The organism is Streptomyces sp. NPDC007991, from assembly GCF_042958445.1.
Taxonomy (GTDB): Bacteria; Actinomycetota; Actinomycetes; order Streptomycetales; family Streptomycetaceae; genus Streptomyces.
Genome location: NZ_JBIBJD010000012.1, coordinates 226,801 through 340,587, shown reverse-complemented (window position 1 = coordinate 340,587; position 113,787 = coordinate 226,801). Strand labels below are relative to the sequence as shown.

The 113,787-nt window shown below is 71.4% G+C and carries 100 protein-coding genes, 2 tRNA genes, 1 pseudogene and 1 riboswitch (2 of these 104 cut by a window edge); of the genes and pseudogenes, 59 read left to right on the top strand and 44 right to left on the bottom strand.

From position 1 onward, the window contains the following. Both ACFZDA_RS32540 and ACFZDA_RS32535 read right to left on the bottom strand, forming a co-directional pair. Nucleotides 1-1,825: the 5' portion of a trypsin-like peptidase domain-containing protein gene (locus ACFZDA_RS32540; protein WP_391088600.1), read on the bottom strand. The gene continues 275 nt to the left of window position 1, outside the view; the window shows 1,825 of its 2,100 coding nt (coding positions 1-1,825); it begins with the start codon at nt 1,823-1,825; its stop codon lies beyond the left edge, outside the window. A 140-nt stretch (nt 1,826-1,965) separates the two neighbouring features. After that, the gene (locus tag ACFZDA_RS32535) at nt 1,966-2,142 is read right to left on the bottom strand and encodes a hypothetical protein (RefSeq protein WP_167337993.1); all 177 of its coding nucleotides are present in this window, start codon (nt 2,140-2,142) and stop codon (nt 1,966-1,968) included. Between the two features lie 195 nt (nt 2,143-2,337). Here ACFZDA_RS32535 and ACFZDA_RS32530 point away from each other — a divergent pair, with 195 nt between their 5' ends. After that, a complete protein-coding gene (locus ACFZDA_RS32530; RefSeq protein WP_391088664.1) occupies nt 2,338-3,240 on the top strand; it encodes an NYN domain-containing protein in 903 nt (300 codons plus the stop codon). Between the two features lie 4 nt (nt 3,241-3,244). Here ACFZDA_RS32530 and ACFZDA_RS32525 read toward each other — a convergent pair whose 3' ends face one another. Both ACFZDA_RS32525 and ACFZDA_RS32520 read right to left on the bottom strand, forming a co-directional pair. Next, on the bottom strand, nt 3,245-4,129 hold the full coding sequence (locus tag ACFZDA_RS32525; RefSeq protein WP_391088598.1) for an alpha/beta fold hydrolase: 885 nt from the start codon (nt 4,127-4,129) through the stop codon (nt 3,245-3,247). A gap of 160 nt (nt 4,130-4,289) precedes the next feature. Beyond that, a complete protein-coding gene (locus ACFZDA_RS32520; protein ID WP_391088662.1) occupies nt 4,290-6,992 on the bottom strand; it encodes a DEAD/DEAH box helicase in 2,703 nt (900 codons plus the stop codon). Between the two features lie 477 nt (nt 6,993-7,469). Between ACFZDA_RS32520 and ACFZDA_RS32515 the strand changes: the two genes are divergently transcribed. Next, complete coding sequence (locus ACFZDA_RS32515) at nt 7,470-8,225, top strand: ferritin-like fold-containing protein (RefSeq protein WP_391088596.1); 756 nt, start codon at nt 7,470-7,472, stop codon at nt 8,223-8,225. Nucleotides 8,226-9,123: 898 nt separating this feature from the next. Here the strand turns inward: ACFZDA_RS32515 and ACFZDA_RS32510 are convergent. The 4 genes from ACFZDA_RS32510 to ACFZDA_RS32495 all read right to left on the bottom strand — a co-directional run bounded on the left by ACFZDA_RS32510 (nt 9,124) and on the right by ACFZDA_RS32495 (nt 11,053). Then, complete coding sequence (locus tag ACFZDA_RS32510) at nt 9,124-9,393, bottom strand: hypothetical protein (RefSeq protein WP_391088594.1); 270 nt, start codon at nt 9,391-9,393, stop codon at nt 9,124-9,126. A 217-nt stretch (nt 9,394-9,610) separates the two neighbouring features. Next, nucleotides 9,611-9,838, bottom strand: coding sequence for a DUF3107 domain-containing protein (locus tag ACFZDA_RS32505; RefSeq protein WP_031114311.1), 228 nt, complete (start codon nt 9,836-9,838; stop codon nt 9,611-9,613). A 135-nt stretch (nt 9,839-9,973) separates the two neighbouring features. Next, the gene (locus ACFZDA_RS32500) at nt 9,974-10,621 is read right to left on the bottom strand and encodes a TetR family transcriptional regulator (RefSeq protein ID WP_391088592.1); all 648 of its coding nucleotides are present in this window, start codon (nt 10,619-10,621) and stop codon (nt 9,974-9,976) included. A gap of 207 nt (nt 10,622-10,828) precedes the next feature. Continuing rightward, nucleotides 10,829-11,053, bottom strand: coding sequence for a hypothetical protein (locus ACFZDA_RS32495; protein ID WP_391088590.1), 225 nt, complete (start codon nt 11,051-11,053; stop codon nt 10,829-10,831). Between the two features lie 311 nt (nt 11,054-11,364). Between ACFZDA_RS32495 and ACFZDA_RS32490 the strand changes: the two genes are divergently transcribed. The 8 genes and pseudogenes from ACFZDA_RS32490 (at nt 11,365) to moeZ (ending at nt 20,652) form a co-directional block, all read left to right on the top strand. After that, complete coding sequence (locus tag ACFZDA_RS32490; RefSeq protein ID WP_391088587.1) at nt 11,365-12,399, top strand: alpha/beta fold hydrolase; 1,035 nt, start codon at nt 11,365-11,367, stop codon at nt 12,397-12,399. A 383-nt stretch (nt 12,400-12,782) separates the two neighbouring features. Further along, nucleotides 12,783-14,243 carry a DUF3152 domain-containing protein gene (locus ACFZDA_RS32485; protein ID WP_391088585.1) on the top strand — a complete coding sequence of 487 codons (1,461 nt, stop codon included), beginning with the start codon at nt 12,783-12,785 and terminating at the stop codon, nt 14,241-14,243. Next, nucleotides 14,207-14,416: pseudogene (locus ACFZDA_RS32480) on the top strand (hypothetical protein); the annotation flags it as partial. The gene ACFZDA_RS32485 and the pseudogene ACFZDA_RS32480, both read left to right, overlap by 37 nt. 240 nt (nt 14,417-14,656) lie before the next feature. After that, nucleotides 14,657-16,405 (top strand): DUF3492 domain-containing protein, encoded by a 1,749-nt coding sequence (locus ACFZDA_RS32475; protein ID WP_391088583.1) that lies wholly within the window; start codon nt 14,657-14,659, stop codon nt 16,403-16,405. After that, a complete protein-coding gene (locus ACFZDA_RS32470; protein WP_391088582.1) occupies nt 16,402-17,583 on the top strand; it encodes a hypothetical protein in 1,182 nt (393 codons plus the stop codon). The genes ACFZDA_RS32475 and ACFZDA_RS32470 overlap by 4 nt, the downstream gene beginning before the upstream one ends. A 130-nt stretch (nt 17,584-17,713) precedes the next feature. Further along, the gene (locus ACFZDA_RS32465; RefSeq protein WP_391088580.1) at nt 17,714-18,673 is read left to right on the top strand and encodes an NAD-dependent epimerase/dehydratase family protein; all 960 of its coding nucleotides are present in this window, start codon (nt 17,714-17,716) and stop codon (nt 18,671-18,673) included. Continuing rightward, nucleotides 18,661-19,410 (top strand): spherulation-specific family 4 protein, encoded by a 750-nt coding sequence (locus ACFZDA_RS32460; RefSeq protein ID WP_391088578.1) that lies wholly within the window; start codon nt 18,661-18,663, stop codon nt 19,408-19,410. The genes ACFZDA_RS32465 and ACFZDA_RS32460 overlap by 13 nt, the downstream gene beginning before the upstream one ends. 63 nt (nt 19,411-19,473) lie before the next feature. After that, complete coding sequence (gene moeZ / locus ACFZDA_RS32455; RefSeq protein WP_020269791.1) at nt 19,474-20,652, top strand: adenylyltransferase/sulfurtransferase MoeZ; 1,179 nt, start codon at nt 19,474-19,476, stop codon at nt 20,650-20,652. 92 nt (nt 20,653-20,744) lie between these two features. Here the strand turns inward: moeZ and ACFZDA_RS32450 are convergent, their stop codons facing one another. The 3 genes from ACFZDA_RS32450 to ACFZDA_RS32440 form a co-directional block, all read right to left on the bottom strand. Next, entirely contained in the window at nt 20,745-22,211 is a 1,467-nt protein-coding gene (locus ACFZDA_RS32450) for an alpha/beta fold hydrolase (RefSeq protein ID WP_391088577.1), read from the bottom strand. Nucleotides 22,212-22,347: 136 nt separating this feature from the next. After that, entirely contained in the window at nt 22,348-23,895 is a 1,548-nt protein-coding gene (locus ACFZDA_RS32445; protein WP_391088575.1) for an alpha/beta fold hydrolase, read from the bottom strand. A 106-nt stretch (nt 23,896-24,001) separates the two neighbouring features. After that, nucleotides 24,002-26,797 carry a lysylphosphatidylglycerol synthase domain-containing protein gene (locus ACFZDA_RS32440; protein ID WP_391088573.1) on the bottom strand — a complete coding sequence of 932 codons (2,796 nt, stop codon included), beginning with the start codon at nt 26,795-26,797 and terminating at the stop codon, nt 24,002-24,004. A 186-nt stretch (nt 26,798-26,983) separates the two neighbouring features. On the opposite strand from ACFZDA_RS32440, the gene ACFZDA_RS32435 reads away from it, so the two are divergent. The 5 genes from ACFZDA_RS32435 (at nt 26,984) to nudC (ending at nt 37,261) form a co-directional block, all read left to right on the top strand. Beyond that, entirely contained in the window at nt 26,984-27,406 is a 423-nt protein-coding gene (locus ACFZDA_RS32435) for an MGMT family protein (protein WP_391088571.1), read from the top strand. 284 nt (nt 27,407-27,690) lie between these two features. Beyond that, the gene (locus tag ACFZDA_RS32430) at nt 27,691-31,047 is read left to right on the top strand and encodes a UvrD-helicase domain-containing protein (RefSeq protein ID WP_391088569.1); all 3,357 of its coding nucleotides are present in this window, start codon (nt 27,691-27,693) and stop codon (nt 31,045-31,047) included. Between the two features lie 91 nt (nt 31,048-31,138). Then, entirely contained in the window at nt 31,139-34,747 is a 3,609-nt protein-coding gene (locus ACFZDA_RS32425) for a UvrD-helicase domain-containing protein (protein WP_391088568.1), read from the top strand. A gap of 10 nt (nt 34,748-34,757) precedes the next feature. Next, nucleotides 34,758-36,161 (top strand): dipeptidase, encoded by a 1,404-nt coding sequence (locus ACFZDA_RS32420; protein ID WP_391088566.1) that lies wholly within the window; start codon nt 34,758-34,760, stop codon nt 36,159-36,161. Nucleotides 36,162-36,316: 155 nt separating this feature from the next. Then, a complete protein-coding gene (gene nudC, locus ACFZDA_RS32415; RefSeq protein WP_391088564.1) occupies nt 36,317-37,261 on the top strand; it encodes an NAD(+) diphosphatase in 945 nt (314 codons plus the stop codon). A gap of 193 nt (nt 37,262-37,454) precedes the next feature. Here nudC and ACFZDA_RS32410 read toward each other — a convergent pair whose 3' ends face one another. Further along, nucleotides 37,455-37,697, bottom strand: a complete 243-nt coding sequence (locus tag ACFZDA_RS32410; RefSeq protein ID WP_004983675.1) for a mycoredoxin — start codon at nt 37,695-37,697, stop codon at nt 37,455-37,457. Between the two features lie 185 nt (nt 37,698-37,882). On the opposite strand from ACFZDA_RS32410, the gene ACFZDA_RS32405 reads away from it, so the two are divergent. The 4 genes from ACFZDA_RS32405 (at nt 37,883) to ACFZDA_RS32390 (ending at nt 41,432) form a co-directional block, all read left to right on the top strand. Continuing rightward, entirely contained in the window at nt 37,883-40,078 is a 2,196-nt protein-coding gene (locus tag ACFZDA_RS32405) for a UvrD-helicase domain-containing protein (RefSeq protein WP_391088563.1), read from the top strand. Between the two features lie 164 nt (nt 40,079-40,242). After that, entirely contained in the window at nt 40,243-40,569 is a 327-nt protein-coding gene (locus ACFZDA_RS32400; RefSeq protein WP_020270254.1) for a hypothetical protein, read from the top strand. 174 nt (nt 40,570-40,743) lie between these two features. Then, on the top strand, nt 40,744-41,112 hold the full coding sequence (locus tag ACFZDA_RS32395; protein ID WP_010047663.1) for a WhiB family transcriptional regulator: 369 nt from the start codon (nt 40,744-40,746) through the stop codon (nt 41,110-41,112). Further along, nucleotides 41,109-41,432: a hypothetical protein gene (locus ACFZDA_RS32390; protein ID WP_391088561.1), complete on the top strand. Its 324-nt coding sequence runs from the start codon at nt 41,109-41,111 to the stop codon at nt 41,430-41,432. The genes ACFZDA_RS32395 and ACFZDA_RS32390 overlap by 4 nt, the downstream gene beginning before the upstream one ends. A 292-nt stretch (nt 41,433-41,724) precedes the next feature. Here ACFZDA_RS32390 and ACFZDA_RS32385 read toward each other — a convergent pair whose 3' ends face one another. Then, nucleotides 41,725-43,095 (bottom strand): AarF/UbiB family protein, encoded by a 1,371-nt coding sequence (locus ACFZDA_RS32385; RefSeq protein WP_391088559.1) that lies wholly within the window; start codon nt 43,093-43,095, stop codon nt 41,725-41,727. Next, nucleotides 43,088-44,302: a TOMM precursor leader peptide-binding protein gene (locus tag ACFZDA_RS32380; protein ID WP_391088557.1), complete on the bottom strand. Its 1,215-nt coding sequence runs from the start codon at nt 44,300-44,302 to the stop codon at nt 43,088-43,090. The genes ACFZDA_RS32385 and ACFZDA_RS32380 overlap by 8 nt, the downstream gene beginning before the upstream one ends. Nucleotides 44,303-44,554: 252 nt before the next feature. Here ACFZDA_RS32380 and ACFZDA_RS32375 point away from each other — a divergent pair, with 252 nt between their 5' ends. The 4 genes from ACFZDA_RS32375 (at nt 44,555) to ACFZDA_RS32360 (ending at nt 48,554) form a co-directional block, all read left to right on the top strand. After that, the gene (locus ACFZDA_RS32375) at nt 44,555-45,163 is read left to right on the top strand and encodes a SprT-like domain-containing protein (RefSeq protein ID WP_391088555.1); all 609 of its coding nucleotides are present in this window, start codon (nt 44,555-44,557) and stop codon (nt 45,161-45,163) included. A 208-nt stretch (nt 45,164-45,371) separates the two neighbouring features. Next, complete coding sequence (locus ACFZDA_RS32370) at nt 45,372-47,090, top strand: TerD family protein (protein ID WP_391088554.1); 1,719 nt, start codon at nt 45,372-45,374, stop codon at nt 47,088-47,090. A gap of 11 nt (nt 47,091-47,101) precedes the next feature. Beyond that, entirely contained in the window at nt 47,102-47,782 is a 681-nt protein-coding gene (locus tag ACFZDA_RS32365; RefSeq protein WP_391088552.1) for an AIM24 family protein, read from the top strand. A gap of 16 nt (nt 47,783-47,798) precedes the next feature. After that, entirely contained in the window at nt 47,799-48,554 is a 756-nt protein-coding gene (locus tag ACFZDA_RS32360) for an AIM24 family protein (RefSeq protein ID WP_306963840.1), read from the top strand. A gap of 63 nt (nt 48,555-48,617) precedes the next feature. On the opposite strand, the gene ACFZDA_RS32355 is transcribed toward ACFZDA_RS32360, so the two are convergent. Together ACFZDA_RS32355 and ACFZDA_RS32350 are read right to left on the bottom strand one after the other, a co-directional pair. Next, nucleotides 48,618-49,145 (bottom strand): NUDIX domain-containing protein, encoded by a 528-nt coding sequence (locus tag ACFZDA_RS32355; protein WP_391088549.1) that lies wholly within the window; start codon nt 49,143-49,145, stop codon nt 48,618-48,620. Beyond that, nucleotides 49,142-50,611: a zinc-dependent metalloprotease gene (locus ACFZDA_RS32350; RefSeq protein WP_391088547.1), complete on the bottom strand. Its 1,470-nt coding sequence runs from the start codon at nt 50,609-50,611 to the stop codon at nt 49,142-49,144. Before ACFZDA_RS32350 ends, ACFZDA_RS32355 begins: the two co-directional genes overlap by 4 nt. Before the next feature lie 192 nt (nt 50,612-50,803). Here ACFZDA_RS32350 and ACFZDA_RS32345 point away from each other — a divergent pair, with 192 nt between their 5' ends. The 4 genes from ACFZDA_RS32345 (at nt 50,804) to ACFZDA_RS32330 (ending at nt 54,039) form a co-directional block, all read left to right on the top strand. Continuing rightward, the gene (locus tag ACFZDA_RS32345; RefSeq protein WP_391088545.1) at nt 50,804-51,925 is read left to right on the top strand and encodes an NAD-dependent epimerase/dehydratase family protein; all 1,122 of its coding nucleotides are present in this window, start codon (nt 50,804-50,806) and stop codon (nt 51,923-51,925) included. 178 nt (nt 51,926-52,103) lie between these two features. Next, nucleotides 52,104-52,565 (top strand): molybdenum cofactor biosynthesis protein MoaE, encoded by a 462-nt coding sequence (locus ACFZDA_RS32340; protein ID WP_391088543.1) that lies wholly within the window; start codon nt 52,104-52,106, stop codon nt 52,563-52,565. A gap of 115 nt (nt 52,566-52,680) precedes the next feature. Further along, nucleotides 52,681-52,878: a hypothetical protein gene (locus ACFZDA_RS32335; RefSeq protein WP_391088660.1), complete on the top strand. Its 198-nt coding sequence runs from the start codon at nt 52,681-52,683 to the stop codon at nt 52,876-52,878. Nucleotides 52,879-52,947: 69 nt separating this feature from the next. Next, nucleotides 52,948-54,039: a PDZ domain-containing protein gene (locus ACFZDA_RS32330; RefSeq protein WP_391088542.1), complete on the top strand. Its 1,092-nt coding sequence runs from the start codon at nt 52,948-52,950 to the stop codon at nt 54,037-54,039. Nucleotides 54,040-54,081: 42 nt separating this feature from the next. Here ACFZDA_RS32330 and ACFZDA_RS32325 read toward each other — a convergent pair whose 3' ends face one another. Further along, entirely contained in the window at nt 54,082-54,624 is a 543-nt protein-coding gene (locus ACFZDA_RS32325) for a PPA1309 family protein (protein ID WP_306963829.1), read from the bottom strand. Between the two features lie 163 nt (nt 54,625-54,787). Between ACFZDA_RS32325 and ACFZDA_RS32320 the strand changes: the two genes are divergently transcribed. The 4 genes from ACFZDA_RS32320 to ACFZDA_RS32305 all read left to right on the top strand — a co-directional run bounded on the left by ACFZDA_RS32320 (nt 54,788) and on the right by ACFZDA_RS32305 (nt 60,058). Then, nucleotides 54,788-57,733 (top strand): UPF0182 family protein, encoded by a 2,946-nt coding sequence (locus tag ACFZDA_RS32320; RefSeq protein WP_391088658.1) that lies wholly within the window; start codon nt 54,788-54,790, stop codon nt 57,731-57,733. 56 nt (nt 57,734-57,789) lie between these two features. After that, nucleotides 57,790-57,863, top strand: a tRNA-Met gene (locus ACFZDA_RS32315). A gap of 234 nt (nt 57,864-58,097) precedes the next feature. Beyond that, a complete protein-coding gene (locus ACFZDA_RS32310; RefSeq protein ID WP_391088540.1) occupies nt 58,098-59,921 on the top strand; it encodes a tetratricopeptide repeat protein in 1,824 nt (607 codons plus the stop codon). Between the two features lie 63 nt (nt 59,922-59,984). Then, nucleotides 59,985-60,058: transfer RNA gene (locus tag ACFZDA_RS32305), tRNA-Met, on the top strand. A gap of 48 nt (nt 60,059-60,106) precedes the next feature. Here the strand turns inward: ACFZDA_RS32305 and ACFZDA_RS32300 are convergent. The 6 genes from ACFZDA_RS32300 to hisN form a co-directional block, all read right to left on the bottom strand. Continuing rightward, nucleotides 60,107-61,270: an ABC transporter substrate-binding protein gene (locus ACFZDA_RS32300; RefSeq protein ID WP_391088538.1), complete on the bottom strand. Its 1,164-nt coding sequence runs from the start codon at nt 61,268-61,270 to the stop codon at nt 60,107-60,109. After that, nucleotides 61,267-62,130 (bottom strand): ABC transporter permease subunit, encoded by an 864-nt coding sequence (locus ACFZDA_RS32295; protein ID WP_391088537.1) that lies wholly within the window; start codon nt 62,128-62,130, stop codon nt 61,267-61,269. The genes ACFZDA_RS32300 and ACFZDA_RS32295 overlap by 4 nt, the downstream gene beginning before the upstream one ends. Then, nucleotides 62,127-62,894, bottom strand: coding sequence for an ATP-binding cassette domain-containing protein (locus ACFZDA_RS32290; protein ID WP_391088536.1), 768 nt, complete (start codon nt 62,892-62,894; stop codon nt 62,127-62,129). The genes ACFZDA_RS32295 and ACFZDA_RS32290 overlap by 4 nt, the downstream gene beginning before the upstream one ends. Nucleotides 62,895-63,031: 137 nt before the next feature. Next, nucleotides 63,032-63,448 carry a Fur family transcriptional regulator gene (locus ACFZDA_RS32285; protein ID WP_010047623.1) on the bottom strand — a complete coding sequence of 139 codons (417 nt, stop codon included), beginning with the start codon at nt 63,446-63,448 and terminating at the stop codon, nt 63,032-63,034. Nucleotides 63,449-63,588: 140 nt separating this feature from the next. Then, nucleotides 63,589-63,981: a CBS domain-containing protein gene (locus tag ACFZDA_RS32280; protein WP_391088535.1), complete on the bottom strand. Its 393-nt coding sequence runs from the start codon at nt 63,979-63,981 to the stop codon at nt 63,589-63,591. Nucleotides 63,982-64,124: 143 nt separating this feature from the next. Then, a complete protein-coding gene (hisN, locus tag ACFZDA_RS32275) occupies nt 64,125-64,925 on the bottom strand; it encodes a histidinol-phosphatase (protein ID WP_086565609.1) in 801 nt (266 codons plus the stop codon). A gap of 566 nt (nt 64,926-65,491) precedes the next feature. Here hisN and ACFZDA_RS32270 point away from each other — a divergent pair. After that, nucleotides 65,492-66,100 (top strand): TetR family transcriptional regulator, encoded by a 609-nt coding sequence (locus tag ACFZDA_RS32270; protein WP_391088534.1) that lies wholly within the window; start codon nt 65,492-65,494, stop codon nt 66,098-66,100. A 7-nt stretch (nt 66,101-66,107) separates the two neighbouring features. On the opposite strand, the gene ACFZDA_RS32265 is transcribed toward ACFZDA_RS32270, so the two are convergent. The 4 genes from ACFZDA_RS32265 to ACFZDA_RS32250 form a co-directional block, all read right to left on the bottom strand. Next, entirely contained in the window at nt 66,108-66,431 is a 324-nt protein-coding gene (locus tag ACFZDA_RS32265; protein ID WP_391088533.1) for an SMR family transporter, read from the bottom strand. Between the two features lie 164 nt (nt 66,432-66,595). Further along, the gene (gene rsgA, locus ACFZDA_RS32260; protein ID WP_391088531.1) at nt 66,596-67,606 is read right to left on the bottom strand and encodes a ribosome small subunit-dependent GTPase A; all 1,011 of its coding nucleotides are present in this window, start codon (nt 67,604-67,606) and stop codon (nt 66,596-66,598) included. A 17-nt stretch (nt 67,607-67,623) separates the two neighbouring features. Then, nucleotides 67,624-68,964: a 3-phosphoshikimate 1-carboxyvinyltransferase gene (gene aroA / locus ACFZDA_RS32255; protein WP_391088529.1), complete on the bottom strand. Its 1,341-nt coding sequence runs from the start codon at nt 68,962-68,964 to the stop codon at nt 67,624-67,626. 110 nt (nt 68,965-69,074) lie between these two features. Then, a complete protein-coding gene (locus tag ACFZDA_RS32250; protein ID WP_391088527.1) occupies nt 69,075-69,797 on the bottom strand; it encodes a M50 family metallopeptidase in 723 nt (240 codons plus the stop codon). Nucleotides 69,798-70,471: 674 nt separating this feature from the next. Between ACFZDA_RS32250 and ACFZDA_RS32245 the strand changes: the two genes are divergently transcribed. The 10 genes from ACFZDA_RS32245 to ACFZDA_RS32200 all read left to right on the top strand — a co-directional run bounded on the left by ACFZDA_RS32245 (nt 70,472) and on the right by ACFZDA_RS32200 (nt 80,582). Further along, complete coding sequence (locus tag ACFZDA_RS32245; RefSeq protein WP_391088526.1) at nt 70,472-71,287, top strand: SOS response-associated peptidase family protein; 816 nt, start codon at nt 70,472-70,474, stop codon at nt 71,285-71,287. A 19-nt stretch (nt 71,288-71,306) separates the two neighbouring features. After that, on the top strand, nt 71,307-71,972 hold the full coding sequence (locus ACFZDA_RS32240) for an alpha/beta family hydrolase (protein ID WP_391088656.1): 666 nt from the start codon (nt 71,307-71,309) through the stop codon (nt 71,970-71,972). A gap of 255 nt (nt 71,973-72,227) precedes the next feature. Continuing rightward, nucleotides 72,228-72,914 (top strand): RNA polymerase sigma factor SigR, encoded by a 687-nt coding sequence (gene sigR / locus ACFZDA_RS32235; protein ID WP_391088655.1) that lies wholly within the window; start codon nt 72,228-72,230, stop codon nt 72,912-72,914. Then, nucleotides 72,911-73,222: a mycothiol system anti-sigma-R factor gene (rsrA, locus tag ACFZDA_RS32230; protein WP_033314427.1), complete on the top strand. Its 312-nt coding sequence runs from the start codon at nt 72,911-72,913 to the stop codon at nt 73,220-73,222. The genes sigR and rsrA overlap by 4 nt, the downstream gene beginning before the upstream one ends. 153 nt (nt 73,223-73,375) lie before the next feature. Beyond that, nucleotides 73,376-74,740 carry an HD domain-containing phosphohydrolase gene (locus ACFZDA_RS32225; protein ID WP_391088524.1) on the top strand — a complete coding sequence of 455 codons (1,365 nt, stop codon included), beginning with the start codon at nt 73,376-73,378 and terminating at the stop codon, nt 74,738-74,740. Beyond that, nucleotides 74,737-75,984, top strand: a complete 1,248-nt coding sequence (locus ACFZDA_RS32220) for an HD domain-containing protein (RefSeq protein ID WP_391088522.1) — start codon at nt 74,737-74,739, stop codon at nt 75,982-75,984. The genes ACFZDA_RS32225 and ACFZDA_RS32220 overlap by 4 nt, the downstream gene beginning before the upstream one ends. 117 nt (nt 75,985-76,101) lie before the next feature. Continuing rightward, entirely contained in the window at nt 76,102-77,082 is a 981-nt protein-coding gene (locus ACFZDA_RS32215; RefSeq protein ID WP_391088653.1) for a tetratricopeptide repeat protein, read from the top strand. Nucleotides 77,083-77,197: 115 nt separating this feature from the next. Further along, on the top strand, nt 77,198-77,848 hold the full coding sequence (gene def, locus ACFZDA_RS32210) for a peptide deformylase (protein WP_391088520.1): 651 nt from the start codon (nt 77,198-77,200) through the stop codon (nt 77,846-77,848). A 281-nt stretch (nt 77,849-78,129) separates the two neighbouring features. Beyond that, the gene (cyc1, locus tag ACFZDA_RS32205) at nt 78,130-79,215 is read left to right on the top strand and encodes an epi-isozizaene synthase (protein ID WP_391088518.1); all 1,086 of its coding nucleotides are present in this window, start codon (nt 78,130-78,132) and stop codon (nt 79,213-79,215) included. Beyond that, nucleotides 79,212-80,582 carry a cytochrome P450 gene (locus ACFZDA_RS32200; protein WP_391088516.1) on the top strand — a complete coding sequence of 457 codons (1,371 nt, stop codon included), beginning with the start codon at nt 79,212-79,214 and terminating at the stop codon, nt 80,580-80,582. Before cyc1 ends, ACFZDA_RS32200 begins: the two co-directional genes overlap by 4 nt. An 11-nt stretch (nt 80,583-80,593) precedes the next feature. Here ACFZDA_RS32200 and ACFZDA_RS32195 read toward each other — a convergent pair whose 3' ends face one another. Then, nucleotides 80,594-81,556 (bottom strand): helix-turn-helix domain-containing protein, encoded by a 963-nt coding sequence (locus ACFZDA_RS32195; RefSeq protein ID WP_391088514.1) that lies wholly within the window; start codon nt 81,554-81,556, stop codon nt 80,594-80,596. Between the two features lie 93 nt (nt 81,557-81,649). Between ACFZDA_RS32195 and ACFZDA_RS32190 the strand changes: the two genes are divergently transcribed. Then, the gene (locus tag ACFZDA_RS32190) at nt 81,650-81,892 is read left to right on the top strand and encodes a hypothetical protein (protein WP_391088512.1); all 243 of its coding nucleotides are present in this window, start codon (nt 81,650-81,652) and stop codon (nt 81,890-81,892) included. On the opposite strand, the gene ACFZDA_RS32185 is transcribed toward ACFZDA_RS32190, so the two are convergent. The 6 genes from ACFZDA_RS32185 to ACFZDA_RS32160 all read right to left on the bottom strand — a co-directional run bounded on the left by ACFZDA_RS32185 (nt 81,805) and on the right by ACFZDA_RS32160 (nt 88,871). After that, entirely contained in the window at nt 81,805-82,818 is a 1,014-nt protein-coding gene (locus ACFZDA_RS32185; protein ID WP_391088510.1) for a ribonucleotide-diphosphate reductase subunit beta, read from the bottom strand. The two genes, ACFZDA_RS32190 and ACFZDA_RS32185, sit on opposite strands and share 88 nt — an antisense overlap. Beyond that, nucleotides 82,818-85,175: a ribonucleoside-diphosphate reductase subunit alpha gene (locus ACFZDA_RS32180; protein ID WP_391088508.1), complete on the bottom strand. Its 2,358-nt coding sequence runs from the start codon at nt 85,173-85,175 to the stop codon at nt 82,818-82,820. The genes ACFZDA_RS32185 and ACFZDA_RS32180 overlap by 1 nt, the downstream gene beginning before the upstream one ends. 145 nt (nt 85,176-85,320) lie before the next feature. After that, nucleotides 85,321-85,403: riboswitch (cobalamin riboswitch) on the bottom strand. 77 nt (nt 85,404-85,480) lie between these two features. Beyond that, on the bottom strand, nt 85,481-85,987 hold the full coding sequence (locus tag ACFZDA_RS32175; protein WP_391088506.1) for a GNAT family N-acetyltransferase: 507 nt from the start codon (nt 85,985-85,987) through the stop codon (nt 85,481-85,483). Between the two features lie 71 nt (nt 85,988-86,058). Continuing rightward, complete coding sequence (mctP, locus tag ACFZDA_RS32170; RefSeq protein WP_391088504.1) at nt 86,059-87,687, bottom strand: monocarboxylate uptake permease MctP; 1,629 nt, start codon at nt 87,685-87,687, stop codon at nt 86,059-86,061. Continuing rightward, nucleotides 87,684-87,950 carry a DUF3311 domain-containing protein gene (locus tag ACFZDA_RS32165; protein WP_391088502.1) on the bottom strand — a complete coding sequence of 89 codons (267 nt, stop codon included), beginning with the start codon at nt 87,948-87,950 and terminating at the stop codon, nt 87,684-87,686. Before ACFZDA_RS32165 ends, mctP begins: the two co-directional genes overlap by 4 nt. A 156-nt stretch (nt 87,951-88,106) precedes the next feature. Further along, entirely contained in the window at nt 88,107-88,871 is a 765-nt protein-coding gene (locus ACFZDA_RS32160; protein WP_391088500.1) for a UTRA domain-containing protein, read from the bottom strand. A gap of 309 nt (nt 88,872-89,180) precedes the next feature. On the opposite strand from ACFZDA_RS32160, the gene ACFZDA_RS32155 reads away from it, so the two are divergent. From ACFZDA_RS32155 to ACFZDA_RS32130, 6 genes are all read left to right on the top strand, one after another. Further along, nucleotides 89,181-90,464: an extracellular solute-binding protein gene (locus ACFZDA_RS32155; protein ID WP_391088498.1), complete on the top strand. Its 1,284-nt coding sequence runs from the start codon at nt 89,181-89,183 to the stop codon at nt 90,462-90,464. Between the two features lie 73 nt (nt 90,465-90,537). After that, complete coding sequence (locus tag ACFZDA_RS32150) at nt 90,538-91,524, top strand: ABC transporter permease subunit (protein WP_391088496.1); 987 nt, start codon at nt 90,538-90,540, stop codon at nt 91,522-91,524. Further along, the gene (locus ACFZDA_RS32145; protein ID WP_391088495.1) at nt 91,521-92,360 is read left to right on the top strand and encodes an ABC transporter permease subunit; all 840 of its coding nucleotides are present in this window, start codon (nt 91,521-91,523) and stop codon (nt 92,358-92,360) included. The genes ACFZDA_RS32150 and ACFZDA_RS32145 overlap by 4 nt, the downstream gene beginning before the upstream one ends. Nucleotides 92,361-92,369: 9 nt before the next feature. Beyond that, the gene (locus tag ACFZDA_RS32140; RefSeq protein ID WP_391088493.1) at nt 92,370-93,905 is read left to right on the top strand and encodes a glycoside hydrolase family 3 N-terminal domain-containing protein; all 1,536 of its coding nucleotides are present in this window, start codon (nt 92,370-92,372) and stop codon (nt 93,903-93,905) included. A gap of 42 nt (nt 93,906-93,947) precedes the next feature. Beyond that, complete coding sequence (locus ACFZDA_RS32135) at nt 93,948-94,196, top strand: helix-turn-helix transcriptional regulator (RefSeq protein WP_010047561.1); 249 nt, start codon at nt 93,948-93,950, stop codon at nt 94,194-94,196. Next, entirely contained in the window at nt 94,193-94,735 is a 543-nt protein-coding gene (locus tag ACFZDA_RS32130; protein WP_391088492.1) for a hypothetical protein, read from the top strand. The genes ACFZDA_RS32135 and ACFZDA_RS32130 overlap by 4 nt, the downstream gene beginning before the upstream one ends. A 176-nt stretch (nt 94,736-94,911) precedes the next feature. Here ACFZDA_RS32130 and nagB read toward each other — a convergent pair whose 3' ends face one another. Then, entirely contained in the window at nt 94,912-95,697 is a 786-nt protein-coding gene (nagB, locus tag ACFZDA_RS32125) for a glucosamine-6-phosphate deaminase (RefSeq protein ID WP_391088490.1), read from the bottom strand. Between the two features lie 247 nt (nt 95,698-95,944). Here nagB and ACFZDA_RS32120 point away from each other — a divergent pair, with 247 nt between their 5' ends. Then, nucleotides 95,945-97,018: an SIS domain-containing protein gene (locus ACFZDA_RS32120; protein ID WP_391088488.1), complete on the top strand. Its 1,074-nt coding sequence runs from the start codon at nt 95,945-95,947 to the stop codon at nt 97,016-97,018. Here the strand turns inward: ACFZDA_RS32120 and ACFZDA_RS32115 are convergent, their stop codons facing one another. Beyond that, a complete protein-coding gene (locus ACFZDA_RS32115; RefSeq protein WP_391088487.1) occupies nt 97,019-97,771 on the bottom strand; it encodes an SDR family oxidoreductase in 753 nt (250 codons plus the stop codon). A 169-nt stretch (nt 97,772-97,940) separates the two neighbouring features. Between ACFZDA_RS32115 and ACFZDA_RS32110 the strand changes: the two genes are divergently transcribed. Together ACFZDA_RS32110 and ACFZDA_RS32105 are read left to right on the top strand one after the other, a co-directional pair. Continuing rightward, nucleotides 97,941-98,588, top strand: a complete 648-nt coding sequence (locus ACFZDA_RS32110) for a TetR family transcriptional regulator (protein WP_391088651.1) — start codon at nt 97,941-97,943, stop codon at nt 98,586-98,588. Between the two features lie 384 nt (nt 98,589-98,972). Next, nucleotides 98,973-100,439 (top strand): histidine kinase N-terminal domain-containing protein, encoded by a 1,467-nt coding sequence (locus ACFZDA_RS32105; RefSeq protein ID WP_391088650.1) that lies wholly within the window; start codon nt 98,973-98,975, stop codon nt 100,437-100,439. Nucleotides 100,440-100,668: 229 nt separating this feature from the next. On the opposite strand, the gene ACFZDA_RS32100 is transcribed toward ACFZDA_RS32105, so the two are convergent. Both ACFZDA_RS32100 and ACFZDA_RS32095 read right to left on the bottom strand, forming a co-directional pair. Further along, nucleotides 100,669-100,926 carry a WhiB family transcriptional regulator gene (locus ACFZDA_RS32100; RefSeq protein WP_003992873.1) on the bottom strand — a complete coding sequence of 86 codons (258 nt, stop codon included), beginning with the start codon at nt 100,924-100,926 and terminating at the stop codon, nt 100,669-100,671. 319 nt (nt 100,927-101,245) lie between these two features. Beyond that, on the bottom strand, nt 101,246-102,214 hold the full coding sequence (locus tag ACFZDA_RS32095; protein ID WP_391088486.1) for a diacylglycerol kinase family protein: 969 nt from the start codon (nt 102,212-102,214) through the stop codon (nt 101,246-101,248). Nucleotides 102,215-102,329: 115 nt separating this feature from the next. Here ACFZDA_RS32095 and ACFZDA_RS32090 point away from each other — a divergent pair, with 115 nt between their 5' ends. Further along, entirely contained in the window at nt 102,330-102,770 is a 441-nt protein-coding gene (locus ACFZDA_RS32090) for a hypothetical protein (protein WP_391088485.1), read from the top strand. Between the two features lie 18 nt (nt 102,771-102,788). Here the strand turns inward: ACFZDA_RS32090 and ACFZDA_RS32085 are convergent, their stop codons facing one another. The 3 genes from ACFZDA_RS32085 to ACFZDA_RS32075 form a co-directional block, all read right to left on the bottom strand. Next, nucleotides 102,789-103,955: a SigB/SigF/SigG family RNA polymerase sigma factor gene (locus ACFZDA_RS32085; protein WP_391088484.1), complete on the bottom strand. Its 1,167-nt coding sequence runs from the start codon at nt 103,953-103,955 to the stop codon at nt 102,789-102,791. Then, on the bottom strand, nt 103,952-104,365 hold the full coding sequence (locus ACFZDA_RS32080) for a hypothetical protein (RefSeq protein ID WP_003992877.1): 414 nt from the start codon (nt 104,363-104,365) through the stop codon (nt 103,952-103,954). The genes ACFZDA_RS32085 and ACFZDA_RS32080 overlap by 4 nt, the downstream gene beginning before the upstream one ends. A 260-nt stretch (nt 104,366-104,625) precedes the next feature. After that, nucleotides 104,626-104,886, bottom strand: a complete 261-nt coding sequence (locus ACFZDA_RS32075; RefSeq protein WP_391088482.1) for a UBP-type zinc finger domain-containing protein — start codon at nt 104,884-104,886, stop codon at nt 104,626-104,628. A gap of 62 nt (nt 104,887-104,948) precedes the next feature. Between ACFZDA_RS32075 and ACFZDA_RS32070 the strand changes: the two genes are divergently transcribed. After that, entirely contained in the window at nt 104,949-106,547 is a 1,599-nt protein-coding gene (locus tag ACFZDA_RS32070; protein ID WP_391088480.1) for a Na+/H+ antiporter, read from the top strand. 230 nt (nt 106,548-106,777) lie between these two features. On the opposite strand, the gene ACFZDA_RS32065 is transcribed toward ACFZDA_RS32070, so the two are convergent. After that, nucleotides 106,778-107,686 carry a pyridoxal-phosphate dependent enzyme gene (locus ACFZDA_RS32065; RefSeq protein WP_391088478.1) on the bottom strand — a complete coding sequence of 303 codons (909 nt, stop codon included), beginning with the start codon at nt 107,684-107,686 and terminating at the stop codon, nt 106,778-106,780. A 10-nt stretch (nt 107,687-107,696) separates the two neighbouring features. Continuing rightward, nucleotides 107,697-108,161, bottom strand: coding sequence for a DUF6010 family protein (locus ACFZDA_RS32060; protein ID WP_391088476.1), 465 nt, complete (start codon nt 108,159-108,161; stop codon nt 107,697-107,699). Nucleotides 108,162-108,452: 291 nt separating this feature from the next. On the opposite strand from ACFZDA_RS32060, the gene ACFZDA_RS32055 reads away from it, so the two are divergent. From ACFZDA_RS32055 to ACFZDA_RS32045, 3 genes are all read left to right on the top strand, one after another. Further along, the gene (locus ACFZDA_RS32055) at nt 108,453-109,859 is read left to right on the top strand and encodes a family 2B encapsulin nanocompartment shell protein (protein ID WP_391088474.1); all 1,407 of its coding nucleotides are present in this window, start codon (nt 108,453-108,455) and stop codon (nt 109,857-109,859) included. Between the two features lie 111 nt (nt 109,860-109,970). Next, nucleotides 109,971-111,140: a family 2 encapsulin nanocompartment cargo protein polyprenyl transferase gene (locus ACFZDA_RS32050; protein ID WP_391088472.1), complete on the top strand. Its 1,170-nt coding sequence runs from the start codon at nt 109,971-109,973 to the stop codon at nt 111,138-111,140. A 357-nt stretch (nt 111,141-111,497) separates the two neighbouring features. Beyond that, nucleotides 111,498-112,115: a GNAT family N-acetyltransferase gene (locus ACFZDA_RS32045; protein ID WP_391088471.1), complete on the top strand. Its 618-nt coding sequence runs from the start codon at nt 111,498-111,500 to the stop codon at nt 112,113-112,115. Nucleotides 112,116-112,181: 66 nt separating this feature from the next. On the opposite strand, the gene ACFZDA_RS32040 is transcribed toward ACFZDA_RS32045, so the two are convergent. Continuing rightward, nucleotides 112,182-112,772, bottom strand: coding sequence for a TetR family transcriptional regulator (locus tag ACFZDA_RS32040; protein ID WP_391088469.1), 591 nt, complete (start codon nt 112,770-112,772; stop codon nt 112,182-112,184). A gap of 112 nt (nt 112,773-112,884) precedes the next feature. On the opposite strand from ACFZDA_RS32040, the gene ACFZDA_RS32035 reads away from it, so the two are divergent. Next, complete coding sequence (locus ACFZDA_RS32035) at nt 112,885-113,469, top strand: dihydrofolate reductase family protein (RefSeq protein WP_391088464.1); 585 nt, start codon at nt 112,885-112,887, stop codon at nt 113,467-113,469. A 26-nt stretch (nt 113,470-113,495) separates the two neighbouring features. Further along, nucleotides 113,496-113,787, top strand: partial view of a hypothetical protein gene (locus ACFZDA_RS32030; RefSeq protein ID WP_391088462.1) — the 5' portion only. It continues 11 nt past the right edge of the window; the window shows 292 of its 303 coding nt (coding positions 1-292); its start codon is at nt 113,496-113,498; the stop codon falls past the right edge of the window.

The following is a 113,787-nucleotide window of genomic DNA, read 5'->3' as shown; positions in this document are numbered from 1 at the left end:
GGACGGGGTCGAGGCCCTCCGGGAGCCGGGTCAGCAGGTCCACGCCGACGACCGTGCCCAGGCTGTGCGTGACCAGCACCAGTTCGCCGGTGGCGGGCATCGTCTCCAGGACACTGTCCAGGACGGCTTGCCGCACGGCACCGTCGCCGAGATACAGGTCGACGTCCCGCAGGAACGTGGCGATGGTCCACTCGTCCAGGTCGGATCTGGCGGCGAGCCAGCTCAGCGGCCGGTGCAGGGCGCCGACCAGCCCCGCCCCGAAGCCCTCCGTGGTCGCCGGGCCGTTCTGGGGCATGCCGGCCCGGGCGGCCGCCTCGTGGAGCAGCTGCTCGTAGGAGCCGGTGGGCGACTCGGCGGCGAAGACCTCGGCGGCAGCGGCGGCGCTCACCTCGTCGAGTCCGACGGGCTGGGCCGTGCTCTCCCGCCCGCTCACGAGACCGGCCAGTCTCGTGCCGTAGAACGGGAACCACACGTCCTGCGGGTCGACCGTGGGCAGAGCCGCGAGCGTGAGGCCGCGGTTCAGGCCGGACGTCCACTCCCGGCGGAGGACGTCGGGCTCCTTGCTCTGCTGGTCCCTGCCGTGCAGGAAGACCAGGTGCCGACGCCCGCCGAAGGCGGTGCTGCGGGCCGGGCATCCCTTCTTGGCGCCCGGTGCCCCGGTCGTCCGGGTATCGCTCTCGGTCATGGCCACCGTCATGGGGGTGCCGGGGACCGACGGGGTCGTGACGCCGGGTACGGCCGGTGTGCTGCTCTCCGGCTGGGGTGGTGCGAGGGCTGCCGTGCTCGGGTCCAGGCCGGAGTCCGGGCCCATCTCGGCCAGCAGCGCGCGGCGCCCGGGGTCGAGGTCCAGCTGGGCCAGGTACTTCAGGATCGAGCTGATGCGGACGCCCTCGTTGGCGACCCAGTCGATCGCGTCGTCGCCGTCGCCCTGGCTCCAGGGCCGGCCGTCCTTGCGCAGGACGCGGCCCTGGTCGTCCTTCTTCGGTACGCCGCTGTGGTGCAGCGCCACGACCTCCCACTGGTCGTTGAAGACGGGGGAGCCCGAGTTTCCGGGGAGGGTGTCGGCGCGGTACTGGACGAAGTCGTCGAGCCGCACCAGCAACGCGTTGTCACGCAGAACGATCTCCTTGAGGCGCCCGTCCGGGTGACCGATGATGTTCACCTTCTCGCCGAGCACCAGTTTGCCGAGCTGCACGCTGAGCCGGTTCCAGCCGAAGGCATCACCCGGCGGGCGGCCGTCCTGGGCGGGCATGACCGCCACGAGGGCGAAGTCCAGCCGCTGGTCCGCGGCGAAGAAGGTCCCCGGGTCGAACTCCAGGCGGACGGCGGTGTCGGGGACGTTGTCGACCGTGACCTGCGCGTTGAACTCCGCGAAGCACTGGCGGGCGAAGCCCTCGTCGGGCAGCACGTGGTGGTTGGTCATCAGCAGCCGCGGCGAGACCAGGAAGCCGGTGCCGTACGGAAGCTCGCGGCCGTCGCGGCGCAGGGTGATCCGGGCGACCGTGGCTCCGGCCCTGACCCCGCGCGGCAGGAAGCTCCAGGCCTGGAGTTCGTTCGACAGGTCGATGATGCGTTCGTTGACCTGGGGCTGGTCCATGGCCTCGCCGCGGATGTCCGCCACCACCGCCGAGGGCGGCAGACCGCCGCGGTCGAGGATCCGGTCGGCGCGCACGGCGAGCGCGTCCGGGTTGTCCGGGAACCGCACACCGGCCGCGATCCGGCCCTCGACCCGCTCACGCTCCGCGGCGGAGTCCGCGTACCGCCGCGCGGCCTCGGCTGCGACCCGCTCGTGCAGTTCCTTGTTCGACCGGCCCGTCACGGACATGCCGTCCACCGTCCTGTTCTCGCTCTCGCCGTCCCCCCCCCAGCAGCCAGTACGCCCCCCACCAGGGAGGTCCGCAACAGCACAGCCCCCGCCCGGCCGATGCCGTGCGGGGGCTGTGAAGCGGGGGAGAGCGGCGCGCGTTATGAGGCCGTGGTCCCGGCCGGGCGGATCCACAGGCGCTGCCCTGTCGCGGCGGCCTGCTGAACGATGCGGTTGACGGAGGCGGCGTCCACGACGGTCGTGTCCACGGGCGTGCCGTCGACGTCGTCGAGGTGCATGATTTCGAAGCGCAAGGGCTTCTCCCTTCGTCTGGTCATCCTCCTGAGGAGAACTACTCGGTGGTCGGCCCACGAGGCGGCGGTGCCCTGTGTTCCGTATGGGTCAACAGCATGGGGCGGTTGAAACATTCCCTACGCTAAGGAAATTTTTCGACCGGCTAATTAATGAGCCGTAAGGCTGTCGTTACGGGACCGACCGGGACCAGTTGTGTTCGCAGCGTGACCGCCGGGACAATGGAGGTGATGAACGACGACCCAGCGGCCCTCAGCGCCCGCATCGACCGCACCAACGAGCTGCTCCAGCGCATGCTCGCCGAGGTGGCGAAGACACCCTCGACTCATGCGATCTTCGTCGATGCCGGGTACCTGTACGCGGCCGCGGGACGGCTCGTCGCCGGTACGGAGGACCGCCGGGCCTTCGACCTCGACGCCGAGGGCCTGATCGACGCGCTCATCGACAAGGCCCGCACGATCTTCGCGGACAGCCGGCTGCTGCGGGTCTACTGGTACGACGGCGCCCGTCGCCGCATCCACACGGCCGAGCAGCAGAGCATCGCGGAACTGCCGGACGTCAAGGTGCGCCTGGGCAATCTGAACTCCAGCAACCAGCAGAAGGGCGTCGACTCGCTCATCCGCACCGACCTGGAGTCCCTCGCCCGCCACCGCGCCATCAGCGACGCGGCCCTGCTCGGCGGCGACGAGGACCTGGTGTCGGCGGTGGAGGCGGCCCAGGGGTACGGCGCCCGCGTCCACCTCTGGGGCATCGAGGCGCCGGAGGGCCGCAACCAGGCGGAGCCCCTCCTGTGGGAGGTCGACAGCCAGCGCACCTTCGACCTCGACTTCTTCAAGCCGTACGTCTCCCGCCGCACGGCCCCCGCCAACGAGGCGAGTACGGGCCGGCCCACCCGTGAGGACGTGCGGTTCGTGGGCGCGCAGATCGCGGCGAAGTGGCTGGCGGCCCGCGGCCGGGACACGCTGGTCGAGCTGCTGCCCGGCCACCCCTACCTGCCCGGCTCGGTGGACCAGGACCTGCTCGTGGAGGCGGAGGGCCTGTTGCAGTACTCCCTGCGCGGCCAGGCGGACCTGCGGCGCGCACTGCGGGACGGCTTCTGGGAGCATCTCCGGACGCAGTACTAGGGCCCTAGGTCGGGCGGGTGTCCCGGGGGAGCCTGTCCCAGAAATCGGCGAGGGCGTGGGCGGTCGGCAGGGGCTGGTCGATGCCCGGGGAGTGCTCGGCTCCCTCGACGACCGTGCGGTGCGCGTCCAGCCGTACGGCCATGTCGTCGAGGACCGCCACCGGCCAGGTGTCGTCGTGCGCGCCCGACAGGACGTGGAACGGCAAAGGTACGGCGGCGAGTTCGTCGACACGGTCCGGCTCGGTGCACAACTGGCGCCCGGTCGCGAGGAGTTGGGCGGGGCTGTGGCCCAGCCAGCGGCGCCGCAACTGCTCCGCGTCGCCGAGGCCGCGAGCCGGTCCGCCGACCTCCTCCGGCGGTCCCATCGCCTGGATGGCCTCCCACACCTCCTCCATCGACCGCATGGCGAGCGCGTCCCGCAGCAGCTTCACGCGCTGCTGCTGGGAGACGGAGATCTCCGCCGGGCCGGACGAGACCAGGGTGAGGGAGAGGAAGGGGGAGTGGTCCAGCAGCACGGCCGCCCGCGCGATCTGCCCGCCGAGCGAGTGCCCGACGAGGTGCACGGGCCCGCCGAGCGCCTCGGCCTGTGCGAGCACGTCCCGGGCCAGTTCCCGCTGGGCGTAGGCGGATTCGTCGTCCACGGGGCCGTCCGACTCGTGCTGCCCCCGACCGTCCACGGCGACGACCCGGTACCCGCGCTCCGCGAGCGGCTCGTGGAGCAGCCTGAAGTCCTCCTTGCTGCCGGTGAACCCGGGCAGCATCAGCGCGACTCCCTCGACCTGCGACCCCGGCTTCGGGGATGAGTCGACGACGGCGAACTCGCCGCGGGTGGTGCGAAGGGGGTATGCGCGGGCGCACGGGGGCGGGGTGAAGGTGGCTTGCCTGGTCACGGGGTGAGGGTAGCCGGTGGGAGTGGCGCGGCCGGCTGGTGACGGGCTGTGGTGGGTGCGCCGGTGGGCGGTCGTCGGCACAGGCGCGCGGGGCGGGTCGCGCCCGGGCATGCCGATGGCCCGGCCCCACACGCGGTGGGGCCGGGCCATCGAGGGAGTGTCAGCCCTCCGTGGGCTCCGCGGCGGCCGTGGCCTTGCGGGTGCGGCGGGCCTTCGGCTTCGCTTCGGCCGCGTCGTCCGCGACCTCGGCGGAGGACGCGGCGGCCGCGGCCGTCTTCCGCGTGCGGCGCGGCTTGGCGGCCTCCGGCTCCTGCCCGGCCTGTGCCGGGATCTCGGCGGCCTCGGTGACCTTGCGGGTGCGGCGGCGCGGCTTGGTCTCCGCGCCTTCGGCCGTGTCAACCGCGGCTTCGGCCGCTGCGGTTGCCTTACGCGTGCGGCGCGGCTTGGTCTCCGCGCCTTCGGCGGTCTCGGCATCCGCAGCCGTGGCGGCCGTCTTCCGCGTGCGGCGCGGCTTCGCCTCGGTCGCCTCGGCAGTGTCGACGCTCGCCTCGGCCTTGGTCGTCGCCTTGCGCGTACGCCGCGGCTTGGCCTCGGCGGGCTCGGCCGCCTCGGGCTCCTGAGCCGTCTGGGCCGGGATCCCGGCGGCGACGGACTCGGCGGGCTCGGCGGCCTTGCGGGTGCGGCGGCGGGGCTTCGCCTCCGTGCCTTCGGCGGTGTCGGCGGCTTCGGCTGCTGCGGCGGTCTTCCGCGTGCGGCGGGGCTTGGGCTCGGCGGTCTCGGCATCCGCGGCTGTGGCAGCCGTCTTCCGCGTGCGCCTGGGCTTGGCCTCGGCGGTCTCGGCCGTGTCGACGGCGTCTTCCGCTGCGGCGGTCGCCTTGCGGGTGCGGCGCGGTTTGGTCTCCGTGCCTTCGGCGGTGTCGGCGGCGGCTTCGGCCGCTGCGGTTGCCTTCCGCGTGCGACGCGGCCTGGTCTCCGTGGCCTCGGCCGGAGCGGCAGGGGCCTCGGACGTGGCAGCCGTCCTGCGGGGGCGGCGCGGCTTGGTCTCCGTCGGCTCCGGTGCGGACTCGACGGTCCCCTCGGCCGTGTCGACCGCCTGCTCGGCCGCCGAGGCAGCCGTGGTCTTGCGGGTACGGCGGCGCGGCTTGGCCGCGGGCGCCTCGGGCTGTTCGGTCACCGTGGCGGCCACGACCGACGCGGCATCCGCATCCGCGTGCGCCTCCGCCGGGGTCTCCACAGAAGCCGAAGGCGTCACAGCGGCCTCCGCCGGCGTCTCCACCCGCGTCTCCGACCTGCGCGTACGGCGCCTGCGCGGCTTCGCCGCCTCCGTGTCCGTGCCCTCCGCCGTCGCCACGGCGTTCTCCGCCGGTGCGGACGCGGGGGACTCGACCGCCGTGACCGGCGCCGACTCGGCTGCCGGGGCGCCACCACGGGTGCGGCGTCGGCGGCGCGGAGTGCGAGGAGCCGTGACCGTCTCCGCCTCGGCGGAGCCGCCCGTGGCCGTGGTGTCCGGCGTGGCCGTGCCGTCAGACCCCGGGGCGCCGTCCAGCGGCGTCCCGCCGCGCATACGGCGGCGGCGTCGCGGCGTACGGGCCGAACGCTCGCGGTCGGCCGACGGGGACTCGTCCCGGCCGCCGCGGCCTCGGCCGCCGCGCCCGCGCGGCCCCCGGCCGCCCGTCTCGCCCAGGTCCTCCAGCTCCTCCGCGTCCAGCCCGGCGCGCTTGCGCTCCGAGCGCGGCAGCACGCCCTTCGTGCCCTGGGGGATGCCGAGGTCGGCGTAGAGGTGCGGGGACGTGGAGTACGTCTCCGGCGGGTCGTTGAAGCCCAGGTCCAGCGCCTTGTTGATCAGCTGCCAGCGCGGGATGTCGTCCCAGTCGACGAGCGTGATCGCGATGCCCTTGGCGCCCGCGCGGCCCGTACGGCCGATGCGGTGCAGGTACGTCTTCTCGTCTTCCGGCGACTGGTAGTTGATGACGTGGGTGACGCCCTCGACGTCGATCCCGCGGGCGGCGACGTCGGTGCAGACGAGCACGTCCACCTTGCCGTTGCGGAAGGCGCGCAGGGCCTGCTCGCGGGCGCCCTGGCCGAGGTCGCCGTGGACCGCGCCGGACGCGAAGCCGCGCTGCTGGAGCTGGTCGGCGAGGTCCGCCGCCGTGCGCTTCGTACGGCAGAAGACCATGACCAGTCCCCGGCCCTCGGCTTGCAGGATGCGCGCGACCATCTCCGGCTTGTCCATGTTGTGCGCGCGGTAGATGTACTGCTTGGTGTTCGCGACCGTCTTGCCCGCGTCGTCCGGCGCCGTGGCGCTGATGTGCGTGGGCTGCGACATGTAACGGCGGGCCAGTCCGATGACCGCGCCCGGCATGGTCGCCGAGAACAGCATCGTCTGGCGCCGCACCGGCAGCATGTTGATGATCTTCTCGACGTCGGGCAGGAAGCCCAGGTCGAGCATCTCGTCGGCCTCGTCGAGGACCAGGCACCTGACGTGCTTCAGGTTGAGCTTCTTCTGCCCGGCGAGGTCGAGCAGCCGGCCCGGGGTGCCGACGACCACGTCGACGCCCTTCTTCAGGGCCTCGACCTGGGGCTCGTAGGCCCGGCCGCCGTAAATCGCGAGGACGCGCACGTTGCGCACCTTGCCCGCGGTCAGCAGGTCGTTGGTGACCTGTGTGCACAGCTCGCGCGTGGGGACGACGACGAGCGCCTGCGGGGCGTCGGTGAGGTCTTCGGGCTTGGCGCGTCCGGCCTCGACATCGGCGGGGACGGTGACGCGCTCGAGGAGCGGGAGGCCGAAGCCCAGCGTCTTGCCGGTGCCGGTCTTGGCCTGGCCGATGACGTCCGCGCCCGAAAGGGCGACGGGGAGCGTCATCTCCTGGATGGGGAAGGCGGTGGTGATGCCGACGGCCTCCAGGGCCTCGGCGGTCTCGGGGAGGATTCCGAGCTCTCGGAACGTCGTAGTCAGGGTGCTGCCTCTTCTGTGTGGGCGGCGCGAGGCGAGCGCGGGGGTCTTGTCGGACCGTGCCGGGGACGTCGGCTGCCTACGGGCGGGCCGTAGAGCACGGGACCGCGCCGACGCTCTAGCGCTCATGCCGCTGAGGGTGTCCCTCCGGCATCCGTACGCACTGTGCCGTATGGACGGGAAGGTCTGTCGGGTCGGAGCCGATCGGGCCACCGACCGGGCATCCTCATACGTGCGGCCTGTCGAGGTACGTCGACGTACCAGCAGGCGCATTACCACCATACCCCGGAATCCCGCACACGCGACGGCCGATTTGGTCACGTAGTCGTCGTCACACTGATTGACCAGGGCCTTACGCCTCCCGGCGGGCGGGCTATTGTGCGCTTCATGACGAGCTCTGACAAGCCTGAGAACGCCTCGGACGCCACCGCCACCCCGGCCGAACACACCGGAGTCGCCGCCCGGGACTGGGTGACGGCCTCCGCCGACCCGCAGTACCGCGCCGCGGTCGTGGACCTGCTCGGAGCGCTCGCGTACGGGGAGCTCGCGGCGTTCGAGCGGCTCGCGGAGGACGCCAAGCTGGCGCCGACGCTGGCGGACAAGGCGGAGCTGGCGAAGATGGCGTCGGCCGAGTTCCACCACTTCGAGAGGCTGCGCGACCGGCTCGCCGAGATCGGGGAGGAGCCGACGCGGGCGATGGAGCCGTTCGTCGCCGCCTACGACGGGTTCCACAAGCAGACGGCCCCCTCGGACTGGCTGGAGGGCCTCGTCAAGGCATACGTCGGCGACTCCATCGCCAGTGACTTCTATCGGGAGGTCGCGGCCCGGCTGGACTCCGACTCCCGCGGTCTGGTGCTGGCCGTGCTCGACGACACCGGGCACGGCGGCTTCGCCGTGGAGAAGGTGCGCGCCGCGATCGACGCGGACCCGCGGGTGGGCGGGCGGCTCGCGCTGTGGGCGCGGCGGCTGATGGGCGAGGCCCTGTCGCAGTCCCAGCGGGTGGTCGCCGACCGGGACGCGCTGTCGACCATGCTGGTGGGCGGCGTCGCGGACGGCTTCGACCTCGCCGAGGTCGGCAAGATGTTCTCCCGGATCACGGAGGCACACACCAAGCGGATGGCCGCACTGGGGCTGGCGGCGTAGCGCTCCGCGCAGCGGGCAGGGCTGCCGAGTGGCGCTTCGCGCCGGGGGTTGGAGGTCTGGGGCTCCCCGTGTCGGGTGGTTCCGGTTGGGTGGCGTTCCGCGCCGGGGGCAGTCGCCTGGCGTTCGGCGCCGGGGGTTGGTGGTCTGGGGCTCCCCGTGTCGGGTGGTTCCGGTTGGGTGGCGTTCCGCGCCGGGGGCGGTAGCCGTGACGCTTTGCGCAGGGGGGCGGTAGCCGTGACGCTTTGCGCAGGGGGGCGGTAGCCGTGGCGCTTTGCGCAGGGTGTTCCGCTCGTCTGCCGCTGCGCGCAGGGTCGGTTCGGTCGTAGCGCGTTTCGCGTCGAGGGTCGGCCGCGGTGCGCTCCGTGCGGGGTGGTTCCAGCCGTGGAGCGTTCTCGTGCGCTGGGTCGGTCGCCGTGGGGCAGGCCGGTCGCGTGCGCTCCGTGCGGGGCCCGGCCGCGCACGGCTGCGTGTCGCCTCCGTGCAAGGTGGTTTCCGGCCGTAGCGCGTCCTGTGCGGGGGCGCCGGTCGCGTGGCGTTCCGCGCGGGGTGTTGCGGCCGGGGAGCGTTCCGCGCCGATGTGCTCCCGGCAGTGTCGCCCGGCTGCGGGCCGGTGCCGACCAGACGCGCGGGGGGCCGCGTTGCGCTCCGGGCGGCCTCGCCGGAGGCGCCCGCCACCCGGGCGCGCTGGGCTCGCCGCGCGGTGCGTCGCGGCGGCGCCGTCGGCGGCCCGCACAGCACGGCCGCAAGCGGCCGACGCTTGCGCCCGGGCCGGAATGCGCCGCTCCCTCGAGCGCGCCGCCAGGCGGCCGGCCGCGACGCCGCCGCCACTGTGGCGGCCGGCCAGTACTCGCCGCCCGGACCCGCCCGGATCCGCGCGCCCGGCCGCTTCGGCCTCCGGCTACGCGGGCGCGGAGCGTCGGCGCAGTCGGCCCGCGGGGCGCAGCAGCAGCGACAGTGAGGCCACGGAGACGATCATCGCGCCGAGCAGCACCACCAGCACGTGCCCGGCGTCCAGCGCGCTGTGCATGACGAAGGACCCGAAGAGGGCGCCCGCGACGCCGGTCGACAGGACCAGGGGGCGGGCCGGGAGCCGGTGCGCCAGGCGATGTGTGGCCGCCCATGACAGAGCCAGGCCGAGAATCGCGGAACTCAGCGCTTCCAGGAGCATGTCGGGGTCCCTCCCACATGGCCGGCTGCCCATATCGGTCGTAGCCCGTCTTACCCCTGACCTGCGGAATCCAACCCACCCTGTGGGTGAACTGTGCGCCATCCGTGGAGGAACCTGTTTGCCGCAAGGCATGTCGTACGCGTGCGTGCTCACGGGAGAGGGAACGCGAACGGGGCGGGTCGGCCGAAAGCCGCCCCGCCCCGTTCCACACATGCGCCTACAGAGCGCCGAAGCCCACCTTGCGCGGGGCCGGCTCGCCGATCTCGACGTACGCGAGACGGTCGGCCGGGACCAGGACCTTGCGGCCGTGCTCGTCCACGAGGGTCAGCAGCGGCGACTTCCCGGCCAGCGCCTCGGACACCGCCCGCTCGACCTCCTCGGCACTCTGACCGCTCTCCAGAACGATCTCGCGGGGCGCGTGCTGCACGCCGATCTTGACCTCCACGGCTATGTCCCTCCGACGGTCAGTGATGTGCGCGACCTTCCGCGCCGTACGCAGCACACATTAGCCCGGTGAGGGGACCGGCATGCTCCGCCCGAGAACGCCACGAGCGAACAACGGGCGGGAACAAAGCGGCCCTCAGTGGTGCTGCTGGTCGGTTCCGTGCAGCGGGAAGCCCGCGATACCGCGCCACGCCAACGAGGTGAGCAGCTGCACGGCCTGGTCGCGCGGCACGCTGCGGTCGCTGTTCAGCCAGGACCGGGCCACCACCTGGGCGAGGCCGCCCAGGCCCGAGGCGAGCAGCATCGACTCCGCGCGCGACAGGCCCGTGTCCTCGGCGATGACGTCGCGGATCGCCTCCGCGCACTCGGTGGTGACCTTGTCGACGCGCTCGCGCACGGCGGGCTCGTTCGTCAGGTCCGACTCGAAGACCAGGCGGAAGGCACCGCCGTCGTCCTCGACGTACGCGAAGTAGGCGTCCATGGTCGCCCGCACGCGCTGCTTGTTGTCGGTCGTCGACGCCAGCGCGTTCCGTACGGCCTGGATGAGCGACTCGCAGTGCTGGTCCAGCAGCGCGAGATACAGGTCGAGCTTGCCCGGGAAGTGCTGGTAGAGCACCGGCTTGCTGACGCCGGCGCGCTCGGCGATGTCGTCCATCGCGGCCGCGTGATAGCCCTGTGCCACGAAGACCTCCTGGGCGGCGCCCAGAAGCTGGTTCCGTCGGGCACGGCGTGGCAGGCGTGTGCCCCGCGGGCGTACCGCCTCTGTCTGCTCGATGGCTGTCACGCCGCCTCCCAAAGTCGTCCACGTGCGGATCTGGCCGCGTCGCCATCGTACTTTTCGGTAACCGTGGTGTGCGCGGTGAGAACGCAGAATTTCACGGACCGGACGGTTACGAAAGCGGTTGAGAATGTTTCAAACAGGGTCAGAGCGGGCAAAATGCGGCTCCTTTCCTGCTCGGTGCTGCTCCTCGTCGCCACCCGGCGGCATGCGTCACCGGTAGTCGTCCTCGTCGAGCGAGACGATCCGGGCCTGCTCCACCAGGTCGGCCTCATTGGCGCGGTCCGGGTCGACACCGGTCAGCGGGTCGTCGCGGTCCGGCGCGACGTCCGTGTGCTGCTCGGCCGCGTCGACCTCGGGGGCCTCGACGTCGTACTCCGGCGTCTGAGGCACCTCCTCGGCCTCGAACGTCTCCGGGTCGGTGGGATCTACGGCCATGCTGGGCTCCCTTCCTACGAACGTCCCTGGGAATGCAGGGGCCACACGCGGGTGCCCTCCCTACGAGCCTAGGAGACACCCGATCCGGACGCTATGCGATCCGCGTCCGGGACGTGACGCAGTGCGCATCCCGTTGACTGCTTCTGATATGCCCTGTCTTTCCCAGGCGCCTCTCCGTTCTCGGGTGCCGTTCCTTTCCCGCTCCTTCCCAGCGCCTTCCCCGTGTTCGCCTCATGTGCCCGCCCCACATGGCCGATTCTTGTGACGGCGAACACATGAGTCACTACGTGATCGTCTCGTAACATTGCCGCATGTCTTCGACCGAGCTGCCGTTCGTGCCGCCCGCCAATGTGCTGCCGAAAGTGGCGGCCGTCAGGGTCGTCGAGGGCGAGCGGCTCGGCTCGGTCGAGCTGCCCGGGCTCACGCTGACCGTGCGGTCGAGGCGCCCCGCGCGCCAGGGACTGGCGCCGGCGCTGTACGTGCACGGACTCGGGGGTTCCTCGCAGAACTGGTCGGCGCTGATGCCGCTGCTGGACGACGTCGTCGACAGCGAGGCCCTCGATCTGCCGGGCTTCGGCGACTCCCCGCCCCCGGACGACGGCGACTACTCGGTCATGGGGCACGCGCGCGCGGTCATCCGTTACCTCGACGCCACGGGGCGCGGTCCCGTGCACCTGTTCGGGAACTCCCTCGGTGGCGCCATCACCACACGTGTCGCCGCGGTACGGCCCGATCTGGTCCGTACGCTCACGCTCGTGTCGCCCGCTCTGCCCGAAATCCGAGTACAGCGCACCGCCGTGCCCACAGCGCTGCTGGCGGTGCCCGGTGTCGCCCCGCTCTTCACCCGGCTGACCCGGGAGTGGACGGTGGAGCAGCGCGTGCGCGGCGTGCTGGCGCTGTGTTACGGGGATCCGGGACGGGTGACGCCGGAAGGATTCAGCAACGCGGTCCACGAGATGGAGCGGCGGCTGCGGCTGCCATACTTCTGGGACGCCATGACGCGTTCCGCGCGCGGGATCGTCAACGCCTACACGCTGGGTGGCCAGCAGGGACTGTGGCGCCAGGCCCAGCGCGTTCTCGCACCGACCCTCCTCGTCTACGGTGGACGTGACCAACTCGTGGGCTTCCGGATGGCGCAGAAGGCGGCCCGGGCGTATCGCGACTCGCGGCTGGTGACGTTGCCGGATGCGGGGCACGTGGCCATGATGGAGTACCCGGAGACGGTGGCCATGGCGTTTCGTGAACTCCTCGAAGGCGCCGGAGAATTGGGTGAACGGCGAGCGAAGCGGGCTCGCCCGGACAAGGCCGTCGACGAAGCGGGCACCGACGAGAGCATGGGGGGCTGAGGCGCGACGTGGGACGCCACAGCCGCCGTGGGCCGGTCGCCAAGGGCGACACCGCGGACACAACCGAAGGACGGGACGGCCGGGACGGGCCGGGACAGGGGCCGGGCCAGGCGGCGAACATGAGCCGGGGTGGCCGGACGGCTCCGCCCCGGGCCGCGTCGCAGAGCGGCTGGCCGCCGCCGGGTGCGGCACCGCCCCGGACACCGGGGCCTCGGCCCGCGACGGCGGACGGGACCCCCTCGTACGGGGCGCCCGCCCACGGAACGCCTTCGCCTGGGGCGCCTGCACATGGGACGCCTGCTCCTGGAACACCTGCGCACGGGACGCCTTCGTACGGGGCGCCCGCCCACGGAACGCCCTCGCCTGGGGTGCCTGCGCCCGGGATGCCGCGGCTTCCGGACGGCTGGCTGCCCGACGGCACGCCCGTGCACGGTGCTCCGCGCCTGCCCGACGGCACGCCCGCGCGCGGGTTGCCGCGCTTTCCTGACGGCACGCCCGCGCGCGGTGTTCCGAGGCTGCCCGATGGGGCTCCGGCGCACGGCGGCGGCCCACGGCTCCCTGACGGCACGCCGGCGCGTGGCGTCCCGCGGCTTCCGGACGGGACTCCCGCGCACGGCATGCCGAGGCTTTCCGACGGCACTCCCGCGCACGGCGTTCCCCGGCTTCCCGACGGGACTCCCGCACGCGGAGTGCCCCGGGTTTCCGACGGCACCCCCGCGCACGGCTTCCCCCAAGCCCGGGGAGGGCACCCCGAGCAGCGGGAAACCGGGGGTGGCTGGGGTGAGTTGCGGGGCAGTGGTGGTACTCCCATACCGCGGCAGCGACGGGCCCCCGGGCCCGGGCCGCGGCAGGAGTATCTCAACGCCTTCGACGAGGAGGACGACGTCTTCGCACCCCGTACGCCCGCCTCCGCGCACGCGGCGGACGCCTACGCCACCGGCCCGGACTGGAAGGCCGGCGCCCCGGCCGGCATCCGCTCCGACGACGACGCCGGCGATGACGACGACATGCCGCCCACCGGCACACCCGCCCCGGTCAAGGGCGCCAAGGGCCGTACCTTCACGGGCATCGCGGCCGCCGCCGTCACCACCGTGCTGGCCGTGATCGTCGCCGGTCAGGTCACCGACGAGCCCGGCGGCTCCGGCGCGCAGTCGCAGTCCGCCACCGACCAGGCCCGCGACCTCCGGGACTCCCCGTCGCGCGCGGACGGGCGGGCGCCCGTACCGGCCCCCGGTGCGAAGCCGCTGACCTACGACGAGAAGATGGGCAGGACCTACCCGCTCGGCGCCAAGCTCAAGGGCTCGGGGAAGTTCGACGCGGTGCCCGGCATCGCCGAGGCGCCGGGTACGGGGCAGAAGTTCACCTATCGCGTGGACGTGGAGCAGGGGCTCGGGCTCGACGGCGCCCTGTTCGCCGAGGCCGTGCAGAAGACGCTCAACGACCAGCGCAGCTGGGCCCACAACGGCGCGCGCACCTTCGAGCGGATCTACTCCGGCAAGCCCGACTTCGTGATCACGCTCGCCAGCCCCGGCACGACCGCCGACTGGTGCGCCAAGTCCGGTCTGGACACCACCGTGGACAACGTCTCCTGCGACTCGGCCGCCACCGACCGCGTGATGATCAACGCCTACCGTTGGGCGCAGGGCTCGGAGACGTACGGCGACAAGATCCACGCCTACCGGCAGATGCTGATCAACCACGAGGTCGGCCACCGCCTCGGCTACGGCCACGTCACCTGCGACAAGGACGGCGGCCTCGCCCCGGTCATGCAGCAGCAGACCAAGTTCCTCGACCACGACGGCATCCACTGCCGCGCCAACCCCTGGCCGTACCCCGGGAGTTGACAGGCGGCGAGGGCGGCACCCTCACCGTCCTGAACGCCAATCCGCAGCCGGACTTCGACCCGGCGTGCCTGTGCACCTCCGGCGGCGGCAACGTCCCGTCCCTGGTCTTCCGTACGCTCACCACCCGCAACCGCGAGAACGGCGCCGCTGGCACCGAGGTCGTCCCCGACCTGCGGGACTGGCTGGTCGGGGCCGCCGGCTACCGGGAGTTGGCCGTGGCATGACGATGCGTGACCGATTGATCTCCTAGCGCGACGGAACGCGATCCGCACGGGAAAGTTACGGCCGTTCACCCCTTTTGGTGGCGCGACGGACAACCGTCCGTCGCGCCACCGCCTTGTCCGCATACGTTCGTCCCGCTGCGAGCTGCCGGGCAACGGCGGCTCCTGATACGGGAGATCGGGGGTGCACTCGTGCGCATCGGACTGCTTACGGAGGGTGGCTATCCGTACGTGAGCGGTGACGCCAGGCTCTGGTGCGACCGGCTGGTGCGCGGGCTCGGACAGCACGAGTTCGACGTCTACGCGCTCAGCCGCAGCCAGCACCAGGAGGACGAGGGCTGGATCCCGCTGCCGCCGAACGTCCGCAGGGTGCGCACCGCGCCGATGTGGACGGCCGAGGACGACGCGGTGGTCCTGGGCCGCCGCGCGCGCCGGCGGTTCACTGAATGCTTCGGCGAACTGGCGGCCGTGCTGAGCGGGGCGTCCGGGGGCGTTGTCCCCAAGGGGTCTGCCGGGGGCGAGCCGGTCGCCGCCAAGGGGTTTGCCGAGGGTGCTTCGACCCCCGAGGCGGACCGTTTCGCCAACGCTCTGTACGGGCTCGCCGAACTCGCCCGCGAGACCGGCGGCCTGGTGGGAGCCCTCCGCTCCGAGACCGCCGTACGCACCCTGGAACGCGCCTGCCGTGCGCCCGGCGCCCACCGCGCGGCGCGCGAGGCCCGCGTACCCGATCTGCTCGCCGTGACCGCACACCTGGAACGCGCCCTGCGCCCCCTCTCCCTCGACTGGTACGAGGGCGACGGACTGGGCGCGGTCGACCTCTGCCACGCCGCGTCCGGCGGCACGGCCGCCCTGCCGGGACTGCTCGCCCGCCACTTCACCGGCGTCCCCCTGCTGGTCACCGAGTACGGCGTGCGCCTGCGCACTCACTACCTCACCGCCCCGGACGCCCCGCCCGCCGTACGGTCCCTGCTGGCGGCCTTCCACGGCAGGCTCGCGGCCGAGGCCTACGCACGGGCCGAGATCGTCACCGCCGGCAACGCGCACGCCCGCCGCTGGCAGGAGCGCTGCGGCGCCGACCGTGAGAAGCTCCGCACGGTCTACCCCGGCATGGACGCCCGGCCCTTCGCCGAGGTCGGCGAGTCCCCCGAGGGCGCCGACCCGGACACACTCGTCTGGGTCGGACGCGTCGAGCCCGCCAAAGACCTGGTCTCGCTGCTGCACGCCTTCGCGGAGATCCGCAACCGGCAGCCGAAGACCCGCCTGCGCATCGTCGGAGCGCCCGCCGGTTCCGAGGGCACGGCCTACCTCGGCCACTGCCGGGCCCTGGCCGCCCAGCTCTTCCCCGACGAAGCCGACGGCCCGCACGCCACCGGCGACAACCCGGTGTCCTTCGAGGAGATCGGCGGGCCCGAACTCCCGGCCCCCGCCGACGCCTACGCCTCCGGCGCCGTGACCGTGCTCTCCAGCGTCGTCGAAGGGTTCCCGATCAGCCTCGTCGAGGCCATGCTCTGCGGACGCGTGACCGTGTCGACGGACGTCGGCGCGGTCGTGGAGGTCATCGGCGGAACCGGGCTCGTCGTACCGCCGCGCAACCCGCGGGCGCTCGCGCAGGCGTGTGTGGCGCTGCTGCGCGACCCCGCTCGCCGTGCGCGCCTGGGTGCCGCCGCCCGCGCCCGTGCCCTCGAACTGTTCACGGTCGAGCAGAACATCGATGCATTTCACGGCATTTACCTGGAGATCGTCTCGCGCGCGCCGATCCGCCGTGTCGTCCTCGACGAAGCGGGGGCGCCGCTGCCCTTCGCGGTACCCGCCGAGGACCACGTCCCGATCCGCTGGGCCGCCCCGTCACCCAGCCTCGTCGTTCGCGGCGGCCCCGGCTGGGCGACGGCCGGCCCCGTACGCGCCACCAGTGCCGTCCCCGCCCCGGAGGGAGCCCGATGAGCGGCTTGGGCGAACTGGACCGCCCGGAGGCCCAGGCCGGCCCGGGGGCACCCGGGGCGCGGGGGGCCGCCGGCCGCAAGCCCACCGCCCCGCGCCGCGGTGCCGCCGACCCCGTGAAGGCACTGATGCACCGTCACCGCGAGCTCTGCGAACGCGCGGTGGATCCCCTCGAGATCGCGGCGGAACTGGAGGCGCACGGCATCACCGACCGGACCGCCACCCGCTTCCGCCACCGGGACGTCTTCTCCCTCGCGGAGGAGATGTACGCGCGGGCCTCCCGGGACGGGGACGCACCCCCGCCCGCCCAGCCCGCCGCTCCACGGGCACGCGCCGACTGGGCCCTGCTGACGCTCCTGCCGGGCACGCTGTGCGCCGCCGCCATGGCCGCCGTGCACCTCACCCACGGCCAGTCGCGCCCGTTCGCCGCGGCAGCCGGCACCCTCGCCGTGGCCCTGGGCCTGCGCGCAGCCCTGCGCCGAGGCCCGCTGAGCAGACCCGACCGCACAGCCCCTGGCAGAGCCACGGCCTGGACCACCTGGCTCGTCGCCTACGCCCTCCTGGGCAACGGCCTGCTCGACGACGCCGTCGCCGGAGGCCCCGACGGCCTGCCCACCGGCACGGCCGACAGCCCCTGGCCCCTCACCGCCGCCCCCGTCCTGGCCCTCGCCCTGGCCTGTGCGCCCGCCGCCTGGACCGCCCACCTCTTCACCGGGCGTGCCCGTCGCAAGCTCGCGGCCAGCCGTGGCCTGGAGGACTTCGCCGCCGCCGTACGACCGCTCCTGCTCGGCGTGTTCGCCCTGTTCCTGGGCGCGCTGGCGGCCCTGCTCACCCTGAGCGCCGCGGTCCTCGACGAGCCCGCTCCTTACCCGGAGACCCTCACCCTGGGCGCCCTCCTCTTCCTCGCCCGCATCCTGACCACCCACGGTTTCGCCTACGCCCCGGCCGTGGTCCTCACCGCCACGGCCACGCTCCAGGCAGCCGCCCTCGCCGCGGTCTTCACCTCCCGCCTCCCCGGTTGCGGCTTCCTGGCCACTCCCGTCGAAACCCTCGTCACCACCTGGGGCGCGGGCACCGTCCCCACGCTGGCCTGCGGCGCGGCAGCCCTGGCCCTCCTGATCCACGCGACCCGCAAGCTGACCAGGGCCTCGGCCCACGCACCGCCGGACACCTCCCGGTGACCGCCGCTGCGACCGGCCCCGTCGGCACCGGCAGCACCGGCAATCCCTCCCTTCCCGCCTCCCTTCCCCTCCCAAGGAGAACCCGCATGACCACCCGCCCAGCAGCCCCGGCCACCCCGGGAGCCGCGCGATGAGAGTCCTGCTGATCGGAGCCAACGGCTACATCGGCCGTTTCGTCGCCGACCGCCTGCTCGCCGACCCGGCCGTACAGCTCACCGCCCTCGGCCGGGGTGACGACGCCGACGTCCGCTTCGACCTCGCGTCCGGCAGCCCCGGTGCCCTCACCCGCTTCCTCGACGCGGTCCACCCGGGCGTCGTCGTCAATTGCGCCGGCGCCACCCGGGGCGGTGCCCGCGAGCTCACGCGCCACAACACCGTCGCCGTGGCCACCGTCTGCGAGGCCCTTCGCCGCAGCGGCTGCGGTGCCCGTCTGGTGCAGATCGGGTGCAGCGCCGAGTACGGCCCGAGCCAGCCGGGCTCCTCCACCGCGGAGGACGCCGTCCCCCGGCCCGGCGGCCCGTACGGCGTCAGCAAACTCGCCGCCACCGAACTCGTCCTCGGCTCCGGCCTGGACGCCGTCGTCCTGCGCGTCTTCTCACCGGCCGGGCCCGGCACCCCCGCCGGCTCCCCTCTGGGCCGGCTCGCCGAGGCCATGCGCCGCGCCATGCAGTCCAGCGACGGCGAACTCAAACTCGGCGGCCTCGGCGCACAGCGCGACTTCGTCGACGTCCGGGACGTGGCCCGGGCCGTGCACGCCGCCTCGCTCTCCGCCGCGCAGGGCGTCATCAACATCGGCTCCGGCCGCGCCGTCCGCCTGCGCGACGCCGCCGCTGTCCTCGCCCGCGTGGCCGGATACGGCGGCGCCCTCCACGAACTCGACGGTCCTCCCGCTGCCCTGCGCCCGGCCATCGGCCACCCCCGCCCCGACCCGGACCACGCGCCCCCGGTCGCGTACCCGTACCCGGACGGCTGCGGCAGCTGGCAGCAGGCCGATGTGCGCACCGCCCGCGACCGGCTCGGCTGGCGCCCCCGGATCGGCCTGGAGGAGTCCCTCGCCGACATCTGGATGGAGGCGGCATGCCGCATCTGACCAGCACCCGGCCACGAATCTCCGGCACGGAACTCCGCCCCGGCGTCGGCGTCCCCGGCTACGCGCACCCCCTCCTCGCCCCCACCGAGTGGGGCGAACTCACGCGCCCCGGCACCCCGCTGCACTGGGTGGTCCTCAACGTGGCCGGCGGCCCCGGCGCCCGCCCCGACCCGCACTGCCTGGAGGCGGCCGGCCGCCTGCGCAACGCGGGCATCCGCGTCCTGGGCCATCTCGACACCCGGTACGGCACCCGGAACTTCGGGGAGCTGATCTCCGACGCCCACCGGTTCGTCGACTGGTACCAGGTCGACGGCTTCCTCCTGGACCGCTGCCCGGCGGACCACGCCGAGCTGCCCGAGACCCGCCGCACGGTCGCCACGCTCCGCGTGATCCGTGACGAGGCCCACATCGTCCTCGGCCACGGCATCCACCCGCACCCGGGCTACGCCCAGCTCGCCGACCAAATGGTCACCTTCTCCGGCCCATGGAGCGACTACCGGTGGTCCCAGGTGGCCGAGTGGACCGCCGACCATCCGCCCGAGCGCTTCTGCCACTTCGTCCACGGAGTGCCCCGCCCGCACCTGGTCGAGGCGCTGCGCATCGCCCGCCGGCAGGGTGCCGCGACGATCTGGTTCACCGACCACACGGACGACGGCGGCCGCACCGACCCCTGGGAGAGCATGCCCGGCTACTGGGACGAAATCGTCTCGCGTGTCGGAACAGGTGTCTCGGAATGAAAAAGCACATGGCAGTGTTACAGGGAGAACAACCGTAGTGATTGACCGACCAACGGAGTCCCCGTGTCGCTGCCACCCCTGGTCGAGCCGGCTTCCGAGCTCACCGTAGACGAGGTCCGCAGGTACTCCCGCCACCTGATCATCCCCGATGTCGGGATGGACGGGCAGAAGCGGCTGAAGAACGCCAAGGTGCTGTGTGTGGGCGCCGGCGGCCTGGGCTCGCCGGCGCTGATGTACCTGGCCGCCGCGGGCGTCGGCACCCTCGGCATCGTGGAGTTCGACGAGGTCGACGAGTCGAACCTGCAGCGCCAGATCATCCACAGCCAGGCCGACATCGGCCGCCCGAAGGCGGAGTCCGCCCGTGACAGCGTCAAGGGCATCAACCCGTACGTGAACGTGATCCTTCACGAGGAGCGGCTCGAGGCCGACAACGTGATGGAGATCTTCAGCCAGTACGACCTGATCGTCGACGGCACGGACAACTTCGCGACCCGCTACCTGGTCAACGACGCCTGCGTGCTGCTGAACAAGCCGTACGTGTGGGGCTCGATCTACCGCTTCGACGGCCAGGCCTCCGTCTTCTGGTCCGAGCACGGCCCCTGCTACCGCTGCCTGTACCCGGAGCCCCCGCCCCCCGGCATGGTCCCCTCCTGCGCCGAGGGCGGCGTCCTGGGCGTGCTGTGCGCGTCCATCGGCTCCATCCAGGTCAACGAGGCCATCAAGCTGCTCGCCGGCATCGGTGAGCCGCTGGTCGGCCGGCTGATGATCTACGACGCCCTGGAGATGCAGTACCGCCAGGTCAAGGTCCGCAAGGACCCCGACTGCGCGGTCTGCGGCGAGAACCCGACCGTCACCGAGCTCATCGACTACGAGGCCTTCTGCGGCGTCGTGTCCGAGGAGGCCCAGGCGGCGGCCGCCGACTCCACGATCACTCCCAAGCAGCTCAAGGAGTGGATCGACGACGGCGAGAGCATCGACATCATCGACGTCCGCGAGCCGAACGAGTACGAGATCGTCTCCATCCCGGGCGCCCGGCTGATCCCGAAGAACGAGTTCCTCATGGGCACCGCCCTGGAGAGCCTCCCGCAGGACAAGAAGATCGTCCTGCACTGCAAGACGGGTGTCCGCAGTGCGGAAGTCCTCGCGGTCCTGAAGTCCGCGGGCTTCTCGGACGCGGTCCACGTCGGCGGCGGTGTGATCGGCTGGGTCAACCAGATCGAGCCGGACAAGCCGGTGTACTGACCGGACGCGCCGGCCTGCCGAGCCGTGTCCGGCCTCCCTTCGCGAGCGGCGGGGGCTTCGCGCACCAGGGGTGCCCGGAGCCCCCGCCGTCGTCATGAGCAGACCTTGCCGTCCTTCGGCACCGAACCGTCCAGCAGATACGCGTCCACCGTGGAGTCGACACAGTCGCTGCCACTGCCGTACGCGCCATGTCCCTCGCCCCGCCAGGTGAGCGTCACTCCGACGCCCTTGCCCAGTTCGTCGGCCATCCTCCGGGCGCCCTCGTACGGGGTGGCCGGGTCGCCGGTGTTGCCGACCACCAGGACCGGCGCCGCGCCGTGGGCGCTCACCTCCGGGGTGTCGTGCTGCCCGGGCACCGGCCAGTCGTGGCACCAGCTGGCCGTGTCCCAGCCGAGGAACGTCCCGAAGACCGGGGAGATCTTCTCGAACTGAGGCAGCAGCTTCCTGGTGGTCGCCGCGGTCGGCCGCTGCCTGTCGTCCAGGCACGATATGACCCGTTGCGCGTGGGTCGTCGTGCCGTAGCGTCCCGACGGGTCGCGTTCGTTGTAGCGGTCGGCGAGGGCCAGCAGCTCCGAGCCGTCTCCCCGCTCGGCCGCGTCGAGGGCGCTGGTCAGCGTCGGCCAGTTGTCCCTGCTGTACAGCGGCAGGATGATGCCGGTCACCGCGAGCGTCTGCGTCAGCTTCCGCCCGGGCGCGCCCGTCGGCAGGGGCCGGGCGTCGATCCGTCGCAGCAGGTCCGCGATCTTCCGCGAGCCCTCCGCCGGGTCCTGGCCCGTGGACTTCAGGTAGCCGTTCAGCGCGCGCTGGAAGCCCCTGGCCTGGTTCCGGGCGTGGCCCACCGCGTCGGCGCCGGGGTCCACGACCGCGTCCAGGGTCATCCGCCCCACGTTCTTCGGGAACAGGTGCGCATATGTGCCGCCCAGTTCGGTGCCGTAGGAGATGCCGAAGTAGTGCATCTTCTTGTCGCCGAGGACCTCCCGGATGCGGTCCATGTCGCGGGCCGAGTCGGCGGTCGACACGTGCGCCATCAGCTTCCCGGCGTCCTTCTGGCAGCCCTTGGCGAAGGCGGCGGCGTCCTGGAAGTAGGCCTTCTCCTCCGCGGGTGTGTCCGGGGTGACGTCCACCGACTCGGCCGCCTGGATCTCCTTGTCGCCGCGGCAGCGTACGCCCTCACTGGCGCCTACCCCGCGCGGGTCCCAGCTCACCAGGTCGTACCGCTCGCGCAGCGAGGAGACGGTCGGAGCGTACGACGGCATCATGGACACGCCCGAGGCGCCGGGACCGCCGAAGTTGAACAGGAGCGAGCCCACGCGGTCGTCACCGCGGGCCTTGGCGCGGATCAGCGCCAGCCCGATCGTCTCGCCGTCCGGCTTCGACCAGTCCAGCGGCACCTTCAGCGTCGCGCACTGCCAGTCGCTGCTCGGCGCCGGTGCGTCGCCGGTGGCCTTGCAGCGGCCCCAGGAGAGCCCGCCGTTGTCGTCCGACGAGCCGCCGCCGCATCCCGCGGCGAGCAGCGCCGAGGTGACCGCCAGAGCGGTCCACCGTGCGAAACGCGTCATGTGCCCATCCCCCCTCGCAGGCCGTCCGCACCGTGCAGCGGATGGCGGTCAGGCCATGGTAGGCAGATCTCACGTCGGCCGTTGCAGCCTGTGGATAACCTTCTGACCTGCGTGTTTAGCGAGTCAGGGCTTGATCTCAGGTGCAGACGGTTCCCGCCCGCGGCACCTTTCCGTCCAGCAGATAGCCGTTCACCGCGTCCCGCACGCACTTGTTCTTGCTGTCGTACGCGCCGTGCCCCTGCCCCCGATACGTCAGCTCCACCCCGACCCCCTTGCCGAGCGCCTCCACCATCTTGCGCGCGCCCTCATACGGGGTGGCCGGGTCGCCGGTGTTGCCGACGACCAGGATCGGCGCCGAGCCGGGCGCGCTCACGTCCGGGTGGTCGGCGGCGCCCGGCACCGGCCAGTCGGTGCAGCTGATCATGCCCCAGGCCAGGAAGTCGCCGAACAGGCCGGAGGCCGCCCGGAACTCGGGCAGTTTCCGCTCCACGAACGCGGTGTCGTAGCGGGGTTTGTCGTCCGCGCAGTTGATGGCGACGTTGGCGGCGGTGATGTTGCTGTACTCGCCGTTGTCCTCGCGGCCGTTCATCGAGTCGGACAGGGCCATCAGGATGCTGCCGTCGCCGTCGTACGCCTGCTGCAGACCCTCGGTGAGGTACTCCCAGAAGTCCTTCGAGTACAGCGCCTGGAGGATGCCGCTGGTCGCCGCGCTCTGGGTCAGCTGGCGAGGGAAGACCCCCGGGATCGGTCTGCGGTCGAGGTCCTTCAGCAGTCCGGCGATACGGTCCTTCACGTCTTGCGCGCTGTCGCCGAGAGGGCACTGCTCGGTCTTCGACACACAGTCCTCGGCGAAGTTGTCCAGCGCGAGCTGGAAGCCCTTGGTCTGCCCGAGCGAGCCCTGTTCGGCGTTCTGCGTGGGATCGACGACGGCGTCGAACACGGCGCGGCCGACCCGCTTGGGGAACAGGTGGGCGTAGACGCCGCCGAGTTCGGTGCCGTAGGAGATGCCGAAGTAGTGCAGTTTCCCGTCGCCCAGGACCTGGCGCATCAGGTCCAGGTCGCGGGCCGCGTCGGTGGTGCGCACGTGCGGCAGGATCTTCTTGGAGTTGTGCTCGCAGGCGTCGTTGAACTCCTTGGTGTTGTCCAGGAGTTCGGTGCGTTCGGCGGGGTCGTCGGGTGTGGCGTCCTGCTGGAAGTACGCGTCGAGCTGCTGGTCGCTCTCACAGATCACGGGGGCGCTGCGGCCGACTCCGCGGGGGTCGAAGCTGACCAGGTCGTACCGCGTGCGCAGGGTGCCGTAGTCCCCCACGAAGGCCGGCAGCGAGGTGACGCCCGAGCCGCCGGGGCCGCCGAAGTTGAAGATGAGCGAGCCGATGCGGGCGCTCTCGTCGCCGGTGCTCCTGGCCCGGATGAGTTCCAGGCCGATCGTGTCACCCTTGGGGTCGCTCCAGTCGAGCGGGGCCTTCATGGTGGCGCACTGCCACTCGCCGCCGCCCGGCAGCGGTGAGGGCGTGGAGCCTCCTCCCTGGGCATCGGACGGGGCGGGGCAGTCCTTCCAGCTCAGCTCCTGCTGCGTCAGGTCCCCGTCCTTGCCGCCGTCGTCACCGCAGCCCGCCAGTACGGCGGACAGCAGCACGGCGGTGGCGGTCAGGGCGGTGGCGCGCAGCCGGAGGCGGGTTGGCATGGTTCCATCCTGCGGCGGCGGGGGGCCGCCCGCTCGGGACGCGTGCCGTACGAGGTAAGGGGGGCGGATGGTGCCTCGGTGGTGCTGAAGGGCCGGTGCCTGCCGCTCAGAGGGCCTGCTTGCGCGTGAGGTGGTTGAAGGCCAGCCAGCCCGGCAGCACGGGCAGCCACAGCGTCAGCAGGCGGAACAGCAGGACCGCCGGTGCCGCGACCTCCTTCGGCAGCCCGACGGCGATCAGACCGACGGTCAGGGTCGCCTCGACCGCGCCCACACCGCCCGGGGTCGGCGCCGCGGACCCCAGGGCGTTGCCCGCGAGGAACACGACGGCGACGCTGGCGAGGCTGATCGATGTGGACTCGTCGCCGAACGCCCGGATCGACGCGTCCAGGCACATCACGAAGCAGGCGGTCAGCAGCAGCATGCCGCCGATGCCGGTGACCAGCTTCTGCGGCCGCTGGAGCACGTCCAGCATGCGCGGCACGACTCCCGCGAACAGCGACCTCACGCGTGTGACGACGAACTTGCGCAGGAACGGCACCGAGGTCACCACGAGCACCAGCACCGCCACCGTCAGCAGACCCGCGATGACCGTCCGGGACGGCGACAGCGACGGCGTCTTCTCGGTGCCGGTCAGATAGCCGAAGGACAGCAGCATCAGGATGTGACAGCCGAGCCCGAACAGCTGCGACGCTCCCACGCTCGCCACCGCGAGCCCCGGCCGCACTCCCGCGCGCTGGAGGAAGCGCGTGTTGAGGGCGACACCGCCCACCGCCGCCGGGGCGACGATCTTCACGAACGACCCGGCGACCTGCGCCGCCACGGTCCGCACGAACGGCACCCGCTCGGGCACGAACCCCAGCAGGGCCATCGCAGCCGCGATGTAACTGCCCATCGAGAACAGCACGGCCGCGGCGACCCAGCCCCACTCGGCGTTCGCGATGAGCGGCCCGAACTCGATGTGTGTGAGCTGCGTCAGCAGGAAGTACGCGCCGATCGCGCCGGCCATGAAACTGATCAGCGTGCGCGGCCGCACCCGCTCCAGCCGGGCCGGCTCGACGGGTGCCTGCGGCCTGATCCGCAGCACTTCGTGCCGGATCTGGGTGAGCAGGTCCTCCTCGCGGGCTTCCTCCAGGGCTTCGTCGATGGCCCGCTTCTCGGCCCGCTGTTCCGCCCGTACGGCCTTCTTGTCGGGCTTCTCCAGGACCGGCACGGCCTCGTCCGAGGCGTCCTCCAGGCGCGCCTGCTTGGCCTGACGGGAAGCCTCCAGGACTGCCTCGCGCTCGCGCTGTGCCCGCTCCCGGGCCAGCTTGCGCAGCGTCGCGCGCGTGGAGCGGCTGAGCGCGATGGGCTGGAGCATCGGCAGGCAGTCCGCCACCGCGTCGGGGCCGAGCACCTCCACCGCCGAGGCGACCGCCCGCTCGGCGCCCACCCGGAGGCCGAGGGTCACCAGCAGCTGGGACGTGTCCATGCGCAGCAGCAGGTCGCCGGCCGCGATCTCGCCGACGCGCAGGTCGGTGAGGATCACCAAGCCGGAACGATCCACCAGAATCGCGTCGCCGACCAGCCTGCGGTGCGCGATGCGCCGGGACTGGAGCGCCTTCACCTGGTGCCAGGTGTCGCTCAGCAGGTCGTCGGTGATCTCCTCGTCCGGCAGCGAGTCCAGGGTGCGGCCGCCGCTGTGCTCGTAGACGAGCATCACCGCGTCGGGACCCAGCTCGGAGGTGGCGATCAGCTTGGGCGCGTTGGCACCGGCCGCGATCGCCGCGTACGCCAGCAGCGCCTCCTGCTCGAGGGCCTGGCGCAGCGACTGGAGGCTGCTGCGGGTGGCGAAGCCGCGCAGGGTCAGGTTGCGCCACGCGCGGTAGAAGAAGCCCTGGGCCTGCTGCTCCCGGTCGACCACCGTCACGTCCAGCGGCGGGCCGTCCTCCAGCGTGACGAAGTAGCGGCGCCCCCGGTCGCCGGCGTCCGGGTTGTCCGAGATGTCCTCGCGGGACGCGCTGACCGGGCGGAAGCCGACGGTCCGCAGGCCCGCCATCAGGGTCTGCCCGGTGGGCCGGACGTTGGGCGAGCCGACCGCGTAGAGCGTGCCGTAGGCCACGGTCCAGCCGATCAGCACGGTCAGGATGATCGAGAACGGTGTCGTGTACCCGGTGACGAGCATCGAGAAGGCGTCGAGGAGCAGCACGACCCACAGCACCGTGCGCCATCTGGGGCGGCGGGACATGCCGACGGCCGTCATGTACGCGATGACCGGCGCCAGATAGCCGTGCACGGGGTCGGTCAGCGCGTGGATGTCGCCGGGGGAGGGCTGGGTGAGCGCCTCCTGGATCGAGTCGGGGGCGGCGCGGGCGACCCACAGGTCGGTGGCGAGGGTCACTCCGTGGGCGAGGACGGCCGCGAGCACGCCGTCGGCGATTCTGAGCCCGTCCCGCTTGATCAGCCGCTCGATGGCGAAGGCGACCGGCACCAGCAGGATCGCGATGCTGGAGGCCAGTCCCGCGATCTTGATGAGCAGGTCGGGCGCCTGGCCCGTGCCCTTGTTGATGTCCTGTTCGAGGCCCGAGGTGGTGCCGTGCGCGAACGCGGCGATCCCGATCAGCAGTGCGACGGCGAGCACGCCGACCAGGAGCCGCATCAGGTCGGACGGGCGGTGCACGCGCGCGGGGAGCAGCGGTTCGTCACCCTCCACCTCGTCGATGTGCACGGTCTCATCGTCCCCGGCGGAGGCCGGGGCCTTCTTGCGGAACCTCCCCGAGACCGTCGGCGCCTTCTCGCCGGACTCCTCCGCGGCCGTCCCGGCCTGCTCACCGGCCGGTCCCGGACCGTGGTCCACGGTGCCCGGGCGCGACGAAGCGTCAGAGGGCCCCTCCGGGTCCTCGGGGTGCGCACCCTGCTGCTTCATCGTCTCTTCTTGGTCTCGTATCACCGGTCACCGCCCGCACGATGGTGGCATGCCACACCGACACACGGGGGCATCAGGGTGCACATGCGGGGGCGGACAGTCTGCCCGAAGCGCTCCCGCCGGGCGAGGCAAACGCTCCGGAGCACACCCGTCCCGTTGTCGGTGGGGTGGGGCAGGATGGGACGGATGAGCGAGGAGAGTCTTCGGCAGGACGCCGGCGCGCAGGACGCCCGCACGGGGTACGGCGACACCCGTGCGGAGCCCGGGGAAGCGCTGCCCGTGTACGCCGAGCGGGTCCTGGACGTCGCCGAACTGATCCCGCCGGGCCGCGTCATGACATACGGGGACGTCGCCGAGTGGCTGGAGGAGGGCGGTCCGCGGCAGGTCGGCCGGGTGATGGCGCTCTACGGCGGAGCCGTTGCGTGGTGGCGCGTCGTCCGCGCGGACGGCGTCCTGCTGCCGGGCCACGAGCAGCGGGCGCTCGGCCACTACCGCGCGGAGGGCACGCCCCTGAAGGAGGCGAGCCGGGCCGCCGAGGGGCACCTGCCGCGCCTCGACATGAGACGGGCGCGCTGGGACGGCGGTGAACGCGCGGAGGGTCACACCTGACAGCTTCCGGCATCGGGCGCCCTCCCGTGTGACCCGTGATCCGGACGGGGGAATCGGGGCACTTCGCTGAGATGACGTACGTTCGTGAGATGAGGGACATGAGTGCCGCAAGCGCCTTGGGTGCTGTGAGGGCCTCCGGTGACCGGCGGGAAGAAGGGGAAGCCCTGCTTCCGCCTCGCCCGTCGGCGTAACGTCGCCTGCGCGCGTCCCCGTCACCCCGCGGTCACCGCCCGCCACGCGCGGTGGCCCGCCCACCAGCACTTCCACCAGGACCGGCGAACCACGTGAGCTCCTCCTTCTCGACCAGCGGCCTGTCGCACCCCCGGGTGCAGCGGGGGAGCCGTGGCGCTTACCGACTGGTGCGTACCCCTCCTGTCCGGCCGGGCCCCCCGCTTTTGGACGCCGCGCAGCGTTCCGTGGTTGACCACACCACCGGCCCGCTGCTCGTTCTCGCAGGTCCGGGCACCGGCAAGACCACCACGCTCGTCGAGTCCGTGGCCGAGCGCATCGCCCGGGGATCAGACCCCGACCGCGTCCTGGTGCTCACCTTCAGCCGCAGGGCGGCCGTCGAACTGCGCGACCGCATGGCCCTGCGGAGCGGCGCGGCCCACGCGCCCCAGGCGACCACCTTCCACTCGTTCTGCTACGCCCTGGTCCGCGCCCACCAGGACAGCGACCTGTTCGTGGAGCCGCTGCGGCTGCTGTCCGGCCCCGAGCAGGACGTCTCGGTCCGGGAACTGCTCGCCGGCCAGCCGGACCTGGAGCGGCTCGGGCTCGCGCACGTGCGCTGGCCGGACGAACTGCGCGCCTGCCTGACCACGCGTGGTTTCGCCGACGAGGTCCGCGCGGTCCTCGCCCGCACTCGCGAACTGGGTCTCGGCCCGGACGCCCTGGACGCCTTCGCCCGCCGCACCGGACGCCCCGACTGGCGCGCCGCCGCCGCCTTCCTCGCCGAGTACCTCGACGTGCTCGACCTCCAGGGCGTGATCGACTACGCGGAACTCGTCCACCGCGCGGTGCTCCTCGCCCGCCGGCCCGAGGTCGCCGCGCGGCTCGCCGCCCGGTACGACGCGGTCTACGTCGACGAGTACCAGGACACCGATCCCGCTCAGGTACGACTGCTGCACGCGCTGGCCGGCGGCGGCCGCACGCTCGTCGCGTTCGGTGACCCCGACCAGTCGATCTACGCGTTCCGCGGGGCGGACGTGAACGGCATCCTCGACTTCCCGCACGCCTTCCCGCGCGCGGACGGCCGCCCGGCCCCCGTCACCGTGCTGCGCACGTCCCGCCGCTCCGGCGCCGCCCTGCTGGCCGCGACCCGGCTGCTGACCCAGCGCATGCCGCTGACCCGCCTGCCCGCCGAGAAGGTGCGCGCCCACCGCGAACTCGCGCCCGTACGGGACGGTGGCCGCGTCGAGGCGTACACGTACCCGACGTCCGGGACGGAGCTGGACAACATCGCCGACATCATCCGCCGGGCGCACCTGGAGGACGGCGTGCCCTGGAGCGAGATGGCCGTCCTGGTGCGCGCCGGCTCCCGCACCATCCCGACGGTCCGCCGCGCCCTCACGGCGGCCGGCGTCCCCGTGGACGTCGACGGTGACGACGTGCCCCTGCGCCACGAACCGGCGGTGGCACCACTGCTGACGGCGCTGCGGGCGGTCGCGACGGCGGAGGCAGGGGCTGCTGAGGCGACACCTGCTGAGCCTCATGACTCCAACAGGGACCCTTCCTCCGAGGGCGCCCCACCCGCCCGGCCCGACGGCTGCTGGCTCGACACCGAGACCGCCCTCACCCTCCTCGCCTCCCCGCTGGCCGGCATGGACGCCGCCGACCTGCGCCGCCTGGGCCGGGCCCTGCGCGACGAGGAGCGGGCCGCGGGCAACCCGCTGCCGCCCCCCTCGGACGCGCTGCTCGCGCAGGCACTCGCCGAACCGGAGCGCCTCGCCGTGCACGACCCCACGTACGCGCGTGGTGCCCAGCGCCTCGGCGCGCTGCTGCGCAAGGCCCGTGAGCGGCTGGCGGGCGGCGGTACGGCCGAGGAGGCGCTGTGGGACCTGTGGGAGGGCACGCCATGGCCCACGCGGCTGGAGCGGGCGGCCCGCCGGGGCGGTGCGGCCGGGCGCAACGCGGACCGTGATCTGGACGCCGTCTGCGCGCTGTTCGCGACCGCGGCCCGTGCCGAGGAGCGCACCGGCGGCCGGGGCGCCCTCAACTTCCTGGAGGAGATCGAGGCCGAGGACATCGCCGCAGACACCCTCACCCGCCGTGCCGTACGCCCCGACGCGGTCCGCCTGATGACGGCGCACCGTTCCAAGGGCCTGGAATGGCGCCTCGTGGTCGTCGCCGGCGTCCAGGAGGGCCTGTGGCCCGATCTGCGCCGCCGCGGCTCCCTGCTGGAGGCCGACCGCATCGGCCGCGACGGACTCGCCGAACCCCTCACCCCCGGCGCGCTGCTCGCCGAGGAGCGCCGCCTGTTCTACGTGGCCGCCACACGCGCGCGGGAACGCCTCGTCGTGACCGCGGTCAAGGCCCCGGCGGACGACGGCGACCAGCCCTCCCGCTTCCTGACCGAACTCGGCGTCGAACCCAAGGACGTCACGGGACGCCCACGCCGCCCGCTGTCCGTCGCGGCACTCGTCGCCGAACTGCGCGCCACCACGGTCGACCCGCGCGTCTCCGAGGCCCTCCGGGAAGCCGCCGCCCGCCGCCTCGCCCGGCTCGCCGCCCTCGCCGACGAGGACGGCCGCCCCTTGGTGCCGTCCGCGCACCCGTACCGCTGGTGGGGCATGTTCGAGCCGACCGAGTCCAAGGTGCCGCTGCGCGACCGCGACCAGCCCGTCGTGCTCTCCGGCAGCGCCCTCGACCAGCTCGCCAACACCTGCGCCCTGCAGTGGTTCCTGGGCCGCGAGGTGAAGGCAGACGCGCCGGCGACCGCCGCCCAGGGCTTCGGCAACGTGGTGCACGTCCTCGCCGACGAGGTCGCCTCCGGGCACACCCCGGCCGACCTCTCCGTCCTCATGGAACGGCTCGACTCCGTGTGGAACGCCCTGGCCTTCGACGCGCCCTGGAAGTCCGACCAGGAGAAGGACAACGCGCGCGTGGCGCTCGAACGGTTCCTGAAGTGGCACGTCATGGACCGGACCGGCCGTACTCCGGTGGCCAGTGAGCACGACTTCGACGTCACCCTCGAAGCCGGCGACTACCAGGTGCGCATCCGCGGCCAGATGGACCGCGTGGAGGCGGACGGCGAGGGCCGTGCCTACGTGGTCGACTTCAAGACCGGCAAACAGGCGCCCACCGGCAAGGAGGTGGAGCGCCACCCGCAGCTCGCCGTCTACCAACTGGCCGTACGGGAGGGCGCCGTCGACGACGTCTTCGACGGTGTGCGCCCCGAGCCGGGCGGCGCCGAGCTCGTGCATCTGCGCCAGGGCGCCGCCCAGCGCGACGGCGGCGAGACCGTGCCCAAGGTGCAGGCCCAGGAGCCGCTGGAGGGGGAGTGGGGCGGCGAGCTGCTGGCCACCGCGGCCGGCAAGGTCCTCGACGAACGCTTCACGCCGACCGCCGGCCAGCACTGCACGCACTGCGCGTTCCGGGCCTCGTGCAGCGCCCGGCAGGAGGGCCGTCATGTCGTGGAGTGATCTATCGCACCACCTGTGATGACCTGCGCGTTTTGTGTCTCGGCAGCCGATCCGGCCGCTGCTGTCAGTGGCCGCCGCTAGCCTCTGTGACGTGCCCGCCCGTATCACTGACCCCGAGCAGCTCAAGGAGCTCCTCGGCATCCCGTTCACCCCTGAGCAGATGGCCTGCATCACCGCGCCGCCCGCCCCGCAGGTGATCGTGGCCGGAGCCGGCTCGGGCAAGACGACGGTGATGGCGGCACGCGTGCTGTGGCTGGTCGGCACCGGCCAGGTCGCCCCCGAGCAGGTGCTCGGCCTCACCTTCACCAACAAGGCCGCCGCCGAACTCGCCGAGCGCGTCCGCAAGGCGCTCGTCAAGGCCGGTGTCACCGACCCGGACGCCATCGACCCCGACAACCCGCCGGGCGAGCCGGTGATCTCCACGTACCACGCCTTCGCCGGCCGCCTGTTGACCGACCACGGCCTGCGCATCGGCCTGGAGCCCACGTCCCGGCTGCTCGCCGACGCCACCCGCTTCCAGCTCGCCGCGCGCGTGCTGCGCGAGGCCCCGGGGACCTACCCGGCACTGACCCGTTCCTTCCCGGACCTGGTCGGCGACCTCCTCGCCCTCGACGCCGAGCTCGCCGAGCACCTGGTCCGCCCGGAGGCGCTGCGCGCGTACGACGCCGAGCTGCTGCTGACCCTGCGCGGCGCCAAGCTCACCAACGGCGACCTGCGCAAGGTGCCCGAAGCGGCCGCCGCCCGCCGCGAACTGGCCGGACTGGTCACCCGCTACCGGGCCGCCAAGCGCGAGCGGGACCTGCTCGACTTCGGCGACCAGATCGCCCTGTCGGCCCGGCTCGCGAAGATCCCCGAGGTGGGCCACGCCCTGCGCGACGAGTTCCGGGTGGTCCTGCTCGACGAGTACCAGGACACCTCGGTCGCCCAACGCGTCCTCCTGGCGGGCCTGTTCGGCGAGGGCACCGGGCACCCCGTCACCGCCGTGGGCGACCCCTGCCAGGCCATCTACGGCTGGCGCGGCGCCTCCGTCGCCAACCTCGACGACTTCCCCGAGCACTTCGCCCACGCCGACGGCCGCCCCGCGACCCGGCAGGCGCTCAGCGAGAACCGCCGCAGCGGCGGCCGTCTCCTCGACCTCGCCAACGGCCTCGCGGAGCCCCTGCGCGCGCTGCACGCGGGCGTGGAGGCCCTCCGCCCGGCCCCCGGCGCCGAACGCGACGGCATGGTCCGCTGCGCCCTGCTGCGCACCCACGCCGAGGAGATCGACTGGGCCGCCGACTCCGTCGCCCACCTCGTCCGGACCGGGACGGCACCCGGCGAGATCGCCGTGCTGTGCCGTACGGCGACCGACTTCGCAGAGATCCAGGGCGCCCTGGTCGACCGGGACGTCCCGGTCGAGGTCGTCGGCCTGTCCGGGCTGCTGCACCTGCCCGAGATCGCCGACCTCGTCGCCGTCTGCGAAGTCCTCCAGGACCCCGGAGCCAACGCCTCGCTGGTCCGGCTGCTGACCGGTCCGCGCTGGCGCATCGGCCCACGCGACCTCGCCCTGCTGGGGCGGCGCGCCCGGCGCCTGGTGTCCCACGCGCGCGTGGAGGGCGACGACGACCCGGACCGCCGGCTCGCCGAGGCCGTCGAGGGGGTCGACCCGGCCGAGGTGATCTCGCTCGCGGACGCCCTCGACACCTTCCTGGAGACGCCGCTGGACGGCCACGGAGACGACGACGGCCTGCCCTTCTCGCCCGACGCGCGCGTGCGCTTCGCCCGCCTGGCCACCGAGCTGCGCGAGCTGCGCCGCTCCCTGGCCGACCCGCTGATGGACGTCCTGCACCGCGTCCTCGCCGTCACCGGCCTGGAGGTCGAGCTGTCGGCGTCCCCGCACGCCCTGGCCGCGCGCCGCCGCGAGACCCTCTCCAACTTCCTCGACGTCGCCGCCTCCTTCGCGGCCGGTGACAACGAGGCCACCCTGCTCGCCTTCCTCGGCTTCCTGCGCACCGCCGCCCAGTACGAGAAGGGCCTCGACAACGCCCTGCCCGGCGGCGAGAACACCGTCAAGGTGCTCACCGCCCACAAGTCCAAGGGCCTGGAGTGGGACGTCGTGGTGGTTCCCGGGCTGGTCACCGGCACCTTTCCCAGCAGCCAGGGCCGCGAGAAGTGGACCTCCCAGGGCAAGGTCCTGCCGCACCGGCTGCGCGGCGACGCCGACACCCTGCCCGACGTGGAGTCCTGGGACGCCAGGGGCCTGAGGGCCTTCCACGAGGCCATGAAGGAGCACCAGCACACCGAGGAACTCCGCCTCGGCTACGTCACCTTCACCCGCCCCCGCTCCCTGCTCCTCGGCTCCGGCCACTGGTGGGGACCCACTCAGAAGAAGCGCCGCGGACCGTCCGCGTTCCTCCAGGCCCTGTACGAGCACTGCGCGGCCGGTCACGGCGAGATCGAGGCCTGGGCGGACGAACCCGCCGAGGACGAGGAGAACCCGGCCCTGCACCAGGCCGCCGCCGACCAGGTGTGGCCCCTGCCCTTGGACGAGACGGCCCTGGCCCGCCGCCGCGCGGCCGCCGCGACCGTGCTGGCGCACCTGGAGGACCTGGCGTCCCACGAGGACGGGCCCCCCGCTCCCGTGCACGACCCGGACAGGGTCGACGACCCGGAGTGGCCGCCGCCCCCCGAGGACGACGAGCCCGCGTACGACGAACCGGACCCGTTCGACGACGAACCCTTCGATGACGAAACCTTCGACGACGAACCCTTCGAGGGCGACGCCGCTGAGGAAGACCCTGCCGACCGGGACGAGTGGCCGGGCGGCCGAGAAGAGCCGCCGACTGGCCGAGAGGAGTGGCCGGGCAACCAGGACGCGTGGCCGGCGGACCGCCCCACGGTCCCGCGCCAGGCGGCCCCTACGGAACCACCCGCTGCCCGCCCCCACCCGACGACGCCGGAACACTCGCAGCTCACCCCGGAGGAAGCCCGCACCGTCGCCTCCTGGGACCGCGACCTCGACGCCCTCACCGGAGAGCTCCTGCGCGCCCGCGACAGCGTCACCGAGGTTCCCCTGCCCGCATCGCTCACCGCGTCCCAGGTGCTGCGCCTGGCCGCCGACCCGGACGGCTTCGCGCAGGAACTGGCCCGCCCCATGCCCCGCCCGCCGCAGCCCGCCGCACGCCGCGGCACCCGCTTCCACGCCTGGGTCGAGGCCCGCTTCGAAGCGCTGACGCTGCCGTTCCTGGAGCCCGGGGAACTGCCCGGCAGCGATGCCGAGATCGCCGACGAACAGGACCTGGAAGCACTCAAGGACGCCTTCGAACGCACCGGGTACGCGCACCGCACGCCCTACCGGGTGGAGGCCCCCTTCCAGCTCGAGATCGCCGGCCGCGTCGTACGGGGCCGCATCGACGCCGTCTACAAGGAGGGAGACGGTCGGGAGACGACGTACGAGATCGTCGACTGGAAGACGAACCGCGCCCGCACGGCCGACCCGCTCCAGCTGGCCGTCTACCGCCTCGCCTGGGCAGAGCAGCAGGGCGTGCCGCTGGAGTCGGTCACGGCCGCGTTCCTGTACGTGCGCAGCGGCGAGGTCGTACGGCCGGACGACCTGCCGGACCGGACCGCGCTGGAGCGGCTGCTGCTCGGGGAGCCGTCCGGTCTCGGGGAGCCGTCCGGTGAGGAACCGCACTCCGAGGACGTCGGCGCGGGCCGATAGGCTCGTGACCATGAGCCAGACCCCGGACAGTGTCGTCCGTACGTACATCGCGCGGCACCGCGCCGCCTTCCTCGACGACCTCGCCGAGTGGCTGCGCATCCCGTCGGTGTCGGCCCAGCCGGACCACGCGCCCGACCTACGACGCAGCGCCGACTGGCTCGCCGCCAAGCTGAAGGAGACCGGTTTCCCGACGGTCGAGGTCTGGCCGACCCCGGGCGCGCCCGCCGTCTTCGCCGAGTGGCCCTGTGACGACCCGCGGGCGCCCACGGTGCTGGTCTACGGCCACCACGACGTGCAGCCCGCCGCCCGGGAGGACGGCTGGGACAGCGAGCCCTTCGAGCCGGCCGTCCGTGAGAACCGCCTCTACGCGCGCGGGGCGGCCGACGACAAGGGCCAGGTGTTCTTCCACACCCTCGGTGTCCGCGCCCACCTCGCCGCCACCGGCCGCACCACCCCGGCGGTGCACCTGAAGCTGCTGATCGAGGGCGAGGAGGAGTCCGGCTCGCCGCACTTCCGGGCCCTCGTCGAGCAGCATGCCGAGCGGCTCGCCGCCGACGCGGTGATCGTCTCCGACACCGGCATGTGGTCCGAGGACACCCCGACGGTGTGCACCGGCATGCGCGGCCTCGCCGAGTGCGAGATACGGCTGCACGGCCCCGACCAGGACATCCACTCCGGCTCCTTCGGCGGCGCGGTGCCCAACCCGGCGACCGCCGTGGCCCGCCTCGTCGCCGCCCTGCACGACGAGCACGCGCGTGTGGCGATCCCCGGCTTCTACGACGGCGTGATCGAACTCACGGACCGCGAGCGGGAGCTCTTCGCCGAGCTGCCCTTCGACGAGCGCCAGTGGCTGCGCGCGGCCAAGTCGTACGCCATCCAGGGGGAGGCCGGGTACACGACCCTGGAGCGCGTCTGGGCTCGCCCGACCGCGGAGGTCAATGGCATCGGCGGCGGGTACCAGGGCCCCGGCAGCAAGACCGTCGTGCCGTCCTCCGCCATGGTGAAGCTGTCCTTCCGGCTGGTGGCGGGCCAGGACCCCGGCCAGGTGGAGAAGGCCGTCCGTGCCTGGGCCGAGCAGCAGGTGCCCGCCGGGATCCGCTGCGAGATCACGTTCAGCGGGGCCACGCGCCCGTGCCTGACGCCGCTGGACCACCCGGCCCTGAAGTCGGTCGTCCGCGCCATGGGCCGGGCCTTCGAGAAGCCGGTCCGCTTCACGCGCGAGGGCGGCTCGGGACCGGCGGCGGACCTCCAGGACGTGCTCGGCACTCCGGTGCTCTTCCTCGGCATCTCCGTCCCGTCCGACGGCTGGCACGCCCCGAACGAGAAAGTGGAACTCGACCTGCTCCTCAAGGGCGTCGAGACCACCGCGTACCTGTGGGGCGACCTCGCCGAGCACTGGCGCCATGCGCCCTGACCGTCCCGCACCGTCCGGACCGGCAGCGCGCGCGAGGCACACTGGAAGGGCTGCCCCGCACCGCCCAGCGCCGCCGGACCCGGTCACCTCCCGCCGTACGTCCCGCTGATCAGCCCGCCGAACCCGACAGTCCCACCGGGGAGTTGGAAGCACCCGTGACCACCTGGACCGACCAGAACGCCGACCGACCCATCTCACTCACCGCACCGAGCGGCATCGACCGGGCCGCCCACCACCGGCTCGACGAGGCCTGGCTCGCGGCGGCGTGGAGCCACCCCTCCACGCGCTGTTTCGTGGTCTCCGGCGGCCAGGTCCTCATCGACGAGACGGCGGACGGGCGTACCGAACTCGTCATGACGCCCTCCTTCGAGGCCCCCCTCACCGAGGCCCACCGCTACTTCCTCGGCATCGACGAGGACGGCGTCAGCTACTTCGCCCTCCAGAAGGACTCCCTGCCCGGGCGCATGGATCAGTCCGCGCGGCCCGCGGGGCTGCGCGAGGCGGGCCTGCTACTGTCGGCCCGGGACGTGGGCCTGATGGTGCACGCGGTCGGCCTGGAGAACTGGCAGCGCACACACCGTTTCTGCTCGCGCTGCGGCGAGCGCACCGTCATCGCCGCGGCCGGTCACATCCGCCGCTGCCAGGCCTGCGGCGCGGAGCACTATCCGCGGACGGACCCGGCCGTGATCATGGCCGTGACCGACGAGGACGACCGCATCCTGCTCGGCCGCCAGGTGCACTGGCCCGAAGGCCGCTTCTCGACGCTCGCCGGTTTCGTCGAGCCCGGCGAGGCCGTCGAGCAGTCGGTGCGCCGCGAGGTCCACGAGGAAGTCGGCATCACCGTCGGCCAGGTCGAGTACGTCGCCAGCCAGCCCTGGCCCTTCCCGTCCAGCCTCATGCTGGGCTTCCTGGCCCGCGCCACCTCGACCGAGATCGACGTCGACGGGGACGAGATCCACGAGGCCCGCTGGTTCTCCCGCGACGAACTGCGCGCCGCTTTCGAGTCCGGCGAGGTGCTCCCGCCGTACGGCATCTCGATCGCGGCCCGGCTGATCGAGCTCTGGTACGGCAAGCCGCTGCCGACGAGAAGCGTCGCCTGACGGGTCCGCTCGCCCGGAGGCGGACTTCCTCGCCGACGGGTCGCTGCCCGAGGACACGTACGACTTCGTCAACGCGGTCGCCGTGGTCCGTCACGGGCCGTTCGGGGAGGCGGTCACCCGCCAGGGGGCACACCACGAGAAGGCGGCCCCCGAGACGCCTCGGGAACCGCCTTCCGGCACAACCGCGCGACGCCTACGCGCCGATCTTCTGCTTCACCTGAGCCAGCGAGGGGTTGGTGAGGGTGGAGCCGTCCGGGAACAGCACGGTGGGCACCGTCTGGTTTCCGCCATTCGCCTTCTCCACGAACGCGGCGGACTCCGGGTCCTGCTCGATGTTGATCTCGGTGTACGCGATGCCCTCGCGGTCCATCTGGCTCTTCAGCCGACGGCAGTAGCCGCACCACGTGGTGCTGTACATCGTCACAGTGCCCGGCATGTCTCTCGTGCTCCTTCGGTGGCTCGGGGACAGGTGGTTCGCAGGAGTGGAACGTCCGTGAGAGGGCCACCATTCCCGCGGCCCGCGCCCTGCCGGACGTGACGCCTGCCGCATTCGTACGACTATCAGTGCCTGCCTGTGGACAACCGGCACAGCCGTTTCGCGTGACCTGGCAGCATGGCTGTGTGACAGCAGCAACGCACTCCACCCTGTTCCCGCAGGTACCGGAAACACCCGACGCCGTCCTCGAAGGGCTCGACCCCGAGCAGCGCGAGGTGGCCACGGCCCTGCACGGTCCGGTGTGCGTCCTGGCGGGCGCCGGCACGGGCAAGACCCGGGCGATCACCCACCGCATCGCCTACGGAGTGCGCGCCGGCATCCTGCACCCCTCCAGCGTGCTCGCCGTCACCTTCACCAACCGCGCCGCCGGGGAGATGCGGGGCCGGCTGCGCCAGCTCGGCGCCGCCGGAGTCCAGGCGCGCACATTCCACTCGGCGGCACTGCGCCAGCTCCAGTACTTCTGGCCGAAAGCGATCGGCGGCTCCATGCCCCGGCTCGTCGACCGCAAGGTCCAGCTCGTCGCCGACGCGGCCGCCGCCTGCCGCATCCGCCTCGACCGGGGCGAGCTGCGGGACGTCACCGCCGAGATCGAGTGGTCCAAGGTCACCCAGACCGTCCCCGCCGACTACGCGCCCGCCGCCGCCAAGGCCGGCCGCGAGACCCCCCGCGACCCCGCCGAGATCGCCCAGCTCTACGCGGCCTACGAGGACGTCAAGCGCGAGCGCTCCGTCATCGACTTCGAGGACGTGCTGCTGCTGACCGTGGCCGTCCTCCAGGACCGGCATGACATCGCCGAGCAGGTCCGCGCCCAGTACCAGCACTTCGTGGTCGACGAGTACCAGGACGTCAGCCCCCTCCAGCAACGCCTGCTGGAACTGTGGCTGGGCGACCGGGACAGCCTGTGCGTCGTCGGCGACGCCAGTCAGACGATCTACTCCTTCACGGGAGCGACCCCGGACCATCTGCTCGACTTCCGCACCCGCCACCCCGGCGCCACCGTCGTCAAGCTGGTCCGCGACTACCGCTCCACCCCCCAGGTCGTCCACCTCGCCAACGGCCTGCTCGCCCAGGCGAAGGGCCGCGCCGCCGACCACCGCCTGGAGCTCGTCTCCCAGCGCGCCCCGGGGCCCGAGCCGGTCTACGCCGAGTACACGGACGAGCCTGCCGAGGCGGAGGGCGCGGCCCGGCGCATCCGCGAGCTCATCGACGCGGGGGTCCCGGCCGCCGAGATCGCCGTCCTGTTCCGGACGAACGCGCAGTCCGAGACCTACGAGCAGGCCCTCGCCGACGCCGGGGTGCCCTACCAGCTGCGCGGCGCCGAGCGGTTCTTCGACCGTCCGGAGGTACGCAAGGCGAGCGTCGCCCTGCGCGGCGCGGCCCGCTTCGGCGGCAACGACTCCCTTCTGGACGACGCGGTCGACCTGCCCTCCCAGGTGCGCGCGGTGCTGTCGGGGGAGGGCTGGACACCGCGGCCACCGGCCGGCTCCGGCGCCGTGAGAGAGCGCTGGGAGTCCCTGGCCGCCCTGGTGAACCTCGCCCAGGACTTCATCGCCGCCAAACCCGGCGCCACCCTGGCGGACCTGGTCGCCGAACTCGACGCACGGGCGAACGCCCAGCACGCCCCCACCGTGCAGGGCGTCACCCTCGCCTCCCTGCACTCGGCCAAGGGCCTGGAGTGGGACGTCGTGTTCCTGGTCGGTGTCGCCGAGGGCATGATGCCGATCACCTACGCCAAGACCGACGAACAGATCGAGGAGGAGCGCCGCCTCCTGTATGTCGGCGTCACCCGCGCGCGGGAACGCCTCCACGTCTCCTGGGCCCTGTCCCGTTCCCCCGGAGGCCGGCCCAACCGCCGCCCCAGCCGCTTCCTCGACGGGCTGCGCCCTGGTTCGACGGCCACCACGGCCCGTACCGCCGCCGGCGGCACGGGCGGCATCGAGCGCGGAATCGCCGGAATCAGGGATTCCGCCCCGAGGCGGGTTCAGCGAACGCCCGCCCGCTGCCGGGTCTGCGGCCGCACGCTGACCGACGCGGGCGAGATGAAACTGATGCGGTGCGACGACTGCCCCTCCGACATGAACGAGGGTCTCTACGAGCAGTTGCGCGAGTGGCGCGCCGACCAGGCGCGACGTAGTGGCCAGCCCGCGTTCTGCGTCTTCACCGACAGGACCCTGATGGCCATCGCCGAGACCGCGCCCGACGACGAGCGCGAGCTGGCACGCATCCCGGGCGTGGGAATGCGCAAGCTCAACCGCTACGGAGCCGACGTACTGGCCATCTGCGCAGGCCAGTACGCCGGAGGGGACACGGATCAGGACTGACACGAACTCGTCGGAAAAATAGTTTGCGCATGCCCCAGCAATCCCCATAGGTTCTTAGGCACGAGAGCAGCGGCCTTCTCGGAGGCCCTGATTCCGTGTTGTACTTGCATATCCGCAGGACTGGTTCATCCAGTCCCCCGAGACGCCGAGAGGAGGCGAGTCCAGTGATCAGCATCAACACCAGCTCCGTCAGCATCGTGAAAATGACCGATCGCTCGGCCGTCTCCGCGTGCATGCTCGGCGTTTCGAACCTGGGCACCGGTCTGTCCGGCATTCGTGCCGCGCGTCCGGCGTCCTCCTCCGTTGCCCCCGCGGGCCTTCCCGTCCGCGAGCGCAATGAGCGACCGACCAAGGCACTGGAAGCGGCAGTAGTGGCACAGGCGCAGGCCTATGCCTTTACGGCGACCGGTGCCGGATTCCGGAAGCAGACGACGCAGCACCACCAGATGTGGGCCTTCCGTGGGCCAGAACCCTGGAGTGATCCAGCCTGATCGCCGATCAGGCCGGCGCCTTCAGGGCCGCGGAACCCCATCCGGGATCCGCGGCCCTTCTGTTTGTCCCTGAACAGGGACGACGGACCGAAGGAGCCTCGGGACAAGAAAAGAACCCGGTACCAGCCGCCCCTCGGCCAACAGGCCGGAACGACCAGACGAGGAAGACGAACCGTGCAACTCGAAGCGCACGCCCCGTCCGTACCGCCTTCCGAAACGATCCCCAAGCCCGGCTCCACGGAGGACTCCGCCTTGACCCCGCTCACCGCGCTCACCGCGCTCGACGACGCCATCGAGAACCTCGGCGTACCCGTCCCATGCCGCTCCTACGACCCGGAGGTCTTCTTCGCCGAGTCGCCCGCGGACGTCGAGTACGCCAAGTCCCTCTGCCGTACCTGCCCGTTGGTCGAGGCCTGCCTCGCCGGGGCCAAAGAGCGGCGTGAGCCCTGGGGCGTCTGGGGTGGCGAGCTGTTCGTGCAGGGTGTCGTCGTCGCCCGGAAGCGGCCGCGTGGCCGCCCGCGCAAGAACCCGGTTACGGCATGAAAACCGCAGGAACGATCGACCGTCCCCTCACGCACGACCCCCAGAAGCAGGCCCCGATGAAGCCGTCCACTTCCGAGCCCGCAGGCTCCGCGACCCAAGACTTCACCACCACCGGCGCGAAGGACTCGCGTCAGAACAGGACCCGAGAGATGCAACTCATCCCAGAAGCCATGGCTCGCGCGCATATGCGCGAGCGACTGCAAGAGGCGGAGCGGGAACGCCCGGCCGTGCGCCTGGCGACCGCCCGCCGGATGCAGCGCAGGGCGGAGCGCGCCTCACGGCGTGCCCGCCGGGCGCTCGCCATGGCGGTCATGCAGTAACCGACCTCACCTGAAGCGGTGGCCTCCCGGGCCCGGGAGGCCGAGCTCTCTCCGCGGGGGCCGGTCCGTGCCGAACGGACCGGCCCCCGCGGCGCGTTGTGCCCCGCGGGCCGTGGGCACGGCGATACCGTCGCCGACTGTCGTCGCCGGGTGACGGGTTCTCCCGGAGGAGTGACGGCAACTCCACAGCGCAGCCTCAGCCGCTCGTGTGCGACCGTCGCGGTGGAGGGGCGCCTGGATTCGGACTGGTGGTGAGGCGCGGGCACCGGTCACCCGTGGTGCCCGCCGAGGCTCATGCCTCCGCCACCGAGTCCTCCCCGTCCGCCGGGTCCTCCGACATGAAACCCGGCAGCCACTCCTCCAACTCCTCGCGCAGCCGCACCGTCGCCCCCAGCTGGCACAGGACGCCGATCGTGCTCAGCGTCACCCGGTGGATCAGCAGATACGACGGCGGCAGGTTGAGCAGCTTGCCCAGCTGGTAGGCCGGGGAGCGCGGGTCCGCGATGCGGGCCGCCTGGCTGCGCATCCAGCCGCGCGTGAACGTGAACTCCTCGACCTCGGCCGGTTCGATGATCGGCAGCAGGTAGTCGAGGACCGCGTCGGGATCCAGCTCTATGGTCTCCTTCACGAACCCCTCCGCGCACAGGAGCTCATAGACCGCCTCAGCCTCCCCGTCGAGGGTCATCCGCAGGGACTCGCCGATGGTGGCCGGCAGACCGCCCGGGACGCGGTCGACCGTGCCGAAGTCCAGGACGCCCAGGCGCCAGTCGTCCTCTCCGTCCGGGCCGCCGGGCAGCAGCCTGAAGTTGCCCGGGTGCGGATCGGCGTGCAGCAGGCCCGTGCGGGCGGGGCCGGAGAACAGGAAGCGGGCAAGGAGCTGACCGGCCCGGTCGCGCTGCTCCTGGGTGCCGTCCGAGATGATCTCCGACAGCGGGATGCCGTCGATCCACTCCGTGATCAGGACCTGGTCGGACTGATGCACCACCTGCGGCACGATCACGTCCGGGTCGTCCGTGAACTCCTCGGCGTGAGTCTGCTGGGCCTGGGCCTCCAGGCCGTAGTCAAGCTCTTCCGAGACGCGGTCCTTCAGCTCGGTGATCAGCGGCTTGATGTCCATGCCGGGGATCAGCGGGCCGAGCAGGCGGGAGAAGCGGCTCAGCTGGTTCAGATCGGACAGCAGGGCCTCGCCTGCGCCCGGGTACTGCACTTTGACCGCCACCTCGCGGCCGTCATGCCACACCCCGCGGTGCACCTGGCCGATCGAGGCCGCCGCGGCGGGCTTGTCCTCGAACTCCAGGAACAGCTCGTGCCAGCCCTCGCCCAGCCGCTCCTCGAGCACCGCGTGCACGGTGCGCGTCGGCATCGGCGGCGCCGCTTCCTGGAGCTTGGTCAGCGCGGCCCGGTAGGGGCCGGCCACTTCCTCGGGCAGCGCGGACTCGAAGACGGACAGGGCCTGGCCGAACTTCATCGCGCCGCCCTTGAGCTCGCCGAGCACCTTGAACAGCTGGTCAGCCGTGCGCTGTTGGAGTTCGCGGCCGACGAGCTCCGCGGACTCGCCGACGATCCGCTTGCCGAATCCCCAGGTCGCCCGCCCGGCGATGCCGAGCGGGAGCGCGGCGAGCTTGGCGGTCCGGGTGACCGCCTTCCGGGGAAGATCAGACATGCGCCCTCCAAGTCCCAGCCGGCCGCTTCGCCGCTGCCTTACGGCACTGCGCCGACGGCCGTTGCACCGCCATTGTCTCGTGTGACTCCCCATCCTCCGAGGGGTGCTCCCCCTTTCCTCTCTCCACCGCCCCGCACGGACATGCCGGATGCGCCCAGACCGGCCGCGTATGCCAGTGCAGACCGGGCACGGAGACCTCCCAGCGCGCCCCGGCGCTCGACGGAACCCGGCCGTCCAGGAAGGCGAGCGCGTGGGCGGCGGCCAGTCCGGCCACCGTAGTGGCCAGCGTCAGGTCGCAGGGCCGCGCCTGTCGACGCCTGCCCGAGCGCCACTGGGCGACCAGGCGCGGCCAGGTCGGATCCCGGTCCGTGCGGTTCTCGTGCAGGCACCCCGCGCAGCCCGTCTCCCCGGGCAGGACGAGCGGGCCGATCACCCCGGTCCCCTCCACGACCCCGGCGTACAGATGAGGGGTCCCGGAGGACATCAGGGGTTCGGCGGCCGACGGGTCGGGCGCGTGCACGGCCACATCGTCGCGCGGGGCGATGATCACCAGCGAGAAGCCGGGGTCGCTTTCCTCGGGGGATGTCCGGGGTGCGGTGCGGCGCGGCGGCCGGTCCGGGGCCGCCCGGCGCACGGCCCGGCGGGCCGACTCGTCCCGGCGGTCGCCGACGGCCTCCGGCGGCAGCCCGCCCGGCGCGACGTCCCACGGTTCCACACGGCCGCCGTCGCGTACGTCGACCTCGCCCACACCGGCGCCCGACAGCAGTGACGCCAGCACGGCACCCACCCGGCCCGCGCCCCGCACCCGCACACGCTGCGAGCGCCGGGCGGCCAGCTGCCGCATCGCGTCACCCGGTGCCGAGGTGGTCAGCGACAGGGAAGCAAGGTCCGGACGCAGCCGGTCGAGGACCTCCTTCTTCTGGCGCAGGGCGTCGGCGGCCGGCCCGCCGCCCCGCGCGTCGTCGAGGAGACCGGCCCCGGCGAGCCGCCGCACCAGTCCGTCGACATGGCCCTCGGGCAGATCCATCCGGCGCCCCTCCTCGCGCAGCAGCTCCAGCCCCCGTGTGCCGTTCAGCAGATCCAGGAAGCTGCCGGTCGCCAGGTCCATCGGGCCGAGCGTCATCGCATGCGCCGGTGTCATCCCGAACTGCACGGTGTTGAGGTCGCGCCAGCCGCGCCTGAGCGCGGGTTTCACCATCGGATGCATGACAGGCCCCCCGTGAGCCATAGATCGTCCTCGTATGCCGTGTCCAGCCCGGATCCAGGCCGGCCTGGTCCCGGCCGGGCCTGTCCGTCGCTTCGCCGGCAACAGCCAGCATGCCCAAAGCCGTCGCCGGCTGCAGAAAGTTGTCCACAGGTGCGGGTATTCGTCGTACAAATCCGGCGGGCGGCGGGGGTCATCGGCATCGAACCCTCTCGGAGCCGGGACTTCCCCGGGTACAGCGGGTAACGTCGGGGCGTGCCCGCCGACCCATTGCACCGCGCCGGAAAGCCACAGCGCAGCACGACGAGCCAGCCGCCGAGCGGCTCGGGGGCGAGCGCGATCGAGGTCCGCAGGAGCGCCCGCCGACGCAGAACGGTCTCCGCGTACCGCGAGGGCGATCGCACCGTGGTGCTCATCCCCGCCCGGATGTCCGAGGCGGAGGAGCAGCGCTGGGTGAACGTCATGCTCGACAAGCTGGCCGCCCAGGAGAGCAAGCGGGCCCTCGGCGACGCCGAGCTGACCGAGCGGGCCCGGCGCCTTTCGGACCAGTACTTCAGTGGGCGGGCGCGGCCCGTTTCGGTGCGCTGGGTGACCAACCAGAACACGCGCTGGGGATCCTGCACCCCGTCAGAGGGCAGCATCCGCCTGTCCCACCGTCTGAAGGGCATGCCCGAGTACGTCGTCGACTACGTCCTCGTCCACGAACTCGCCCATCTGCTCGTACCCGGACACGGCCCCCGCTTCTGGGAGTTGCTGGAGGCCTATCCGCGCACGGAGCGGGCCCGGGGCTACCTCGAAGGCGTGGTCGCGGCCGAGCGGTTGCCGCACGTGCCCGGTGCGCGGGGCGAGGGTGATGCGGGCTGAGTGTCCCGTGGGCCGAACGCCCGGCTGTGCACGCGCGATGAGCACCCACGGCGAGCTCCGGGGTGAGTGACCGCTTTCCGTGAGAGAGCAGCCGGTACGGCCGGGCGCGGGTTCTGTACCGGGTGTGTACCGACTCCGTCCGGTGTCCGAGTTTGCCGTTAGCCTGGCGCGACGCAATCACGTTCTGGATGGGGGACGGTCGTTACGCATGGCCAGGGAATTCCAACGCGGCCACAAGGCCAGGATCAGTGACCTCACCGCGGGCACAGATCTGTACGTAGGCGTACAGATCTCCGGCCCCGGACTGAGCTTCGACATCAGCTGTTTCGGCCTCGACGCCGACGAACGGCTCTCGGACGACCGGTACTTCGTCTTCTACAACCAGCCGAAGTCCCCCGAGGATTCCGTTCAGCTCCTGGGCGCCCAGGCGGGCGACACGGAGTCGTTCCGGGTGACGCTCGACCGGATCCCGCCGCAGATCCAGAAGCTGTCCTTCACGGCGACGATCGACGGCGCCGGGCAGATGTCGCAGATCGCCCCCGGCTACATCCGTATCGTCGCGGGCGGCGAGGAGGTGGCCCGCTACCCCTTCGACGGCTCGGAATTCTCCACCGAACGGGCCGTGATGCTCGGCGACTTCTACCTGAAGGACGTCTGGCGGTTCGCCGCCGTCGGGCAGGGCTTCGACGGTGGTCTCGACGCGCTGCTGAAGAACTTCGGCGGCGAGGTGGCCGAGGAGGAGACGCCCGCGCCGCCCGCGCCCGCCGCCCAGCAGCCACAGGCCGGAGCCGCCCCGGGGTTCGCACCGCCCGCGTTCGGCGTCCCCGGAACTCCGGAGCCCGCGCCGGCTCCCTCACCCGCACCGGCAGCGCCCCCGGCCCCGGCTCCCGCCGCGCAGGGCTTCGCGCCCCCGCCGGGCGCCACTGCGCCGCCGGCCCCGGCGCCCGCACCCCAGGTGCACGCCGCCCCGACCATCGTCGCGCCCATGAACACCCCGCCCGGCGGCTCCCCGGTGCCGCCCCCGGCCCCGGCGCCCGCGCCGTACAGCCAGCCGGGCCAGCAGCCGCCGTACGGCCAGCTCCCCGGCCAGACGGCCCCGCCACCGCCCGGCTACGGCCACCCCCAGGCAGCACCCCAGGCACCCCATGCCCCGGCCCCGCCCCCGGGATACGCCCAGCCCGCACCGCCCCCCGGCTACGGCCAGCAGCCGCCCGGGCAAGCCCCCTACGGAGTGCCGCAAGGAGCGCCTCAGGGAACGCCGCAGGGCCCCGGTGTCGCCGCCGCTCTCCAGAGATTCAAGGAGACCCCCACCGGGCAGCGCTGGACGCAGCAGAACAAGAAGCTCGTCCGCGTCGACCTCGGCATCGGCGGGCAGCCCGTGCTGGCCCGCCAGGGCAGCATGGTGCTCTACCAGGGCAAGGTCGACTTCAGCTACAAGGGCGCCGGCTTCGCCGGCCGGATCGTGGGCAACGCGACCGGCCAGGAGATGCAGCTGATGCGCTGCACAGGCCAGGGGCAGGTGTTCCTCGCCGAGGACTCCACGATGCTGCACCCCATCGAGCTCCAGGGCGACGGCATCTGCGTCTCCGCCGAGAACGTCCTCGCCTTCGACGAGGGCCTCCAGTACGAGGTGCGCCGCATCGAGGGGCACGGCATCCCCGGTGGCGCGCTGTTCACGATGCAGTTCACGGGCACCGGCACGATCGTCGTCAAGACCCACGGCACGCCCGTGGTCCTGCCGGTCACGCCCACCACGTTCGCCGACTGCAACGCCGTCGTCGCCTGGTCGGCCGCCGCCCAGGTCGTCGTCTCCAGCCAGGTGCGGATGCGCCGCAACGCCTACCCGGGTGACAGCGGGGAGAGCGTCAACCTCCAGTTCCGGGGAGCGCCCGGGAACTTCATCGTCGTCCAGCCGTACGAGGTCTGAGGGAGCCCGTCATGACACAGCAACTCGCGGGCCACGCCCCCGCACCCGTCACCGCCCGCATGGAGAACCACGGCAACCACATGCTGAAGGTCGCCATGCAGACCGGAAACGACCTCCTCGCGCGCGTGGGGTCGATGGTCGCCTACGAGGGCTTCGTGCAGTACGAGCCCAACCCGCCGGCCGTGCGCCAGATCGCGAAGGACTGGATGACCGGCGAGGGCGCGCCCCTGATGAAGTGCTCCGGCGACGGTCTGCTCTACCTCTCCGACTACGGGGCGAACGTCGTCGTGATCAACCTCAACGGCGACGGCATCTCCGTCAACGCCACCAATCTGCTCGCCTTCGACGCCCACCTCACATGGGGCGTCGAGCGGGTCAAGGGCCTGGCGAAGTTCGCCGGACAGGGCCTGTGGAACACCAAGATTTCCGGGCAGGGCTGGGTCGCGCTGACCTCCCGGGGCAAGCCCATCGTCGTCGACTGCGGAGGCGGCGAGGACGAGACGTACGTCGACCCCGACGCCCTGGTCGCCTGGTCCCCGAACCTCAAGGTGAAGGGCAAGCGCAGCTTCCGGGCACAGTCGCTGATCGGGCGCGGCAGCGGCGAGGCCTACCAGATGGCCTTCTCCGGTCAGGGCATCGTCGTCGTCCAGCCCAGCGAGGACAGCACCGACCGCATCCGGGTCCGGGGCTGAGGGGGAGCCACACGCCATGCAGAGCCCGATTTTCGCCTACAACGAGCAGCAGACCCAGGACCGCTGGAGTCTGCAGAACAAGCAGATGCTGCGCGTCGCCCTGGAGGGCCACGACGACATCCTGGCCCGCAAGGGCACCATGGTCGCCTACCAGGGCCTCGTCGAGTTCGACGCCGAGTACCAGAGCAACCAGCAGTCACGCGCGCGTGCGCAGACCGGTGAGGGACTCGATCTGATGCGCTGCCACGGGCAGGGCACGGTCTACCTCGCCAACCTCAAGCAGCACGTCCATGTGATGGAGGTGGAGCAGGACGGCCTCACCGTCGACAGCAGCTATGTGCTGGCGATGGACTCCTCCCTGCACCACGAGGTCATCGCCGTCGACAGCCTCTACGGCATCTCCGGCTCCGGGAAGTACCAGCTCAACATCACCGGCCGGGGCAAGATCGCCCTGATGACCTCGGGCATGCCGCTGCTGATGCAGGTGACGCCCGACAAGTACGTCAACTGCGACGCCGACGCGATCGTCGCCTGGTCGACGAGCCTGCGGGTGCAGATGCAGGCCCAGACGCACTCCTCCGGGGTGTGGCGGCGCCGCGGCAGCACCGGCGAGGGCTGGGAGCTGAGCTTCATGGGCACCGGCTTCGCGCTCGTCCAGCCCAGCGAGCTGCTGCCGCCGCAGAACGCGCAGATCGGCTCGGGCCTCGCCGCGCAGTACGGCATGGGCCAGCAGGGTGCGCGCGGGCAGAACCAGGGCAACGTCTGGAACTGAGCGACCACGGACCGGACAAGATGTAAGGGGCGATCGCCAGGGCGGTCGCCCCTTACATGAGTCTCAGGTCGCGAGTCTCGCGCGGGTCGCCTCCAGCAGGCGGACGACCGACTCGTCGGCCACCTCCGCCACCTCGTCGTACCCGAACCAGCGCACGTCGAGCGACTCGTCGCTGACCGCGTGCGCGGCGTCCGGGGGCGCCAGGACCGCGTACTGGACGTCGAAGTGGCAGTGGCACGGCGGCGGGATCGGGTGCCGGTCCAGGCGCACCGGGCCGCCCGGCAGCAGCGAGAGCCCCGAGACGCCGGACTCCTCCGTCGCCTCACGCAGGGCGGCGGCCGCGAGGGAGCTGTCGCCCGGCTCGCAGTGGCCGCCCATCTGCAGCCACATCCGCAGCTTCCTGTGCAGGGTCAGCAGGACCCGCCCGGCCTCGGCGTCGATGACCAGGGCGCTCGCCGTGATGTGGCCCGCATGGCAGGCCTTCCACAGACCGTCCGGGTGCTGCGCCAGATGGTCGAGGTAGGCCTGGCGCAGGTCCGTCTGGTCCTCGTACTCCTTGAGCACGAGGACCGCGTCGTCGTACAGGCTCACTCGGCGTCGTCGCCCCTGTTCTTGCCCTCGCCCTCGTCCTCGTCCTTCTTGTTGAGGTCGGGCTTTTGCAGGTCGGGCTTGTCCGCCGCCTCGCCGAGCATCTTGTCCAGCTCGGAGAAGTCGATCTGCTCGCGGTGCACAAAGCCGTCCGGGTCGTCCAGGTCGGTGGCCGTCGGCAGCATGTCCGGGTGGTGCCACAGGGCGTCCCGGCCGTCGACACCGCGCGCGTCGGTGAGCGAGGCCCACAGACGGGAGGCGTCACGCAGGCGGCGCGGGCGCAGCTCCAGGCCGATCAGCGTGGCGAACGTCTGCTCGGCCGGGCCGCCCGAGGCGCGGCGGCGGCGCAGCGTCTCGCGCAGGGCGTCCGCCGACGACAGACGGGGCTTCGCGGCGGCGTGGACCACCGCGTCGACCCAGCCCTCCACGAGCGCCAGAGCCGTCTCCAGACGCGCCAGGGCGGCCTTCTGCTCGGGCGTGTCCTCGGGCTGGAACATGCCCTGCTGGAGCGCCTCCTGGAGCTGCTCGGGGTTCTGCGGATCGAACTGGCCGACGACGTCCTCCAGCTTGGCCGTGTCGACCTTGATCCCGCGGGCGTAGCCGTCGACCGCGCCGAACAGATGCGAGCGCAGCCACGGCACGTGCGCGAAGAGCCGCTGGTGGGCGGCCTCGCGCAGGGCGAGATACAGCCGCACCTCCTCCTGCGGGACGCTCAGGTCCTTGCCGAACGTCTCGATGTTCACCGGCAGCAGCGCGGCCTTTCCGGCCGGGCCCAGCGGCAGGCCGATGTCGGACGAACCGACGACCTCACCGGCGAGCACGCCGACGGCCTGCCCGATCTGCGTACCGAACATGGCGCCGCCCATCGAGCGCATCATGCCGATCAGCGGGCCGGCCATGGCCTGCATCTCCTCCGGCAGGACATCGCCCATGGCGGTGCCGACGCGCTCGGCGACCGGGTCGACGAGCTCCTTCCAGGCGGGCAGCGTCGCCTCGACCCACTCGGCGCGGCTCCAGGCCACGGCCGAGCCGGCACCGGACGGCAGCGACGTGGCGTCGTCGAGCCACAGGTCGGCGAGGCGGACGGCCTCCTCGACGGCCCGGCGCTCGGCGGGGCCGACGCTGGTGTCCTTGGTGCCGTCCGGACTGCCCTGGGAGACCGTCTGGCGGGCGATCTGCTTGGCCATGTCCCAGTTCACCGGGCCGCCCTCGTAGGAGAGCATCTGGCCCAGCTGCTGGAACGCGGCGCCCAGGTCGTTGGGGTTCAGGGAGCCGAACATGGCTGCGAACGGATTGTCCGCACCGGGGCCGCCGGGGCCGCCAAATCCTCCGGCTCCGGGCAGGCCGCCGAAACCGAACGGATTGGCCGGTCCCTGACCACCACCGCTCTCCTGGTCCTTCTTCTTGCCCTCGTCGCCGTCGTCCGGCTCCTCCGGCGGAAGGCCGAATCCGAATGGGGTGTCACTCACGGGATTCCTCGGCTGGTAGGGCCGCCGGTTCTTTCCGGCGGCACGGCTGCCCGACAACACCACCCAGCGTAGACACCTGGGGCGGATCGGGCCTCGGTGCGTCGCCGACTGACAGCCTGCGGCAGGATGGATGCCACCTGGTACGCACGCGTCGCTCGCGCTCGTACTGAAGACAACCGCTGGAGACGCCCGGTGAGTTCCCCAGATCCGCAGGTTCGCGCAGCGCGAAACCAGTCAACCAGTTCCGCGAGCCCCGCGGCGCGCGGACCCGTCGTCGCGGTCACCGGTGCCGCGTACGGCGTCGGCGCCCTGCTCACCGAGCAGCTCGCCGCGTCCGACGAGGTCAAGCAGGTCGTCGCCATCGACGAGCGGCGCGGCGAGTGCGCCGCGGCGCAGTGGCACATCCTGGACGTACGGGATCCCGCCATCGCGGAGAAGCTGCGGGGCGCCGACGTGGTGGTGCACCTGGCGCTGGACCTCGACCTGGAGACCGACGCCGCCGCCCGAACGGCCTACAACGTACGGGGGACACAGACCGTTCTGACGGCGGCCGCGGCGGCCGGAGTGCACCGGGTCGTGCTGTGCACCTCGGCGATGGTCTACGGGGCGCTGCCGGACAACGAGCTGCCGCTCTCCGAGGACGCGGAGCTGCGGGCCACGGCCGAGGCGACGGGCGTCGGCGACCTGCTGGAGATCGAGCGGCTGGCGCGGCGGGCACCGCGGGCGCACCCGGGGCTGAATGTCACCGTGGTGCGGCCGGCGATCCTGGTGGGAGGCACGGACACCGCGCTGACCAGGTACTTCGAGTCTCCCCGGCTGCTCGTCGTCGCCGGGTCGCGGCCGGCGTGGCAGTTCTGCCACGTCGAGGACCTGTGCAGCGCGCTGGAGTACGCCGCCCTGGAGAAGGTCGACGGGGAGCTGACCGTCGGATGCGACGGGTGGCTGGAGCAGGAGGAGGTCGAGGAGCTCAGCGGCATCCGGCGGATGGAGCTGCCGTCGGCGGTCGCGCTGGGTGCGGCGGCGCGCCTGCACCGCATCGGACTCACGCCGTCTCCGGCCGGAGACCTGGCGTACACGATGTACCCCTGGGTGGTCAGCGGCAGCCGGCTGCACGACGCGGGATGGCGGCCGCGGTACACCAACGAGGAAGTGCTCGCGGAGCTCCTGGAGGAGGTCTCCGGCCGGCACACCGTGGCCGGGCGGCGGCTGGGCCGCAAGGACGCGACGGCCGCGGGTGCCGCGGGAGCGACGGTGGCGCTGTTGGGCGCGGCCGCGGTGGTGCGGCGGGCGCGGAAGGCCCGGCGGCGCATCTGACCCGCCTCTCCGGCGCGCCTCTGCGGCCCGCCTCCCCGGCCTGGCCATCCGGTCCCGCCTCTCCGGTCCCGTCGCAGGGAAGGCGCAGGAGATGTCGTAGGAGAGTCCAACGCCCACGCGCGCGTGCCGGTCGATGGCTCTATTCCGCGCTGTCGGCCGCGTACGGCACGATGGAGGCATGGCATCCACGAGTGATCACCCGGGCGAGCAGGCCGCGCAGGATCCGATCAGGCTGATCGGGATCCGGGACACGGCCCTTTCCGTGGACGAGGTGTTCCGGGCCGTCGGGGACGACGCGGCCGGCGGCACGGCGCTCTTCGTGGGCACCGTGCGGAACCACGACGGGGGTGCCGACGTGGCGGAGCTGGGGTATTCCTGCCACCCCAGTGCGGAGGCCGAGATGAGGCGGATCGCCGAGAAGGTCGTCGCGGAGTTCCCGGTGCGGGCGCTGGCGGCCGTTCACCGCGTGGGGGATCTCCGGGTCGGTGACCTCGCCGTGGTCGTCGCCGTCTCGTGCCCGCACAGAGGAGAGGCCTTCGAGGCCTGCCGGAAGCTCATCGACGACCTCAAGCACGACGTGCCCATCTGGAAGCACCAGAAGTTCTCCGACGGCACCGAGGAATGGGTCGGAGCCTGCTGAATCCGGGAGGCAGCTTTCCGGTTGCGTAACCGGACCCCTGGCGTGAGCGTTGTCACTGCGGATGGTTAATCTGCTGATCAGTCAGTTGCGGACGCTCAAGGGGTTGGAGGTCGGCATGGCGGCGCTCGCCTGGTTGCTGATTCCGCTTGTGGCTGCGATCGGCGCGGGTCTCTGGGGCAGTTGGGCCAACCGGACTCGCAAGGTCCCTGGGGACGGCCCGGAACTCATGGGTTACGCCCGCTTCCGCGAAGCCATGGAGAAGCCCCGGCCGGGTTCGGAAGGCCAGGGAAAAGAGCAGGTCACAAGCGTATGAGAGCACAGGGCCGCCCCGGACGGGCGGCCCTGACGGTGCGCTGACAGGACCGTCCCGTACTGTCGAGTCATGCCACGCCGCACCGCGACGATGCTCGCCTCCACCCTGATGCTGATCGCGCTCCTGTGCGCGGGAGTGTTCATCCCCGTGCCGTATTCGGAGATGTCCCCGGGGCCGACGGTGAACACGCTGGGCGATCACGGCGGCGAGCCGGTGCTCCAGATTTCGGGGCGGAAGACATATGCGACCAATGGCCATCTGAACATGACGACGGTCCGGGTCACCAGCGCCGACTACCGGATGAACCTGGTCGAGGCCGTCTACGGCTGGCTCGCGCACGACAACAAGGTGGTGCCGCACGAGACGCTCTACCCGGACGGCAAGACCGAGGAGCAGTCCACACAGGAGAACGCCGAGGAGTTCAGCCAGTCCCAGGAGAGCGCCAAGGTCGCCGCGCTGAAGGAACTGGACGTCCCGGTGAAGTCGTGGGTCATCGTCTCGACGGTCGTCAAGGGCTCCCCGGCCGAGGGCAAGCTGCACGCCGGGGACGTGATCAAGGCCGTCGACGGTACGGCGGTGAAGGAGCCGGCCGACGTCGCCAAGCTCGTCACGAAGCACAAGCCGGGCCAGGACGTCCGCTTCACGATCGTGCCCGCCAAGGAGCAGGTCGCCGCGGAGAAGGAGAAGCGGACGCCGACGAAGACACAGGACATCACCATCACCACGACGACGTCGGACGACGCCGGCGAGAAGCGGGCCATCGTGGGGATCTCCGCGGGGACCGACCACACCTTCCCGTTCACCATCGACATCAAGCTGGCCGACGTCGGCGGGCCGAGCGCCGGCCTGATGTTCGCGCTCGGCATCTACGACAAGCTCACGCCGGGCAGCCTGACCGGGGGCAGGTTCGTGGCCGGGACGGGGACGATCGACGACGAGGGCAAGGTCGGTCCGATCGGCGGCATCGAGATGAAGACCGTGGGCGCGCGAGCCAAGGGTGCGCAGTACTTCCTGACGCCCGCGGACAACTGCGCGGCCGCCGCCAAGGACACCCCCGAGGGCCTCACCCTCATCAAGGTGAAGACCATCGAGGACGCCCTCGGCGCCCTCAAGGACGTCCGCAGCGGCGACACGGCCGATCTGCCCAAGTGCGGTAGGTAGTTCCCCGGGCCGGAAGACCGGCCCGGGCCGCGCAGCCGCCGGCTACTCCTCGAACGTCGCCGCCAGCGCCTCCGCCAGACCCGGCACGAGGTCGGATCCGGTGAGCACCTCCGTCGGGGAGTCCTTCTCGCGCAGGCGCAGGGCCGACTCGCGCGTGCCGTCGCGCAGGACCGCGACCGTCATACGGACCTCCTGGCGGTCCGGGTGCTCCGCGACCCACTTCGTCAGCGCGGCTTCGTCCAGACCCTGCGGAACCTGGGCCTCCGCGGACGGCGGCAGCATCAGGCGCTCCACGGCGAGCGCGCAGCCGGCCACCGCGTCGGGCCAGGCGATGGTGGCCAGGAACTCGTCGAGCGGCTTGCCCGTTGGAACTTCGTCCTGCTCGATGGGGGTGAGGCCGGGGTTCTCCGACGCGTCGTCCAGACCGAGCCGGTCCGCGAGCGAAGGCTGTTCGGCCCGGAGCCGGGCGGTGTCGACGAGTGCGAAGAGGCGGGCGGACTGGTCCCAGCCGAGGCCGGAGACGTACTCGTCGATCTCGAGTACGGCCCGGGTGAGCGGGCTCGCCGCCATGGGAGTGTTGGACATGGTCACAATCCTGCCTCGTTCCCGACCGGAATCGGGAACCGAGTAAACGGTGAGTAAGTTGCATAGGTGGGGGCCCGCGATCACGGGGGCCACGGACGGTCCGTGAAGACGCGGGCCTTACGAATCAACAGCGAACTTCGAGGTGCGCACCTTGGCTTTCCAGATGCCGGACCGCGGCGGAGGCCCGACAGGGCCGCGGATCAGAGTGGGCCGCCCGTCCCGGCGTGTCCGGACCCTGCTCATGACACTGGGCGTCCTGGCCGTCCTCGGCATGGTGTTCACCATGTTCGCGGGCTTTTGGACGGACTGGCTCTGGTACCGGTCGGTGAACTACTCGTCGGTCTTCACCACCACGCTGTGGACCAAGATCGGGCTCTTCTTCGTCTTCGGCCTGCTCATGGCCCTCGCGGTCGGAGTCAACATCTGGCTGGCGCACCGGCTGCGGCCGCCGCTGAGCGCCATGTCCATGGAGCAGCAGAACCTCGACCGCTACCGGATGGGCATCGCGCCCTACAAGAAGTGGCTGCTGCTCGGGATCACGGCCCTGGTGGGCCTGATCGCCGGAGCCTCCGCGTCCGGCCAGTGGCGGACGTGGCTGATGTGGGTCAACGGCGTGCCCTTCGGCCAGAAGGACCCCCAGTTCAAGCTGGACGTCTCCTTCTACGCCTTCGACCTGCCCTGGTACCGCTTCCTGCTCGGCTTCGGCTTCGCCGCCGCGATCCTGTCCGTGATCGCCGCCGCGCTCACGCACTACCTCTACGGCGGTCTGCGCGTCACCAGCCCCGGTGCCCGTGCCACGGCGGCGGCCACCGGGCACCTGTCGGTCCTCATCGGCGTCTTCGTGGCCCTGAAGGCGGTCGCGTACTGGCTCGACCGGTACGGACTCGCCGTGAAATCCAGCGACTTCAGGGCGACCGACAACTGGACGGGCCTGAGGTATGTCGACGCCAACGCCTACCTGCCGGCCAAGACGATCCTGTTCTGCATCGCCGTCATCTGCGCGCTGCTGTTCTTCGCCACCCTGTGGCGGCGCACCTGGCAGCTGCCCGTGATCGGCTTCGGCCTGATGGTGCTCTCCGCGATCCTCATCGGCGGCCTCTACCCGGCGATCGTGCAGAAGTTCCAGGTCCAGCCGAACGAGCAGGCCAAGGAAGCGCCGTACGTCGAGAAGAACCTCGAGGCGACGCGCAAGGCCTACGGCATCGACGGCACGAAGGTCACCGACTACTCGGGCACGAGCAAGACCGAGGACAAGACCACGCTCCGCGACGACGTCGGCTCCACGGCGAGCATCCGCATCATGGACCCGAACATCGTCTCGCCGACGTTCCAGCAGCTCCAGCAGATCAGGAACTACTACGCGTTCCCGAACAATCTGGACGTCGACCGCTACGCCAAGAACGGCAAGGACCAGGACACGGTCATTGGCCTGCGCGAGCTGAACCTGGCGGGCATCCCGAAGAAGAACTGGATCAACAACCACTTCCGTTACACCCACGGCTACGGAGTGGTCGCCGCCAAGGGCACCAGCGCCGACGCCCAGGGCCGGCCGGTCTTCACGGAGTCCGACCTGCCCTCCAAGGGCGACCTCGGCACGTACGAACAGCGGGTCTACTACGGCGAGAAGACCACCACGTACTCGATCGTCGGCGGTCCCCAGAAGGAGATCGACTACTCCGACGACAACGGCGAGAAGACCACCAGCTACAAGGGCGACAGCGGGGTCAACCTCTCCAACCCGGTCAACCGGGCCGCGTACGCGGTGGCGTTCGGCGAGCCGCAGATCCTGTACTCCGGTGCCATCGGCGACGGTTCGCGGATCCTGTACAACCGCACGCCCAAGGAGCGCGTCGAGGCGGTCGCCCCCTGGCTGACCATCGACGGCGACGCCTACCCGGCGGTGGTGAACGGCCGTATCGAGTGGATCGTCGACGCGTACACGACGACGAACGGATACCCGTACTCCTCGCGTACGACCCTCGGTGACACCACGGCCGACTCGCTGACCGCGACCAACGACAACCGCGCGGTGGTGGCCCAGCAGAACCAGGTCAACTACATCCGCAACTCGGTGAAGGCGACCGTCGACGCGTACACCGGCGAGGTCAAGCTCTACCAGTGGGACACCAAGGACCCGGTCCTGAAGACCTGGATGAAGGCCTTCCCGGACACGGTGAAGCCCAAGGGCGAGATCTCCAAGGACCTGATGGACCACCTGCGCTACCCGCAGGACCTGTTCAAGGTCCAGCGGGAGCTGCTCACGCGCTACCACGTGAAGGACGCCACGACGTTCCTCAGCGGCAGCGAGGTGTGGCAGGTGCCGGACGACCCGACGAACCGGTCGGGCAACGCGGTGCCGCCCTACTACCTGAGCATGAAGATGCCCGACCAGAAGGCCCAGTCGTTCTCGCTGACGACGACCTTCACACCCAACGGCCGGGACAACCTCAGTGCGTTCATGGCGGTCGACGCCGAGGCGGGCACCAGTGACTACGGCAAGATCAGAATCCTGAAACTGCCGACGAACACGACGGTCAACGGGCCCAAGCAGGTCCAGAGCCAGTTCAACTCCCAAGAAGAGATCGCCGAGTCCATCAGGCTCCTGAGAGGCGGCGACTCCGAAGTCGAGTACGGCAACCTGCTGACGGTGCCGCTCGACGGCGGACTGCTCTACGTGGAGCCGGTCTACGTACGCGGTGGGGGACTGAAGTACCCGCTGCTGCGCAAGGTGCTGGTCACCTACGGAGGCCAGACCGCCTTCGAGAACACGCTCGACGATGCCCTCAACAAGATCTTCGGAACGGACGGCGCGACGCCCGAGCCGCCGGACAAGGGCGATACGACGCCACCACCGGCGTCTGACAACCCGACGGTCCAACAGGCCCTGGAAGACGCCCAGAAGGCGTTCGACGCGGGGCAGGACGCCCTGAAGGACAACGACTGGGAGGCGTACGGCCGGGCGCAGAAGGATCTGGAGGACGCTCTGAAGCGGGCCGAGGACGCGCAGTCCGCGGCCGGCCGCCAAGGCGCCGGGGGCGGCGAGAGCAAGCCCAGCGCCAGTCCGAGCGCCAGTCCCAGCGGCAGCCCGAGCCCCAAGCCGAGCAGTTAGGGCCTGGCCTGGTCAAATGCCCACTCCGCGCCGTGATACGGTTGTGAACACAACGGCGCGGGGTGGAGCAGCTCGGTAGCTCGCTGGGCTCATAACCCAGAGGTCGCAGGTTCAAATCCTGTCCCCGCTACTGAAATCGCGAAGTCCGAGTGACGGAGCGACCACGAAGGCCCGGATTCCACAACGGAATCCGGGCCTTCGTGATGTGTGAACGCATGTGCTGACCCACACTACGGCCGCGCCACCGGGGGGAGTTGGGAGATCTGTGTTTGACTTGTCTCTCTGTGGGCATGTCGACAAAACGCTGTAGTGACCTCACTGGCTGCGGTATACCAGGTGTACCCAGGTTGCAGGTGGTGCGACGATGGACGTTATGGGGGACAAGGCAACTCTGTTCGAGACAGGGCGTTTTGTGCAGCCTTCCAGCCGGGAGGACACCGACACCCCGGACGAGACCGGGGAAATCGCCGACGAGGCGGCCGAGGAGCTGCGTCAGCGGCTCGCTGCCGAGGCCGGCGACGTCGAGGCGATGAGTGTCCTCGGGGCCATGCTGCTGCGCCGTGGCGATCTCGACGGTGCCGAACCCCATCTGCGTGCCGCCACCGCCGCGGGCGACCGGGCCGCCGCAAACAACCTCGGAGTCCTGCTCCACCAGCGTGGATACGCCGACGAGGCCGCCGGCTGGTGGCGGATCGCCGCCGTCGCCGGATCCGCGGCGGCCGCGCACGCCCTCGGACGGCACCACCGCGAGCGCGGCGACGAACCCGCCGCCGAGTACTGGCTGCGGCAGGCCGCGGAACAGGGGCACACTCTGGGCGCGTACGCCCTCGCCGACCTGCTGGAGCACCGCGGTGACGCCGGGGCCGAGACATGGATGCGGGCCGCCGCCGAGCGCGGGCACCGGGAGGCGGCGTACCGCCTGGCCCGAGCGCTGGACCGGAAGGCGGCGCGGGACACCGACGGCGACGACGGTGTCCACCTGCCGGACGAGGTCGAGCAGTGGTACCGGCAGGCCGCCGCGCGCGGCCACCGGCGGGCCGCCCTCCACCTCGGGACGATCCTGGAGAAGCGCGGCGAGCTCAAGGAGGCCGGACGCTGGTACCTGACGTCCGCCAAGGACGGCGAGGCGCGGGCAGCCTGCGCGCTCGGGTTCCTGCTGCGCGACGCGGGCGACACCGAGAACGCCGCGGTGTGGTGGCTGCGGGCCGCCCAGGACGGCGACGGCAACGCGGCGAACGCGCTGGGCGCGCTGCACGCCGAGCGGGGCGAGACCCAGACCGCCGAGCGCTGGTACCGGGCCGCGATGGACGCGGGCGACGTGAACGGTGCCTACAACCTGGGGCTGCTCTGCGCCGAGCAGGGCCGCACCGCGCAGGCCGAGCAGTGGTACCGGCGCGCGGCCTACGCCGGGCACCGGGAGGCGGCGAACGCGCTGGCGATCCTGCTGCTGCGGGCCGGGGACGAGACCGGCGCCGAGCCGTGGTTCTCCAAGGCCGCGGAGGCCGGGAGCGTGGACGCCGCCTTCAACCTGGGCATCCTGCACGCAGGCCGGGGCGAGGAGCAGGCCGCGCTGCGCTGGTACGAGCGTGCCGCGGCCGCCGGGCACACCGAGGCGGCGCTCCAGGTCGGCATGGCCCGGCTGCGGGACGGCGACGAGCAGGAGGCCGAGCGGCATCTGCGGTGTGCGGCCGGGGGCGGGAGCGCCGAGGCCGCGTACCGGCTGGCGACCGTGCTCGACGCGCGCCGGCCGCCGGAGCCCGCGCACGAGCTCGGGGAGCCGGTGCACCGGCGCAGCGAGTGCGAGGAGTGGTACGAGAGGGCGGCCTCGCAGGGGCACCGGCGGGCGCAGGTGCGGGTGGGCATGCTCGCCGCCGCCCGGGGGGACGTCGTCGAGGCGGCTCGGTGGTACCGGGAGGCGGCCGAGGCCGGGTCCCGCAACGGGGCGTTCAACCTCGGGCTGCTGCTGGCCCGGGAGGGGAGCGAGCCCGAGGCGGCGGTGTGGTGGACGCGGGCGGCTGACGCCGGGCACGGTCGGGCGGCGTTGCGGCTGGCCCTGGTCTACGCGCGTCGGGGGGAGCTGGCGGAGGGGCAGCGGTGGGCTGATCGGGCGGTGTCCCTGGGGCCGGAGTCTGTGGCGGAGCGGGCGGCCCGGTTGCGGGATGCGCTCAGGCAGGAGCTGTCGGCGTGACCCTGGGCTCACCTAAGCGATTTGCATCCGTCCTCCGCGGTGACGTAACGTTGCATTCACCGACGCGGGGTGGAGCAGCTCGGTAGCTCGCTGGGCTCATAACCCAGAGGTCGCAGGTTCAAATCCTGTCCCCGCTACTGAAGGCCGAGGGCCGGAATCCGCAAGGGTTCCGGCCCTCGGTGTGTCTATCGGCGGTGGCCCACCGCCTCCTCGTAGAGGGAGCGGGTCACCGTGCGGGACTCGGGGAGCGGATCGCCTTCCGCGACGCCCTGGGCGCGGTAGGCGGACTGGAGGCGGTCGGTCGTGCCGGTGCGGATTTCCCAGTCCATGCGGAGCGACGGTGTGGAGCGCAGGATTGCCTCGTCCGTCTTCAGGAGTTTCGCCAGATATGTGATGAAGGTCTCGTTCTTCTTGTAGTCGGCCGCGAAGTACGTGTTCACCGTGCGGATGTATGCCCGCAGCAGTGCCACCCCGGCGTCCACGTCGTCGTTCAGCAGGCCCGGGCCGTAGAGCATGCCGCCCAGGGGCTCGCCGGGTGGCTGGCCGCCCAGGAAGGCGTAGCCCGGTTCGCCGTCGACCCGGCGCCATACGGGGTCGAGCAGCCACGCGGAGTCGACGCCGCCGTTCTCCAGGGCCGTGAGGACGTCGGCCGAGCCCAGTTGCTGGTAGCGGATCCGGTCGAGGCCGCCGCCGTGCCGCTCCAGGGCCTGTTCCATGGGGTAGGCGATGACGGAGCCCTTGCCGATCATCGTGCCGAGTCTCCGGTCGGCCATCCGGACGGCGGTCGCCGTCTCGCCGTCCTTCAGCCTGACCCACAGGCCGCTCTTGGACTTCGGGCCGGGCGAGAAGTTCCCCGCGACCCAGCGGATGGCGAAGCCGCCGCGGATGCCGTTCAGGACGGCCGCCTCCGGCGCCGCCCAGAGCGCGTCGACCTCGCCCTTGGCCAGCAGGGGGAGTGCCTCGGGCGTCGGCAGCACCTTCAGCGTGACGTCCAGGCCCTCCTGGTCGAACTCGCCCTTGTCGAGTGCGACTCGCAGGGGCGCCACGTACTCGGCGCCGAGTGTGCCCGTCGCGATGGTCAGCTTGCGGGGCTCGGGGAGCCGCTGGGCAGGTGGGGAGCCCGGGCGGCAGCGAGCCGGGGTGCGGTCGGGGGCGAGGTCGACGGGGTCCGTCCAGGAGCCCGCGCCGCAGCCCTCGACCGAGCGCACGGTGCGCGTTGCGGCGTCCGCCTTCGGCGTCGCGCTCCCGGAGGACGGTGACGAGCAGGCCGCCGAGGCGAGCAGCGCGGTCGCGAGCAGGGCGAGACCGTACCTACGGCCCCTCGTAGGGCCGTGCGTACGTCCCCTCATGACTGCCCCCGTCCCCGGTCGCGCGGGGCCCACGGCGTGAGCAGCCGGCCGGCGAAGCGGACCAGCTCGGAGAAGAGCACGCCCAGGACGGCGACGCAGACGATGCCGACGAACATCACGTCGTTCCGGAAGAGGGCGCGGGAGTCGAAGATCAGATGGCCGAGGCCGTCGGTCGCGGCGATCTGTTCCGAGGCGACGATGACCAGGACCGCCACGCCCGCCGCGATCCGCGCGCCGACCAGGACGGCGGGCAGGGAGGCCGGGAGCAGGACGTGGCGGAACATCTGCCACGGGGAGGCGCCGAAGACCCGGCCGGCGTCGCGGTGGCCGTCGGGGACCGCCATGACCGCCGACATCGTGGAGATCCAGACGAAGAAGAAGACCGTGGCCGCCACCAGGGCCACCTGCGGGCCCTCGCCCAGGCCGAACATGTTCAGGAAGACCGGGAGCAGGGCCAGCTTCGGTACGACGTACAGGGCGTCCAGGAGCGGTTCGAGGGCGGCTCTGACCAGCGGCAGCGACCCCATCAGCAGGCCCAGGAGGTAGCCCGCAGCCGTGCCGACGGCGTAGCCGGCCAGGACCCGCCTGAGCGTCGCCCACACGTCCGGCCACAGCTCACCGGCCGCGGCCCGGTCCCAGCCGTCGGCGAGGATCGTGGCCGGCGCCGGGTAGACGCGGCCGTCGATCCAGCCCCGGACCGCCGCCAGCTGCCAGAGCAGCACCAGCAGGAGGGGTACGGCCGCCGCGAGGGACAGTTCCAGGGCGCGCCGGCGGCGGTGGGTGCGGACGGGGCGCAGTTCGCCCGGGCCCGGGCGGCGGACCAGGACCGAGGGCTTCGTCGTTGGGGTGAGCGTGGTCACGCGGGCACCGCCTCCTTGCGCAGCAGGTCCCACAGCTCGCTCTTCAGCGCGGTGAACTCGGGGGTGGCGCGGACGTCGCCGGTGCGCGGGCGTGGGAAGGGCGGGCGGTGCTCGGCGATGATCCGGCCCGGGCGGGCGGACATCACCAGGACGCGGTCGCCGAGGACGATCGCCTCCTCCAGGCTGTGGGTGATGAACAGGGTCGTCGTGTGCAGCGCCTGCGTGATCTCCAGCAGTTCGTCCTGGAGGATCGTGCGGAGCTGGGCGTCCAGGGCGGCGAACGGCTCGTCCATCAGCAGCAGTTCGGGCTCGACCGCCAGGGCGCGGGCGAGGGCGACGCGTTGCCGCATACCGCCGGAGAGGGCCGCCGGGTAGGCGTGCGCGAAGTCGGCGAGACCTGTGCGGGCCAGCCAGCCGGCGGCCCGGGCGTTCGCCTCCCGGCGTGGGACGCGCTGGATGTCGAGGCCGAAGCGGACGTTGGCCTGGACGGTCTTCCAGTCGTAGATGCCGTAGTCCTGGAAGATCATGGCCGCCGGGCGCGGGCTGGACGTGCGGATCTCCAGCGTGCCGGTGCTGGGCCGGAGCAGTCCGGCGGTGATGCGCAGCAGGGTGGACTTGCCGCAGCCCGAGGGGCCGACGAGGCAGACGAACTCGCCGGGCGCGACGGTCAGGTCGAGGGGGCCGAGGGCGCCGACCGCGCGAGGGCCCCGGCCGAAGGTGCGCGTCAGGTCGTGGGCGGTGACTTTCGGATACGGCTCTCCCACTTCGGTCTCCTCGCGGAGTGCGGAACGGACTGGTGGGTGCCGTTGACCATATGACGGACCGTCAGATACGGGAAGTCCGCGGACGGCGCGAAGCCCCGGCATCGTCGATGCCGGGGCTTCGCGAGAAGGCGGAGAGGCTAGGCGGCCGCGCAGTTCGGGCAGACGCCGCGGTACGTCACCTCGACGTCCGAGACCGTGAAGCCGAAGCGCTCCGAGTCGGGGAGGTCCGCCAGTGGGTTGCCGACGGGGTGCACGTCGCGGATCGCGCCGCACTGGGCGCAGACCAGGTGGTGGTGCGGCTGGTGGGCGTTCGGGTCGTACCGCTTGGCGCGCTGGTCCGTGGAGACCTCGAGCACCTCGCCGAGGGACACGAGCTCGCCGAGCGTGTTGTAGACGGTCGCCCGGGAGATCTCGGGCAGCTTGGCGACGGCCCGGGCGTGGACCTCGTCGGCCGTCAGATGGACGTGTTCGCCGTCGAGGACCTCGGCCACGACGCGCCGCTGCGCGGTCATCCGCCATCCGCGTCCGCGCAGCCGTTCCAGAAGGTCACTCATGGCTACCAGCCTAACAGCAAAAGAGACCAGGTTGCGAACAGGTGTGGAGTTAGAGGCTGGCTTGCTTTAGACACTGTCTACTTGCTTCGGCGTCGGGGACGGCCCTGGCCCCCATCGGGAGGCCCGGGCCGTTCGTGCTGTCAGGCGGGTACCTGCTGACGCGCCGGTGCCCAGCAGCGGATGATGTCGCGGACCGAGACGACGCCGGCGGGCTCGTCGCGGTCCAGCACGATGAGATGCCGGAAACCGCCGTGCGCCATGGCGGCGGCCGCCTCCTCCAGGGTCCAGGCCGGAGTGGCGAACACGACGTCGGTGGTGGTGTGGGCATGGGCGGGTTCCGTGTCCGGGTCCTGGCCCCGGCCCACGGAGATGAGGATGTCGCGTTCGGTGAGGATGCCGATGCCGCCGGCGTCGGGGTCGTGGACGATGGCCGCGCCGACCTTGCGGGTGGCCATCAGTGCGGCGGCCTGGCGGAGCGTGTGGGTCGGGCCGATGGTGAGGACGACGGTACTCATGGCGTCACGGACGAGCATGAAGGGGCCTCCTGGGGGTGTCCCCGCCGTTTGTTCATGTTTTCACAAGTTCACAAGCGGGTGGACTCTCAGGGTGACAGGTAAAGGGAGGGTCAACAAGGGGCGCGCTCGGTGACAGGGGGGCGCGTTGTGGTGGTGGTTGCTCAGTAGCGCTGGTTGAGATACCCCAGCAGCTCGTCGTGCAGCAGGCCGTTCGACGCGGCCGCGTTGCCGCTGTGCGGGCCCGGGCGGGAGTCGAGTCCGGTGAAGGTGCCGCCGGCCTCGGTGACGATGATCGCGTTGGCGGCCATGTCCCAGAGCGACAGCTCCGGCTCGGCGCACATGTCGACGGCGCCCTCGGCGACCAGCATGTAGGGCCAGAAGTCGCCGTACGCGCGCGTGCGCCACACCTCGCGGGTGAGGTCCAGGAAGCCGTCCAGGCGGCCCTGCTCCTCCCAGCCGCTGAGCGAGGAGTACGCGAAGGAGGCGTCGGCGAGCTTGCCGACGCGGGAGACCTGGAGGCGGGTCGCCTTCGTGAGGCTGCGGCCGGTGAACGCGCCGTAGCCCTTCGCGGCCCACCAGCGGCGGCCGAGGGCGGGGGCGGAGACGACGCCGACGACGGGCTGGAAGCCGCCCTCGCCGGCTTCCATCAGGGAGATGAGGGTGGCCCAGACGGGGACGCCGCGCACGTAGTTCTTGGTGCCGTCGATGGGGTCGATCACCCAGCGGCGGGGGCCGGTGCCCTCGACGCCGTACTCCTCGCCGAGGATCGCGTCCCGGGGGCGGGCGCGGGCGAGTTGGCCGCGGATGAGTTCTTCGGCGGCCTTGTCCGCTTCGCTCACCGGGGTCATGTCCGGTTTGGTCTCGACCTTGAGATCGAGGGCCTTGAACCGGTCCGTCGTCGCGGCGTCGGCGGCGTCGGCGAGGACGTGGGCGAGACGCAGGTCGTCGAGATAGTCGGGCATGTAACGAACCTATCTGCCGAGGTGGGGGTGGGGCTACAGGGGGTTTGTGGGTGTGGGTGGGGGTGTTGTGGGGGCTCGGGGTGCCTGTTCGAGGGGCGTCGGTGCGGCAGGGGCAGTTGGTGCCGAGGGGGCGTTGGTGCTGGGGGCGGGGCGTTGCGCAGCCCGGCGGTGCGGGGTGCCGTTGCGCCCACCCGTGCCGCCCCTAGCGGCACGACTGCCCGCAGCGGCGGTCGGTGGGGGTGTGCTGCGGAGTCTGGCGGTGCCGCCCCAGGGTCCGACTGCCCGCAGTGGCGGTCGGTGGGGGTGTGCTGCGGAGCCCGGCGGTGCCGCCCCAGGGCACGACTGCCCGCAGCGGCGGTCGGTGGTGGGGTGTTGCGCAGCCCGGTGTGACGGGGTGCTGCCTCGGTGGGACAGGTGCGCCCTGGCGGCACGGCTGTCCGCAGTGGCGGTCGGTCGTACCCGCGCAGGTCGGCTCAAAGGTGACCCCGCGTGCTCTCGTGAACCCTTGACAGGGGTGTGGGGCGCGTCAAATCTGGGCGCAGAGCCGCTCGCCCCAAGGGGAGGCGATGATGCCTGCAGCGCGGGAATCTCTACTGGACGCCGCTTACACGGCCCTGGTGCGCCGGCCGTGGTCCACCGTGCGGATGGTGGACGTGGCCGCGGCGGCGGGGGTGTCCCGGCAGACGCTGTACAACGAGTTCGGCAGCAAGGACGGGCTCGCCCGGGCGCTCGTGAGGCGAGAAGCGGACGGGTATCTCGCCGGGGTCGACCGCGCGCTCACCGGGCACAGCGACCCGCGTGAGCGGCTCACCGCCACCGCCGAGTGGACCACCTCGGCGGCCCGGGAGAACGCCCTCGTCCGTGCGATGCTCACCGGCTGCTGGAGCGAACGGCTGCCGTCCCCGGTGCTGTCGGCCGTGCGCTCCACCTCCGCCCTGCCGGCCCAGCGCCGCGCCGACGGCCCACTGCCCTCGCCCGGCGACTTCGTCGCCCTCGTCCGCGACCGTGCCGTCATCGCCCTGGCGGGGCCCGGCACTCCCGAGTCCGACACAGCCGACCTGGCCCGCTCCTGCGAACTCGCCGTCCGGCTCGCCCTGTCGTGCGTGGCCGCGCCCCCCGGCGAGGGCGGCGTCGCCGAGCTGGTCCGCAGCGCCCTTCAGCGGCGCACAGGATGACGGGACGTCAGTGCGTCGAACCCGACAGTTGAAGCCCGATCACGCCGATGACGACGAGGCTGATCGACACGATCTTCAGCGTCGACACCAGGTCGCCCAGGAACACCATGCCGTAGATCGCCGTGCCCGCCGCGCCGATACCGGTCCACACGGCATAGGCGGGACCCACGTCGAGTTTCTTCAGCGACAGGGTCAGCAGACCGAAGCTGCCGAGGGCGAAGACGCAGAACGCGACCGTCGGCCAGAGCCGGGTGAAACCGTGCGACAGCTTCAGGCACACGGCGAAGCCGGTCTCCAGCAACCCCGCCACTATGACCAGCAGCCACGCCATGAGTCGTTCCTCCCGTATCCCACGTTCAGCGACCGCTTAGTCGGTTTGAGCATGTTCGTCAGAGTCTCAAGCTTTTGGACGGCCTTGGCTTCTGGTCGGTCTTGCATCCGGCTTGGTGCGATTATGCACTTACCGTCCGCACGCCATGACAAACAACGCGGAGGTCAGTCGCCTTCCTTGCGCTCCCGCGCGGCCAGCAGCCGCCGCAGCGAATACAGCCGCGCCGGATCCGCGTGCCCTTCGGCCACCCACGCGTCCAGCGCGCAGTCGGGCTCGTCGTGGCTGCACGCGCGCGGGCAGCCCTCGGTGCCCGGCTCGAGGTCGGGGAAGGCGTGGATGACCCGGGACGGGTCGACGTGGTGCAGGCCGAAGGACCGCAGGCCCGGTGTGTCGATCACCCAGCCGTCGCTGCCCGACAGGGGCAGCGCCAGCGCCGAGGTGGTGGTGTGCCGTCCGCGGCCCGTCACCGCGTTCACATGCCCGGTCGTACGGCGCTGCTCCTGCGGCACGAGCGAGTTGACCAGCGTCGTCTTGCCGACACCGGAGTGGCCGACGAACGCGGTGATCTTGCCGTCGAGCTGCTCCCGCACGCGGGCGACGGCGGTGCCGGCCTGGAGTTCCTCGCGGCTGGTGACGACGTAGGGGATGTCGAGGTGGCCGTACAGCTCCAGCAGCTTGTCGGGCGGGGCGAGGTCCGACTTGGTCAGCACCAGCAGCGGGTCCAGGCCGCCGGCGTAGGCCGCGACCAGGCAGCGGTCGATCAGCCGCGGGCGGGGTTCCGGGTCGGCCAGGGCGGTGACGATGGCCAGCTGGTCGGCGTTGGCGACGACCACGCGCTCGTACGGGTCGTCGTCGTCCGCCGTGCGACGCAGGACCGAGGTCCGCTCCTCGATGCGGACGATCCTCGCGAGCGTGTCCTTCCTGCCGGACAGGTCGCCGACGAGCGCCACGCGGTCGCCGACCACCGCCGCCTTGCGGCCCAGCTCCCGGGCCTTCATCGCCATGACCACACGGTCGTCGACGAGGCAGGTCAGGCGGCCCCGGTCGACGGTGAGGACGAGGCCCTCGGCGGCGTCCTCGTGCTTGGGCCGGATGTTCGTCCGGGGCCGGGTGTTCCGGCGGCCCGGACGGGTGCGGATGTCGTCCTCGTCGGTGTGCTTGCCGTAGCGGCGCATGACCTGATCCCCGCGTCCTACGCCCCGAGCATCCCGGTCCACAGGTCGGGGAAGTCGGGCAGGGTCTTGGCCGTCGTCGCCACGTTCTCGATCTGCACGCCCTCCACGGCGAGGCCGATGATCGCGCCGGCCGTGGCCATGCGGTGGTCGTCGTAGGTGTGGAAGATCCCGCCGTGCAGCCGGCGCGGGCGGATGTGCAGGCCGTCGGCGGTCTCCGTGACGTCACCGCCCAGTTCGTTGATCTCCTTGGTCAACGCGGCCAGGCGGTCCGTCTCGTGCAGCCGCAGATGCGCCACGCCGCGCAGGGTCGACGGGGAGTCCGCGAGGGCCGCGACCGCCGCGACGCCCGGCGTCAGCTCGCCGACCTCGCTCAGATCGACGTCGATGCCGTGCACCGAGCCGGAGCCGGTGAACACGAGCCCGAACTCGGTCAGTTCGCAGGAACCGCCCATCTCGGTGAAGATCTCGCGCAGCCGGTCACCGGGCTGGGTGGTGCGGGCCGGCCAGTCCGGGATGACGACCTTGCCGCCGGTCACCAGCGCCGCCGCCAGGAACGGCTGGGCGTTGGACAGGTCCGGCTCGATGACCAGGTCCCGGCCGAGCAGGGCACCCGGCGTGACCCGCCAGACGTTCGGCTCGCCGCCCGACTCGGGCGTGTCCACCTGGGCGCCGACCGCGCGCAGCATGTCGACGGTCATGCGGATGTGCGGCATGGAGGGCAGCGTGGCGCCGGTGTGGCGGACCTCGACGCCCTGGTTGAAGCGCGGGCCGGACAGCAGCAGGGCGCTCACGAACTGTGACGAGGAGGACGCGTCGATCTCCACCGGGCCGCCGTCCAGGGCGCCGCTGCCGTGCACGGTCAACGGCAGCGCGCCACGGCCGTCGTCGTCGATCCGGGCACCGAGCAGGCGCAGCGCGTCGATGACTCCGTTCAGGGGGCGCTCGTACGAGCGGGGATCGCCGTCGAAGCGGACGGGGCCGTCGGCGAGCACGGCGACCGGCGGCAGGAACCGCATCACCGTGCCGGCGTTGCCGACGTCGACCGTGGCCGGGCCGCGCAGGGCCGTGGGGAGCACGCGCCACGCCTCGCCCGTGGCGTCGGGGCCGCCCGCGACGGAGGAGCTGGAGGACACCGTTTCCTCGATCTCGATGCCCATGGCGCGCAGCGCGCCGGCCATCAGCAGGGTGTCGCGGGAGCGCAGGGGGCGGCGCAGCCAGCCCGGTTCGGAGGCGAGGGAGGCGAGGACCAAGGCACGGTTGGTGACCGACTTGGACCCGGGCACGTGGACCGTCGCGTCGACGGCTCCGCTCGCGTGCGGGGCGGGCCAGAGGGCGGTGTCTGCGGTGTTCGGGGCCATGGCTTCACTTTATAAGGAGCAGTGGTCCGGGTGCGGCGCCGTGGGGGTCGGTCGGGCCCACGCGGCGCAGCCGCACGTAGGCGCAGCCCCGCGTCCCCCGGATCGGCTGGTCACAGCTCCAGCAGCCAGCGTCCCCCGCCGATCAGCGAGCACAGGGACACCGCGTGGAAGAGGAACAGCCACAGCGCCGCCGGCACATGCGTCAGCCGCGACAACTGGTCCGCGTCCGAGTCACCCGCCCCGCCCCGCGCCCGCTTGGCCTGGAGCTCGAACGCCGGACGCACTCCGCCGATCAGCAGGAACCACACAACCACGTACGCGAACGCCGCCTGGACCTGGGGGCCGGCCAGCCAGGACACCAGGACGAACAGGCCACCGGTGACGATCATGGTGAGGGCGCCGTACGCGTTGCGGATCATCACGAGCATGGCCAGCAGCAGGGCCGTGGCCAGCCACAGCAGCAGCGTGATGCGGCCGGAGCCCAGCAGGGCCGCGCCGCCGAGGCCCAGCAGGGGCGGGGCGGTGTAGCCGGAGGCCGCGGTGAGGATCATGCCGATGCCGTACGGCTTGCCGCGGCTGACGGTCAGGCCGCTGGTGTCCGAGTGCAGCCGTATGCCGGTGAGGGTGCGGCCGCTGAGCAGGGCCACGAGCCCGTGGCCGCCCTCGTGGGCGATGGTGATGGCGTTGCGGGAGATGCGCCACAGTCCGTGCGGGACCACCACGGCGAGCGCGGCCCCCAGAGTCGCGATCACGACCCACAGGTCGGGGTCGGGCTGGGTGCCGGAGACCTCGTCCCAGAGGGAGGCGAGCGAGGCGGTTGCGGTGCTGTCCATGTGCGGCGTCGGCTCCCTGTGGGCGGATCGAGTCTGGCAGTGTGGCACGTACGTGCGGACGGTATCTGAGACGCCGACGTGACAGCGATCGTTCCTGACGGCAAACGTGCAGATCACAGCGTTACCTGCGGTGCGGCGACGCCGCGCAGCCGTCGCCAACCGTGCTCGACGGCCAGTCGCTAGACGCTGCCGCGTGGCACGTCCCAGAGGCGGGCCACGCCGTCGGGGGTGATCCAGCGTGCCCGCTCAGCGGACGCACGCGACGCCGCGCGGGCCATGTGCGCCTCCAGCTGGGTCCATTCGGAGCCCGGCCAGGCATGCGTGCTGTCCGCCGTGCAGCGGATCACGGACGGCCGTCGGCCGTCCTCGGGTGTGCGGCATCGGGGCTGCCCGAGCCCACAGGGACGCGGCGGGACGGTGCCAGGCCGATCGCCCGCGGCGCAGAGCGCACCAGCGCGGCCACCTCGCCCGAGGCGTCCTCGGCTGCCGGATGCCCGGCCAGTCACGGCACGTTACGGTGGCCGCCTCGCGACCTGCCACACTGGTACGCCACGATCGTGTCCGGCAACGGTCTGCCACGGGCGGTCCACGTGATGGATGCGGCGCCCACTCGGCACCGTGCCGGCTCGGTGTTGACTGACGTGGCCGTTGCGCGGGTCGGAGGGTGGTCGCATATGTGCGGACGGTATGCAGCGAGTCGTAGACCGGAGGATCTCGCGGGAATCTTCGAGGTCGAGAAGTGGGAGCCCGAGGAGACTCTGCAGCCCGACTACAACGTGGCGCCCACCAAAGAGGTCTACGCCGTCCTCGACCGCCCTGTGAAAGACGCGGACGACCCGCGCCCGGTCCGGCAGCTGCGCACGCTGAAGTGGGGGCTCGTCCCCTCCTGGTCGAAGACCCCCGAGGGCGGCGCCCGGATGATCAACGCCCGCGCGGAGACCGTCCACGAGAAGCCGTCCTACCGCCGGGCCTTCACCTCCCGGCGCTGCATCCTGCCCGCCGACGGCTACTACGAGTGGGTCACCGGCAAGCAGGAGCGCGACCTGGAGGTCGAGGGCAAGAAGAAGCGGCCCCGTAAACAGCCCTACTTCGTGACCCCGGCGGACGGGTCGGTCTTCGCGATGGCCGGCCTGTACGAGTTCTGGCGGGACAAGACGCTGCCGGACGACCACCCGCAGGCCTGGTGGGTGACGTGCTCGGTCATCACCACCGAGGCCGAGACGAGCCCGCTGGCGGTGTCCCCGGCGGACGGTCCCCGGGCCCTGGCCGAGATCCACCCCCGGATGCCCCTGATGCTGACCCCCGACCGCTGGGACGCCTGGCTGGACCCGTCCCGCACGGACATCGACGACCTGCGCGAACTGCTCGCCCCGCCGCCCGCCGGGCTGATGCGCGCCTACCCCGTCACCACGGCCGTCAGCAACGTCCGCAACAACGGCCCGGAGCTGCTGAAGGAGCTGGAAGGGCCCGAAGAGGGCACACTCTTCTGACGTGACCGAAGAGACCAACATGACGAAAGGGTCCGCCGCGACCAGCGGGACCACCGGCACGGTCGAGACCGTCGAGACCGAAGCCGGCCCCGCCCGCATCATCTGGCACAAGGCGAAGAAGGCCCGCCTCGTGCTCGCCGTCAGCCACGGCGCCGGCGGCGGCATCGAGGCCCGCGACCTGACGGCCCTGGCCGCCGTGCTGCCCGCCCACGGCGTCACTGTGGCCCTGGTGGAGCAGCCCTGGCGGGTGGCCGGGAAGAAGCTCGCGCCCGCGCCCAGGACCCTGGACCTCGGCTGGCGGGGCATCTGGCCCGCCCTCGCCGCGTCCGGACTGCCGGTGGTCTCCGGCGGCCGCAGCGCCGGCGCCCGGGTCGCCTGCCGCACCGCCACGGAACTCGGCGCCCACGCGGTCCTCGCCCTCAGCTTCCCCCTCCACCCGCCCGGCAAGCCCGAGAAGTCACGCGCCGCCGAGCTGCTGGGCTCCGGGGTGCCCACCCTGGTCGTCCAGGGCGGGAACGACCCCTTCGGCAGGCCAGGGGAGTTCCCCGAGGGGCCGTACGAGCTCGTCGAGGTGCCGTACGGCGATCACGGCTTCGCCGTCCCCAAGCGCGCGGAGATCACGCAGGACGAGGCAGTGGCGGTCATCACGGACGCGGTCGTGGAGTGGACCGGGTCACTCGGGTAAAGCCCGGGAATGCGGGGGCGGCGATCACTGTTGTGCGGGACGTACGTGCTGGAGACCAGCACCGACGCCGTAGGAGAGGGAGTCCGCCGCATGGGTTCGATCTACTGCCCGAGCCGCACCAGCCGCGCCGACCTGGACTGGACGGTGCTGCACGCGGCCAAGACCGCTCCTATTCGGGCGGCGGGCGGACCGGATCGTCGTCTATCCTCCGATTCTGGTGAGACCGGTCTCGGTCTCACGAGAACACTTGAGGAGGTGGGTCCGGTCACAGGGACCGACGCAGGGACCGAACACGGCCAGGCGGAGCAGCCCGAGGGCCAGGGCGGCACGGGCGCGGAGACGGCCGCGGAGCGCAACGCGCGCTTCGAGCGGGACGCGCTCGAGTTCCTCGACCAGATGTACTCGGCCGCGCTGCGCATGACGCGCAATCCAGCCGACGCCGAGGATCTGGTGCAGGAGACCTACGCGAAGGCGTACGCGTCCTTCCACCAGTTCCGCGAGGGCACCAATCTCAAGGCGTGGCTGTACCGGATCCTCACGAACACCTTCATCAACTCGTACCGCAAGAAGCAGCGGGAACCGCAGCGCTCGGCGGCCGAGGAGATCGAGGACTGGCAGCTCGCCCGCGCCGAGTCGCACATGTCGACGGGTCTGCGCTCCGCGGAGTCGCAGGCGCTCGACCACCTGCCCGACTCGGACGTGAAGGAAGCACTCCAGGCGATCCCCGAGGAGTTCCGCATCGCCGTCTATCTGGCGGATGTCGAGGGCTTTGCCTACAAGGAGATCGCCGACATCATGGGGACACCCATCGGTACGGTGATGTCCCGGCTGCACCGGGGCCGCCGTCAGCTGCGCGGCATGCTGCAGGACTACGCCCGTGACCGCGGGATGGTGCCTGCCGGCGCCGGAGAGTCGAACGAAGCGAAAGGCTCGGGGTCATGAGCTGCGGAGAGCCGCACGAGACGGATTGCAGCGAAATCCTCGATCATCTCTATGAGTTCCTCGACCGTGAGATGCCGGACTCGGACTGCGTGAAGTTCGAGCACCACTTCGAGGAGTGCTCGCCCTGCCTCGAGAAGTACGGGCTCGAGCAGGCCGTGAAGAAGCTGGTCAAGCGCTGCTGCGGGCATGACGACGTGCCGGGTGATCTGCGCGACAAGGTCATGGGGCGGATCGAGCTGATCCGCTCCGGCCAGGCCGTCCCCGAGCAGGACGTCACGGCCTCACCGGCCACGCCGCAGGAATCCTGACACTCCCACGCTTTTCAACTACCCCGCCTCCGAGGGGGGTAGTCATCCTCGAACGCGTCACTCGAACGTGCGAATCCGCGGGTTATCGGCCCGCGGAGCCCCCCACCGCCGTCCTAGGCTCCGGGCCTGATGGACATGGCCGCGGGAGGGCTGATGGAAGCGGTACCGGTGCGGGCACGTGTGTACGTGGCCTGTGTCGTCCTCGCCGCCCTTCTCTGTCTGCTGCCGCCGCCGGGCGTCCGCACGCCCTGGTGGGCCGTGCTGTTGCTCGCCGGGCTGTACGCGGGCTGTGAGCGCGTCGCCCGGTCCCGGTTCGTCGGGATCTCCCATCCGGCCGGGACCTTCTATCCCGTGCTGCTCGCCGGCGCCTTCCTGCTGCCCGCGCCCGCCGCCGCCCTGGTGGCCGTGCCGGGTGCGCTGCTCTCGTACGTCGAACAGCGGCCCGTGGCGCTGCGGCGCCTGTGGCGGGCCGCCCAGCTCATCCTCGGCGTATGGGCCGCGGCCCGCGTGCACTGGGCGCTCGGCGGGCGGGACGCGGTCGTCGCGGGCGACGTGCCCTACGCGCTCGGACCGGCCGGAGCGGCCGTGCTGGCGTTCTGCCTGGTGCTCGCGCTGCTGGACGGCGGGATCCTGGCCGCGGGCGTGGGGGCACCGCCCACGCCCTTCAGGCAGTGGGGGAGGGTGCCGGTGCGGCGGGCCTGGCGGGGACTGGTGGCGCGCTCCCTCGCGCCCATCGCCGTGCACGGGCTGGCCGGGCTGATGATGGCCGTGCTGTGGCGCAGCCCGTACGGTCCGGTGGCCGCGCTGCTCGTGCTGCTGCCGATGTGCGTCTCCTGGTGGGCTTTCGCGCAGTACCACCGGGAACGGGCCGCCCATCAGGCGACCATCCGGGCGCTGGTGCAGGCCGTCGACATCAAGGACGGGTACACGCGCGGGCACAGTGAGCGCGTGGGACAGGCCTCCATGATGATCGCGCGCGAGCTGGGCATGGACGACGAGCGCGTCGAGGTGCTCCGCTTCGCCGGGATCCTGCACGACGTCGGCAAGCTGGGCGTCCCCACGCGGCTGCTCAGGAAGGACGGGCCGCTGACGCCCGAGGAGCGGCGGGTGATCGAGCTGCACCCCGAGTACGGGCACGAGATGGTGCGCGGCATCGGCTTCCTCGGGGAGGCCCGCGCCGCGGTACTGCACCACCACGAACGGCTGGACGGCACCGGGTACCCCTACGGCCTGGTGGGCAGTCAGATCCCGGAATCCGCACGGGTCGTGGCCGTCGCGGACGCCTTCGACGCCATGACCTCCACCCGGAGCTACAGCAGGGCCCGGCCCGTCGAGGTCGCCCTGGCGGAGCTGAAGCGGTGCTCCGGCAGCCAGTTCGACCCGGTGATGGTCGCGGCCCTCGTGGCGGCCGTCGGCCGGGCGGGATGGTGCCCCGCCGTGACCGCCGACGACGCCGGCCCGCCCCGGATTCCGCCGCCCGGCGCACCCGTCTCCAGCCCGCCGGGAGCACACCGGTGAGCGCGTACCGCCCCCCGCCGCTGTTCACCTTCGTCCACGCCTGTGCCGCCCTCCTCGCCACCGGCTCCCTCGCCGTCACCCTCCACCACGGGCTGGAGGAACGCCGGGTCGCCCTCGCCTTCGGCGTCCTCCTCACCGTCGGGGAGCTCGCCCGGCGCAACGGGGCGCAGGTCAGGGAGCCGGCGCCGCTCGGAGCAGCCGCGGCCCTGTCGTACGCGCTGCTCGGCGAGGCCGGCGGGCGGGCCACACACCACGGCCCCGCCCAGGTCGTCGCCGTCGTGCTGGCCGGCTCGCTGCTCGGCAGCGTCCCGCACGTGGCGCGCGGGCAGGGGCCCACGCTCGACCATCTGGCGCGCCGGGTGCTCACCGTCGGGTTCGTCGCCGTCTGCTTCCAGCCCCCGTACAACCGGGGCATGTTCGAGGACTGGGGCGGTCCCGCCTACGCCCTGCTGCTGCTCGCGCTGCTGTCCCTGACCGCGCTGTGCGACGCCGTGCTCGCCGCCGCGCTGGCCCACTCCCGCACCGGCTGGCCCTTCGGGCCGGTGCTCCGGGACGAACTGCGGGCCATGTGCGGCATCGGGGCCGCCGTCATCGCGACCGGGGCCGTGATGGCCCTGGCGGTCGCCGTCGTGGGGCTGTGGGCGCTGCCCGTGTTCTCCGTGCCGCTGCTGCTCGCCCAGATGTCGTTCCGCCGGTACGCCGCCGTCCGGGCGACCTACCGGCAGACCATCGCCTCCCTCGCCCGGGCCACCGAGGTCGCCGGATACACCCCGGCCGGGCACGCCCGGAGCGTCGCCGCGCTCAGCCAGGCGGTGGGACGTGACCTGGGGCTCACCGAGCCCGAGCTGGCCGTGCTGGAGTACGCCGCCCTCATGCACGACATCGGCCAGCTGAGCCTCGTCGACCCGGTGCCGGCGGGCGCGACCGCCGGCCTGCCCGCCGCGGAACAGCGGCGGATCGCGCTGCTCGGCGGGGCCGTCGTACGGCAGACGGGTGTCGACGAGGCGGTCGCCGTGGTCGTGGAGCGGCAGGCCGACCCCGCTGCGGAGCAGCCGCTCGCCGCGCGGATCGTCCGGGCCGTGAACGCGTACGAGGAGAAGTCCCGGGAAGGCGGCCTGGGCGGACCGCTGACGGCGCTGGAGGAACTCCGGCTCGCCACCGCCGGGGAGTACGCCCCGGAGGTGGTGGAATCCCTGGCCCGGGTACTGGCGAGGAGCAGTCTGACCTTGCCCGTGATGGGGTAACCCATGGGTAATGAGCGCCCCGGAGGCCGTACGTGGTTGGATGCGAAGAAGAAGGTGTCCGGGGGCTCGAAACACAGCTACGGCCAGCCCACCGCACGGAACTGGCAGGCGGGAATCGTGAGGATCTTCGGCAAGGGACGGCACCGGCCCTCCGCCTCCTGGCGGCAGGCCACAGACCGGGCGTTCACTCTCATCGGCGATGGCCGGTACGAGGACGCCGGCGCATTGTTGACACGTGCCGCCGATCTGGAGCCCTGGCTGTCCGAGTCCTGGTTCAACCTCGCCCTGCTGCACAAGTTCCGCCACGACTGGGAGCAGGCACGGGCGGCGGGCCTCAGGGCCGTGGCGCTGCTCGACCGGGACACCGGGGCGCCCGACTGGTGGAACGTCGGCATCGCCGCGACCGCCCTGCAGGACTGGCCGCTGGCCCGGCGCGCCTGGCAGGCCTACGGGCTGCGGGTGCCGGGGCCGGCCAACGACTCCGGTGAGCCCGTCGGCATGGACCTCGGCAGCGCGGCCGTACGACTGTCCCCGGAAGGGGAGGCCGAGGTCGTGTGGGGGCGGCGGCTGGATCCCGCGCGGATCGAGGTGCTGTCCATCCCGCTGCCGTCGTCGGGGCGGCGCTGGGGTGAGGTCGTGCTGCACGACGGTGTGCCGCACGGGGAGCGGACCACGGCCGCGGGGCACACGTACCCGGTGTTCGACGAGATCGAGTTGTGGGCGCCGTCGCCGGTGCCGACCTGGGTCGTGCTGCTGGAGGCCGCGACCGAGGCGGACCGGGACGCGCTGGAGCAGCTTGCCGCGGACGCCGGGTTCGCCGCGGAGGACTGGTCCTCTTCGGTGCGGTTGCTGTGCCGGATGTGTTCCGAATCACGGATGCCGTCCGATGAGGGCGACGGGGAGCATCTCGATCCGCATGATCACAGCGAGCCGGGACATCCCGGGCCGCTGGGGCACCGGACGGACGGGCAACTGTGGGTTCCCGAGCGGGAGTGCGGGTTGGCTGCGCCGGCTTCGCTGGTGAGGGGGCTTTTGGACGGGTGGGTGGCCGACAGCCCGGATTCCCGGGATTGGCGGGATCTCGAAGAGGTTGGCTAGGTGCGGCGCCGTCGGGGCTGGTCGCGCGGTTCCCCGCGCCCCCAAACGTCTGCTTCCCCCGTACCCTGTATCAGCATCCCGGCTTGGATTTGTTCAGGAAGGCGTACGGAACGTCATGGCTCAGCAGGACACCGATCAGCAGCGCGCGGGCGTGCTCCCCGTCGATGACGAGGGGTACGTGATCGACACGGAGGACTGCGAGGAGCGCGAGGCGGCCTGGCGGGAGCGGGGGACCTCACGGCCGATCACGGTGGTCGGGAACCCGGTGCTGCACAAGGAGTGCAAGGACGTCACCGACTTCGGCGACGAGCTGCAGCAGCTGGTGGCGGACATGTTCGCCTCGCAGCGCACGGCCGAGGGTGTGGGCCTGGCCGCCAACCAGATCGGCGTCGACCTGAAGGTCTTCGTCTACGACTGCCCCGACGACGAGGGCGTCCGGCACACCGGCGTCGTCTGCAACCCCAAGCTCGTCGAACTGCCCGCCGAGAAGCGCCGGCTGGACGACAGCAACGAGGGCTGCCTGTCCGTGCCGACCGCGTACGCGCCGCTCGCCCGGCCCGACTACGCCGAGGTGGCCGGGCAGGACGAGAAGGGCAACCCGATCCGGGTGCGCGGCACCGGATACTTCGCTCGGTGTTTGCAGCACGAGACCGACCACCTGTACGGCTACCTGTACATCGACCGCCTCTCGAAGCGCGAACGCAAGGACGCGCTGCGGCAGATGGCCGAGAACGAGCCCCGGTACCCGGTCGTCGCGAACGACTGAGACCCCACGATCACCAGACGCACGGCGTCTGTTCGGGATTCCCACCCTGAACAGGCGCCGTTCGTCTGTCCGTCGCACGTTCGATCGCTTCTTCTCTCCTGGTGATCGGGTACCCGTCACACAACGGGAGGTTCCCGGCACTTTGGGGTAGTGAATGAAGCAAATGCGTTCCCAGAACGGTCAGTTGTAGTGCTGAATGGAGGAGCGGGGTATGCAACGGCGCACGCCCGGCACGGAAGGAGGGGCGCACGCGCCAACTGGCGGCTGAGAGGGGTTAGTTCGTGCATGCTTTGTCACACGGCACCACATCGATACCGACCACCATCGCAGTTCCACCGTCGCTCTCCCTTCCGGTGATCGAGGCGGCGTTTCCCCGGCAACTCCACCCGTATTGGCCGAAGTGCCAGGAGAAGACGCGGGCCTGGCTGCTCGAAAAGCGGCTCATGCCCGCGGACACGGTGGAGGAATATGCCGATGGCCTGTGCTACACGGACCTCATGGCGGGGTACTACATCGGCGCCTCCGACGAGGTGATGCAGGCGATCGCGGACTACAGCGCCTGGTTCTTCGTCTGGGACGACCGCCACGACCGCGACATCGTGCACGGCCGCCCGGTCGCCTGGCGGCGGCTGCGGGACCGGCTGCACTCGGCCCTCGACTCCCCCGGGGAGCACCTGCACCACGAGGACCCACTGGTCGCGGGGTTCGCGGACAGCGTGCTGCGGCTGTACGCCTTCCTGCCGGCGACCTGGAACCTCCGGTTCGCCCGGCACTTCCACGCGGTGATCGACGCCTACGACCGGGAGTTCCACAATCGCACGCACGGCATCGTGCCCACGGTCGAGGAATATCTCCGGCTGCGCCGGCTCACCTTCGCCCACTGGATCTGGACGGACCTGCTGGAGCCGACCGCGGGATGCGAACTCCCCGACGCCGTGCGGAAACACCCGGCATATCGGCGGGCGGCACTGCTGAGTCAGGAATTCGCCGCCTGGTACAACGACCTCTGCTCGCTTCCGAAGGAAATAGCGGGCGACGAGGTGCACAATCTCGGAATCAGTCTCATCATCCATGAGGGGCTGACCTTGGAACAGGCGGTCCTGGACGTCAGGCGCCGCGTCGAGCAGTGCATCACAGAATTCCTCGACGTGGAACAGGAAGCATTACGGTTCGCCGACTCCCTCGCCGACGGCACCGTGCGGGGAAAGGAACTCAGCGCCGCCGTGCGGGCCTGCCTGGGCAATATGCGGAACTGGTTCAGCTCCGTCTACTGGTTCCATCACGAATCCGGCCGGTACATGGTCGACAGCTGGGACGACCGGTCCACGCCCCCGTACGTCGACAACGAAGCGGCAGGTGAGCAATGACCGTCGAGTCCGTGAAGCCCGAAGCCCCTCTGGCCGCGGAGCTGCGTGAACCGTCCCGGGCGGGCGGCGGTGTCCCCGTCCTGGGGCACGGCTGGAAGCTGGTGCGTGACCCGCTGGCGTTCATGTCCCGGCTGCGCGACCACGGCGACGTGGTCCGGCTGAAGCTCGGGCCGAAGACGGTGTACGCCGTCACCACCCCGGCGCTCACCGGCGCGCTGGCGCTGAGCAACGACTTCATCATCGCCGGGCCGCTGTGGGAGTCCCTGGAGGGCCTGCTCGGCAAGGAGGGCGTGGCCACGGCGAACGGCCCGCGCCACCGCCGCCAGCGGCGCACCATCCAGCCCGCCTTCCGGCTCGACGCCATCCCCGCCTACGGGCCGATCATGGAGGAGGAGGCACACGCGCTCACCGAGCGCTGGAAGCCCGGCGAGAGCGTCGACTGCACCTCCGAGTCCTTCCGGGTGGCCGTGCGCATCGCGGCCCGCTGCCTGCTGCGCGGCGACTTCATGGACGAGCGGGCGGAGCGGCTGTGCGTCGCGCTCGCCACCGTCTTCCGCGGGATGTACCGGCGGATGGTGGTGCCGCTCGGACCGCTCTACAAGCTGCCGCTCCCGGCCAACCGCGAATTCAACCGGGCCTTGGCCGATTTGCATCTCCTGGTGGACGAGATCGTCGCCGAGCGCCGCGCATCCGGTCAAAGGCCGGACGATTTGCTGACGGCATTGCTGGAGGCGACGGACGAGAATGGCGACCCCATCGGGGAACAGGAGATCCACGACCAGGTCGTCGCGATCCTCACCCCCGGCAGCGAAACCGTCGCCTCCACGATCATGTGGCTGTTGCATATGCTCGCGGAACACCCTGAACACGCGGACCGGGTGCGTGACGAAGTAGAAGCCGTTACCGGTGGGAGGCCGGTGGCATTCGGAGACGTCCGAGAGCTCAGGCACACCAACAATGTCGTCGTCGAGTCCATGCGTTTGCGCCCCGCCGTGTGGATTCTGACGCGCCGGGCGGTGCGGGACACGGAACTCGGCGGATACCGGATTCCGGCCGGGGCGGACATCGTCTACAGCCCGTACGCGATCCAGCGCGATGCGAAGTCGTACGCACGGCACCTGGAGTTCGACCCCGACCGCTGGCTGCCGGACCGGGTCAAGGACGTCCCGAAGCACGCCATGAGCCCGTTCAGCACGGGCAACCGCAAGTGCCCGAGCGACCACTTCTCGATGGCCCAGCTGACGCTGATCACGGCGGCGCTGGCCACCAGGTTCCGCTTCGAGCAGGTGGCAGGCTCGAACGACGGCACGCGCGTCGGTATCACGCTGCGGCCGCACGACCTGCGGGTGCGGCCGGTGGCGAGGTGAGAGTCCCGGCCTCAGGCCGCCTCCGGGCCCCTGAACGTGCGCCGGTAGGCGTGCGGCGTCGTCCCGACCGCCCGGACGAAGTGGTGGCGCAGCGCGGCCGCGTTGCCGAACCCCGTCCGGCCGGCGATCGCGTCCATCGTCTCGTCCGTCGCCTCCAGCAGCCGCTGGGCCAGCAGGACGCGCTGGCGCAGGATCCAGCGGTAGGGAGTCGTCCCGGTCTCCTGCTGGAAGCGACGGGCGAAGGTGCGGGGGGACATGTGGGCGTGGGCGGCCAACTGCTCGACGGTGACCTCCTCGTCGAGGTGCCGCTCCATCCATGCCAGCAACTCGCCGATCGTGTCGGCCTCGGAGTGCGGCAGCGGGCGCTCGATGTACTGGGCCTGGCCGCCGTCGCGGTGCGGCGGCACCACCATCCGCCGGGCGATCTTGTTGGCGACCTCGGAGCCCTGCTCCTTGCGCACCAGGTGCAGGCAGGCGTCGATCCCGGCGGCGGTGCCGGCGGAGGTGATCACCGGGTCCTCGTCGACGTAGAGCACGTCCGGCTCCACGACCGCCCGCGGGTACTGCCGGGCCAGTGCGTCCGCGTGCTTCCAGTGCACGGCGCAGCGGCGGTCGTCCAGCAGCCCGGCAGCGGCCAGCACGAAGGCGCCGGAGCAGACGCTGAGCACCCGGGCGCCGCGGTCGACACCGCGCCGCAGGGCGTCCAGGAGCTCCGGCGGGAACTCACGGGAGGCGTAGCTGTGCCCGGCCGGCACCGCGATCAGGTCGGCCGTCTCCAGCCGCTCCAAGCCGTGCTCCACCTGGAGTGAGACGCCCGAGTTCATGCGCAGCGCCGGGCCCTCGGCCGAGGCGACCGCGAAGTCGTACACGGGCAGGCCGTCGTCGCTGCGGTCGGTGCCGAAGACCTCGCACACCACACCCAGTTCGAAGGGGTTCACGCCGTCGAGGAGGACGGCCGCCACGTTCTGGAGCATGTGTCCAGTGTGCCTCGTCAGTGGCAGTAATTCGAGGGTCTACGGCAGTGCTGCCACTGACGGTAAGGAGTCATCGGCGCGACAGTGGTGTCCATGGACACGAACCAGGTACAGACACTCATCGCCATGATCTTCGTCCTCGGGATGCTGGTCCTCCTGGTCCTCCCGTCAGTGATCGGTATCGTCCGCGACCGGCGCGTCGACCGTCAGATCAGGGAGGCCCAGCAGGCCCGCGAAGAGGAGCTGCCTCAGAAGTCCTCGTCCAGGTCGACGGTGCCCTCCACCGCCACCTGGTACGCGGAGGGCCGCCGCTCGAAGAAGTTGGTCAGCTCCTGAACCCCCTGGAGCTCCATGAAGGAGAAGGGGTTCTCGGAGCCGTACACCGGAGCGAAGCCCAGGCGGGTGAGCCGCTGGTCGGCGACGCACTCCAGGTACTGCCGCATCGACTCGGTGTTCATGCCCGGCAGGCCGTCACCGCACAGGTCGCGCGCGAACTGCAGCTCGGCCTCGACGGCCTCCCGGAGCATGTCCGTCACCTCCTGCCGGAGCCGGTCGTCGAACAGCTCCGGCTCCTCCTTGCGGACCGTGTCGACCACGTCGAAGGCGAACGACATGTGCATCGTCTCGTCGCGGAACACCCAGTTGGTGCCGGTGGCCAGACCGTGCAGCAGGCCCCGGCTGCGGAACCAGTAGACGTAGGCGAAGGCACCGTAGAAGAACAGGCCCTCGATGCACGCGGCGAAGCAGATCAGGTTCAGCAGGAAGCGGCGCCGGTCGGCCTGGGTCTCCAGCCGGTCGAGCTGGTCCACCGAGTCCATCCACTTGAAGCAGAACTGCGCCTTCTCGCGGATGGAGGGGATGTTCTCGACGGCCGCGAAGGCCGCCGCCCGGTCGTCGTGGTCGGGGAGGTAGGTGTCCAGGAGCGTCAGATAGAACTGGACGTGCACGGCCTCCTCGAAGAGCTGCCGGCTCAGATACAGCCGCGCCTCGGGGGAGTTGATGTGCTTGTACAGGGTCAGCACCAGGTTGTTCGCGACGATCGAGTCACCGGTCGCGAAGAAGGCGACCAGGCGGCCGATGAGGTGCTGCTCCTCGGGGGAGAGCTTGGCGAGGTCGGCGACGTCCGAGTGGAGGTCGACCTCCTCGACGGTCCAGGTGTTCTTGATGGCGTCCCGGTAGCGCTCGTAGAAGTCGGGGTAGCGCATGGGCCGCAGGGTCAGCTCGAAGCCCGGGTCGAGAAGGTTCGTGGTACGGGTGGTCATTACTGGCAGGCCTCGCAGGACTCGGGGTTTTCCAGGGAGCAGGCGACCGCTTCGGGGTCCGGGGCGGCCTGTGCGGGGACGGTGGCCTGGGCCGCGCGGGCGATGCGGGTCGCCGGGCGCGAACGCAGGTAGTACGTGGTCTTCAGCCCGGACTTCCAGGCGTAGGCGTACATCGAGGAGAGCTTGCCGATGGTCGGCGTCTCCATGAAGAGGTTCAGCGACTGGGACTGGTCCAGGAACGGGGTCCTGGCCGCCGCCATGTCGATCAGGCCGCGCTGCGGGATCTCCCACGCCGTGCGGTAGAGGGCGCGTACGTCCTCGGGGATCCAGGCGAAGTCCTGCACCGAGCCGTTGGCCTCGCGCAGGGCCTCCCGGCTGCGGGCGTCCCACACGCCGAGCCGCTTCAGCTCCTGCACCAGGTAGGAGTTGACCTGGAGGAACTCACCGGACAGCGTCTCGCGCTTGAACAGGTTGGACACCTGCGGCTCGACGCACTCGTACACACCCGCGATGGAGGCGATGGTGGCCGTCGGCGCGATGGCGAGGAGCAGCGAGTTGCGCATGCCGGTCGCGGCGACGCGCTCGCGCAGGGCCGCCCAGCGCTCCGGCCAGGTCGGCTCCACGTCGTAGTGGTCGGGGTGGAGCACGCCCTTGGCCGTACGGGTCTTCTCCCAGGCCGGCAACGGGCCGTTGCGCTCGGCGAGATCGGCCGAGGCCTCGTAGGCGGCGAGCATGATCCGCTCGGCGATGCGGGTGGAGAGCCGCCTGGCCTCCGGCGAGTCGAAGGGCAGGCGCAGCTTGAAGAAGACGTCCTGCAGGCCCATCACCCCGAGGCCGACCGGGCGCCACCGGGCGTTGGAACGGCCCGCCTGCTCGGTCGGGTAGAAGTTGATGTCCACGACCCGGTCGAGGAACGTGACGGCCGTCCGGACGGTCTGGTCCAGCCGTTCCCAGTCGAGGCCACCGGTCGATGTGTCGACAAATGAACCCAGATTGACCGACCCCAGGTTGCAGACCGCCGTCTCCCCGTCGCTGGTGACCTCCAGGATCTCCGTGCAGAGGTTGGAGGAGTGGACGACATGGCCTGGCTCGGCCGTCTGGTTGGCGGTGCGGTTGGCGGCGTCCTTGAAGGTCATCCAGCCGTTGCCGGTCTGCGCGAGGGTGCGCATCATGCGGCCGTAGAGCTCGCGCGCGGGCAGGGTCTTCTTCGCCAGGCCCTTGGCCTCGGCCGCCCGGTACGCGGCGTCGAACTCCTCGCCCCACAGGTCGACCAGTTCGGGCACGTCCGAGGGGGAGAACAGCGACCACGGCGCGTCGGCGTTCACGCGCCGCATGAACTCGTCGGGCACCCAGTGGGCGAGGTTCAGGTTGTGCGTGCGGCGGGCGTCCTCGCCGGTGTTGTCGCGCAGCTCCAGGAACTCCTCGATGTCGGAGTGCCAGGTCTCCAGGTAGACCGCGGCGGCGCCCTTGCGGCGGCCGCCCTGGTTCACGGCGGCGACCGAGGCGTCGAGGGTCTTCAGGAACGGCACGATGCCGTTGGAGTGGCCGTTGGTGCCGCGGATCAGCGAACCCCGGGCGCGGATCCGGGAGTAGGCGATGCCGATGCCGCCGGCGTGCTTCGACAGCCGCGCCACCTGGTGGTAGCGGTCGTAGATCGAGTCCAGCTCGTCCCTGGGGGAGTCGAGGAGGTAGCAGGACGACATCTGGGGGTGGCGCGTGCCGGAGTTGAAGAGGGTGGGGGAGGAGGGGAGGTAGTCGAGGCGGCTCATCAGCCGGTAGAGAGCCGCGACTTCGTCCAGGGCTCGGGTGGTGTCGTCCTCGGCGAGGCCGCTCGCCACGCGCAGCATGAAGTGCTGGGGCGTCTCGATCACCTTGCGGGTGATCGGGTGCCGGAGCAGGTAGCGGCTGTGCAGCGTGCGCAGGCCGAAGTAGCCGAAGCGGTCGTCGGCGGCCGTGTCGATCAGGGCGTCGAGACGGGCGGCGTGGAGGCGCACGAACTCGGCGGTCCGGTCGGCGATGAGGCCCTCCCGGTGCCCGACCGTCACGGACTCGGTGAAGCAGGTGACGCCCTGCGAGGCGGCCTCGGCGCGGATCCCGATCGTCAGCAGGCGCGCGGCCAGCCGGGAGTAGGCGGGATCCTCGGAGATGAGGCCGGCGGCCGCCTCGGTCGCCAGCTCGCGCAACTCCGACTCGTCGGCCCGCGCGGAGCGGCCGCGCAGAGCGGCGGCGGCGACCCGGCCGGGGTCGGCGTCGGGCAGGTCGGCGGTCAGCTCGGTCAGGGTCCGCAGCAGCGCGGCACCGGGACCGTCGTGCTCTTTTTCCGCGGCTGAGACCGGATCGGCTGGCGCGATGGTCACGTGGGGCTCTCCCTCGCTCGGCACGGGGGCCTCACGCAGGGCAGGGGGCAGCACGCGAGCGCACGCGGCGTCGCGTCCACCGGCCCATTCCGCGAGGCCCGGACGTCAGGGCGCACCGGCCGGGCGGCCGGGCGCGCTGTCGGCAGGTCCTCGGACTGACTCCCATGCGGGCATAAGAAGGCATGGGTACACCGTTGCGGGACAGTTCCGGATTCGCACCGGATTCCCCTGCGGCGACAGCGAGCATGAGCATACATCTTGTGCCGGGTGGCGAAAGCACCCCTAGATGTAGTGTCGCGGCGGTTTCACAGCGTCAACTCGTAGGTGAGGAGAGTGATGTCGGCGAGCTCCGGTATGGGGTTCCAGTCGCGCTCCGGGACACGGACGAAGCCGAGGCGTTCGTAGATGCGGTGGGCGGAGTGCATGGTGCGCTGTGTCGACAGGACGACGCGGACGCAGCCGTCCGTCGCCCGGGCGCGGTCGACGCAGGCGCGGACGAGGGCCTCTCCGGCGCCGCGGCCGCGGGCCTCGTGGGCGACGGCGAGCATCCGTATCTCGGCCTCCCCGGGCCGGGCGATGTCGGCCATGGGGCCGCCGGCGGGGACGAAGGTGACGCCGCCGAGGAGCTGTTCGCCCCGGGTGGCCACCAGGACGTCCGCGGCGGCGGCCCGCTTGGCCACGTCCCTGAGTTCGCGGAGGTATCCGTCGCTCTCCCCGAAGTCGAGGAGGCCGTCCTTCAGGTAGGCCTGGGCGGTGATCTCGCCGAGGGCGTCGTGTTCGGCGGGATTCACCCGCCGGATGAGGATGTCCATGGTCCGAGTGTGGCGGACGGGTATGACAACGGGCCGCCGGTTTTCACCGGCGGCCCGTTGTCACCTGCGCGTCAGTGCGAGCTGCCCGCCGTCGCCGGCGGAAGCTCCACCTGGACGCCCGGGTCGCCCGCGTCCGCCGTGTAGTCCTCCGGCTTGGTCTCGTCGATGCCGTCGGGGGCCTTCAGGGCCCTCAGGACGAAGGTCAGGACGACGGTGACGACGACGTTCAGGACGAACGCCGTGAGGCCGATGTAGCCGATCTCGCCGATGCCCGGGATCTCCTTCGAGGAGCCACCGAAGTGCTTCTGGGTCGGCGAGGCGACCCCGTACGCGGCGACCGTGCCGTAGACCATGCCGACCGCCCAGCCCGCGAGCAGCGCCCAGCGGTGGAACCAGCGGGTGAACAGGCCGCCCACCAGGGCCGGGAAGGTCTGCAGGATCCAGATGCCGCCCAGCAGCTGGAAGTTGATGGCGACCGTCTTGTCCATGGTGAGGACGAAGGCCAGCGCGCCCACCTTCACCAGCAGCGAGACCAGCTTGGAGACCTTGGTCTCCTGCGCGGGCGTCGCGTCGGGCTTGATGAAGTCCTTGTAGATGTTGCGGGTGAAGAGGTTCGCGGCCGCGATGGACATGATGGCCGCCGGGACCAGGGCGCCGATGCCGATCGCCGCGAAGGCCACGCCCGCGAACCAGTCCGGGAACATGGTCTCGAACAGCTGCGGGATCGCCAACTGCCCGTTCTGCACCTTGATCCCGGCCGCGATCGCCATGAAGCCGAGCAGCGCGAGCAGGCCCAGCATCAGCGAGTACAGCGGCAGGATCGTGGTGTTGCGGCGGATCACGTCACGGCTCTTCGAGGACAGCGTCGCCGTGATCGAGTGCGGGTACATGAACAGCGCCAGCGCGGAGCCCAGCGCGAGCGTGGCGTACGTCCACTGCCCCGCCTCCGGCGGCGTGAGCGCACCGCGCGGCGCGCCCGTCGCCGGGTTGGTCTGGCTGAACGCGTCGCCCGCCTTGGCGAAGATGTCGTCGAAGCCGCCCAGCTTGATCGGGATGTAGATGATCGCCACCGCGATGACGATGTAGATCAGGGTGTCCTTCACGAACGCGATCAGCGCAGGCGCCCGCAGACCCGACGAGTACGTGTACGCCGCCAGCACGCCGAAGGCGATCAGCAGGGGCAGGTCCTTGATGAACCAGTTGGTGTTCTCGCCGCCGCCGACGCCCATCACGTCCAGCACGGCCTGGATGCCGACCAGTTGGAGCGCGATGTACGGCATCGTGGCCAGGATGCCGGTCACGGCCACCGCCAGCGACAGGCCCTTGGAGCCGAACCGGCCGCGCACGAAGTCGGACGTCGTCACGTACCCGTGCTTGTGCGAGACCGACCACAGGCGGGGCAGGAACGTGAAGATCAGCGGGTAGACGAGGATCGTGTAGGGCACCGCGAAGAAGCCGGCCGCGCCCGCCGCGTAGATCGCCGCCGGCACGGCCACGAAGGTGTACGCCGTGTACAGGTCGCCGCCGAGCAGGAACCAGGTGATCCAGGTGCCGAACGAGCGGCCGCCCAGACCCCATTCGTCCAGGCTGTGCTCGTTCTCGGCCTTGCGCCAGCGCGCGGCCAGGAAGCCCATGACCGTGACGGCCAGGAAGAAGAAGATGAAGACGGCGAGTGCGACGCCGTTCACGCCGTCGTTCACTGCGACGCACCGCCCTTCGCGGCAGAGCGGGCGCGCTGGTCACGCTGCCACAGCTTGTAGGCGATCATCGTCAGCGCGGTGGAGATCAGCACCCACGCCATCTGGTACCAGTAGAAGAACGGGATGCCGATGAAGGCCGGGTCCGTCTTGGCGTACGAGCCGACCCACAGCATGGCCACGAAGGGCGCTATGAGGCAGAGGGCGATGACGACGCGCATCGGCGTCACCGTCGGCTCTCTGCTGGCTTCTGGGGCTTGCGACATCAGGCGGCTCCGTCCCCTCAGTGATCACCTGTGTAATGCGCAGGCAATCTAGGTCAGGGTGTGGCGGCAGCGGAACCCCTCGTCCGCAATGCGGTACCCAAAAGAAACCTGCTCTTCACAGCGCCCCTCAGCGGCCGTCGCACCGCCCCGCGCGCCCTACTCCTGGGGCCGCTTCAGACGTGCCACGAACTTGTAGCGGTCCCCCCGGTACACCGACCGCACCCACTCCACCGGCTGACCTTCCCGGTCCAGCGAGTGGCGGGAGAGCATCAGCATCGGCAGGCCGACGTCCGTGCCGAGCAGACCGGCCTCGCGCGGGGTGGCCAGCGAGGTCTCGATGGTCTCCTCGGCCTCCGCGAGATGGACGTCGTAGACCTCGGCGAGCGCGGTGTAGAGGGACGTGTACTTCACCAGGGACCGGCGCAGGGCCGGGAAGCGCTTCGCGCTCAGGTGGGTGGTCTCGATGGCCATCGGCTCGCCGTTGGCCATGCGCAGCCGCTCGATGCGCAGCACCCGTCCGCCGGCCGTGATGTCGAGGAGTCCGGCGAGGCGGTCGTCGGCGGTGATGTAGCCGATGTCCAGGAGCTGCGAGGTGGGTTCGAGACCCTGGGCGCGCATGTCCTCGGTGTACGAGGTCAGTTGCAGCGCCTGCGAGACCTTCGGCTTGGCGACGAACGTGCCCTTGCCCTGGATGCGCTCCAGCCGGCCCTCGACGACCAGTTCCTGGAGCGCCTGGCGCACGGTCGTGCGTGAGGTGTCGAACTCCGCCGCCAGGGTGCGCTCGGGCGGGACCGGCGTGCCGGGCGCCTGGGTCTCGGTCATGTCGAGCAGGTGCTTCTTCAGGCGGTAGTACTTGGGCACGCGTGCGGTGCGGACGGGCGCCCCGCTCTCGTTCTCCGCACTGCTGATGTCGGTGCTCATGCTCCGCCTTCCCGGCTTCTATGCCGACACGATCTCACTTGTATACCGTCGGCGCCGCTTTTGGTCTAGTCCACAACTCCCAATGGTCTACCTGGAGTATGCCGCGCCCCGCCGGGTTTTCGCCGGGTTCTTACTTAAAGGTTCCTGCATATGTAGGTCGCATAACGGCTGGTCAGAGCTTATTCCGGACTCTTGACAGGCCTACTGGTCTGGTCCAAGCTCCCCCTACTGGTCTACACCATTGGTCCAGGGTCCTGGCCCCACGAACGCGGGGAGCAGGGGGTCGGTGGCATCCCTGAGGAGGGTGGCGTGAAGCGCAAGCTGATATCCGCGATCGGTATCGCGGGCATGATGGTCTCCATCGCGGCGTGCGGCGGCGAGGGCGGCAGCGGGGGTCCCGACAAGGGCGCGGACGCCAAGGAGCTGACCGTCTGGCTCACCGTCGACGCGCAGAACAACTGGCCGGAGCTGGTCAAGGCCGCCGACGCCGCCGTGCAGAAGAAGCACCCCGGCCTGAAGATCAACCACGAGTACTACGGCTGGCCCGACAAGAACGCCAAGCTCGACGCCGTCCTCGCCACCGACAAGGCCCCCGACGTGGTCGAGATGGGCAACACCGAGATGCTCGGCTACATGGTCAAGGGCGCCTTCGCCCCCCTCGACGCGGGCGAGTTCGACAGCTCGGACGCCTGGCTGGACGGCCTCAAGGCCTCGGTGACCTACCAGGGCAAGACCTACGGCGTCCCCTACTACGCCGGCGGCCGGGTCGCCAACTGGCGTAAGGACGTGGCCGCTTCGGTCGGTGTGAAGACGCCCCCGAAGACGTACAAGGAACTCACCACCGCCCTGGACAAGATCCAGAAGAAGCAGGGCGGCAAGTTCAGCGCCTGGTACCAGCCGACCCGCGACTGGTACGCGGCCATGTCCTTCGTCTACGACGCCGGCGGCGCCATCGCCACCGAGTCCGGCGGCCAGTGGAAGGCCTCCCTCTCCTCACACGAGTCCCTCAAGGGCCTCAAGGAGTTCAAGAACGTCGTCGACTCCTACATGCACGGCGACAAGACCAAGGACGAGTCCGACCGCTACATCGTCTACGGTCAGGGCAAGTCCGCCATGATCTTCGCCGCCGCCTGGGAGGGCGCGACCGCCGAGGACCCCAAGAACGACAAGACCGGCAAGCTCAAGGGCAACCTCGAGAACTTCGTGATGCCCGGCCCGTCCGGCAAGAACATGCCCGTCTTCCTGGGTGGCTCCGATCTCGTCGTGCCCGTGAAGTCCGACGCGCAGGCCCTGGCCGCCGAGTGGATCAACGCGTTCACCGGGTCCTCCGGCCAGAAGGGCCTGATGGCCAAGGGCAACCTGCCCAACAACAAGACCGACCTCGCGAGGCTGAAGAACGACCCGAAGACGGCCGTCCCCGCCACCGCGGCCGAGTCCAGCTGGTTCGTCCCGATGGCCCCCGGCTGGGGCCAGGTCGAGAAGGCGCAGATCCTCCAGACCATGCTCCAGAGCATCGGCACCGGCAAGAAGTCGGTCGAGGGCGCCGCCAAGGAGGCGGACGCCGCGATCGACAAGGTCATCAACACGAAGTGATCTTCGCGCGGGGCTCCCTCATGGGCGGAGCCCCGCCGTCGTCAAGACCTGAGGGACCGCCGAGGAGCGCGCGATGAGTGCCGCAGACACCACCACCCCCGCCAAGGTGCCGCCACCGCGGCAGGCACCGCCACCTCCCGCCGGCGAACCGCCACGGGTGAGACGGCCGCCGGGCGGGACCGCGGTCCCCTGGCTGCTGCTCGCGCCCTGCCTGCTGATCCTCGCCCTGGTCATGGGCTATCCGCTGGCCCGGCTGGTCACCCTGTCCTTCCAGAGGTTCGGGCAGTCCCAGCTGTGGGGCTTCCAGCCGGCCGAGTCGGTCGGGTTCGACAACTTCGCGAACGTGCTGGGAGACGGCGAGTTCTGGACCGTCGTCGTCCGCACGATCCTCTTCGCCGCCGGGGCCGTCGTCTCCACGATGGTGTTCGGCATGGCGATCGCCCTGCTGCTCCAGCGGGTGTCCGGCTGGCTGAAGGTGCTCATCAACATCGTGCTGGTGGCGAGCTGGGGCATGCCCGTGATCGTGGCGACCACGGTCTTCAAGTGGCTCTTCGACTCGGACTACGGCGTGTTCAACGCGCTGCTCAGCAAGCTGCCCGGCGTCGAGATGATCGGCCACAACTGGTTCGCGAGCGGGCCCGAGGGCCTGGCCGTGATCATGCTGCTGGTGGTGTGGGGAGCCGTGCCGTTCGTCGTCATCACGCTCAGCGCGGGTCTCACCCAGGTCCCGAAGGAACTGGAGGAGGCGGCCCGCCTGGACGGCGCCGGTGCCTGGGGCGTCTTCCGCTATGTCACCCTGCCCGTCCTCAAGCCGATCATCGTGATGCTCACGACCCTGTCGGTCATCTGGGACATGGGCGTCTTCCCCCAGGTGTTCGTGATGCGGGGCGGCCACCCCGAGCCGGAGTTCCAGGTCCTCAACACCTACTCCTACGACCGGGCGTTCGTGGTCAACGACTACGCCCAGGGCTCGGCCATCGCGCTGATCACCGTCCTGCTGCTGCTCGGCGTGGTCGCCGTCTACATGCGGCAGATGCTGAAGATCGGAGAGGTCGAATGAGCAGCACCCTGACCGGCCGCCGGGCGCCGAAGCTCTGGTGGAACGTCCTCGGCCTCCTGGTCTTCGTCACCGCCGGCTTCCCGCTCTACTGGATGCTCAACACGGCGTTCAAGCCCGCGGAGGACGCCATCGACCCGGACCCGAGCCTGCTGCCGACCGGCATCACCTTCGCCAACTTCGGCCGGGCGCTGGACATCGCCGACTTCTGGGGCCCGGTGGGCCGCAGCATGGTGGTGTCGCTGGCGGTGGTCGTCATCGGCATGGCCGTGGGGCTGCTGGCCGCGCTCGCCATCTCCCGGTTCGCCTTCCGCGGCCGCAAGATCGTGATCGTGGGCATCCTCGCCGTCCAGATGGTCCCGCTCGTCGCCATGATCATCCCGGTGTTCCTGCTGCTCAACGACCTTGGCCAGTACGACCGGCTGACGGGCCTCATCATCACGTACCTGACCTTCATCCTCCCGTTCACCGTGTGGACGCTGCGGGGCTTCATCGTCAACATCCCGAAGGAACTGGAGGAGGCGGCCATGGTCGACGGCTGCTCCCGCACGGGCGCCTTCCTCCGGGTCGTCTTCCCCCTCCTGGCCCCCGGCATGGTCGCCACCTCGGTCTACGGCTTCATCCAGGCCTGGAACGAGTACCTGTACGCCCTGATGCTGCTCAGCCAGAAGAACCAGACCGCGACCGTGTGGCTCGGCAACTTCACCACCAAACACGGCACCGAATACGCCCCGATGATGGCCGGCGCCACGATGATGGCCGTGCCGATCGTCGCCCTCTTCCTCCTCGTCCAGCGCAAGATGGCCGCGGGCCTGACCGCGGGCGCCGTGAAGGGATGACCCCACCCCATGACGACACTCGCCGGCGGTACCGACACGCTCACGCGTGACGCCCTGACGGTCCTCCAGCCCGGCTTCACCGGAACCACCGCCCCCGACTGGCTGCTGCGCCGGCTCGGCGAGGGCCTCGCCTCCGTCGGCCTGTTCGGCCGCAACATCGCCTCGCCCGGCCAACTGGCCGAGCTGACCGCCCGGCTGCGGGCCGAGCGCGGCGACGTCCTGGTCGCGATCGACGAGGAAGGCGGTGACGTGACGCGCCTGGAGGTGCGGACCGGCTCCTCCTTCCCGGGCAACCACGCCCTCGGCGCGGTGGACGACGTGGAGCTGACGCGAGAGGTCGCCCACGAACTGGGCCGCCGTCTCGCGTCCTGCGGCGTGAACCTCAACTGGGCTCCCTCCGCCGATGTGAACTCCGACCCGCGCAACCCGGTGATCGGCGTCCGCTCCTTCGGCGCCGACACCGGCCTCGCCGCCCGGCACACCGCCGCCTATGTGACCGGCCTGCAGTCGGCCGGAGTCGCCGCCTGCACCAAGCACTTCCCGGGCCACGGCGACACGGCCGTCGACTCCCACCACGCCCTCCCGCGCATCGACGTCCCCGCGGACGTGCTGACCGACCGTGAACTGACCCCGTTCCGCGCGGCCATCGCCGCCGGCAGCCGGGCCGTGATGAGCGCCCACATCCTGGTCCCGGCCCTGGACCCCGACCGCCCGGCCACCCTCTCCCGCCGCATCCTGAACGGGCTGCTGCGCGGCGAACTCGGCTACGACGGCCTCATCGTCACCGACGGCATGGAGATGCGGGCCATCGCGGGCACCTACGGCATCGAACGCGGCAGCGTCCTGGCCGTCGCCGCCGGTGCCGACGCGATCTGCGTGGGCGGCGGCCTGGCCGACGACGCGACCGTACGGCGCCTGCGCGACGCCCTGGTCACGGCCGTACGCGTGGGCGAACTGCCCGAGGAACGCCTGGCCGAGGCCGCGGACCGGGTCCGGGCGCTGGCCCGCTGGGCGAGCACGGCCGGCCGCGCGTCCGAGGAGACCCACGGCAGCGAGATCGGCCTGCACGCCGCCCGCCGCGCCCTCACGGTCACCGTCGCCCCTGGCCTGGGGAGCCCGGAGACCTTCAAGCCCCTCACCGAACCGCCCTACGTCGCCGCCCTCACCCCCGTCGCCAACATCGCGGTGGGCGACGAGACCCCCTGGGGCATCGCCGCCGAACTCGTCCACCTCCTGCCCGGCACGGTGACGGGCAGCTTCTCGGCGGAGGACGGCAAGGAGAGTGGCCCCGGTGCCGGCCAGAGCGCCGGACGGGCGGCACTTCAGGCCGCCGGTCCGCGCCGCATCGTCGCCGTCGTCCGCGACGAACACCGCCACCCCTGGATGGCCTCGGCCCTCGACACCCTGCTGGCCGCCCGCCCCGACACCATCGTGGTCGAAATGGGCGTCCCCCAGGCCGCACCCCGAGGAGCCCTGCACATCGCCACCCACGGCGCGGCCCGCGTCTGCGGCCGGGCTGCGGCCGAGGTGATCACCGGGTTGTAAAGCTGGTTGTAAAGCTACCTCCGAATATAGTACTTCTTATACATGAGCGAGCAGGTGCACAACAGGTTGGCCGTGGTGCGCGCCGAACGGAAGGTGTCGCGCCAGAGCCTGGCCGAGGCAGTGGGAGCCCACTACCAGACCATCGGCTACATCGAGCGAGGGCAGTACAACCCGAGCCTCGACCTGGCACTGAGGATCTCGAAGTTCTTCGATCTGCCGGTCGAGGCCCTGTTCTCCCTCGAACCGTTCCGGCCGCTCACGGACGAGGTCTACGGGAGGAACCAGCCTTGACCACGACACGCCTGACCCGCTACGACCGGAGGATGCTGCGGCTCATGAACGACCGCCGCGGCCAGGCCTGGTACGCCACGGCGGCACGCCGGCGCCTGGCGGTCGCCGCGCACATCACCCTCACCGTGGCCATCGGCGCACTGATGACCCACTTCTTCCTCGCCGAGGGCGAGCCGCTGTGGCCCGTCGCCGCGATGGCGGTGCTGCTGCTTCCCTGGATGGTCGCGACCGGCGTCATCAACGGCGCCACCCGGGGCCTGCTGGAACTGCGCGAACACGTACTGGACGAGCGGCAGTCGGCGGAACGCAGCCGCGTCCTGGCCCGGGCCCACCGCATGACGACCCTGCTCCTGTCCGCGGCGGCGATCGCCCTGCTGATCACGGGCGGCGTCGATGGCGACGCCCCGAAGGCCTACGCCGCACCCCTGATCATCGCCGTTCTCGTCGTCCACTGGGTCATGCCGCTGTGGGTGGCCGGCCTGCGGGCTCAGGACGAGCCGACCGACGACGAGGCCCTGGAAGCGGGGGCGCTCCCCTAGGGCCCTTCTGGTGGATCTCCGCAGCGTCGCGACGCCCGGCACGCACGCTCGCCGCACGGTGCGCAGGGCCAGGTGGCTCCGCCACATGACCCTCCGCACCGAACCCAGAGGCCCTCGCTCCGTTCAAGGACCACTCAAGGCGTGTCGCCTGTCACCAACGTCCCCGAACAGCACACCTAGATCCCCTGCCACTGCGGCTTGTTGGCGTACGTGTGCCGGAAGTAGTCCGCCAGCTTCAGCTTCGACGCGGCGGCCTCGTCGACCACGACGGTCGCATGCGGGTGGAGTTGGAGCGCGGACGCGGGGCACACCGCGGCGACCGGTCCCTCCACCGTCGCCGCGACCGCGTCCGCCTTGCCTTCGCCGGTGGCGAGCAGCACCAGGTGCCGGGCCTCCAGGATGGTGCCGATGCCCTGGGTGATCACGTGGTGCGGCACCTGGTCGATATCGCCGTCGAAGAAACGGGCGTTGTCGATCCGGGTCTGCTCGGTGAGCGTCTTGATCCGCGTCCGCGAGGCCAGCGACGAACACGGCTCGTTGAACCCTATGTGCCCGTCGGTCCCGATCCCGAGCAGCTGAAGGTCCACACCTCCGGCGTCCGCGAGCGCCTTGTCGTACGCCTCGCACGCGCCCTGCACGTCTGCGGCCGTGCCGTCCGGCCCCGTGAACTGGTCCATCCCGATACCGAGCGGCTCCAGCACCTCGCGCCGCAGCACCGAGCGGTACGACTCCGGATGGTCGGCGGGCAGCCCCACGTACTCGTCGAGCTGCGCTATCCGCGCCCGCGTGACGTCCACGGCACCGGAGCGCACCTTGGCCGCCAGCGCTTCGTACACGGGCAGCGGCGTCGAGCCGGTCGCCACGCCGAGCAGGGCGCCGGGCTTGCGCCGGAGCAGCTGAGCCATGGCCTCGGCGATGAGCTCGCCGCCCGCCTTGGCGTCCGGAACGATGACAACTTCCACGCTGGGCCTGCCGATCTGAGAGGGATGCTCAACTGGGACCGGACCCGGAAGGGGCCGTGTGGTTTAGACCAATCTAACAGAGCGGGGACGCTGCTCCCAGGGTGAAGGCCGCCGGTCCCGCAGGGGCCGCCGGCCGGTGCCGGGCAGGTCTCCCGCAGGTGAACAACACCGGCCCCGCGTCGCCGTTCCGCGGTGCGGGGGAGTGGAATGGGAGCTGCATCCGCCCACGCCCGGAAGGAACCGCGCCATGAACGCCGCCGCCACACCGGACACCCTCAGCGAGCGCCCGGGCCGGATCATGGCCCGGGAGATGGCGGAACAGCCCGCCGTCCTGCGCCGGATCCTGGCCGACGGCGCCCCCGCCATCCGGGACGTGGCACGGCGGATCGCCGCCCGCGCTCCCCGCTTCGTCCTGCTGACCGCCCGCGGCACCTCCGACAACGCCGCCCTCTACGCCAAGTACCTCCTGGAGATCCGGCTCGGCCTGCCCTGCGGACTCACCTCGATGTCCACGACCACGGCCTACGGCGCCCGGCCCGACCTCACGGACGTCCTGGTCGTCACCGTCAGCCAGTCCGGCGGCTCTCCCGACCTGGTCGCCTCGACGCGGGCCGCCCGCGAGGCCGGCGCGATCACCCTCGCCGTCACCAACAACCCGGACTCGCGCCTCGCCGGCGTCTCCGAGTACCACATCGACATCATGGCCGGACCGGAGAAGGCCCTCCCCGCGACCAAGACGTACACCGCCTCCCTTCTCGCGCTCTACCTGTTCGTCGAGGGCCTGCGCGATGGCGACGGCGCGCCCGCGCGCGTGCTGCCGGATCTCGCCGAGAACCTACTCGCCCGGCAGGACGAGGTGCGCGCGCTCGCCGCCCGCTACCGCTTCGCCGAGCGCATGGTGATCACCTCGCGCGGCTACGGCTACCCCACGGCGAAGGAGGCCGCCCTCAAGCTGATGGAGACCAGCTACATCCCCGCCCTCTCCTACTCCGGCGCCGACCTGCTGCACGGGCCACTCGCCATGGTCGACAACGTCTCCCCGGTCATCGCCGTGGTCACCGACGGCAAGGGCGGTGAAGCGCTCCAGCCGGTCCTCGACCGGCTGCGCGGACGCGGTGCCGACCTGGTCGTCATCGGCCCCAGGCACCAGGTCGAGCAGGCGTCGGCCGGATTCGTCCTGCCTACGCAGGACGTCGCCGAGGAGGTCCAGCCCGTCCTGGAGATCATTCCCCTCCAGCTCCTGGCCCACGAGGTCACCCTCGCCCGCGGCCAGGACCCGGACGCGCCCAGGGCGCTGGCGAAGGTGACGGAGACACGTTGACTACGTGAGCGAACCCCCGGTCACATCCACCCAGCTCCCCGTCACCCACCGCCCCCCGTCCGAGACCAGGAACGCCACCACATCGGCGACTTCGGCCGGCTCCCCCACCCCGCCCAGCGCCGCAAGTGCCGCGGCCTTCGCCCAGCCGTCGGCACTGCCGTGCAGCAGCGGGGCCGTGTTGTCCGTGTCGATGATCCCCGGCGCCACCGAGTTCACCGTGATGCCCCGAGGGCCCAGCACCTTGGACAGGTCCCGCGAGAGGACGTCCAGCGCGCCCTTCGTCATCGCGTAGGCCATGTTGTCCGGCATCGCCGCCGTCCGGGCCAGTCCCGACGATATGTTGACGACCCGGCCGCCGTCCCGCAGCCGCGTCATGCCCTGCTTGAGTATGAAGAACGGCGCCTTCACGTTCACCGCGAAGACCCTGTCGTACTCCGGTTCCTCCAGCTCCTGGATCGGCCGCGTGTTGCCGATCCCGGCGTTGTTCACCAGGATGTCCAGCCCGTCCGCGTGCCGGTCGAACTCCGCCCACAGCGCTTCGGCGTCCCCCGGCAGTCCCAGCTCCACGCCCACCGTGAACGCCGAGCCGCCTGCCGCCTCGATCGCCGCGACCGTCTCCTTCGCCGCCGTCTCGTTCCTGCCGTAGTGCACCCCGACCCGCGCGCCGTCGCGCCCCAGCCGCTCGGCGATCCCTCGCCCGATGCCCCTGCTCGCCCCCGTGACGAGTGCCGTCCTGCCTGTGAGCACGCCCATGGCGGCGCCCCCTTCGTATTTCTCTAGCGGTCGCTACAGAAATAACCGTACAGCAGCGCGCCGACAATTTTCTAGTGCCCGCTATAAAATGCACTCCATGGTGAACGACGACGGGACCGCCAGGACCGAGGGGCACGGAACCGTGACGAGCGAGAGCAGCGGAACCGCCATGAGTGGCCCGACGGGCGGAACGGCCACGGGCAAGGCCAAGGGCAGGCCCCGCGGCCGCCCCCGCTCCTTCGACCGTGAGACCGCCCTGGAGAAGGCGCTCCTGGCCTTCTGGGAGCACGGCTACGAGGCCACGTCCGTCTCCGACCTCACCCGCGTCATGGACATAGGAGCCCCCAGCCTCTACGCGGCCTTCGGCGACAAGCAGTCCCTCTTCGAGGAGGTCGTCCAGGTCTACGGCACGCGGTACGGCTCGTTCACGGACCGGGCCCTCGCCGAGGAACCCACCGCCCGGGACGCCGTCGAGCGCATGCTGCGCGAGGCCGCGACCGCGTACACGGAACCCGGCCATCCGCACGGCTGCCTCGTCGTCCACGCCGCCGCGAACTGCTCGACCCCCGAGGTCGAACAGTCGCTGCGAGACCGCCGCAACGCCAACATCGCCGCGTTCGAGAGCCGCGTCCGAGCCGATGTCGCCGCAGGCGTGCTGCCCCCGGGCACCGACGCCGCCGCCCTGGCCCGGCACACCGGGGCGATGATCCAGGGTATGTCGCAGCAGGCACGGGACGGCGCGAGCCGGGAGGAGCTGGAAGCGGTCGCGGAAATTGCCATGTCCATCTGGCCCCGCACAGGAACCCACACGGGTTAGGCTGCGGGAGGACGCCGGCGCGTCCGAGCCGCCGGATAATTAACAACAACGAACAGCCTCCAACGCATGGACACCCATGAGTGGTCTAGTCCACAATGCGTGATGAGAGCGCGTGTGCAGCGCTCACCAGCCTCCGCCTTCCCCGCACAGGAAGGCGGACAGAGGAACCGAGGCTCTCTGCCCTGACTGCCCCGGCTCCTCGTCCTTCGGCCGACCGGGACCGCACACCCCACGGCCGATACTGCTCCGGGCTGCGGTGCCGGGAGGGTTGAGGGTCCCTCTCAGGCGCCGCGGCCCGCGGGTGTTCCAGAAGCCCGTACCGGTCCGGGGCTGTACATTTCAGAGCCGTACAAACCCCCGGGTACGCTCGCTCACGTGCCCTCCATGAACGAACTCGTACGCCAGCACACCGCCCTCGACGACACGGATCTCGAGTGGCTCCACCTGCTGGTCTCGGAGTGGCAGCTGCTCTCCGACCTCTCCTTCGCCGACCTGGTGCTCTGGGTCCCCACCAGCGACGGCACGCGGTATGTATCCGTCGCGCAGATGCGGCCCAACACCGGTCCGACGTCCTACCAGGACGACATGGTGGGCCACCTCGTCCCGCGTGGCCGCCGCCCGATGCTGGACGCCGCCCTCGACGAGGGCCGCATCGTGCGCGAGGGGGACCCCGAGTGGCGCGAAGAGGTTCCCGTCCGGGTCGAGTCGATCCCCGTGCGGCGTGAGGGGCGCGTCCTCGGCGTCATCGCGCGCAACACCAACCTCCTCACCGTGCGCACCCCGAGCCGCCTGGAGCTCACCTATCTCCAGAGTGCCTCCGACCTCGCGCAGATGATCGCGGCCGGCTCCTTCCCGTTCGCGAACCAGCAGCTCGACATGGATGCCTCGCCCCGGGTGGGTGACGGCCTGATCCGGCTCGACGCCGACGGCATGGTCCAGTACGCCTCTCCGAACGCGCTGTCCGCCTATCACCGTCTGGGCCTCGCCTCCGACCTCGTCGGCCAGCACCTGGGCAAGACCACCGCCGAACTCGCCCCGACCAGGGGCCCGGTGGACGAGGCGCTCGCCAAGGTCGCCAGCGGCTGGGCGCCGCGGGAGTTCGAGATCGAGGCCACCGACGGGGTCATCCAGTTCCGCGCGATCCCCCTCAAACCCAAGGGCACGCGCATCGGCTCGCTGGTCCTGCTCCGCGACGTCACCGAACTCCGCCGCCGCGAACGCGAGTTGATCACCAAGGACGCGACGATCCGGGAGATCCACCACCGCGTCAAGAACAACCTCCAGACGGTGGCGGCCCTGCTCCGCCTCCAGGCCCGGCGCATCGAATCCGACCGCGGCCGCGAGGCCCTGGAGGAGGCGGTGCGACGCGTCGGATCGATTGCGATCGTGCACGAGACGCTCTCCCAGAACCTGGACGAGCGCGTGGAGTTCGACGAGATCGCCGACCGCGTCCTGGCGATGGTCGCGGAGATCTCCCCGGGCAAGGTCGCCGGCCGGCGCACCGGCCGGTTCGGCATCCTCGACGCCGAGGTCGCCACGCCGCTGTCGATGGTGCTGACCGAGGTTCTGCAGAACGCTCTGGAGCACGGCTTCCGCGAGGGCGACACCGGCACGGTCGAGGTGTCCGCGGTCCGCGGCGGCACCTCCAAGGAGGCCCGCCTGCTGGTCACCGTCCAGGACGACGGCGTCGGCCTGCCGGAAGGTTTCGATCCGAAGACCGCGGGCAATCTCGGCCTCCAGATCGTACGCACCTTGGTGGAGGGCGAGTTGGGGGGCACCTTCGACATGGTTCCGGCCCCGGAGCGCGGCACCCGGGTGATCCTGGACATCCCGGTGCCGGTGCGGAAGTAGAAGCGGCAGCACCTCGGGGCCGGTGCGCGTCTTTCGGCGGAGGCCCGGAAAAGCATTGAGCCCTGGGCCATCACATGGCCCAGGGCTAAAGCTCGTTGCTGCTTAACTAAGCGCATCGGGGGAACTGCGCGCTGCGGCTCGGGGGCGGGAGATGCGTACTCGCTGTCAACGGAGTGATGCCGACAGGCACACGCGCCGCCAAGCTCAGGCTGTCAGCAGGGGTGGGTTGTCAGGCGGAGGCCTGACGGGCCCGGTTGCGGGCGGCGCGGCGCTTCATGGCGCGGCGCTCGTCCTCGCTGAGACCACCCCAGACGCCGGAGTCCTGGCCGGACTCGAGCGCCCACTGCAGACACTGCTCGATCACCGGGCAGCGACGGCAGACGGCCTTGGCTTCCTCGATCTGCAGCAGCGCAGGACCGGTGTTGCCGATGGGGAAGAAGAGCTCGGGGTCTTCCTCGCGGCAAACGGCGTTGTGACGCCAGTCCATGGCTGCTACCTCTCCTTGGTATTACGTGCAAGTGCTTGTGAATGTGAACGCTTTCACGAATCCCTCAACAAGTGAAGGGCCGACCGCCAGGTTCCCTGGCGTGGGTCCTGTGAATTGAAGAGGGGTTCTGGTGATCAGTGGAGGCCGATGTTGCGGGCCGTCCCGATCGCCACGTAGAGACTCGCAAACCTCAGCGGCGGATACAACCCCTTCTGGAAAGTTTTTTTTGATTCTTCGGTGTCGACTAGGTCACAGCCGTACTTCCATGGGGTGGATCCTGGCCTAAACGTTCGAGTGAAAGGACTTTAGCCAGTTCTGCTCACACAATCACACGCAGTGCACGGCGAACGCCTGTGAACGTCACGCTTGTCCGCAGCCCCAGGTGGTCACCGTCCATCTGGAGGGGGAGTGGCACCTTCGAATGCAAGGTGAACTCGGTCAAATCGTGCAGAGAGGTGGCGTGTTTGCCATGGGGTCCGCGCTCGGGGGACGAAGTGAGCAACTGGGTGCCATACCGGGCAACCGCCGCCGTGGACAGCCGGCTGAGACCGAAGAGATCCAGTCCGGTATCGAACGAGGCCTTAGGTGCCGCGTAGATCGGGCGATTCCCCAGAAACGTCCACGGAGAGGTGTTCGAGACTATGGACAGCACCAGATCGGTGACCGGATCCTCGCCCGCCCGCTCCAGCGTGATCGTCCCGTGCCGGCGGTTCGGCTCCCCGAGGAGTTGGCGCACGACCTGGCGGACGTAAAGGGCGTGTGTGGATTTCCGGCCGCGCTCGCGGTGCTGCTCCACGCGGCCGACCACGCCGGCGTCGAAGCCGAGCCCCGCGTTGAAGGTGAACCAGCGGGAGGGCACCGCCTCGTCCTCCGTGCCCGGCGTGCCGGAGGTCAGGCCCAGGCCGACGGTGCGTTCGCTGCCGTCGCGCAGGGCGTCCAGCAGGGCCCCGGTGGCTTCCACCGCGTCGTTGGGCAGGCCCAGGGCGCGGGCGAAGACGTTGGTGGAGCCGCCCGGGACCACGGCGAGGCCGGGGAGGTGCCCCGGGTCGGGGCCGGCGTGCAGGAGGCCGTTGACCACCTCGTTGACCGTGCCGTCGCCGCCGAGGGCCACCACCAGGTCTATGTCGTCGCTCTCCGCCGCGTGCCGGCCCAGGTCGCGCGCGTGGCCGCGGTACTCGGTCGTGACCGCTTCCAGCTTCATCTCGCTGGCGAGCGCGTGGATCAGTACGTCGCGTGTACGCGCACTTGTGGTGGTTGCCGCCGGATTGACCACGAGAAGTGCACGCATGACTGGCAGCGTACCTACTGGGTGGTACCGGGCCCAGACCGAGGTAGGGATCAGGTAAGAGAGCGGGGGTGAACCTCACCACGAGGGCGCGTACGACCAGGGCTACTCTTCAGGGGTGAGCAGTGAGCAGACCCCCACCACCCCGGACATCACCGGCCCCCGCCCGCGGCGGCTGACGTACGCCGCGCTGCTGGCCGCACTGGAAGGGCTCGCGCTGGTCGTCGGCGGCGTCTGGATCGTCGTCCTCGGCCTCACGGGGCATCCGGACGATCGGCAGCAAGCCGTCACCGGAGGCATCACGCTGGTCGTGCTCGCACTGCTTCCGCTGCTCGCCGCACGCGGGCTGCTCGGCCGCCGCAGCTGGAGCCGCGGCCCGGCCGTCATCACCCAGATCATGGCGCTGCCGGTGGCCTACAACCTGCTGCAGGCCGACAGCATGGCCATTCCGGCCGGGATCGCCCTCGCGGTCGTGGCCGTCGCGGCGCTGGTCCTGCTCGTGAACCCCGAGACGACCCGGGCCCTGGGGATCCGAGGGCCCGGCAACGCGGAGAAGTAGCCGTCCGTCAGGGAGCCGTCACTCCTCGACGAGGAGCTTCTCCCGGAGCTGCGCCAGTGTGCGCGCCAGCAGCCGCGAGACGTGCATCTGCGAGATGCCGACCTCCTGCGCGATCTGCGACTGGGTCATGTTGCCGAAGAACCGCAGCAGCAGGATCCGCTTCTCGCGCGGCGGGAGGTCCTCCAGCAGCGGCTTGAGGGACTCCCGGTACTCCACGCCCTCCAGCGCCTCGTCCTCCGCGCCGAGGGTGTCCGCGACCGCCGGGGACTCGTCGTCGGTGTCGGGGACGTCCAGGGACAGCGTGGAGTACGCGTTGGCGGACTCCAGGCCCTCCAGGACCTCCTCCTCCGAGATCGCCAGCTTCTCGGCGAGCTCGTGGACCGTGGGGGAGCGGCCGTGCAACTGCGAGAGCTCGGCCGTGGCCGTGGTCAGCGACAGGCGCAGCTCCTGGAGGCGGCGTGGGACGCGCACCGCCCAGCCCTTGTCGCGGAAGTGCCGCTTGATCTCGCCGACGACCGTGGGGGTCGCGTACGTGGAGAACTCCACGCCGCGGTCCGGGTCGAAGCGGTCGACCGACTTGATCAGCCCGATCGTGGCGACCTGGGTGAGGTCGTCCAGCGGCTCGCCGCGGTTGCGGAAGCGCCGCGCGAGATGCTCGACGAGCGGCAGGTGCATGCGGACCAGCTGGTTGCGCAGCTCGGCGTACTCGGGGCTGCCCGGGCTGAGGGTGCGCAGCTTGAGGAACATGTCGCGCGCCCCGCTGCGGTCCGGGGAGCCGTGCTGCGCACCCTGTGCGTGGTGCGCGCGCGGCGCTGCGTCCTCGGAGTGTCGCTCGTGCTCGCTCATCGTCCCGCCCGTCGCCCTTCCCCGAGCCCTCGCCTCCTCCTCCACTCCCGGCTTCGCGCGAGTGGGAGGACCCCCCTGGGCGGGAGATGCCGCGATCCCTCCGCCCGGAGGCGCGCTCCGCACGGCACCGTCCCTGTCCCGCCGCTCGCCTCCCGGGAGGACGGCCCCCTCGGAGTCGTCCTCGGGATGCGGGCGGGCCTGCTCGGGGATGCCGTCGATGCCGTCCGCCATGCGCCGGGTGCCGCAGGGCGCCGCGTCCTCGCCCGGGGCCGTGCCCTTGACCGGCAGCTCTCGTGTGCCGCGCTCTTCGTCCCGCACCGGCCCGTCCTCGTTCCTCACGCCGGCCCGGGTCCCGCGCCGCGCTGTTTGTAGAGGCTGATCGAAACGGTTTTGTCCTTGTCCACGGCGGAGGAGACCTTGCCCGCCAGAGCGGACAGGACCGTCCAGGCGAAGGTGTCCCGCGAGGGGGCATGACCATCCGTGGTCGGCGCCGAGACGGTGACCTCGAGCGAGTCGTCGACGAGGCGGAAGACACAGCTGAGCACCGAGCCGGGCACGGCCTGCTGAAGCAGGATCGCGCAGGCCTCGTCCACCGCGATGCGCAGGTCCTCGATCTCGTCGAGGGTGAAGTCCAAACGGGCCGCGAGACCGGCCGTGGCCGTACGCAGCACCGACAGGTAGGCACCCGCGGCCGGCAGCCGGACTTCCACGAAGTCCTGAGTCGCGGGCTCGCCTGCGATCTGGGACACCCTCACCTCCATGGTGGTACAAGCGTTTCAGGGCCGAGGGTCGCCCCCCGGGGTAACGCGATACGTGGTTCAGCGGTGACGCTATCGCGCTCTCAATGGTCCTGTCCCCGGGACCCCAACCCCGTGCCGTCACTCACAGTAAACCTGTGGATACGCTCCGTGTCTAGGGGGTAGGCGGGCCCAAAAGGGAAGAGCGCGCGCCGGGTTGACGTACCCAGACGTCAGACGGTCGAACCGTCCGGCGCCGGGGTCCTGTCGCGTCACACCAGGACATGATCGACAAAGCACCAGCGCCAGGTCTCCCCGGGCTCATGGGTCCGCATCACGGGATGCCCGGACTCCTTGTGGTGCTCCGCCGCGTGCCGCCCCGGCGAGGAGTCGCAGCACCCGACGTGACCGCAGCTCAGGCACAGCCGCAGTTGCACCGGATCCATGCCCTCCGCCAGGCACGCCGGACACGTCTCGCTGAGCGGGACGGGGTCGGGGTGCGGCAGCGCGTCGGCATGCGTGCACTGTTTCATGATTGCCAGGTTACGACGGTCGCGCCGAAGACCGCGTGGAAAAAAGAGGGCGGGCGAGAACGATGGACGTGATGCCACTGCTGTTGCTGGTGGCGGGCAGCGCGGGGATCGCCGCGGTGGCCAGGCGCACACCGGTTCCCGCGCCGCTTCTGCTGGTGGCGGTCGGGCTCGCGGTCAGTGCCGTCCCCGGCGTGCCGGACTACACCCTCGACCCGCACGTCGTCCTGCCGCTCCTGCTGCCCCCGCTGCTGCACACGGCCGCCACCGACAGCTCGTACCTGGACCTGCGGGCGCAGTTGCGGCCGGTCGCCCTGCTGTCCGTCGGGTACGTGCTGTTCGCGACCTTCGCCGTCGGCTGGGCCCTGTACATGCTCGTACCGGACCTGCCGCTGACCGCGGCACTGGTCTTCGGCGCGGTGGTGGCCCCGCCGGACGCGGTCGCGGCGACGGCCGTGGCCCGCCGGGTCGGGCTGCCGTCGCGGATCACCACGATCCTCCAGGGCGAGTCCCTGCTCAACGACGCCACCGCGATCACCGCCTACCGGGTGGCCCTGGCCGCCGCCGTCGGCGAGGGCGCGACTTGGGCCGGCGGCATCGCAGAGTTCCTGCTCGCGGCGGTCGGCGGCGTCGTGGCCGGGCTCGTGCTGATGGCGCCGATCCACTGGATTCGCACGCACGTGAAGGAGGCGCTGTTCCAGAACACGCTCTCCCTGCTGACCCCGTTCGTCGCGTACGCCGTCGCCGAGCAGGTGCACGCCTCCGGCGTCCTCGCGGTCGTCGTCGTGGCGCTCTACCTGGGCCACCGCGCGTGGGAGGTCGACTTCGCCACGCGGCTCCAGGAGGAGGCGGTGTGGAAGATGGTCGCCTTCGTCCTGGAGTCGGCGGTGTTCGCCCTGATCGGCCTCCAGCTGCCCGTGGTGCTGAGGGGACTCGGGGCGTACGAGGGGGCCCTTGCCGCCTGGTACGCGGTTGCCGTCTTCCTGGTCGTCGTCGCCACCCGGTTCGTGTGGGTGTACCCGGCGACCTTCCTGCCGCGGCTGCTGTCGGCCCGGATCCGGGAGCGGGAGGCGAATCCGACCTGGAGGGGGCCGTTCGTGATCGCGTGGGCCGGTATGCGGGGCGTGGTCTCGCTGGCCATCGCGTTCTCTATCCCGCTCACCCTGCACGACGGCGCGGAGCCCTTCCCGCACCGCAACCTCATCCTCTTCCTGACCTTCACGACCGTCATCGGCACGTTGGTCGTGCAGGGTCTCACCCTGCCCCCGCTGATCCGTCTGCTGAAGTTCCCCGGACGGGACACACAGGCCGAGACACTGGCCGAGGCGAACGCCCAGGCGCAGGCCTCCCGGGCCGCCGAGCGGCGCCTTGACGAGCTCCTCACCGACGAACGCAACGCCCTGCCCGCCCCGCTCACCGACCGGCTCCGCATCGTCCTGGAGCGCCGCCGCAACGCCGTCTGGGAACGCCTCGGGCAGGCCAACCCGGTCACGGGGGAGTCCGTCGACGACACCTACCGGCGGCTGTCGCGGGAGATGATCAGCACCGAGCGCGAGGTGTTCGTCAAGCTTCGGGACGCCCGGTACATCGACGACGAGATGCTGCGGACGCTGCTGCGCAGGCTGGACCTGGAGGAGGCGGCGGCCTTCCGGGAGGCGGCGTAGGGGTGGGGAGCGACGGACGGCGGGGCGCGCTGCGGTGCGTCGGGGAGGGCTGGCGGGTGTCACCGGAAGGGCGGCGGGTGTCCCGGGTACGGCGGCCGGTGTCCCGGGCATGGCGGCGGGTGTCCCGAACGCGGCGGCGGGCGTCAGGGAAATGGGCGGCGGGTGTCCTGGGCGCGGCGGCGGGCGTCAGGGAAATGGGCGGCGGGCGTCCCGGGAACGGGAGGCGGGCGTCACGGGAACGGGCGCCCGGTGATCACGGCCGCCACCGTCGTCCCGCGCGGGAAGGCGCCTTCGCCGGTCAAGGTGACGAGTCCGTACAGCAGCTTGGCGACATACAGGCGTTCGACGGGCAGTCCATGGCGCTGCTCGAAGTCCGTGGCGAAGGCTTCGAGCTCGTCGGGCACGCGCGCGTAGCCGCCGAAGTGGAAGCGGTCGTCGAGGCTCCAGGTGCCGCGCGGGCCTCCGAAGGCCTGCTGTTGCAGGTCCCTGACCTCGGCGGTCAGGAAGCCGCCCTTGAGGACCGGGACACCGAGGGCGCGCTGCCCAGGTGTGAGTCCGGCCGCCAGTCCGGCCAGAGTGCCGCCGGTGCCGCAGGCCACGGCGACGACATCGGCCCGGCCGTGCAGTTCGGCGCCGAGCGCCCGGCAGCCGCGTACGGCCTGCGCGTTGCTGCCGCCCTCGGGGACGACGTACGCCTCCTCCGCGTCCGTCCCGCGCAGGATCGCGGCCAGCGTCCGCGGCTCGGACTTGCGGCGGTACGTGGCCCTGTCGACGAAGTGCAGCCGCATGCCGTCGGCCGTACAGCGGGTCAGCGAGGGGTTGAGGGGCCGGCCGGCCAGCTCCTCGCCGCGCACGACGCCGACCGTGTGGATGCCCAGCAGCCGGCCGGCCGCGGCCGTGGCACGCAGGTGGTTGGAGTAGGCGCCCCCGAAGGTGACGAGGGTACGGCCGGCCGCGGCCGCGAGGTTCGGTGCCAGCTTGCGCCACTTGTTGCCGATCAGCTCCGGGTGGATCAGGTCGTCCCGCTTCAGTACCAACCGCACGCCGTGCCGCTCGAACCGGCTGTCCGCGACCTCCTGCACCGGTGAGGGCAGCCGGGGACGCAGCACGGCGGATCCGGGGGTGTCGGGGCTGGTCACCGGGCCATTGTCACCCGGAGGTGGGGGAGGGGGACTCGGGGCTGACGCCGTCCCGCGAGCCCGGGCCGGTCTGCGGCTGCCCGGACCGGCGGCGGCCGCGCACGAGGTCGATGAGTGACGGGCCGCCCCGCAGGCACCAGAGGGCGATCACGGGATCGCAGATCGCACAGCCCAGGGAGGAGGTGTGGGCGAAGGGGATGATCGGGTCGCCCTTGATGTGGTGGACGATGTCCCACGCCGTGTGCAGCAGCCAGCCGATGCCGATCCACGTCCACGACTCCAGGCCGCGGAAGGCGACGTAGGTGAGCAGCACGGTGAAGGGGAACTCCCAGCCGCCCATGCCGCCGCCGCTGAGGTACGCCGCGCCGGCGCCGCCGACCATGACCGCGTTCAGTCGCCGCCGGTGCGGTTCGCGGACGAGGGACATCAACAGGGCGTAGAGGATGCCGATGCCGATCGGCGCGATGTACTGCATGGGGGAGCCGTCTCCAAAGTGGGTGGCAGGAACGGATCACCACGCTAGGTCCGGTACCGCGCGCTCCCCAGCGGCATTACCGACAGGTACTGACGGGTTGTCGCCAGCCGCCCGGGTCCGGTTCGTGCCGCCCGCGTCCGGGCGGAAAAAGCGGGCCCTGCCCAGTCGTACGAAGATCCATTCCCGCTCTTTCGTGTAATAGCACCACGACGCTGTGTGCGGAAGGCTTGGTCGTGCACATCGATGCCCGAGGCATATGGGCGTCGGTCACAACCGGGAGGGCAGTTCTCTATGTCGGTAGGCGAAGAGGTCCGCGCGGAGCAGACCAAGCCGCAGCAGAGTCTCGGCACGGCGGCCGCGCGGAACCTGGCCACCACGACCAAGTCCGTGCCACAGATGCAGGAGATCAGCTCCCGCTGGCTGCTGCGGATGCTGCCCTGGGTCGACATCCAGGGCGGTACGTACCGGGTGAACCGGCGGCTGACGTTCGCCGTGGGCGACGGCCGGCTGACGTTCGTGAAGACCGGCGACCGCGTCGAGGTCATCCCCGCGGAACTGGGCGAACTGCCGGCGCTGCGGTCGTACGAGGACGAGGAGGTGCTCTTCGAGGTCGCCCGGCGTTGCGAGCAGCGGGAGATCGCCGCGGGCGAGGTGATCGCCTCGTTCGGCAGCCCGTCCGACGAGGTGTACCTGCTGGCGCACGGCCGGGTGGAGAAAGTCGGCACGGGCCCGTACGGGGACGACGAGTCCCTCGGCATCCTCGCCGACGGCGCCTACTTCGGCGACGACGCGCTGCTGAACGAGGACGCGATCTGGGAGTACACGGCCCGCGCGCTCACTCCGTGCACCGTCCTGGTCCTGCCCCGCGCGGAGTTCGCGCAGATCGCCGAGCGCTCGGACACGCTGCGCGAACACCTCCAGCAGCGCCGCTCGATCCCCTCGCAGCGCTCCAACAAGTACGGCGAGAAGGAGATCGACCTCGCCGCCGGCCACTCCGGTGAGCCGGACATCCCGCACACCTTCGTCGACTACGAGGCCAGGCCCCGTGAGTACGAGCTGAGCGTCGCCCAGACCGTCCTGCGCATCCACACGCGCGTGGCCGACCTCTACAACCAGCCCATGAACCAGACCGAGCAGCAGATCCGGCTGACGGTCGAGGCGCTCAAGGAGCGCCAGGAGCACGAGCTCATCAACAACCGCGACTTCGGTCTCCTGCACAACTGCGAGTACGACCAGCGGATCCAGCCCCACGACGGCGTGCCCGGCCCGGACGACCTGGACGAACTGCTCAGCAGGCGCCGCGGCACCAAACTGCTCCTCGCCCACCCGCGCGCGATCGCCGCGTTCGGCCGTGAACTCAACACGCGAGGGCTCGTCCCCGAGACCATCGACATGGCCGGCAACCGCATCCCCACCTGGCGCGGGGTGCCGATCTTCCCGTGCAACAAGATCCCGGTGACGCCGGAGCGGACGACGTCGATCATCGCCATGCGTACCGGCGAGAGCGACCAGGGCGTCATCGGCCTGCGGGCCTCCGGCATCCCGGACGAGATCGAGCCGAGCCTGTCGGTGCGCTTCATGGGCATCAACGAACAGGCCATCATCAAGTACCTGGTCACGGCCTACTACTCGGCCGCTGTCCTGGTACCGGACGCGCTCGGCGTCCTGGAGAACGTCGAGATCGGCCGCTGGCGGTGACGCTTCCGGTACGCCGGCCGTGTCCGCGCCCCGCAGCGTGGGTACACCCTCGGGGTACGCGCCCAGCGGCAGCGGACGCTCCACCGTCCGCTCAGTCTCCGAGGCGGTCCCATGAGTGAGTCCCTTACGGAGTTCAGGACGCAGACGACGCTGCCCGCCCCCGGTGGGCAGCACGGTACCGAGCCCGGGCATGCGGCCGGGGCGCCGGAAGGGCGAGGGCTCATCGGGACGCAGCGGGACGGCCGGCCGGGACCTGACGAGGGCCACGAGGCGGTCATGCTCCTGGAGCGCGCCCGGGCGGAGGTCGACCCGGTACTGCGGGACGCTTTCGGCTCCCTGCCCGGACCGATGCGCCGGATCGCGCTCTACCACTTCGGCTGGGAGCAGGCGGACGGCACGCCGGGCGAGGGTGGCTCCGGCAAGGCGATCCGGCCCGCGCTCGTCCTCGCCGCGGCGGCCGCCGTCGGCGGGCCCGAGGCGCGGGCGGCCGCGGTCCGGGCTGCCGCGGCGGTGGAGCTGATCCACAACTTCACGCTGCTGCACGACGACGTGATGGACCGGGACACCACCCGGCGCCACCGGCCCACCGCCTGGACCGTGTTCGGTGATGCCGACGCGATCCTCGCCGGGGACGCCCTCCAGGCGCTGGCCGTGCGGCTGCTCGCCGAGGACCCGCATCCGGCGGCCCCGGCAGCCATCGCCCGGCTCGCGGACTGCGTGGTCGAACTGTGCGCGGGACAGCACGCGGACACGGCCATGGAGCAGCGCGCTCCTGACGAGGTCACGCTCGACGAGGTGCTCGCCATGGCGGAGTCCAAGACGGGCGCACTGCTGGGGAGCGCCTGTGCGCTCGGCGGGCTCTACGCGGGCGCCGGGGACGCGGACGTGGCCGCGCTGGACGCGTTCGGCCGGGAGGCCGGGCTCGCTTTCCAGCTCATCGACGACGTCATCGGCATATGGGGCGACCCGCGCCGCACCGGCAAACCCGTCGGCGCGGACCTGGCCGCCCGCAAGAAGTCCCTGCCGGTTGTGGCGGCCTTCGCCTCCGGCACGCCGGCGGCCGCGGAACTGGCCGAACTGTACGCACGGCCCGGCGAGAAGGAGGACCTCGACCACATCGCCCTGACCGTGGAGCGGGCGGGCGGCCGTGACTGGGCGCAGAACCAGGCGGCCGACCGGATGGCCCGGGCGATGCAGCAACTGGCCCGCGCGGTGCCGGACCCGGAGTCGGCGGGCGGTCTCCTGGCCCTCGCGGAGTTCGTCACACGGCGCAGCAGTTGACCTCCGGCGGTGTGGCAATCGGCCGTTGGCACCAGGCGACGGTGCGGGCGTCGGGCCGTCGGCACCGGTCGGCTGTGTGGCAATCGGCCGTCGGCGGCACCTGAGTCGGCCTTCGGGTGGGCGAAGGCCAGGACTCCGGAGCGGCGGGGCTGTGCGGCTCCTGACTCCGCACGGCCCCGGCCTCCGGTCAGGCGGGTCCCGCACTTCCCCACGGTGTGCGGGACCCGCCCCCTAGGGCGACGACAGGCGCTTCGGATAACTGTCCGATGAAATCCCGCCAAGCTGCCGCCCCAGGCGCCGGGGCGATTCCCAACCCCCCTACGATCAACGCCCGTCGGACAAGTGAAGGGGCGGGACATGGGTGTGGCGATCCGTACGGCGGGCGTGGGGGACCGGGAGCTGATTGTCCGGCTGCTGGACGAGGCGTTCCAGGACGACCCCGTGAGCGGCTGGGTCTTCCCCGGGGCGGAGGACCGTCGTGTCAACCACCCCGGGCTCATGGCCGCGTTCACCGACATCGTGCTCGAGGCCGGGCGCATCGACCTCATCGAGGACGGTTCGGCCTGTGCCCTGTGGCTGTCCATGCCGGCCGACGACCATGACGGCGACACCGAGGACGACAGTCCGGCTCGGATACGTCAGGCCGTCGACCCGGGCAACGAACGCATCGAGGCGATCGCCCGGCTGACCGCCGCCATCCATCCCTCCGGGCGGGCCCACGAGTACCTGTGGATGATCGGCGTGGCCCCCGTCCGCCAGGGCGAGGGTCTCGGCACGGCGCTCATCGAGTCCGTCCTCGATCGTTGCGACCGTGAGGGACTGCCCGCCTATCTGGAGGCGAGCAGCGCCCGCAGCCGCAAGCTGTACGAGCGCCTCGGCTTCGAACTCGCCGGCTCGGTGCTCGACCTGCCGGAGGGCGGCCCGAGGATGTGGCCGATGTGGCGCGAGCCCCGCACCGCCGGGACCGCGTCCTAGTCCTCTCCGCCGATGCCCGGCCCGGCCGGCCCGACCACGCCCCCGCCCACCCGGCCTCGCCGCCTCCTATCCCTCCGGCAGCACCGTCGCCACGATCTTCTCCACCAGCCCCTCCGGCACGCTCACCCCGGGCAGTACACCCTCCAGGACGCCCGGCAGGGTCAGGTGCTCCAGGAGCAGGCCGAGCATGGCCAGGTACAGCACGGCGACGGACTCGTCGCCGCCGGGGAGGCCGGCCGTTCGGTGGAACTCCAGGGCCTCCTCCAGGTCACCGCGGACCGACTTGGTGTAGGAGGCGAGCAGTTCGGGACGCCGGGTGGCCTCCAGGCGCAGCTCCATGAGGGCCAGATAGCCCGTGCGGTCGCGGGTCGCGCGGGTCATCAGGTCGTCCATGAAGGCTGTGACCAGGGAGCGGTCTTTGGGGCGGGTCATCAGTTCGGTGACCACGTCGGGGTCGGGCGCGAGCCGCACGTGCAGCCGGGTGTCGATCTGGCGCAGCAGGTCGGCCCGGTCCGTGAAGTAGTTGGAGGCCGTGCCCACGGGCACGCCCGCCTCCGCGTCCACCGCGCGGAACGTCAGTCCGCGCGCTCCCTCGCGCGCGAGTACCTCGACACCGGCGTCGACGAGCGCGGCCCGGCGCCCGGGATTGCTGACCATGCGGAGTCCCTTCTCCCACTTTCCGCGGTTCGCGGTAAATCCCTTGCAACCACTACATCAGGAGTACTACAACTGAAGTCGTTGCAGTGGTAGCCTATGAAAAGAGACCGGCTTGCGAAAGCTCACGTACTTCATCGCCTGTTCGATCGACGGCTTCATCGGAGACCCGGACGGCGATGCGACGTCGATGTTCCGCTTCCTCGACGAGGAGTTCCTCGCCTTCCTGAAGGCGGAGTATCCGGAGACCGCGGCCACGCAGGGCCGCCGCGCCCTCGGCTTCGACGACCTGCCGAACAAGCGGTTCGACACCGTCATCCAGGGCCGCGGCAGCTACGACCTCGCCCTGAAGGAGGGCATCACCAGCCCGTACGCCCACCTGCGCGAGTACGTCGCCTCCCGCACCCTGAAGGAGTCGCCCGACCCGAACGTCGAGATCATCGCGGACGACTTGGCCGGGAAGGTCCGCGAACTGAAGGCCGAGGACGGCGAGTTCGGCATCTACCTGTGCGGCGGCTCCGAGGTCGCGGGTGAACTGCTCGACGAGATCGACGAACTCGTCATCAAGACCTACCCGCTCGTGTACGGCACGGGCATGCCGATGTTCGGCTCGGGCATCGCGATCTCGGACTTCACGCTCGAGTCGGTGCGCACGTTCGGCAACGGGCTGCTGGTGCGCACGTACAGCAGGAAGCGCTGAACCCCCGACCGGCCTACCCTGAGGACATGGGCAGCGAAGGACCCGTCTGTCCGGCCTGTGGACAGCCGGTGGAAACGGTCGTCCAGCGCCACAAGACGCTGGGCGCGTGGGTCCCCGTGTGGGTGGCGGGCCCCTGCCGCAATCCCGAGTGCGGGGCCTGTGAAGCGGAAGAAGCCGAGGGCGGCCGGACCGGCGAGGATTCCCGGGCCGCAGACTCCTCCCGGTCCGCCGAGGACACCGCCCCGCCCCGGTCCGCCGACGACACCGCCCCGCCTGCGACGACACCGCACGACGACGCCTTCGGGGAAACCGTCGCGA

Bases quoted from the DNA above. Each gene is read 5' to 3' on its own strand.
- ACFZDA_RS32535 (WP_167337993.1), bottom strand. From the start codon at position 2,142: ATGACCAGACGAAGGGAGAAGCCCTTGCGCTTCGAAATCATGCACCTC.
- ACFZDA_RS32530 (WP_391088664.1), top strand. From the start codon at position 2,338: ATGGAGGTGATGAACGACGACCCAGCGGCCCTCAGCGCCCGCATCGAC.
- ACFZDA_RS32520 (WP_391088662.1), bottom strand. From the start codon at position 6,992: ATGACGCTCCCCGTCGCCCTTTCGGGCGCGGACGTCATCGGCCAGGCC.
- ACFZDA_RS32515 (WP_391088596.1), top strand. From the start codon at position 7,470: ATGACGAGCTCTGACAAGCCTGAGAACGCCTCGGACGCCACCGCCACC.
- ACFZDA_RS32510 (WP_391088594.1), bottom strand. From the start codon at position 9,393: ATGCTCCTGGAAGCGCTGAGTTCCGCGATTCTCGGCCTGGCTCTGTCA.
- ACFZDA_RS32495 (WP_391088590.1), bottom strand. From the start codon at position 11,053: ATGGCCGTAGATCCCACCGACCCGGAGACGTTCGAGGCCGAGGAGGTG.
- ACFZDA_RS32490 (WP_391088587.1), top strand. From the start codon at position 11,365: ATGTCTTCGACCGAGCTGCCGTTCGTGCCGCCCGCCAATGTGCTGCCG.
- ACFZDA_RS32485 (WP_391088585.1), top strand. From the start codon at position 12,783: ATGCCGCGGCTTCCGGACGGCTGGCTGCCCGACGGCACGCCCGTGCAC.
- ACFZDA_RS32470 (WP_391088582.1), top strand. From the start codon at position 16,402: ATGAGCGGCTTGGGCGAACTGGACCGCCCGGAGGCCCAGGCCGGCCCG.
- ACFZDA_RS32465 (WP_391088580.1), top strand. From the start codon at position 17,714: ATGAGAGTCCTGCTGATCGGAGCCAACGGCTACATCGGCCGTTTCGTC.
- ACFZDA_RS32460 (WP_391088578.1), top strand. From the start codon at position 18,661: ATGCCGCATCTGACCAGCACCCGGCCACGAATCTCCGGCACGGAACTC.
- ACFZDA_RS32450 (WP_391088577.1), bottom strand. From the start codon at position 22,211: ATGACGCGTTTCGCACGGTGGACCGCTCTGGCGGTCACCTCGGCGCTG.
- ACFZDA_RS32445 (WP_391088575.1), bottom strand. From the start codon at position 23,895: ATGCCAACCCGCCTCCGGCTGCGCGCCACCGCCCTGACCGCCACCGCC.
- ACFZDA_RS32440 (WP_391088573.1), bottom strand. From the start codon at position 26,797: ATGAAGCAGCAGGGTGCGCACCCCGAGGACCCGGAGGGGCCCTCTGAC.
- ACFZDA_RS32435 (WP_391088571.1), top strand. From the start codon at position 26,984: ATGAGCGAGGAGAGTCTTCGGCAGGACGCCGGCGCGCAGGACGCCCGC.
- ACFZDA_RS32420 (WP_391088566.1), top strand. From the start codon at position 34,758: ATGAGCCAGACCCCGGACAGTGTCGTCCGTACGTACATCGCGCGGCAC.
- ACFZDA_RS32410 (WP_004983675.1), bottom strand. From the start codon at position 37,697: ATGCCGGGCACTGTGACGATGTACAGCACCACGTGGTGCGGCTACTGC.
- ACFZDA_RS32390 (WP_391088561.1), top strand. From the start codon at position 41,109: ATGAAAACCGCAGGAACGATCGACCGTCCCCTCACGCACGACCCCCAG.
- ACFZDA_RS32385 (WP_391088559.1), bottom strand. From the start codon at position 43,095: ATGTCTGATCTTCCCCGGAAGGCGGTCACCCGGACCGCCAAGCTCGCC.
- ACFZDA_RS32380 (WP_391088557.1), bottom strand. From the start codon at position 44,302: ATGCATCCGATGGTGAAACCCGCGCTCAGGCGCGGCTGGCGCGACCTC.
- ACFZDA_RS32370 (WP_391088554.1), top strand. From the start codon at position 45,372: ATGGCCAGGGAATTCCAACGCGGCCACAAGGCCAGGATCAGTGACCTC.
- ACFZDA_RS32365 (WP_391088552.1), top strand. From the start codon at position 47,102: ATGACACAGCAACTCGCGGGCCACGCCCCCGCACCCGTCACCGCCCGC.
- ACFZDA_RS32360 (WP_306963840.1), top strand. From the start codon at position 47,799: ATGCAGAGCCCGATTTTCGCCTACAACGAGCAGCAGACCCAGGACCGC.
- ACFZDA_RS32340 (WP_391088543.1), top strand. From the start codon at position 52,104: ATGGCATCCACGAGTGATCACCCGGGCGAGCAGGCCGCGCAGGATCCG.
- ACFZDA_RS32335 (WP_391088660.1), top strand. From the start codon at position 52,681: ATGGCGGCGCTCGCCTGGTTGCTGATTCCGCTTGTGGCTGCGATCGGC.
- ACFZDA_RS32330 (WP_391088542.1), top strand. From the start codon at position 52,948: ATGCCACGCCGCACCGCGACGATGCTCGCCTCCACCCTGATGCTGATC.
- ACFZDA_RS32325 (WP_306963829.1), bottom strand. From the start codon at position 54,624: ATGTCCAACACTCCCATGGCGGCGAGCCCGCTCACCCGGGCCGTACTC.
- ACFZDA_RS32320 (WP_391088658.1), top strand. From the start codon at position 54,788: ATGCCGGACCGCGGCGGAGGCCCGACAGGGCCGCGGATCAGAGTGGGC.
- ACFZDA_RS32310 (WP_391088540.1), top strand. From the start codon at position 58,098: ATGGACGTTATGGGGGACAAGGCAACTCTGTTCGAGACAGGGCGTTTT.
- ACFZDA_RS32300 (WP_391088538.1), bottom strand. From the start codon at position 61,270: ATGAGGGGACGTACGCACGGCCCTACGAGGGGCCGTAGGTACGGTCTC.
- ACFZDA_RS32285 (WP_010047623.1), bottom strand. From the start codon at position 63,448: ATGAGTGACCTTCTGGAACGGCTGCGCGGACGCGGATGGCGGATGACC.
- ACFZDA_RS32280 (WP_391088535.1), bottom strand. From the start codon at position 63,981: ATGCTCGTCCGTGACGCCATGAGTACCGTCGTCCTCACCATCGGCCCG.
- hisN (WP_086565609.1), bottom strand. From the start codon at position 64,925: ATGCCCGACTATCTCGACGACCTGCGTCTCGCCCACGTCCTCGCCGAC.
- ACFZDA_RS32270 (WP_391088534.1), top strand. From the start codon at position 65,492: ATGATGCCTGCAGCGCGGGAATCTCTACTGGACGCCGCTTACACGGCC.
- ACFZDA_RS32265 (WP_391088533.1), bottom strand. From the start codon at position 66,431: ATGGCGTGGCTGCTGGTCATAGTGGCGGGGTTGCTGGAGACCGGCTTC.
- rsgA (WP_391088531.1), bottom strand. From the start codon at position 67,606: ATGCGCCGCTACGGCAAGCACACCGACGAGGACGACATCCGCACCCGT.
- aroA (WP_391088529.1), bottom strand. From the start codon at position 68,964: ATGGCCCCGAACACCGCAGACACCGCCCTCTGGCCCGCCCCGCACGCG.
- ACFZDA_RS32250 (WP_391088527.1), bottom strand. From the start codon at position 69,797: ATGGACAGCACCGCAACCGCCTCGCTCGCCTCCCTCTGGGACGAGGTC.
- ACFZDA_RS32245 (WP_391088526.1), top strand. From the start codon at position 70,472: ATGTGCGGACGGTATGCAGCGAGTCGTAGACCGGAGGATCTCGCGGGA.
- ACFZDA_RS32240 (WP_391088656.1), top strand. From the start codon at position 71,307: ATGACGAAAGGGTCCGCCGCGACCAGCGGGACCACCGGCACGGTCGAG.
- rsrA (WP_033314427.1), top strand. From the start codon at position 72,911: ATGAGCTGCGGAGAGCCGCACGAGACGGATTGCAGCGAAATCCTCGAT.
- ACFZDA_RS32225 (WP_391088524.1), top strand. From the start codon at position 73,376: ATGGAAGCGGTACCGGTGCGGGCACGTGTGTACGTGGCCTGTGTCGTC.
- def (WP_391088520.1), top strand. From the start codon at position 77,198: ATGGCTCAGCAGGACACCGATCAGCAGCGCGCGGGCGTGCTCCCCGTC.
- ACFZDA_RS32200 (WP_391088516.1), top strand. From the start codon at position 79,212: ATGACCGTCGAGTCCGTGAAGCCCGAAGCCCCTCTGGCCGCGGAGCTG.
- ACFZDA_RS32195 (WP_391088514.1), bottom strand. From the start codon at position 81,556: ATGCTCCAGAACGTGGCGGCCGTCCTCCTCGACGGCGTGAACCCCTTC.
- ACFZDA_RS32190 (WP_391088512.1), top strand. From the start codon at position 81,650: ATGGACACGAACCAGGTACAGACACTCATCGCCATGATCTTCGTCCTC.
- ACFZDA_RS32185 (WP_391088510.1), bottom strand. From the start codon at position 82,818: ATGACCACCCGTACCACGAACCTTCTCGACCCGGGCTTCGAGCTGACC.
- ACFZDA_RS32175 (WP_391088506.1), bottom strand. From the start codon at position 85,987: ATGGACATCCTCATCCGGCGGGTGAATCCCGCCGAACACGACGCCCTC.
- ACFZDA_RS32165 (WP_391088502.1), bottom strand. From the start codon at position 87,950: ATGTCGCAAGCCCCAGAAGCCAGCAGAGAGCCGACGGTGACGCCGATG.
- ACFZDA_RS32160 (WP_391088500.1), bottom strand. From the start codon at position 88,871: ATGAGCACCGACATCAGCAGTGCGGAGAACGAGAGCGGGGCGCCCGTC.
- ACFZDA_RS32150 (WP_391088496.1), top strand. From the start codon at position 90,538: ATGAGTGCCGCAGACACCACCACCCCCGCCAAGGTGCCGCCACCGCGG.
- ACFZDA_RS32145 (WP_391088495.1), top strand. From the start codon at position 91,521: ATGAGCAGCACCCTGACCGGCCGCCGGGCGCCGAAGCTCTGGTGGAAC.
- ACFZDA_RS32140 (WP_391088493.1), top strand. From the start codon at position 92,370: ATGACGACACTCGCCGGCGGTACCGACACGCTCACGCGTGACGCCCTG.
- ACFZDA_RS32135 (WP_010047561.1), top strand. From the start codon at position 93,948: ATGAGCGAGCAGGTGCACAACAGGTTGGCCGTGGTGCGCGCCGAACGG.
- ACFZDA_RS32120 (WP_391088488.1), top strand. From the start codon at position 95,945: ATGAACGCCGCCGCCACACCGGACACCCTCAGCGAGCGCCCGGGCCGG.
- ACFZDA_RS32115 (WP_391088487.1), bottom strand. From the start codon at position 97,771: ATGGGCGTGCTCACAGGCAGGACGGCACTCGTCACGGGGGCGAGCAGG.
- ACFZDA_RS32110 (WP_391088651.1), top strand. From the start codon at position 97,941: ATGAGTGGCCCGACGGGCGGAACGGCCACGGGCAAGGCCAAGGGCAGG.
- ACFZDA_RS32105 (WP_391088650.1), top strand. From the start codon at position 98,973: ATGAACGAACTCGTACGCCAGCACACCGCCCTCGACGACACGGATCTC.
- ACFZDA_RS32100 (WP_003992873.1), bottom strand. From the start codon at position 100,926: ATGGACTGGCGTCACAACGCCGTTTGCCGCGAGGAAGACCCCGAGCTC.
- ACFZDA_RS32095 (WP_391088486.1), bottom strand. From the start codon at position 102,214: ATGCGTGCACTTCTCGTGGTCAATCCGGCGGCAACCACCACAAGTGCG.
- ACFZDA_RS32075 (WP_391088482.1), bottom strand. From the start codon at position 104,886: ATGAAACAGTGCACGCATGCCGACGCGCTGCCGCACCCCGACCCCGTC.
- ACFZDA_RS32070 (WP_391088480.1), top strand. From the start codon at position 104,949: ATGGACGTGATGCCACTGCTGTTGCTGGTGGCGGGCAGCGCGGGGATC.
- ACFZDA_RS32060 (WP_391088476.1), bottom strand. From the start codon at position 108,161: ATGCAGTACATCGCGCCGATCGGCATCGGCATCCTCTACGCCCTGTTG.
- ACFZDA_RS32055 (WP_391088474.1), top strand. From the start codon at position 108,453: ATGTCGGTAGGCGAAGAGGTCCGCGCGGAGCAGACCAAGCCGCAGCAG.
- ACFZDA_RS32050 (WP_391088472.1), top strand. From the start codon at position 109,971: ATGAGTGAGTCCCTTACGGAGTTCAGGACGCAGACGACGCTGCCCGCC.
- ACFZDA_RS32045 (WP_391088471.1), top strand. From the start codon at position 111,498: ATGGGTGTGGCGATCCGTACGGCGGGCGTGGGGGACCGGGAGCTGATT.
- ACFZDA_RS32040 (WP_391088469.1), bottom strand. From the start codon at position 112,772: ATGGTCAGCAATCCCGGGCGCCGGGCCGCGCTCGTCGACGCCGGTGTC.